Origin of the sequence: Streptomyces sp. SudanB5_2050, assembly GCF_964272335.1 — a bacterium.
GTDB lineage: Bacteria > Actinomycetota > Actinomycetes > Streptomycetales > Streptomycetaceae > Streptomyces > Streptomyces rochei.
Genome location: NZ_OZ186760.1, coordinates 5,840,459 through 5,955,801, shown reverse-complemented (window position 1 = coordinate 5,955,801; position 115,343 = coordinate 5,840,459). Strand labels below are relative to the sequence as shown.

The 115,343-nt window shown below is 72.2% G+C and carries 92 protein-coding genes, 2 pseudogenes and 1 riboswitch (2 of these 95 running past the window's edge); of the genes and pseudogenes, 29 read left to right on the top strand and 65 right to left on the bottom strand.

Going from position 1 to position 115,343, the window contains the following annotated elements; all coding sequences use genetic code 11:
* The 4 genes from ACFZP7_RS26525 to ACFZP7_RS26510 all read right to left on the bottom strand — a co-directional run.
* On the bottom strand, positions 1-2,265 hold the 5' portion of the coding sequence (locus ACFZP7_RS26525; RefSeq protein WP_385636154.1) for a glycosyltransferase. 2,301 nt of this gene lie to the left of the window's left edge; the window shows 2,265 of its 4,566 coding nt (coding positions 1-2,265); its start codon is at positions 2,263-2,265; its stop codon lies off the left edge, out of view.
* Positions 2,262-3,671 carry a CDP-alcohol phosphatidyltransferase family protein gene (locus ACFZP7_RS26520; RefSeq protein ID WP_239099600.1) on the bottom strand — a complete coding sequence of 470 codons (1,410 nt, stop codon included), beginning with the start codon at positions 3,669-3,671 and terminating at the stop codon, positions 2,262-2,264. The genes ACFZP7_RS26525 and ACFZP7_RS26520 overlap by 4 nt, the downstream gene beginning before the upstream one ends.
* Before the next feature lie 324 nt (positions 3,672-3,995).
* Positions 3,996-5,576, bottom strand: a complete 1,581-nt coding sequence (locus tag ACFZP7_RS26515) for a hypothetical protein (RefSeq protein ID WP_385636151.1) — start codon at positions 5,574-5,576, stop codon at positions 3,996-3,998.
* A 43-nt stretch (positions 5,577-5,619) separates the two neighbouring features.
* Entirely contained in the window at positions 5,620-6,738 is a 1,119-nt protein-coding gene (locus ACFZP7_RS26510) for a hypothetical protein (protein WP_385636148.1), read from the bottom strand.
* A 270-nt stretch (positions 6,739-7,008) separates the two neighbouring features.
* On the opposite strand from ACFZP7_RS26510, the pseudogene ACFZP7_RS26505 reads away from it, so the two are divergent.
* Positions 7,009-8,108, top strand: a pseudogene (locus tag ACFZP7_RS26505) (LCP family protein).
* Between the two features lie 42 nt (positions 8,109-8,150).
* On the opposite strand, the gene ACFZP7_RS26500 reads toward ACFZP7_RS26505, so the two are convergent.
* Positions 8,151-9,173, bottom strand: a complete 1,023-nt coding sequence (locus ACFZP7_RS26500) for a hypothetical protein (RefSeq protein WP_385636146.1) — start codon at positions 9,171-9,173, stop codon at positions 8,151-8,153.
* Between the two features lie 67 nt (positions 9,174-9,240).
* On the opposite strand from ACFZP7_RS26500, the gene ACFZP7_RS26495 reads away from it, so the two are divergent.
* Positions 9,241-9,618 (top strand): NTP pyrophosphohydrolase, encoded by a 378-nt coding sequence (locus ACFZP7_RS26495; RefSeq protein WP_127441385.1) that lies wholly within the window; start codon positions 9,241-9,243, stop codon positions 9,616-9,618.
* Positions 9,619-10,012: 394 nt separating this feature from the next.
* On the opposite strand, the gene ACFZP7_RS26490 is transcribed toward ACFZP7_RS26495, so the two are convergent.
* The 9 genes and pseudogenes from ACFZP7_RS26490 to ngcE form a co-directional block, all read right to left on the bottom strand.
* Positions 10,013-11,539 carry an amino acid permease gene (locus tag ACFZP7_RS26490; RefSeq protein WP_127439614.1) on the bottom strand — a complete coding sequence of 509 codons (1,527 nt, stop codon included), beginning with the start codon at positions 11,537-11,539 and terminating at the stop codon, positions 10,013-10,015.
* A 151-nt stretch (positions 11,540-11,690) separates the two neighbouring features.
* A complete protein-coding gene (gene dxs / locus ACFZP7_RS26485) occupies positions 11,691-13,619 on the bottom strand; it encodes a 1-deoxy-D-xylulose-5-phosphate synthase (RefSeq protein WP_031015613.1) in 1,929 nt (642 codons plus the stop codon).
* Positions 13,620-13,876: 257 nt separating this feature from the next.
* A pseudogene (locus ACFZP7_RS26480) lies at positions 13,877-15,168 on the bottom strand (sugar ABC transporter permease).
* Positions 15,165-15,956 (bottom strand): ATP-binding cassette domain-containing protein, encoded by a 792-nt coding sequence (locus tag ACFZP7_RS26475; RefSeq protein ID WP_029393413.1) that lies wholly within the window; start codon positions 15,954-15,956, stop codon positions 15,165-15,167. The pseudogene ACFZP7_RS26480 and the gene ACFZP7_RS26475 overlap by 4 nt, the downstream one beginning before the upstream one ends.
* A gap of 162 nt (positions 15,957-16,118) precedes the next feature.
* On the bottom strand, positions 16,119-17,222 hold the full coding sequence (locus ACFZP7_RS26470; RefSeq protein WP_030974616.1) for a sugar ABC transporter substrate-binding protein: 1,104 nt from the start codon (positions 17,220-17,222) through the stop codon (positions 16,119-16,121).
* 133 nt (positions 17,223-17,355) lie between these two features.
* Positions 17,356-18,567 (bottom strand): ROK family transcriptional regulator, encoded by a 1,212-nt coding sequence (locus ACFZP7_RS26465; RefSeq protein WP_109204287.1) that lies wholly within the window; start codon positions 18,565-18,567, stop codon positions 17,356-17,358.
* A 232-nt stretch (positions 18,568-18,799) separates the two neighbouring features.
* Positions 18,800-19,708, bottom strand: coding sequence for a carbohydrate ABC transporter permease (locus tag ACFZP7_RS26460; RefSeq protein WP_385636143.1), 909 nt, complete (start codon positions 19,706-19,708; stop codon positions 18,800-18,802).
* Positions 19,705-20,766: a carbohydrate ABC transporter permease gene (locus tag ACFZP7_RS26455; protein WP_031015606.1), complete on the bottom strand. Its 1,062-nt coding sequence runs from the start codon at positions 20,764-20,766 to the stop codon at positions 19,705-19,707. The genes ACFZP7_RS26460 and ACFZP7_RS26455 overlap by 4 nt, the downstream gene beginning before the upstream one ends.
* Before the next feature lie 7 nt (positions 20,767-20,773).
* On the bottom strand, positions 20,774-22,186 hold the full coding sequence (gene ngcE / locus ACFZP7_RS26450; RefSeq protein ID WP_031015603.1) for an N-acetylglucosamine/diacetylchitobiose ABC transporter substrate-binding protein: 1,413 nt from the start codon (positions 22,184-22,186) through the stop codon (positions 20,774-20,776).
* 616 nt (positions 22,187-22,802) lie between these two features.
* Here ngcE and ACFZP7_RS26445 point away from each other — a divergent pair.
* Both ACFZP7_RS26445 and ACFZP7_RS26440 read left to right on the top strand, forming a co-directional pair.
* Positions 22,803-26,606, top strand: coding sequence for a GH92 family glycosyl hydrolase (locus tag ACFZP7_RS26445; RefSeq protein ID WP_385636140.1), 3,804 nt, complete (start codon positions 22,803-22,805; stop codon positions 26,604-26,606).
* A gap of 182 nt (positions 26,607-26,788) precedes the next feature.
* Complete coding sequence (locus ACFZP7_RS26440; protein ID WP_031015600.1) at positions 26,789-27,319, top strand: hypothetical protein; 531 nt, start codon at positions 26,789-26,791, stop codon at positions 27,317-27,319.
* 94 nt (positions 27,320-27,413) lie between these two features.
* Here ACFZP7_RS26440 and acnA read toward each other — a convergent pair whose 3' ends face one another.
* Complete coding sequence (gene acnA, locus ACFZP7_RS26435) at positions 27,414-30,128, bottom strand: aconitate hydratase AcnA (RefSeq protein WP_019325929.1); 2,715 nt, start codon at positions 30,126-30,128, stop codon at positions 27,414-27,416.
* Positions 30,129-30,438: 310 nt separating this feature from the next.
* On the opposite strand from acnA, the gene ACFZP7_RS26430 reads away from it, so the two are divergent.
* Together ACFZP7_RS26430 and ACFZP7_RS26425 are read left to right on the top strand one after the other, a co-directional pair.
* Positions 30,439-30,636 carry a DUF4236 domain-containing protein gene (locus ACFZP7_RS26430; RefSeq protein ID WP_019325928.1) on the top strand — a complete coding sequence of 66 codons (198 nt, stop codon included), beginning with the start codon at positions 30,439-30,441 and terminating at the stop codon, positions 30,634-30,636.
* 76 nt (positions 30,637-30,712) lie between these two features.
* A complete protein-coding gene (locus tag ACFZP7_RS26425; RefSeq protein WP_019325927.1) occupies positions 30,713-32,242 on the top strand; it encodes a UDP-N-acetylglucosamine 1-carboxyvinyltransferase in 1,530 nt (509 codons plus the stop codon).
* A gap of 225 nt (positions 32,243-32,467) precedes the next feature.
* Here ACFZP7_RS26425 and ACFZP7_RS26420 read toward each other — a convergent pair whose 3' ends face one another.
* The 4 genes from ACFZP7_RS26420 to ACFZP7_RS26405 form a co-directional block, all read right to left on the bottom strand.
* Positions 32,468-32,986 carry a transglycosylase SLT domain-containing protein gene (locus tag ACFZP7_RS26420; RefSeq protein ID WP_019325926.1) on the bottom strand — a complete coding sequence of 173 codons (519 nt, stop codon included), beginning with the start codon at positions 32,984-32,986 and terminating at the stop codon, positions 32,468-32,470.
* A gap of 495 nt (positions 32,987-33,481) precedes the next feature.
* Positions 33,482-34,213 carry a DJ-1/PfpI family protein gene (locus ACFZP7_RS26415; RefSeq protein WP_385636136.1) on the bottom strand — a complete coding sequence of 244 codons (732 nt, stop codon included), beginning with the start codon at positions 34,211-34,213 and terminating at the stop codon, positions 33,482-33,484.
* Positions 34,210-34,854, bottom strand: coding sequence for a DJ-1/PfpI family protein (locus ACFZP7_RS26410; protein ID WP_385636134.1), 645 nt, complete (start codon positions 34,852-34,854; stop codon positions 34,210-34,212). The genes ACFZP7_RS26415 and ACFZP7_RS26410 overlap by 4 nt, the downstream gene beginning before the upstream one ends.
* 2 nt (positions 34,855-34,856) lie before the next feature.
* Positions 34,857-35,510 carry an HD domain-containing protein gene (locus tag ACFZP7_RS26405; protein WP_031015593.1) on the bottom strand — a complete coding sequence of 218 codons (654 nt, stop codon included), beginning with the start codon at positions 35,508-35,510 and terminating at the stop codon, positions 34,857-34,859.
* 53 nt (positions 35,511-35,563) lie between these two features.
* Here ACFZP7_RS26405 and ACFZP7_RS26400 point away from each other — a divergent pair, with 53 nt between their 5' ends.
* Both ACFZP7_RS26400 and ACFZP7_RS26395 read left to right on the top strand, forming a co-directional pair.
* A complete protein-coding gene (locus tag ACFZP7_RS26400) occupies positions 35,564-36,592 on the top strand; it encodes a GlxA family transcriptional regulator (RefSeq protein WP_385636132.1) in 1,029 nt (342 codons plus the stop codon).
* 453 nt (positions 36,593-37,045) lie between these two features.
* Positions 37,046-37,939 (top strand): hypothetical protein, encoded by an 894-nt coding sequence (locus tag ACFZP7_RS26395; RefSeq protein WP_127433819.1) that lies wholly within the window; start codon positions 37,046-37,048, stop codon positions 37,937-37,939.
* A 91-nt stretch (positions 37,940-38,030) separates the two neighbouring features.
* On the opposite strand, the gene ACFZP7_RS26390 is transcribed toward ACFZP7_RS26395, so the two are convergent.
* Positions 38,031-38,474, bottom strand: a complete 444-nt coding sequence (locus ACFZP7_RS26390) for a DUF6299 family protein (protein WP_385636129.1) — start codon at positions 38,472-38,474, stop codon at positions 38,031-38,033.
* A gap of 308 nt (positions 38,475-38,782) precedes the next feature.
* Here ACFZP7_RS26390 and ACFZP7_RS26385 point away from each other — a divergent pair, with 308 nt between their 5' ends.
* The gene (locus ACFZP7_RS26385; RefSeq protein ID WP_030974582.1) at positions 38,783-39,007 is read left to right on the top strand and encodes a DUF5999 family protein; all 225 of its coding nucleotides are present in this window, start codon (positions 38,783-38,785) and stop codon (positions 39,005-39,007) included.
* Between the two features lie 24 nt (positions 39,008-39,031).
* Here ACFZP7_RS26385 and ACFZP7_RS26380 read toward each other — a convergent pair whose 3' ends face one another.
* The 3 genes from ACFZP7_RS26380 to ACFZP7_RS26370 are packed head-to-tail and all read right to left on the bottom strand — an operon-like array spanning position 39,032 to position 41,493.
* Positions 39,032-39,859, bottom strand: coding sequence for an alpha/beta fold hydrolase (locus ACFZP7_RS26380; protein WP_385636125.1), 828 nt, complete (start codon positions 39,857-39,859; stop codon positions 39,032-39,034).
* A gap of 27 nt (positions 39,860-39,886) precedes the next feature.
* The gene (locus ACFZP7_RS26375; protein WP_031015581.1) at positions 39,887-40,285 is read right to left on the bottom strand and encodes a RidA family protein; all 399 of its coding nucleotides are present in this window, start codon (positions 40,283-40,285) and stop codon (positions 39,887-39,889) included.
* Positions 40,282-41,493 carry an acyl-CoA dehydrogenase family protein gene (locus ACFZP7_RS26370; protein WP_385636122.1) on the bottom strand — a complete coding sequence of 404 codons (1,212 nt, stop codon included), beginning with the start codon at positions 41,491-41,493 and terminating at the stop codon, positions 40,282-40,284. Before ACFZP7_RS26370 ends, ACFZP7_RS26375 begins: the two co-directional genes overlap by 4 nt.
* A 109-nt stretch (positions 41,494-41,602) precedes the next feature.
* Here ACFZP7_RS26370 and ACFZP7_RS26365 point away from each other — a divergent pair, with 109 nt between their 5' ends.
* From ACFZP7_RS26365 to ACFZP7_RS26355, 3 genes are all read left to right on the top strand, one after another.
* Positions 41,603-43,369, top strand: a complete 1,767-nt coding sequence (locus ACFZP7_RS26365) for an AMP-binding protein (protein WP_385638524.1) — start codon at positions 41,603-41,605, stop codon at positions 43,367-43,369.
* A gap of 15 nt (positions 43,370-43,384) precedes the next feature.
* Entirely contained in the window at positions 43,385-44,236 is an 852-nt protein-coding gene (locus ACFZP7_RS26360) for a PaaX family transcriptional regulator C-terminal domain-containing protein (protein ID WP_385636120.1), read from the top strand.
* A gap of 83 nt (positions 44,237-44,319) precedes the next feature.
* The gene (locus tag ACFZP7_RS26355) at positions 44,320-45,213 is read left to right on the top strand and encodes a sulfotransferase family protein (protein WP_385636117.1); all 894 of its coding nucleotides are present in this window, start codon (positions 44,320-44,322) and stop codon (positions 45,211-45,213) included.
* Here the strand turns inward: ACFZP7_RS26355 and ACFZP7_RS26350 are convergent.
* Positions 45,201-47,582 (bottom strand): bifunctional salicylyl-CoA 5-hydroxylase/oxidoreductase, encoded by a 2,382-nt coding sequence (locus ACFZP7_RS26350; RefSeq protein WP_385636115.1) that lies wholly within the window; start codon positions 47,580-47,582, stop codon positions 45,201-45,203. The two genes, ACFZP7_RS26355 and ACFZP7_RS26350, sit on opposite strands and share 13 nt — an antisense overlap.
* A 3-nt stretch (positions 47,583-47,585) precedes the next feature.
* Positions 47,586-48,413: an enoyl-CoA hydratase family protein gene (locus ACFZP7_RS26345; RefSeq protein ID WP_030974569.1), complete on the bottom strand. Its 828-nt coding sequence runs from the start codon at positions 48,411-48,413 to the stop codon at positions 47,586-47,588.
* A 182-nt stretch (positions 48,414-48,595) separates the two neighbouring features.
* Between ACFZP7_RS26345 and ACFZP7_RS26340 the strand changes: the two genes are divergently transcribed.
* Positions 48,596-49,036 carry an ATP-binding protein gene (locus ACFZP7_RS26340; RefSeq protein WP_019325909.1) on the top strand — a complete coding sequence of 147 codons (441 nt, stop codon included), beginning with the start codon at positions 48,596-48,598 and terminating at the stop codon, positions 49,034-49,036.
* Here ACFZP7_RS26340 and ACFZP7_RS26335 read toward each other — a convergent pair.
* From ACFZP7_RS26335 to ACFZP7_RS26305, 7 genes are all read right to left on the bottom strand, one after another.
* Entirely contained in the window at positions 48,993-50,441 is a 1,449-nt protein-coding gene (locus ACFZP7_RS26335) for an amino acid permease (RefSeq protein WP_019325908.1), read from the bottom strand. The two genes, ACFZP7_RS26340 and ACFZP7_RS26335, sit on opposite strands and share 44 nt — an antisense overlap.
* Before the next feature lie 106 nt (positions 50,442-50,547).
* Positions 50,548-51,555, bottom strand: coding sequence for an ornithine carbamoyltransferase (argF, locus tag ACFZP7_RS26330; RefSeq protein ID WP_385636112.1), 1,008 nt, complete (start codon positions 51,553-51,555; stop codon positions 50,548-50,550).
* Between the two features lie 60 nt (positions 51,556-51,615).
* The gene (locus ACFZP7_RS26325; protein ID WP_127441374.1) at positions 51,616-52,839 is read right to left on the bottom strand and encodes an arginine deiminase; all 1,224 of its coding nucleotides are present in this window, start codon (positions 52,837-52,839) and stop codon (positions 51,616-51,618) included.
* 75 nt (positions 52,840-52,914) lie between these two features.
* Positions 52,915-54,918, bottom strand: a complete 2,004-nt coding sequence (locus tag ACFZP7_RS26320) for an aKG-HExxH-type peptide beta-hydroxylase (protein ID WP_385636110.1) — start codon at positions 54,916-54,918, stop codon at positions 52,915-52,917.
* Positions 54,919-55,057: 139 nt separating this feature from the next.
* On the bottom strand, positions 55,058-55,297 hold the full coding sequence (locus tag ACFZP7_RS26315; RefSeq protein ID WP_019325903.1) for a hypothetical protein: 240 nt from the start codon (positions 55,295-55,297) through the stop codon (positions 55,058-55,060).
* Between the two features lie 103 nt (positions 55,298-55,400).
* A complete protein-coding gene (locus ACFZP7_RS26310; RefSeq protein ID WP_109204327.1) occupies positions 55,401-56,528 on the bottom strand; it encodes an effector-associated domain 2-containing protein in 1,128 nt (375 codons plus the stop codon).
* Positions 56,525-57,688, bottom strand: a complete 1,164-nt coding sequence (locus tag ACFZP7_RS26305) for a hypothetical protein (protein ID WP_192340476.1) — start codon at positions 57,686-57,688, stop codon at positions 56,525-56,527. The genes ACFZP7_RS26310 and ACFZP7_RS26305 overlap by 4 nt, the downstream gene beginning before the upstream one ends.
* 179 nt (positions 57,689-57,867) lie before the next feature.
* On the opposite strand from ACFZP7_RS26305, the gene ACFZP7_RS26300 reads away from it, so the two are divergent.
* Positions 57,868-59,184: a cation:proton antiporter gene (locus ACFZP7_RS26300; protein WP_385636107.1), complete on the top strand. Its 1,317-nt coding sequence runs from the start codon at positions 57,868-57,870 to the stop codon at positions 59,182-59,184.
* A gap of 66 nt (positions 59,185-59,250) precedes the next feature.
* Here ACFZP7_RS26300 and fxsT read toward each other — a convergent pair whose 3' ends face one another.
* From fxsT to ACFZP7_RS26270, 6 genes are all read right to left on the bottom strand, one after another.
* Positions 59,251-63,897, bottom strand: a complete 4,647-nt coding sequence (gene fxsT, locus ACFZP7_RS26295; RefSeq protein WP_385636105.1) for an FxSxx-COOH system tetratricopeptide repeat protein — start codon at positions 63,895-63,897, stop codon at positions 59,251-59,253.
* Positions 63,898-65,040: a MoxR family ATPase gene (locus tag ACFZP7_RS26290; protein WP_385636104.1), complete on the bottom strand. Its 1,143-nt coding sequence runs from the start codon at positions 65,038-65,040 to the stop codon at positions 63,898-63,900.
* Complete coding sequence (locus ACFZP7_RS26285; protein WP_385636101.1) at positions 65,037-66,587, bottom strand: effector-associated domain 2-containing protein; 1,551 nt, start codon at positions 66,585-66,587, stop codon at positions 65,037-65,039. Before ACFZP7_RS26285 ends, ACFZP7_RS26290 begins: the two co-directional genes overlap by 4 nt.
* Positions 66,588-66,911: 324 nt before the next feature.
* Complete coding sequence (locus ACFZP7_RS26280; protein WP_385636098.1) at positions 66,912-69,473, bottom strand: polynucleotide kinase-phosphatase; 2,562 nt, start codon at positions 69,471-69,473, stop codon at positions 66,912-66,914.
* Positions 69,470-70,984 (bottom strand): 3' terminal RNA ribose 2'-O-methyltransferase Hen1, encoded by a 1,515-nt coding sequence (locus tag ACFZP7_RS26275; RefSeq protein WP_385636095.1) that lies wholly within the window; start codon positions 70,982-70,984, stop codon positions 69,470-69,472. Before ACFZP7_RS26275 ends, ACFZP7_RS26280 begins: the two co-directional genes overlap by 4 nt.
* Before the next feature lie 149 nt (positions 70,985-71,133).
* Entirely contained in the window at positions 71,134-72,057 is a 924-nt protein-coding gene (locus ACFZP7_RS26270) for an LLM class F420-dependent oxidoreductase (protein WP_019325895.1), read from the bottom strand.
* 249 nt (positions 72,058-72,306) lie between these two features.
* On the opposite strand from ACFZP7_RS26270, the gene ACFZP7_RS26265 reads away from it, so the two are divergent.
* Entirely contained in the window at positions 72,307-72,483 is a 177-nt protein-coding gene (locus tag ACFZP7_RS26265) for a hypothetical protein (protein ID WP_168723745.1), read from the top strand.
* Between the two features lie 32 nt (positions 72,484-72,515).
* Here ACFZP7_RS26265 and ACFZP7_RS26260 read toward each other — a convergent pair whose 3' ends face one another.
* From ACFZP7_RS26260 to ACFZP7_RS26240, 5 genes are all read right to left on the bottom strand, one after another.
* The gene (locus ACFZP7_RS26260; RefSeq protein ID WP_030969106.1) at positions 72,516-72,986 is read right to left on the bottom strand and encodes a DUF6099 family protein; all 471 of its coding nucleotides are present in this window, start codon (positions 72,984-72,986) and stop codon (positions 72,516-72,518) included.
* A 212-nt stretch (positions 72,987-73,198) separates the two neighbouring features.
* Complete coding sequence (locus tag ACFZP7_RS26255; RefSeq protein WP_385636092.1) at positions 73,199-73,543, bottom strand: nucleotide pyrophosphohydrolase; 345 nt, start codon at positions 73,541-73,543, stop codon at positions 73,199-73,201.
* On the bottom strand, positions 73,540-74,694 hold the full coding sequence (locus tag ACFZP7_RS26250) for an AAA family ATPase (protein WP_019325891.1): 1,155 nt from the start codon (positions 74,692-74,694) through the stop codon (positions 73,540-73,542). The genes ACFZP7_RS26255 and ACFZP7_RS26250 overlap by 4 nt, the downstream gene beginning before the upstream one ends.
* Positions 74,695-74,789: 95 nt before the next feature.
* Positions 74,790-75,182 (bottom strand): cell division protein SepF, encoded by a 393-nt coding sequence (locus ACFZP7_RS26245; protein WP_019325890.1) that lies wholly within the window; start codon positions 75,180-75,182, stop codon positions 74,790-74,792.
* A 231-nt stretch (positions 75,183-75,413) separates the two neighbouring features.
* The gene (locus ACFZP7_RS26240; protein ID WP_031015536.1) at positions 75,414-75,863 is read right to left on the bottom strand and encodes a hypothetical protein; all 450 of its coding nucleotides are present in this window, start codon (positions 75,861-75,863) and stop codon (positions 75,414-75,416) included.
* A 272-nt stretch (positions 75,864-76,135) separates the two neighbouring features.
* Here ACFZP7_RS26240 and ACFZP7_RS26235 point away from each other — a divergent pair, with 272 nt between their 5' ends.
* The 6 genes from ACFZP7_RS26235 to ACFZP7_RS26210 all read left to right on the top strand — a co-directional run bounded on the left by ACFZP7_RS26235 (position 76,136) and on the right by ACFZP7_RS26210 (position 81,037).
* Positions 76,136-77,515, top strand: coding sequence for a chloride channel protein (locus ACFZP7_RS26235; RefSeq protein ID WP_385636088.1), 1,380 nt, complete (start codon positions 76,136-76,138; stop codon positions 77,513-77,515).
* 98 nt (positions 77,516-77,613) lie between these two features.
* Complete coding sequence (locus ACFZP7_RS26230) at positions 77,614-78,126, top strand: potassium channel family protein (protein WP_185908409.1); 513 nt, start codon at positions 77,614-77,616, stop codon at positions 78,124-78,126.
* Between the two features lie 60 nt (positions 78,127-78,186).
* Positions 78,187-78,373, top strand: a riboswitch (cobalamin riboswitch).
* A gap of 29 nt (positions 78,374-78,402) precedes the next feature.
* On the top strand, positions 78,403-79,107 hold the full coding sequence (locus tag ACFZP7_RS26225; protein WP_385636085.1) for an energy-coupling factor ABC transporter permease: 705 nt from the start codon (positions 78,403-78,405) through the stop codon (positions 79,105-79,107).
* The gene (locus ACFZP7_RS26220) at positions 79,104-79,439 is read left to right on the top strand and encodes an energy-coupling factor ABC transporter substrate-binding protein (RefSeq protein WP_109204337.1); all 336 of its coding nucleotides are present in this window, start codon (positions 79,104-79,106) and stop codon (positions 79,437-79,439) included. Before ACFZP7_RS26225 ends, ACFZP7_RS26220 begins: the two co-directional genes overlap by 4 nt.
* Positions 79,440-80,189, top strand: coding sequence for a cobalt ECF transporter T component CbiQ (gene cbiQ / locus ACFZP7_RS26215; protein ID WP_385636080.1), 750 nt, complete (start codon positions 79,440-79,442; stop codon positions 80,187-80,189). It abuts the gene before it with no gap.
* Complete coding sequence (locus ACFZP7_RS26210) at positions 80,186-81,037, top strand: ATP-binding cassette domain-containing protein (RefSeq protein WP_355274469.1); 852 nt, start codon at positions 80,186-80,188, stop codon at positions 81,035-81,037. Before cbiQ ends, ACFZP7_RS26210 begins: the two co-directional genes overlap by 4 nt.
* Before the next feature lie 17 nt (positions 81,038-81,054).
* Here ACFZP7_RS26210 and ACFZP7_RS26205 read toward each other — a convergent pair whose 3' ends face one another.
* From ACFZP7_RS26205 to ACFZP7_RS26195, 3 genes are all read right to left on the bottom strand, one after another.
* Positions 81,055-82,668: an MFS transporter gene (locus ACFZP7_RS26205; protein WP_109204340.1), complete on the bottom strand. Its 1,614-nt coding sequence runs from the start codon at positions 82,666-82,668 to the stop codon at positions 81,055-81,057.
* Between the two features lie 548 nt (positions 82,669-83,216).
* Complete coding sequence (locus ACFZP7_RS26200; RefSeq protein ID WP_193515535.1) at positions 83,217-83,930, bottom strand: TetR/AcrR family transcriptional regulator; 714 nt, start codon at positions 83,928-83,930, stop codon at positions 83,217-83,219.
* Positions 83,931-84,265: 335 nt separating this feature from the next.
* Positions 84,266-85,624: an APC family permease gene (locus tag ACFZP7_RS26195; protein WP_385636075.1), complete on the bottom strand. Its 1,359-nt coding sequence runs from the start codon at positions 85,622-85,624 to the stop codon at positions 84,266-84,268.
* A gap of 163 nt (positions 85,625-85,787) precedes the next feature.
* Between ACFZP7_RS26195 and ACFZP7_RS26190 the strand changes: the two genes are divergently transcribed.
* Positions 85,788-86,756 carry a threo-3-hydroxy-L-aspartate ammonia-lyase gene (locus ACFZP7_RS26190; protein ID WP_385636072.1) on the top strand — a complete coding sequence of 323 codons (969 nt, stop codon included), beginning with the start codon at positions 85,788-85,790 and terminating at the stop codon, positions 86,754-86,756.
* A gap of 26 nt (positions 86,757-86,782) precedes the next feature.
* Here ACFZP7_RS26190 and ACFZP7_RS26185 read toward each other — a convergent pair whose 3' ends face one another.
* From ACFZP7_RS26185 to ACFZP7_RS26165, 5 genes are all read right to left on the bottom strand, one after another.
* Positions 86,783-87,505, bottom strand: coding sequence for a GNAT family N-acetyltransferase (locus ACFZP7_RS26185; protein WP_385638522.1), 723 nt, complete (start codon positions 87,503-87,505; stop codon positions 86,783-86,785).
* 13 nt (positions 87,506-87,518) lie between these two features.
* Positions 87,519-88,595: a MerR family transcriptional regulator gene (locus ACFZP7_RS26180; RefSeq protein ID WP_127434742.1), complete on the bottom strand. Its 1,077-nt coding sequence runs from the start codon at positions 88,593-88,595 to the stop codon at positions 87,519-87,521.
* The gene (locus tag ACFZP7_RS26175; RefSeq protein ID WP_019325875.1) at positions 88,589-89,335 is read right to left on the bottom strand and encodes a HEAT repeat domain-containing protein; all 747 of its coding nucleotides are present in this window, start codon (positions 89,333-89,335) and stop codon (positions 88,589-88,591) included. Before ACFZP7_RS26175 ends, ACFZP7_RS26180 begins: the two co-directional genes overlap by 7 nt.
* Before the next feature lie 259 nt (positions 89,336-89,594).
* A complete protein-coding gene (locus ACFZP7_RS26170) occupies positions 89,595-90,812 on the bottom strand; it encodes a hypothetical protein (RefSeq protein ID WP_385636069.1) in 1,218 nt (405 codons plus the stop codon).
* Positions 90,813-91,045: 233 nt separating this feature from the next.
* Positions 91,046-92,020, bottom strand: a complete 975-nt coding sequence (locus tag ACFZP7_RS26165; protein ID WP_385636066.1) for a helix-turn-helix transcriptional regulator — start codon at positions 92,018-92,020, stop codon at positions 91,046-91,048.
* Positions 92,021-92,157: 137 nt separating this feature from the next.
* Here ACFZP7_RS26165 and ACFZP7_RS26160 point away from each other — a divergent pair, with 137 nt between their 5' ends.
* Positions 92,158-92,568: a RidA family protein gene (locus ACFZP7_RS26160; RefSeq protein ID WP_046248407.1), complete on the top strand. Its 411-nt coding sequence runs from the start codon at positions 92,158-92,160 to the stop codon at positions 92,566-92,568.
* Positions 92,569-92,638: 70 nt separating this feature from the next.
* Here the strand turns inward: ACFZP7_RS26160 and ACFZP7_RS26155 are convergent, their stop codons facing one another.
* Positions 92,639-94,069: a non-reducing end alpha-L-arabinofuranosidase family hydrolase gene (locus tag ACFZP7_RS26155; RefSeq protein ID WP_030969144.1), complete on the bottom strand. Its 1,431-nt coding sequence runs from the start codon at positions 94,067-94,069 to the stop codon at positions 92,639-92,641.
* Between the two features lie 658 nt (positions 94,070-94,727).
* Between ACFZP7_RS26155 and ACFZP7_RS26150 the strand changes: the two genes are divergently transcribed.
* On the top strand, positions 94,728-96,161 hold the full coding sequence (locus ACFZP7_RS26150) for an endo-1,4-beta-xylanase (RefSeq protein ID WP_385636063.1): 1,434 nt from the start codon (positions 94,728-94,730) through the stop codon (positions 96,159-96,161).
* 160 nt (positions 96,162-96,321) lie between these two features.
* Here the strand turns inward: ACFZP7_RS26150 and ACFZP7_RS26145 are convergent, their stop codons facing one another.
* Together ACFZP7_RS26145 and ACFZP7_RS26140 are read right to left on the bottom strand one after the other, a co-directional pair.
* Positions 96,322-96,612, bottom strand: coding sequence for a toxin (locus ACFZP7_RS26145; RefSeq protein WP_385636060.1), 291 nt, complete (start codon positions 96,610-96,612; stop codon positions 96,322-96,324).
* On the bottom strand, positions 96,609-96,803 hold the full coding sequence (locus ACFZP7_RS26140) for a hypothetical protein (protein WP_385636057.1): 195 nt from the start codon (positions 96,801-96,803) through the stop codon (positions 96,609-96,611). Before ACFZP7_RS26140 ends, ACFZP7_RS26145 begins: the two co-directional genes overlap by 4 nt.
* A 193-nt stretch (positions 96,804-96,996) precedes the next feature.
* Here ACFZP7_RS26140 and ACFZP7_RS26135 point away from each other — a divergent pair, with 193 nt between their 5' ends.
* A complete protein-coding gene (locus ACFZP7_RS26135) occupies positions 96,997-97,242 on the top strand; it encodes a hypothetical protein (protein ID WP_385636054.1) in 246 nt (81 codons plus the stop codon).
* A gap of 76 nt (positions 97,243-97,318) precedes the next feature.
* Here the strand turns inward: ACFZP7_RS26135 and ACFZP7_RS26130 are convergent, their stop codons facing one another.
* On the bottom strand, positions 97,319-98,155 hold the full coding sequence (locus ACFZP7_RS26130) for a GIY-YIG nuclease family protein (protein ID WP_030969150.1): 837 nt from the start codon (positions 98,153-98,155) through the stop codon (positions 97,319-97,321).
* A gap of 115 nt (positions 98,156-98,270) precedes the next feature.
* Between ACFZP7_RS26130 and ACFZP7_RS26125 the strand changes: the two genes are divergently transcribed.
* Together ACFZP7_RS26125 and ACFZP7_RS26120 are read left to right on the top strand one after the other, a co-directional pair.
* Complete coding sequence (locus ACFZP7_RS26125; protein ID WP_385636050.1) at positions 98,271-99,662, top strand: DNA cytosine methyltransferase; 1,392 nt, start codon at positions 98,271-98,273, stop codon at positions 99,660-99,662.
* Complete coding sequence (locus ACFZP7_RS26120; protein ID WP_385636047.1) at positions 99,659-100,477, top strand: very short patch repair endonuclease; 819 nt, start codon at positions 99,659-99,661, stop codon at positions 100,475-100,477. Before ACFZP7_RS26125 ends, ACFZP7_RS26120 begins: the two co-directional genes overlap by 4 nt.
* Here the strand turns inward: ACFZP7_RS26120 and ACFZP7_RS26115 are convergent.
* The 8 genes from ACFZP7_RS26115 to ACFZP7_RS26080 form a co-directional block, all read right to left on the bottom strand.
* Positions 100,458-100,589 carry a hypothetical protein gene (locus ACFZP7_RS26115; RefSeq protein WP_385636044.1) on the bottom strand — a complete coding sequence of 44 codons (132 nt, stop codon included), beginning with the start codon at positions 100,587-100,589 and terminating at the stop codon, positions 100,458-100,460. The genes ACFZP7_RS26120 and ACFZP7_RS26115 overlap by 20 nt on opposite strands.
* Before the next feature lie 105 nt (positions 100,590-100,694).
* Positions 100,695-101,075: a hypothetical protein gene (locus ACFZP7_RS26110; RefSeq protein ID WP_385636042.1), complete on the bottom strand. Its 381-nt coding sequence runs from the start codon at positions 101,073-101,075 to the stop codon at positions 100,695-100,697.
* Positions 101,076-101,411: 336 nt separating this feature from the next.
* Complete coding sequence (locus tag ACFZP7_RS26105) at positions 101,412-102,776, bottom strand: sigma factor-like helix-turn-helix DNA-binding protein (protein ID WP_385636039.1); 1,365 nt, start codon at positions 102,774-102,776, stop codon at positions 101,412-101,414.
* A 9-nt stretch (positions 102,777-102,785) separates the two neighbouring features.
* Positions 102,786-103,385: a hypothetical protein gene (locus ACFZP7_RS26100; protein ID WP_030969159.1), complete on the bottom strand. Its 600-nt coding sequence runs from the start codon at positions 103,383-103,385 to the stop codon at positions 102,786-102,788.
* Positions 103,382-105,037 carry a DEAD/DEAH box helicase family protein gene (locus ACFZP7_RS26095; RefSeq protein WP_385636036.1) on the bottom strand — a complete coding sequence of 552 codons (1,656 nt, stop codon included), beginning with the start codon at positions 105,035-105,037 and terminating at the stop codon, positions 103,382-103,384. The genes ACFZP7_RS26100 and ACFZP7_RS26095 overlap by 4 nt, the downstream gene beginning before the upstream one ends.
* Positions 105,038-105,042: 5 nt before the next feature.
* Positions 105,043-107,391, bottom strand: a complete 2,349-nt coding sequence (locus ACFZP7_RS26090; protein ID WP_385636033.1) for an ATP-binding protein — start codon at positions 107,389-107,391, stop codon at positions 105,043-105,045.
* 1,413 nt (positions 107,392-108,804) lie between these two features.
* Positions 108,805-110,157 carry a class I SAM-dependent RNA methyltransferase gene (locus tag ACFZP7_RS26085; protein ID WP_385636031.1) on the bottom strand — a complete coding sequence of 451 codons (1,353 nt, stop codon included), beginning with the start codon at positions 110,155-110,157 and terminating at the stop codon, positions 108,805-108,807.
* 77 nt (positions 110,158-110,234) lie between these two features.
* Positions 110,235-112,298: an APC family permease gene (locus ACFZP7_RS26080; RefSeq protein WP_019325866.1), complete on the bottom strand. Its 2,064-nt coding sequence runs from the start codon at positions 112,296-112,298 to the stop codon at positions 110,235-110,237.
* 657 nt (positions 112,299-112,955) lie between these two features.
* Here ACFZP7_RS26080 and ACFZP7_RS26075 point away from each other — a divergent pair.
* Both ACFZP7_RS26075 and ACFZP7_RS26070 read left to right on the top strand, forming a co-directional pair.
* Entirely contained in the window at positions 112,956-113,627 is a 672-nt protein-coding gene (locus ACFZP7_RS26075) for a TrkA family potassium uptake protein (protein WP_030969163.1), read from the top strand.
* Positions 113,627-114,304 carry a TrkA family potassium uptake protein gene (locus tag ACFZP7_RS26070; RefSeq protein ID WP_019325863.1) on the top strand — a complete coding sequence of 226 codons (678 nt, stop codon included), beginning with the start codon at positions 113,627-113,629 and terminating at the stop codon, positions 114,302-114,304. Before ACFZP7_RS26075 ends, ACFZP7_RS26070 begins: the two co-directional genes overlap by 1 nt.
* Positions 114,305-114,460: 156 nt before the next feature.
* On the opposite strand, the gene ACFZP7_RS26065 is transcribed toward ACFZP7_RS26070, so the two are convergent.
* Together ACFZP7_RS26065 and ACFZP7_RS26060 are read right to left on the bottom strand one after the other, a co-directional pair.
* Entirely contained in the window at positions 114,461-115,249 is a 789-nt protein-coding gene (locus ACFZP7_RS26065; protein WP_031015494.1) for a DUF3159 domain-containing protein, read from the bottom strand.
* A gap of 3 nt (positions 115,250-115,252) precedes the next feature.
* A protein-coding gene (locus ACFZP7_RS26060; RefSeq protein ID WP_071528847.1) for an OB-fold nucleic acid binding domain-containing protein crosses the window boundary here: on the bottom strand, positions 115,253-115,343 show its 3' end. The gene runs 308 nt beyond the window's last position; 91 of the gene's 399 nt are visible here — the last part of the coding sequence; its start codon lies beyond the right edge, outside the window; the stop codon is at positions 115,253-115,255.

Here is a 115,343-nt window from a genome sequence, read left to right as displayed (position 1 = left end):
GACCAGCTTGGTCTTCAGCAGCTTGGCGCCCAGGCCGGTGGAGAACACCAGGTAGGGGGCGTCCTGCAAGTGGGAGACGTCGGCGGGCTTCTTGCCGAAGTACCGCTTCCACGGTGCGTCGTCGCCCCGGGGCGGACCGGGGAAGTTGTCCGGGTCGCCGACGGCGATGTCCGCCTTCGTCTTGCGGGCGGCGCGCAGCAGGTGGCTGACGCTGTCCTCGCCGAGGATGTCGCGGGCGCGGGCGAACATGACGTAGGGGGCGGTGACGTGGCGCAGGCCGTGGTCGAAGGCGGCGCGCATCCCCATGGCGACCTGCGGGACGACTCTGGTGTTCGGGTAGTGCGCGGCGAAGTTCGCCAGGTGCCCCGGTGTGGCGTCGGTCGAGCCGTCGTCGACGAGGACGACCTGGGTGCGTTCGAAGTCGCGTTGCGCGGCCAGCGAGCTGAGGAACTCGTACAGGTTGTACTCGTCGTTGTGGCAGTGCACGACGACAGCGGCGCCGTATCGTTCCTGCGGGGTGACGGACTCCGGCAGTCTCCGCGTCGCCCACCACAGCCAGGGGGTGCCGCGCGGATCGGCCTTGACCCGCTGCTCGCTGGTCTCCTGGCGCAGTGCGAGGTTGCCGCTGACGGTCTCGTAGATCTCGTAGGTCGTCCCGTCGGCCCGGTAGCGCTCCTGCTCCAGGTCCAGTCCCCGTACGCACACCGTGGTGGTGGCCCGCTGGCCGGCGTGCCGGAGCTGCACGAAGAGGTTCCACGTCGCCGGCCGGCCGGCCCGGCCGACCGTCTCGTCCAGGTCGACGGACGTGTGGTAGCGGATGTAGTCCTCGTCGACCTCGACACCGGTGACCTTGAAGGTGTGGTCGGTCTTGGGGCTGCGCCTGCGCAGCACGGCGGTGAGCTCGATCTTGTCCTTGGGCCCCACCCGGCCGAACTGGTTGCGGATGAAGCCCGTGACGTGCAGCTTGCCGTCGCGGATCACCACGCGGGTGGCCTGGTTGAACAGCCGGGCGTCGCCCAGCGTGGTGCCGGTGAGGTCGAGTTCGGTGACGTCGAGGAAGCGCTCGGCGTGCGGGCGTCCCAGCAGCGCACCGGACCAGTAGACCTTGCCGTCCCGTTCCACCAGGTCGGAGCTGAGCACGCTGCGCCGCTGGGTGTAGTCGGCGGCGGAGAGCGCGAGGTCGACCTGGCCGTTGATCAGGGCGAAGGCGCGCACGCGCTCCATCGGCCCGCACAGGTCGTAGGCGTCCGACGGCAGTGAGCGCAGGTAGGGCGCGGTGACCCGCACGAAGCCGTCGCGGTAGGCCTCGTCGCCGGCGCGCAGTTCGGGTGTGTAGAGCCGCAGGTCGTGGGAGAGGAACTTGGCGCCCTTGTGGGCGATCAGGTCCTGCCCGCCGTGCCGGGCGAGGAACTCGTCGGCCCACTGGTGCACGAGCACCCGGTCGCGGATGCTGCGCAGCTCGGCGCGGCGGTTGGTGATCGACGGCGTGTCGGACTCCCGCTCCCACATCCACCGGTAGACGGGGGCGGTGAGCAGGGTGATGTTCCGCGCGCAGAAGCCGGCGACCGTGGAGAAGTAGGTGTCCTCGAAGAAGACGCCCTCGGGGAACCGGATGCCGTGGTGGTGCAGGAAGTCGACGCGGAAGAGCTTGGCCGCCGCGATCGGGTCGTCGAAGAGTTCGGGTGCCGCGGCGAGGCCCCCGGAGACCGTGCGGTCGGTGGCGTAGAGCTGCGGCTGCCAGACGGTGGTCTCGTCCTTGGCGAGGTTGATCCGCAGCGCCCTGCCCGCGGTGATCTCCGCGCCGGTGGCCAGGGCGGAGGCGAGCAGCACCTCGCACGCCTTGTGGGGCAGTTCGTCGTCGGCGTCGAGGAAGAGCAGGTACTGACCCGTCGCCGACTCGATGCCGTTGTTGCGGGGCGCGCCCACACCGCCGCTGTTGTACGGGCGGGGGACGACGCGGACTCGGGAGTCCTGGCGGGCGTACTGGTGCGCGACCTCCAGGGTGCCGTCGGTGGAGGCGTCGTCGACGACGAGGACCTCGACGCCGCGGTGGGTCTGGTTCAGCGCGGAGCGCAGCGCCCGGTCGAGGGTGGCGCTCGCGTTGTAGGCGGCGACGACGACGGTGACGGTGTACTGGGAGGGGTCGGCGTAGGACAGCGTGTCGACGTGCGCCGCGGTGACGTAGGGCGCGGTGTAGCCGTACGCCGGGTCGGCGGCGTACCCGGACGCCTCGCCGTACGCGCCGGGACCGGTGGGCACGGTCATCGCCGATGTCCCTCCTGGTGCGGCCAGGGCGCGTCGACGCGCTGGACCGGGATCGGCTGGGTCACAGCCGGCGCGGGGTGGCCGAGGGTGGCGGTGCCGTGCGTCGGGAACCCGTGGGGGTCGTAGCCGCCCGTGGTCCCCCACGCCGTCTGCGCGTCGTAGGTCTCCCGCGGGTCGAGCCGGTCGTACCGCGGCTGCGGGTAGGGCTGGAAGCCCGGGTCGTCCTCGGGTTCCGGCGTCCGGTAGCGCTCGTCGGCGAGCAGCGCCTCCTGCGCGGCGCCGCGCTGGCGGTGGCGGCCCCGGTGCAGGTGCGGGGCGATGGTTCCGGCGGTGGACGGGGCGGGGTCCAGCTCCTCCATGATCCTCGTGAAGTCACGGGTGGACAGCCAGAACTTGTACATGATGACGAGCTCGAAGAGCATCAGCAGGGCGGCGGAGACCGCGGTGGTCCACAGGATCTGCCCGATCAGCGGGCCGACGATGAAGACGAACATCTGGAACTCGATGCCGCTGATGAGGTGCGGGCGCACACGGGTGCGCAGCATCGCCCGGCGCAGCCGGATGTACCAGGGGAACTGATCGCGGAACTGCTCGTGGAGGTCGATGACGTTCTCGGCGCCGGCCTCCGCGCGCAGGGTCTCGGCCGGAGTGGCGGGGTTGTCCCGCAGCAGGTCCTCCATGAAGACCACACGCGGGGCCTCCGCTTCGGGGGCGGCGGGCTGCTCGTCGGCCCGGGTCGTCCGCGGCTGCGCGGGCGTGCGTCCCTGGGGCTGCGCGGGTACGTGGCCCAGCGGCCGGTCGGTCGGGGGCACACCGGCGTGCCCGGCGGTCCGGGGCTCGAGACCCTCGGCCCCGGCGCTCTCGGCCCCTTCCCGGGCGGACTCGGCGCGTTCCCTGGTGACCTTCTCGATCTTCGTGCGCATCGACATGCGCATCTTGTAGATCTGCAGGGCGTCGACGTACCGCAGCATGTCCAGGAAGACCACGGCCAGGGCGGCCAGCAGGTAGAGCTCGCCTCCGGTGCGCAGGAACTGACCGCCCATGAGGGCGAGGGCGCAGAACAGCACCCGGATGCGGTCGAAGACGTAGTCGAGCCAGCCGCCGAAGACCGTGCCGTTGCCTTTCAGACGGGCCAGCTTCCCGTCGATGCAGTCGAGGATGAAGCTCAGGTGGTAGAGCAGCGCGCCGATGAGCAGTGACCGGCTGTCGCCCTGGAGGAAGAAGCCGGCCGAAGCCAGTCCGATGAACAGCGCGGCCCAGGTGACCCGGTTCGGCGTGATGAACCGGAAGCGGGCGAGGACGATCAGCATGCGGGTGGCCACCGGGTCGACCAGGAAGACGGTCCACCAGGCATCGCGCTTCTTGCAGGTCAGTTTTTGGACAGCCCGCAGCGACAGCTTGGCCATAACCCCTCAGACACGCGCGAAACAGGACACTAAGCCCTGCGGCCAGCTCACTACGCCTCAGGGAACTCGCTCTCGAACGTGCGCTTTCACAGTTCGATCACATGAGCGACCCGAACTTTAACAATCCTTCATCTCGCTGTCGACGCGTGTTTGCTCTGGGTGACCGCGACTTGGATCACAAGTTTTCCGTACAACCATTTGCGAATTTCGCATTTCACAACGGCTGTTGTGGGTGGCCGCGAGTGTGAACGGCCGTCGGCCGGCGCCGGTGGCGCAAGGATTTCGTGGCCGAAACTCAACCTTCCGCTTCCTCCCGGGCGGCTCTCAGCGCCGAGCGGACAGCCAGTCACCGAACGAGAAGCCGCCCGCCTGCTCGTCGCGGCCGGCCAGCAGCAGGCTCCGACCGGGGGGCCGCGCCGCCACGGTGAGTCCCCCGGCCCGGCTCGCGGCCGCGGCGGGCATCTCGTACGACCGCGCGCCGAGGTCCTGCCACCACACGCCCGCGTCCGGCCTCCCTTCGGGGTAGGCGCCCACCAGACAGCTGCCGTCCGGCCCGGCCGCGATGAGCACCGAGTACGGCCAGCCGTCGCGCCGCACGCCCCGCACCGCGCCCAGCGGCCCGGCCCCCCGGGCCTCGTCGAGCGGGCAGGGCGCCGGCATGCCCGGCTGCCACCAACAGGCCTCGTTGGTGTGCAGGTCGCGGAAGAGAACGGCGCCCGGCTCCGGCGCGGGCGTCAACGTACCGGGCCGGGGAGCGAACGGCAGCGCCGGATCCTCGGCCCAGGCACCGCCCGGGCCACCCGGGAACCAGCGGACCGCACCCGGCGCGTCCCGCTTGCGGGCGTAGACCTCGACCCCGCCGTGCGGGGCCGTCACGGCGACGAGGTCGTCGGCGACCCGCGTTCCGCCCAAGTGCTCCCAGGCGGCCCAGCTTCCGTCGGCGGCCTGCCCGCGCAGGCTGATGCTGTGTCCGAAATTGCGGACGAACACGTACAGACCGCCCGCGGCGTCGAATGCGGCCGCGGGGAATCCGACGGCTCGACCCCGCCGCCAGTCGCCACGGTTCGGCCCGCCGAGGGAGTGCCACGGGGTGAGCGGACCGTCGGTGCGGTACTGGGCCGTGTGCACGACCTCGACGTCCACCCCGCCGTCGCCGCGGGCGGTCCTGCGCAGCCCGAACACGTGCGGGAAGCCCTGCGGGTCCCGCGCGACGAACAACCCCGGCAGCAACCCGGTCCCTTCCACCGGCTCGGGTCCGCTCCACCGGCCCGACGCGTCCTGGTACCGCCGCACCAGTCCGGCCGCCGTGGGCAGGAAGGCGGTCAACCGGCCGTCGAAGCCCGCGGACAGCCAGGTGGCGGGCGCCGGGTACCGGCGGCAGGACGCCGCGCCGAGTCCGGGGTCGGACCCGGCGCGATGGCAGTCGACGGACAGCGGCCGCCCGCTCTCCGCCTGCCAGGCCCGTGCCGCGTCGAGGGCCTGCGCGGCGGTCTCGGCATGGACGGGCGGAACGTCGTACTCCGGCATGCCGCTCGCCCGGTCGAAGGAGATGTGAACGGGGTCCGGATCCAGGGTGTGCAGCCGGTCGGGACCGAGGTCGCGCAGCTCGTCGAGGAGAGCCGCGCCCGTGTCCGCGGAGTCCCGCCCGTTCAGCACTCTGGGGGCGCCGAGCACACCGCAGCCCCGGTCGGCGGCGGCGGCCAGGGCGCGGTCGAGGGCCCCCCGGCCCTCCTGCGTGCCCGCCCGCAGCGCCACGACGGCGATCTCGGCCCCGGCCGGCTCCAGATCCACCAGCGCCACCGCGTCGGCGGGCTCGGGAACGACGACGGCGACGACGTGCGGGCGACCGCCGGCGGCGACCGACGGGGACTCGGTGCCCGGTCGGCGCTCGGACCTACGGCTCATCTCTACACGCTCCTTCGCCGCCGGCCGGCGGTCTCCTGCGGGGTCATACGCGCACCCAGTCGGCGAGCGTCAGCCCGGGCCCGTCGGCCTGCCGGGCCGAGGACAGGGCGCCGTCCGCGCCCACGGCCAGGACGACGACCCGCCCGTACGCGTCCCGGGCCAGCACCGGGTCGCCGAGGCAGACCATGCCGGTGTCGGTCCACCACACGCCGTACCGCTCGCCCTCCGCGGGACACACCCCCAGCACGACACGCCCTTCGGCGTCCCGGTGGGCGAGCACCGTGCAGGGGTGTCCGTCGAGGGTGACCGCCAGGGCCGCGTGGCGTCCGTCGCCCGGGTTCCCGCCCACCGGCACGGGCCACTCGCCGGAGCGGACGGCGACGATCTGGCCGCTGTGCGGGTCGGTGAAGAAGTAGGTGATCCGGCCCGGCGAGGTCTCGACGCCGGTCATGGAGCCGGGAAGCGCGACCACCCCCAGGTCGTGGCCGCGCTCCGGCACCGCGCCGGACTTCGCCCGCTGCCAGGTGAGAGTGGCGTGCCGGGCGGGCGCGACGAGCTCCAGGTGCCCGCCGGACGCCGCCACCGCGCACGGGGTGTCGAGCACACCGCCGGCCTTCAGGTCGAGCCAGGGCTCCCAGCGCCCCTTGGCGTCCTCGCGGCGCAGCGCGACCCGGCCCTCGGCGGTGGGCGCGAAGACGTGCAGTGCCCCCGCCGTGTCCACCGCGGCCGCGGGGACGCCGAGTTCAGCCGCCGTCTCGCGCCGGGTGAGCGGATTGCCGACCGAACGCCACTCGCTCATCGGGCGCCCCGCCTGGTACTGGATCGCGTAGACCAGGTCCACGGCGAGCGGCCGGTTCCCGCCCCCGCGCACCCGGCGACCCAGGACGTGCACGTACCGGTTGGCTCCCTGGACGAGCGTGCAGTGGGCGATGTCCTCGGCCGGCAGTACGTCCGGCCCCAGCCATCCCGGGCCCCCCGGTCCGCTCTCCGTCCAGCGCAGCAGCGCTCCGTCCACGTGCGCGTAGGCGAGGAGCCTGCCGTCGTGTCCGGTCAGCAGCCACGGCCCCGACCGCACGCCGCCGGCCCGCACGCCCGCACCGGGTTCCCCGTCGGCGGCCGGCCGGCGCCGTCGCTCGTTGTCACGCGCCGTGCTGGCCCGCATGTCCGTCGTTGTCCTTCCCCGTGGCACGGACCCGGCGCTCCGGGGCCCGCTCGCGGCGGAACATCCGCCGCGCGACGACCTGTGAGATCGAGGCGCATACTATTTGTTCGATTCATGTTTACAAATGACTCACATCCCATGCATGATCGGTCGATCATCCGCTTATAGTGCGGGATCGATCGGGCAGCACACGGACCGGCCCTCCCCCCACCCGAGTCCTCCGCCACACCACCGCCCCCGAGGGGCACGACCACCGAGGACTCGACCAGGATGAGCCACGTCTCGACGCCCCGGCGCACCGACTCCGACACGCCGTCCGGGCGCGGCGGCAGAGGACGCAAGCGGGGCCGGGCGAAGGGCCGCCGTACGGGACGGAAGGTCCTGATCGCTCTGGCCGTGGTCGTGGTGGCCGCGGGCGGCACGGCCTACTGGCTCTACTCCGGCCTCGACGGCAACATCAACGGCGTCGACATCGACAAGGCGATCGGCGAGGACCGTCCCGAGAAGCTGCCACCTCCGGGCAGAACGTCCTGATTCTCGGCTCGGACTCCCGCGCGGGCGACAACGCCGAGCTGAACACCGGGAAGGTCGCCGGTGCCCGTTCGGACACCGCGCTGGTGATGCACATACCCGAGGGCCGCTCCGAGGCGGTCGCGGTGAGCATTCCGCGCGACACCCTGGTGACCCGCCCCGACTGCACCAAGGCGGACGGCTCCTCGATGGCCTCGGCGGAGCGGGTGATGTTCAACTCCATCTACTCGCAGGCCGGTCCGGCCTGTGTGGTCAAGACGGTGGAGAAGATGTCCGGCGTCCGCATGGACCACTACGTGGAGATCGACTTCGCCGGTTTCAAGGATCTGGTCGACGCGATCGGCGGGGTCACCGTCACCGTCGACCAGGACATCCACGACCCCTCGAGCGGGCTCGACCTGGCCGCCGGCACGCACAAGCTGAACGGGACGGAGTCCCTCCAGTTCGTCCGGACCCGGCACGGGGTCGGCGACGGCAGCGATCTGGGGCGCATCGGCCTCCAGCAGGAGTTCATGATGGCCCTGCTGAGCGAGATCAAGAAGCAGGACCTGCTGGGCAGCCCCACCAAGACCTACAAGATCGCCGACACGCTGACCGCGGCCCTCACCACCGACTCCGAACTCGCCTCGCTCACCGCGCTGGCGGACTTCGGACGCAGTCTGAACGGCGTCGACCCCTCCACCATGGAGACGATCATGCTCCCGGTGGCCTACGACAAGACCGACCCCAACCGGGTGGTCCCCGCCGAGCCGCAGGCGTCGACGCTGTGGAAGGCGATCCGCGGCGACCAGGAGATTCCCGAGTCGGCGAAGAAGTCCCCCGCGACCGGCGGCTCCTGACGTACCCCGGGGGAGCCTCCCGGCTCGCGCCCCGGGGTTCCCTCACACCGTCCGCCAGGCCTCCAGCGCCAGTCCCGCTTCGTCCTTGCGCCGCGTGAGCAGCAGCTGCCCGGTCGACGGCGACAGGCTCGCCGCGACCACCCGGCCGTCGGCGTCCAGGGCCAGGGACACGCGCGCGTCGGCCGGCAGCGCCGGGCCCGACTCCGTCCACTGGGCGCCCATCGCCTCCTGCTCGGAGGGGTAGGCGGCGAAGGCGACCCGCCCACTGGTCGCCGAGCGCTGGGCGACCAGGGTGCAGTCGTGGCCGTCGATGACGCAGCGGACGGCTGCGACGGGTCCGGGCCCGGCCGCGGGCGCCAGCGGCACCGGCTTCTCCCCGCAGCGCCAGGCGCACAGCTCGCCGGTGTCGTCGTCGGTGAACAGGACGGTGGTGCGCTCGCCGGAGGTGGCCAGCGCCCGCAGGGTGCCCGGGCGTACCGCGGCCGGCACCGTCTCGTGCAGCGCGAACTCGGTGCCGGGCCGCTCCTGACGCCAGTACAGGAGGGCGCCGGGCGCGGCGGCGTACACCTCCACGCGTCCGTCCTTGCCCGCCACCGCGGCCGGCGCGTCCCGCAGCTCGGCGCCCTTGAGGTCGCGCCACGGGCCCCAGCCGCCCTTCTGGGCCTGGGCGCGCATGCCGAGCCCGCCGCCGGTGTTGCGCACGAAGACGTGCGCGCGCCCCTGGTGGTCGACCGCGACGGCCGGCGCGCCCGTGGGGTCGCCGGCGCCGTCGGGACGGCCGACGGGCTCCCAGTCCATTGCGGCCAGCAGGGGCCGGAAGTGCGTGGAGTGCACGAGGTCGGAGCCGCCGGACTCCGTGGGCCGCCAGGAGACCAGGTGCACGTACGCGTCGGCACCCTGGCCGGTGGCCAGGACGGGGTGCAGGCGCGCGTCCCCGCCCATCCGGCGGGGAGGGCCCCAGGGGCCGCCCGGTGTGATCTCGGCGCGGCACGAGACCGCGTCCTGGGACACCTGGTAGACGCTGAGCCGGCCGTCACGGCCGCGTATGAGCCACTCGCCATTCACCGCATCACCTTAATCTGCCGGGCAGGTGTTCGTCGCAGTCGGGTCGACGGCGTGCGACCCTGCCCCCATGAAGGACAGCACCCTGCTCGTGATCGTCGACGCCGCGAACGTGGTCGGGTCGGTTCCCGACGGCTGGTGGCGGGACCGGCGGGGAGCGGCGGAGCGTCTGCGGGACCGGCTGGCGGCCCAGGGCGTGCCGGGGCACGAGGGGCGGCCCGTGGAGATCGTCCTCGTCGTCGAGGGGGCGGCCCGAGGCGTGGAGTCGGTGCCCGGGGTGCGGGTGGAGTCGGCGCCCGGCAGCGGGGACGACCACATGGTCGGCCTGGTCGCCGGGGTCGCCGGTGACCGCCCGGTCCTGGTGGTGACGGCCGACCGCGAGCTGCGCCGCCGGGTGACCGAGCTGGGCGCGGAGGTGGCGGGGCCCCGGACGGTACGACCCGTGTGAGACCCCGCCTCCTCCTCGCCCCCGCCCTCGCGGCTCCGGCGCACCCCTGGGCCCCGGCCTTACACCGTCCCGGCCCCTTCTCGACCTCGGGCTTCCACGGTCTCGGCCCGTCGCTCGACCTCGACCCTCCACCGCCCCGGTCCTCCCCCGCCTCGGCTCGCCCCCGGCCCGGTCCGTGCCGCGCGTCCCGCCCGCACCCCGCTCCTGAGCCGCACCCGCACTGTTGCCCGTACCCGCACCGGCCGCACGTCCGCCGCCGTCCGGACACGACCCCGGCCCCCGATGAGGCGCGGGACCGCCCCCGTACACGCGCCCGGCCCTGCGCGTCCGCCGGGCGGCGGTCGCACAGGGCCGGGGTGAGGAGCGAGAGCCCGAGGGCCGAGGGCCGGGCAGACTACGGCGTACCGCCACCGGACGGCTTCGATGTGCCCTCCGCCGGTGCCTCCTCGCCGCGCCCCAGGCGGCTGTGCGTGCGGCTGTAGAGGAAGTACACGACGACACCGATCGCCATCCAGACACCGAACCGCACCCAGGTCTCGGCCGGCAGGTTCAGCATCAGCCACAGCGAGGCGGCGACCGAGACGATCGGCAGCAGCGGGACCAGCGGGGTGCGGAAGGCACGCGGCAGGTCGGGCCGGGTGCGGCGCAGGATGATCACGCTGATCGCGACGATGACGAAGGCGAACAGCGTGCCGATGTTCACCAGCTCGGCCAGCTCGCTCAGGCTGGTGAAGCCGGCGACGATCGCGATGATCACGCCGAGCAGGATGGTCGGGCGGTACGGCGTGCGGAACTTCGGGTGGACGCGGGAGAAGAAGCGGGGCAGCAGTCCGTCGCGGCTCATCGCGAAGAACACGCGGGTCTGGCCGAGCAGCAGGATCATGCAGACCGTGGTCAGGCCGACCGCGGCGCCGAAGCTGATCACACCGGCGAAGAAGGGGTGCCCGGTGGACTTGAAGGCGTCGGCGAGCGGGGCGTCGACCGACAGTTCGCTGTAGTGCTGCATGCCGGTGACGACGATGGAGACGGCGACGTAGAGCGCGGTGCAGATGAACAGGGAGCCGAGGATGCCGCGGGGCATGTCCCGCTGCGGGTTCCTGGTCTCCTCGGCGGCCGTGGCGACGATGTCGAAGCCGATGAAGGCGAAGAAGACCACCGAGGCGGCGGTGAAGATGCCCATCACGCCGAAGTTGGACGGCGCCCATCCGAACATCAACTGGATCAGCGGTGAGTCGAGGCCCCCGCCCGCCTCCACCGGCTGCGACTTCGGGACGAACGGGTCGTAGTTGGACCCCTTGATGAAGAAGGCACCCGCGATGATCACGATCAGGACGACGGTCACCTTGATGGCGACCACGAGCGAGGTGATGCGGGCCGACAGCTTCATGCCGAGGACGAGGATGCCGGTGAGCACCAGCACCAGCGCGGCGGCGAGGATGTCGAAGCCGAAGCCGTCGGCCCCGTCCCGGCCGCCGAGCGCTTCCGGGAACTGCCAGCCGGCGTTGTCCATGAACGAACGGATGTAACCCGACCAGCCGACGGCCACCACCGCCGTCCCGAGCGCGAACTCCAGGACCAGGTCCCAGCCGATGATCCAGGCGGGCAGTTCGCCGAGCGAGGCGTAGGAGAAGGTGTACGCCGAACCGGCCACCGGCACGGTGGACGCGAACTCGGCGTAGCAGAGCGCGGCGAGCGCGCAGACCACCCCGGCGACGACGAAGGCCAGGGCCACGGAGGGCCCGGCGTTGTTCTTGGCGACCGTGCCGGTCAGTACGAAGATGCCGGTGCCGATGATGACACCGACGCCGAAGACGGTCAGGTCCAGCGCGGACAGGGATTTCTTGAGCGCGTGCTCGGGCTCCTCCGTGTCCCGGATGGACTGCTCGATCTTCTTGGTCCTGAAGAGACTGCTGCTGCTCACGGGTACCTCCGACGCTTGTCGTCCCCGACATGATCGAGAGGGGGGCGTACTGCGTATGCCCCGGCGTGAGCCAATTCACGCGGATGGGCAGGTTTCACCACTGCAACGAGTGGATGACCCTGCCCATCCGGCCGTACCTCGGTCGCGCGCGTCAGTCGCGGGCGGCCTCCACGGAGTCCACCTCGGCGCCCGCGCGCTCGTACCGGCCGTCGAGCTTGGCGACCAGACCGGTGACCTGACGGGCGATGTCCGGCGCGGTCAGCCCGATCTCGGCCAGTACCTCGGCGCGCGAGGCGTGGTCCAGGAAGCGCGGCGGGATGCCGAAGTCGCGCAGCGGTACGTCGACGCCCGCGTCGCGCAGGGCCTGGGCGACGGCGGAGCCGACACCGCCGACCCGCGAGTTGTCCTCGACGGTGACGACGACGCGGTGGCGCTCGGCGAGCGGGGCCATGGCCTCGTCGACGGGCTTGACCCAGCGCGGGTCGACCACGGTGGTGGAGATGCCCTGCTTGTTCAGCAGGTCCGCCACCTCCAGGCACATCGGCGCCAGCGCGCCGACGGAGACCAGCAGGACGTCCGGGTCGTCGGTGCCGGGGGCGCGCAGCACGTCCATGCCGCCGACGCGGCCGACGGCCGGTACGGCGGGGCCGACGGCGCCCTTGGAGAAGCGGACCACGGTCGGCGCGTCGTCGACCTCGACGGCCTCGCGCAGCTGGGCGCGGACCTGGTCGGCGTCGCGCGGGGCGGCCAGCCGCAGGCCGGGGACGACCTGGAGGATCGACATGTCCCACATGCCGTTGTGGGAGGCGCCGTCGGTGCCGGTGATGCCGGCGCGGTCCAGGACGAAGGTGACGCCGCACTTGTGCAGGGCCACGTCCATCAGGACCTGGTCGAAGGCGCGGTTGAGGAAGGTGGCGTACACGGCGAAGACCGGGTGGACGCCGCCGTGGGCGAGGCCGGCCGCGGAGACGGCGCCGTGCTGCTCGGCGATGCCGACATCGTAGACGCGGTCCGGGAAGGCCTTGGCGAACTTGTCGAGGCCGACCGGCTGGAGCATCGCGGCGGTGATGGCGACGATGTCCTCGCGCTCCCGGCCGAGCTTCAGCATCTCGTCACCGAAGACGCTGGTCCAGTCGGCGCCGGAGGTGGAGATGGGCAGGCCGGTGTCGGGGTGGATCTTGCCGACGGCGTGGAAGCGGTCCGCCTCGTCCTGGAGGGCGGGCTGGTAGCCGCGGCCCTTCTCGGTGAGGCAGTGCACGATGACCGGGCCGCCGAAGCGCTTGGCGCGGGTGAGGGCGGACTCCAGGGCCTCGATGTCGTGGCCGTCGATCGGGCCGACGTACTTCAGGCCCAGGTCCTCGAACATGCCCTGCGGGGCGATGAAGTCCTTCAGGCCCTTCTTGGCGCCGTGCAGGGTGTCGTAGAGCGGGCGGCCGACGACCGGGGTGCGCTCCAGGACCTCCTTGGTGCGGGCCAGGAAGCGCTCGTAGCCGTCGGTGGTGCGCAGGGTCGCCAGGTGGTTGGCGAGGCCGCCGATGGTGGGGGCGTAGGAGCGCTCGTTGTCGTTGACGACGATGACGAGGGGGCGGTCCTTGGCGGCGGCGATGTTGTTCAGCGCCTCCCAGGCCATGCCGCCGGTGAGGGCGCCGTCACCGATGACGGCGACCACGTGGTCGTCGCGGTCGAGGACCTGGTTGGCCTTGGCGATGCCGTCGGCCCAGCCGAGCACCGTGGAGGCGTGGCTGTTCTCGATGACGTCGTGCTCGGACTCGGCCTGCGAGGGGTAGCCGGACAGGCCGCCCTTCATCTTCAGCTTCGAGAAGTCCTGGCGTCCGGTGAGCAGCTTGTGCACGTAGGACTGGTGGCCGGTGTCCCAGAGCACCTTGTCCTTCGGCGAGTCGAAGACGCGGTGCAGGGCGAGGGTGAGCTCCACCACGCCGAGGTTGGGGCCGAGGTGGCCGCCGGTCTTGGAGACGGCGTCGACGAGGAAGGTGCGGATCTCCTCTGCCAGCCGGCCCAGCTCTTCCAGGCTGAGCCGGTCCAGATCGCGCGGTCCCGTGATGCGGGTCAGCAGCGGCACCCGTGCCTCCTTGCAGTAGAGCTGTTGCCGGGCTTGACGAGTCTAATGTTCCGCCGTGGCGGAACGTGTCCGGGCGGTGGGTCGTACGTCACGCGTTCGGCCTTACCCATCCGGAACAGGTTCTACGACTTCCCGTCCGGCGGCGTCGTGCACCCGCCGTCCCGGCGGGCGGCGCGCGTGGGGGCCGGGCGGACGCCGAACCGCCCGCCCGAGGGCTCAGCTCGGGCGGGCGGTGGTACGACGGGCGCGGTGCGCGGCTAGGCGCGGCCGGCCGTCTTCTGCGTCTTGCGGGTGACCGCGTCGATGACGACGGTCGCCAGCAGGACGCCACCGGTGATCATGTACTGCACCGGCGAGGCGATGCCCTCCAGGGCGAGGCCGTACTGGATGGAGACGATGACCATCACACCGAGCAGCGCGTCCCACGTGCGGCCGCGGCCACCGAAGAGGGACGTGCCGCCGATCACGGCCGCGGCGATGACGTTCATCAGGAACTCACCGGTGCCCGCGCCCTGGTTGGCGGAGGCGATCTTCGAGGCGACGAAGAGGCCGCCGATCGCGGCGAAGGTGCCGGCGATCGCGAAGACCGAGATCCGCACCAGCTCCACGTGATGCCGGCCCGGCGCGACGCCTCGACGCTGCCGCCGAGGGCGAAGACCTTGCGGCCGTAGGACGTGCGGCGCAGCACGAAGTCCGTCAGCAGCAGGAAGGCCAGGAAGATCACCACGGCCAGCGGCAGGCCCTTGTACTGGTTGAAGACGATCGCCACGGCGAAGGCCAGCACGGCCAGCAGCACCGTGCGGACGATGATCTCGTTCAGCGGCCGGGAGGGCACCCCGGCGGCGGCGCGGCGGCGGTTGTCGAAGAAGGCGGAGAGGAAGTACCCCGCGGTCACGACGATCGCCAGGCCGTAGGCGGCGGCCACATCGCTGAAGTAGTAGCTGGTCAGCTTGACGACGATGCCGTCGCTGTTCAGGTTGATGGTGCCGTTGCTGCCGAGGATCTGCAGCATGAAGCCCTGCCAGAACAGCAGGCCGGCCAGCGTCACGGCGAAGGCGGGAACGCCGATGCGGGCGAAGACGAAGCCGTGGATGGCGCCGGCCACGGTGCCGGTGAGGATCGCCAGCACCAGGGCCAGCACCTCGTTCATCCCGTGCGTGATGTTCAGCACGGCGAAGGTGGCGCCCGCCACGCCGCTGACGGAGCCGACCGACAGGTCGATCTCGCCGAGCAGCAGGACGAAGACGATACCGACGGCGATCATGCCCGTGCCGACCATGGCGACGGACATGTCGGAGAAGTTGCCGGCGGTGAGGAAGTTGGAGTTCAGGCTGGTGAAGATGGCCCAGATGATCAGCAGGCCGACGACGACCGGTATGGACCCGAGGTCACCGGCCTTCATCTTCCGCTTGAACTCGGTGACGTAGCCCGCGAGGCCCTGCTCGCGCACCAGCAGCCGCGGGTCGACGGCGGCGACGGCGGCGGGAGCCGCCTCGGGGTTGCTCGCCGCGCTGTCCGCGGCGGCCGTGGAGGTCTTGTCGATGCTCACTTCTTGATCTCCCCATTGGTGCGCGCCGCACGACGGGTCACGGCGTTCTCCGTGGCGCCCGTGATGGCGGAGATGATCTCTTCCTGCGAGGTCGACTTGACCTCGAAGACGCCGTTGTTGCGCCCGAGGCGCAGGACGGCGACCTTGTCGGCGACCGCCTTGACATCGGCCATGTTGTGGCTGATGAGGATGACCGCGTGGCCGCGCTCGCGCAGCCGCTCCACGAGGTCGAGGACCTGGGCGGTCTGCTCGACGCCGAGGGCGGCGGTGGGCTCGTCGAGGATGACCAGCTTGGGCTCGCCGAGCATGGACCGGGCGATCGCCACGACCTGGCGCTGACCGCCGGAGAGCGAGGCGATCGGGATGCGGACGCTGGGGATGCGGATGGACAGCGTGTCCAGCAGCTCGCGGGAGCGGCGCTCCATCTCCACCTCGTCCAGGACACCGCGCCTGCGGATCTCCCGGCCCAGGTAGAGGTTGCCGACCACGTCGATGTTGTCGCACAGCGCGAGGTCCTGGTAGACGGTCGCGATGCCCAGGTTCTGGGCGTCGTGCGGCTTGTTGATCGTGACGGCCTTGCCGTCCCACTCGATGGCGCCTTCATCGATGGGGTGCACGCCGGCGATCGTCTTGACCAGCGTGGACTTTCCGGCGCCGTTGTCGCCCACCAGGGCGACCACTTCACCGGCGTGGACCTCAAGCTCGACGTCGGTGAGCGCCTGGACGGCACCGAATCGCTTGGAGACCCCGCGCAACGCCAGCACGGGCGTAGCGGACACGTGAACCATCTCCTTCGCCGCCTGACCCGGCGGGAGGTTGTGCAGAAGTATGAGGGGGGTGTTCCGTCCGGCGCCCCGCGTAGCTTGCGGGGCTGATGAGTGCGGGGCACCGGAGGAAGCTGCGTGCAGCCGGTCCCGTACGCGCTCACGCGGCACGGGAGGGAGGACTGCTTACTTGAGACCGATCTTGTCGCAGGCGGCCTTGTAGTTGCCGGCGCAGATCTCGTCGAGGGTGTAGAAGCCCTCCTTGATCACGGTCTCCTTGATGTTGTCCTTGGTCAGCGAGACGACCGGGACGAGCACCGAGGGGATGCCCTTGGTGGTGGCGCTGTCGGCCTTGTCCTTGGCGATGGAGTCGAGCGACTCGCCCTTGGCGAGGGCGACGGCCATCTCGCCGGCGACCGCGGCCTCCTGCGGGTAGGACTTGTAGACGCTCATGTACTGCTCGCCGGTGATGATGCGCTGCACGCCCGCGAGTTCGGCGTCCTGGCCGGTGACCGGGATGTTGGAGATGCCCGCGGCCTTCAGGGCGGTGATGATGCCGCCCGCCATGCCGTCGTTGGCGGAGTAGACGCCGACGATCTTGTCCTTGCCGATGGCGGAGATCGCGCCTTCCATGTTGGCGTTGGCGTTCTCCGGCTTCCACTCCTTGGTGTCGTACTCGCGGCCGACCTTCACCTTGCCGTCGAGGACGGAGTGGGCGCCCTCCTTGAACTGGGCGGCGTTCGGGTCGGTGGACGAGCCGTTCATCATGACGATCTGGCCGTCCTTGGCCTTGTCGCCCAGCGCCTCCAGCAGGGCCTCGCCCTGGGTCTTGCCGACCGTGACGTTGTCGAACGAGGTGTAGGCGTCGATCGGGCCCTCGGCCAGGCGGTCGTAGGCGACGACCGGGATGTCGGCCTGCTCGGCCTTGGTGATGGAGCCGGCGATGGCCTTGGAGTCCACCGCGTCCACGATCAGCACGTCGACCTTGTTGGTGATCATCGTGTCGACCTGCTGCGCCTGCAGCGTGGCGTCCTGCTTGGCGTTGGCGTAGACGACCTCGCCCTTGCCGTTCGTCAGCTCCTTGACCTTCTTCTCGATCAAGGGCTTGTCGAACTTCTCGTAGCGCGCGGTCTGGTTCTCCGGAAGGAGGAGACCGACCTTGATGGCGTCGCCCTTCTTGGCGGCCGAGTCGGACGAGTCGTTGTTGTCGCCGGACTCCTTGGCACTGCCACAGGCGGCGAGCGAGACTGCCATCGCGGTGGTGGCAACGGCAACGGCGGCACGACGCATACGCGTGTTCACTTCAGAAACCTCCCTGACGAGGCCGCGTCGTTGCGGCCGAGGTGGCTGGAAGTCAACTCGGCCGCACGTGCGACGTCAAGAAGTAAATCCTTAACGAGATGACAACGGTGCCATCCGTGCTCTAAGTGAAGGCAGGAGTGGCCACCGGCAGAGCACCGGTCGCACTTCCGTCCAAGAGGGTCGAATCACCCATCTCGCTGAGCGCGAGGGCGAGCGCCCCCAGGACCTCCGCACGACCCCCGAGTGCCCCGGGAAGTACGGACAGTTGGCGTGCCGCGCTGGGGATCGCGTAGCGTCCCACGGACTCCCGGATCGGGCCCAGCACCAGCTCGCCGGCCTCCGCGAGATCGCCGCCGAGGACAACCCGGCTCGGGTTCAGGAGGTTGCAGAGGTTGGCGACGCCGCTGCCGATGTGGCGGCCGACGTCGGCGATCACGCGCCGGCACCCCGGGTCGCCGTCCCGCGCGAGCCGCACCACACCCTCCATCGTGAGGTCGGTGCCGTGGCTCGGCTGGAGCAGCGGGAGCACATAGCGGGCGGAGGCGAAGGTCTCCAGGCAGCCCCGGTTGCCGCAGCGGCAGACGGGGCCCGACTCGTCGAGGGTGATGTGGCCGATCTCGCCGGCCGTGCCGCCGGGGCCGCGGTAGATCTTGCCGCTGATCACCAGGCCGGCGCCGACGCCGCTGGCGACCTTGATGTACGCCAGGTCCCGCACGCCCCGCCCGCTGCCCCAGACCAGCTCGCCGAGGGCGCCGAGGTTGGCGTCGTTGTCCACGTGCACCGGCACGCCGAGCCGCCCCCGCAGCTCCTCGGCGGGCTTGGTGCCGCCCCAGCCGGGCAGGATGGCGGTCGAGCCCAGCGTCCCGGACTCCACGTCGATCGGGCCGGGCACGCCCAGACCCACGCCCGCGATCTTGGAGCGGTCGACGCCGGTGGCCGCGATCAGCCGGCTGACCAGCTGTTCCGCCCGGTCGAAGCCCTGGGCGGCGGAGGCGTCGACGTCCAGCGGCTCGGACTCCTCGGCGAGCACCTGGTGCGCCAGGTTCCCGACCGCGACGCGCAAATGCGTGTGCCCGAAGTCGACGCCGATGACGATGCCCGCGTCCCCGCTCAGGGAGACGCTGCGGGCCCGGCGGCCGCCCGCCGAGGTGGGCGTGACCTCGACGGTCCCGCTGTCCTTCAGTTCCCGGACGATGTTCGAGACGGTCGCCGCGGACAGGCCCGTCGTCCTCGCGATCTCCGCCTGCGTGAGCGACCCGGCGAGCCGTACCGCTCGCACGACCCGTTCCAGGTTGGCTCGGTGCAGCGACGACTGCGACCCGGGAGTCTCCATTGACTCTCACCCTCATCCCTGGGTCCGCGTCACCCTGTGTGATGCGGACCTTGTACAAGTTATGAACCCCAAACTCCGCTGAATCGCCCAGTGGCGTCAAGCCCTTGAAAGAAATCGGTTTCAGGCCGTGTCCACGGCCGGCTACCAGCGGTACGCCACAGGGGTCCGGCCCCGGAGAGCTGTCTCTCCGGGGCCGGACCCCTGCGTACGACGGGTGGAGCGGCGGTGGGCGTCAGCGGAAGGTGCCCTGCGACACCGAACCGGCGATCCGCCGCTGGAAGACGCAGTACACGATCAGCACGGGCACCACCGTGATCACGATCGCCGCGAACAGCGCGCCGTAGTCGATGTCGTAGACCTGCGAGGACGCGTAGGCGGCCATGCCCTGGGTGAGGACCCATTTGTCCTGGTCGGTGTTGAGCGCCACCGGCAGCAGGAACTGGTTCCACAGGCCCAGGAAGTTGAAGATCGCCACCGCCGCCATTCCCGGACGGGCCATCGGCAGCATCACCTGGAAGAACGCCCGCCAGTCCCCGGCACCGTCGATCAGCGCGGCCTCGTACACGTCGTGCGGCAGCGACCGGAAGAACGAATAGAGGAAGAACATCGTGAACGGCAGCGCGAACGCGACATAGGTGAGGATCAGCCCGAGACGCGTGTTCAGCAGCCCGAAGTTCTGCAACTGGAAGAAGAGCGGAACGATCGCCAGGAAGACCGGGAAAGTCAGGCCGGCGAGCATCACGTAGTAGATCAGCCGACGGCCGGGGAACTCGAACCGGGCGAGAATGTAGGCGCACATCGCGCCGAGCAGCATCACCAGGATCAGTGCCGAGACCACGACGATCACGGAATTCAGGAAGTACTTCCCGATGCTCGCGTCGGTCCACGCGTTCGCGTAGTTCTCGAACCGCCAGTGATCCGGGAGCGAGAACGGCGACGAAAGGATCTCGCCGGTCGATTTGAACGACGACATCAGCACCCACAGCATGGGCACGATCACGATCACGGACCACAGGATCATCAGGGCGTGCGAGATCGCCGCGAATCTGCGGTCGCTGCTCGCGGCGACGCGCGTCAGCTTGCGGTCGCTCGCCGGTTTCCGGTCACTGGCCGGCTTCCGGTCGGCGGTGATGACGGTCACCGGGCGCCTCCCTCGGCTGCGGCACGCCGAGCCCTGGACCCAGGTGCTTTCCTCTTGCTCTCGCCCTCGCCGCCGCCCGTGAGGCGGTTGACGAGGAAGACCAGCGCCGCGAAGACCAGGGTGACGACGGCGAGGACGACGCCCATCGCGGTGGCGTAGCCGAACTGCTGCTTGGCGAAAGCGACGTTGAACAGACGTTGGCTGATCGTCAGGGTCGAGTTGTCCGGGCCGCCGTTCGGCACCATCGCCTGGACGTAGACGAACGCGTCGAGGGCGGCGATGCCCAGGTAGATGTACGCCGTCTGCACGCTGTCCCGGATCGCCGGCAGGGTGATCGAGATCGTGGTGCGGAACCGGCCGGCCCCGTCGATCCTCGCCGCCTCGTACAGCTCGGCGGGAACGCCCTTGATCGCGGCGATGAAGAGCACCGCGTAGAACCCGACGAGCCCCCAGACGATGACGAACATCACGGCCGGCATCGCGGTCGCCTTCTCGCCCAGCCACGCGAACGTCTCGAACCGGTCGAGACCGAGGCCGGTGAGGACGCCGTTGAGCAGGCCGGCGTTCGGGTCGTACATCTGCGCCCAGATCAGACCGACGATGATCGCCGGCACGACGTAGGGGAAGAACGAGACGATCCGGTAGAACGACGCTCCCCGGATTCCTCGGACGGGGCCCTTGCTGGGCCCGCCCAGGGTGATGGCCACGGCGACCCCGAGCGCGAGCGTCAGCGTCACCAGCGGCACGAAGGCCGCGAGGAGTGCGACGTTGCGCAACGCCTTCAGGAAGACGTCGTCCTCGAACATCTTCGTGAAGTTGTCGAAGCCGACGAAGTTGTAGTCCGGGCTGAAGCCACGCCAGTCGGTCATCGCCCAGAAGATCGCCTGGCCGAACGGGATCAGGACGAAGATCACGAAGATGGCCAGCGGGACACCGAGGAACGCGAGGAAGAACGTCACCCGGTCGAACGTGAGCTTGCGGCGCCGTGGCCGCCCGCTGCGAGCGGCCGGCTCGGGCCGGCGGCTCGCGGCGTCGGAGGTGGTGATCGTGTCTTTCATCGCCGTACTAGCTGATCTCGATCTTGTCGACGGAGCTGTCTTCCCGGACCTGGTCGGAGATCTTCTGCAGGGCCGCGGTGAGGCCCTTGCGGTCGAGGTCACCGGAGAGGAACGAGTTCCACGGCACCAACTGGTCGGTATTCATGCCGTAGGCCTCGACGAACCTCCTCATGTCGTAGATGTTGTCGCCCGCGGCCTCGAGCATCTTCGTCTGGGAGACGAGGGCGGCCGATCCGAAGCCGTCGGCGGGCACGGTGCCCTTGACCACCGTCGGGGCCAGCTTCGTCTTCGAGAAGTTGGCGGCCGCCTTCTCGGACAGCATCGCCCGCAGCACTTCCTTGCCGCCGGCCGGGTTCTTGCCCTGCTTGGGCACGATGAACGGCTCGCCCGCCGCGGCGTGGAGCGACTCGTAGGGCAGCTGCGGCTTGTCCGTGAGCGTCATCTCCGGGAACCCGGTCATCTGGAAGTCCGCCTTGGTGGCCTGCTTCATCTCGTTCTCGATCCAGCCACCGGACGGGTAGAGCAGCGCCTTCTGGTCGTTGCTCCAGATCGCCTGCGCCTTCTGGAACTGGGTGCCGGAGCCGCCGGGGACGAACATCTTCTGCTTGATCATGGTCTCCATGACCTTGAGGACGCCCTGGACGGCCGGATGCGACCAGGAGCCCTTCTCGAGATTGCCGAGCGCGAGCCGGACCTCGTCACCGCCCTCCTTGATCGCGGAGGCGAACAGCATCGTCTGGTAGTAGGTCGCGGCTTCCTTGCCGTGGACGAAGAGGTACTTGCCCTTCTTCTTCGCCTGCTGGCCGAGGTCGAGCGCCTCGTCCCAGGTCTTCGGCGCGGTCCAGCCGTTCTCCTCGAAGAGCGTCTTCGAGTACCAGACGCCGTACACCGTCATCACGTACCGGAGCGCGACGAACTTGCCGTTGTACGTCCCGGGCTCCTTGACGCCGGGGTAGACGACATCGGCGATCTTCTTGCCCTCGTAGGTGTTGGCCTCGAAGAGGTCGTCGAGTTCCTCCAGCTGGTCGAGGATGCCGAGGAAGCCGATCTGGTCCTCACCCGAGTTGTCGATGAGGTCCGGCGGGTTGCCGCCGACGAAGCGGGGCTGGAGCTGGGGGGCGATGTCGACGACCGGGTTGACCTTGACCTTGAGGCCCTTGACCTGGCTGCCGAGCACCTGGTTGGTGTAGTCGACGTAGTCGGTGCCGTAGCCGCCGTCGAAGATGGCCGCTTCGACCGTGGAGTTCGCGGCGGCACCGAACGGGTTGTTGGCGCTCTTCTCGCCCTTCGGGCCGCCGTCGCCTTCGCCGTCCTTGCTGGAGGGAGAGCTGCACGCGACCGCGAACGAGCCCATCGCCGCGGTGGCGATGGCCCCGCGCAGGAGCGTCCGCCTGTCAAGAGATCCGGCACGAATGGTCATTTCTGCATCCTCACTGATCGGTTGGAGCTGTACGGGTGTGCTGCGTGTGCGCCCGCCGTGGCCGGACCGGTCCTGCGCCGGCCACGGATGGGGCGTTGTCGCCGTCGTCTCGGAGCCGCGGTGCGGCGCCGATGATCAGCTGAGCGATGCCGGTACAACAGTCGCCGAGGCCAGAGCGGCGGCTGTCCGCCTGATCAGATCGCGATGGCCCACACCGGTGGTGGATCCCATGCTCAAGTCCTCGCCTTCTCCAGGACTCAGGCGGTGAACCGGATCCTCCCCGGCACCGCGTTCGGGTCAAGCTGGGTCATGCAGGAAGTGCGGCCGTACAAGGTCGGGTGCGGTGAAGATGCCCCGAAGTGCCGACAGGTATAGTCCACTCGACGCCGACGGAGCAAGATCGAATGCAAGGTTCCTCGTACGTCTTTTCCGAGTTGAGACCTCGCGGAAATATGAGCGGACTGTGTGCCCCCTGAAGGAAATATCCCGGGCACCGGACCCGTACGCCACAGTCAACACCCTTGACACATTGTCCCCTTCAGGCGCTACTAGTCCTTGCTCCTCGAATTTGACAACGTTGTCCAATCCCCAGTGAGCGCAGGGAGGGTGCTGGCGCATGCAGTACAGGGTTCGACACAGATGGGGTCCGGCGGTCGTGGTGACGACCGCCTTCGCTTTGGCGATGAGTGCACAGGGGACGGCGGTGGCGCTGCCCACCGCTCCGGCCGAGGCCGACCGGGAGTTCGCGTCCTCCTTCGAGGCGGACGACCCGGTTCCGGACTGGACCGACACCGTGGAGACGGGCCGGGACGGCAAGAAGCGGTCCTCGGGCGTGGACGGCGGGTACAGCACCGGCATACCGGGCAATGTCACCGACCGCGTCACCGAGGTGCGGGCGAGCGCCGAGAACACGGGCGGTGGCGAGGTGAAGGAGAACCTCGTCGACGGCGAGCCCACCACCAAGTGGCTTGCGTTCGAGAAGACCGGCTGGGTGGAGTTCGACCTGGACGAGCCGGCGGGGATCGCCAAGTACGCGCTGACGTCGGCCAACGACCACGACGAGCGCGACCCCGCCGACTGGACGCTCAAGGGCTCGGCGGACGGCGAGACCTGGCAGACGTTGGACAGTCGCTCGGGCGAATCCTTCGGGGAACGCCTGCAGACGAAGACCTACGAACTGGCCGAGCCCGCCGAGTACCGGCACTTCCGGCTGGAGTTCACCAAGAACAACGGCGGGGACATCCTCCAGCTGGCCGATGTGCAGCTGGCCACCGCCGACACCGAGACGCCCGTCCCCGAGGACATGCTCTCCGCCGTGGACCGCGGCCCGACCGGCTCGCCGACGGCGAAGGCGGGCGCCGGCTTCACCGGCACGCACGCCCTGAAGTACGCGGGCCGCCACACCGCGGACGGCCGGGCGTACTCGTACAACAAGGTCTTCGACGTCGACGTGAAGGTCGAGCGCCGCACCGAGCTGTCCTACAAGATCTTCCCGTCGATGGCGGACGGCGACCTCGACTACGACGCCACGAACGTCTCCGTCGACCTCGCCTTCACCGACGGCACCTATCTGAGCGACCTGAAAGCCACCGACCAGCACGGGTTCCCGCTGACGCCGCGCGGTCAGGGCGACGCCAAGATCCTCTACGTCAACCAGTGGAACAGCGTGCGGTCCGGGATCGGGTCGGTCGCGGCCGGCAAGACCGTAGACCGCGTCCTGGTGGCGTACGACTCCCCCAAGGGCCCGGCGAAGTTCCGCGGCTGGCTGGACGACATCGTGATCGAGCGGGCCGAGCCCGAGCGGCCCGAGGCCCACCTGTCCGACTACGCGCTCACCACCCGCGGCACCCACTCCACCGGCAGCTTCTCGCGCGGCAACAACATCCCCGCGACCGCCGTCCCGCACGGCTTCAACTTCTGGACGCCGGTGACCAACGCCGGCTCGCTGAGCTGGCTCTACGACTACGCGCGCGGCAACAACGCGGACAACCTGCCCACCCTCCAGGCGTTCGCCGCGAGTCACGAGCCCAGCCCCTGGATGGGCGACCGGCAGACCTTCCAGGTGATGCCGTCCGCCGCCTCCGGCACCCCGGACACCGGCCGGGAGCAGCGCGAGCTGGCCTTCCGGCACGAGAACGAGACCGCCCGGCCGTACTACTACGGGGTGCGCTTCGAGAACGGTCTGAAGGCGGAGATGGCGCCGACCGACCACGCGGCGATGATGCGCTTCACCTATCCCGGTGACGACGCGAGCGTCATCTTCGACAACGTCACCGACCAGGCCGGCCTGACCCTGGACAAGGAGAACGGCACCTTCCAGGGCTACTCGGACGTCAAGTCCGGTCTGTCCACGGGCGCCACCCGCCTCTTCGTCCACGGCGAGTTCGACGCCGAGGTCACCGGCGGCGACTCCAGCGGCGTCAAGGGCCACCTGCGCTTCGACGCGGGCAAGGACCGCACCGTGACGCTGCGCATCGCGACCTCGCTGATCAGCGTCGACCAGGCCAAGGACAACCTGCGCCAGGAGATCCCGGCGCGCGCCTCCTTCGACAAGGTCAAGCGCGACGCCCAGCGGCAGTGGGACCGCATCCTCGGCAAGGTCGAGGTCGAGGGAGCCACGCGGGACCAGCTGACCACGCTGTACTCCAGCCTCTACCGGCTCTACCTGTACCCGAACGCGGGCCACGAGAAGGTCGACGGAACGTTCAAGTACGCCTCGCCGTTCTCCAAGGCGGTCAAGGAGGACACCCCGACGGAGACCGGCGCCAAGGTCGTCGACGGCAAGGTCTACGTCAACAACGGCTTCTGGGACACGTACCGGACCACCTGGCCCGCGTACTCCTTCCTCACCCCGTCCAAGGCCGGTGAGCTGGTCGACGGCTTCGTGCAGCACTACAAGGACGGCGGCTGGACCTCCCGCTGGTCCTCCCCCGGCTACGCGGACCTGATGACCGGCACCTCCTCGGACGTGGCCTTCGCCGACGCCTACGTCAAGGGCGTCGACTTCGACGCGAAGGCGGCGTACGACGCGGCCGTCAAGAACGCCACCACCGTGCCCCCGTCCTCGGGCGTGGGCCGCAAGGGCATGGCGACCTCGCCGTTCCTCGGGTACACCAGCACCGAGACGCACGAGGGCCTGTCGTGGGCGCTGGAGGGCTACCTCAACGACTACGGCATCGCGAAGATGGGCGAGAAGCTCTACGAGGAGACCGGCGAGAAGCGGTACGCGGAGGAGTCGGCGTACTTCCTGAACCGCGCCCAGGACTACGTCAACATGTTCGACGCGAAGGCCGGCTTCTTCCAGGGCAAGGACCTGGCGGGCAAGTGGCGCGTGGACTCCGAGAAGTACGACCCGCGCGTGTGGGGCCACGACTACACGGAGACCAACGGCTGGGGCTACGCCTTCACCGCCCCGCAGGACAGCCGCGGCCTCGCCAACCTGTACGGCGGCAGGAAGGGCCTCGGCGACAAGCTCGACGAGTACCTGTCGACGCCCGAGACGGCCTCCCCGGAGTTCGTCGGCTCCTACGGCGGGGTCATCCACGAGATGACCGAGGCGCGGGACGTGCGGATGGGCATGTACGGGCACTCCAACCAGGTCGCCCACCACGCCCTGTACATGTACGACGCGGCCGGTCAGCCGTACAAGACGCAGAAGAACGTCCGCGAGGTGCTCTCCCGCCTCTACACCGGCAGCGACATCGGGCAGGGCTACCACGGTGACGAGGACAACGGCGAGCAGTCGGCCTGGTTCCTCTTCTCCTCGCTCGGCTTCTACCCGCTGGTGATGGGCAGCGGCGAGTACGCCGTCGGCTCCCCGCTGTTCAAGAAGGCCACCGTGCACCTGGAGAACGGCCGCAAGCTGGTCGTCAAGGCACCGAAGAACAGCGACCGGAACGTCTACGTGCAGGGTCTGAAGGTCAACGGCAAGCGCTGGAACTCCACCGCGCTCCCCCACGACCTGATCGCCCGGGGCGGTGTCCTGGAGTTCGACATGGGCCCGCGGCCGTCCAAGTGGGGCACCGGCGAGAACGCCGCTCCGGTGTCGATCACCGAGGACGACGAGGTGCCCACCCCGCGCGCCGACGTGACCGCGGGCGAAGGCGCCCTGTCCGACGACACGTCGGCGACCGAGGCGGCCGTGACCTCGGTGGACCTCGCGGTGACCGGCGAGGGCGCCGAGGCCGTCCAGTACACACTGACGTCGCCCGCCGACCGCACGAAGGCCCCGAAGAGCTGGAAGCTCCAGGGATCGGCCGACGGCACGACGTGGCGGACGCTGGACGAGCGCTCGGGCGAGTCCTTCGCCTGGGACCGCCAGACCCGGGCGTTCTCGGTGAAGTCGCCGGGGACGTACCAGAAGTACCGCCTGGTGCTCGACGGCGAGCACACGCTGGCGGAGGTGGAGCTGCTGGCCTAGGCGGCGCCCGAGAGGGGGTGGCGGGTTCGGGCCGGGGCCTTCGGGCCGGCGCCTTCGGGCGTGGCCCGAACCCGCCACCCCTTTGTGCCGCACCGTTCCCCGTCCGTGCCGGATGCACCAGAATGAGCGGGCGCCACCGGCGGCCGCCGGTCCGGCGCGTCGGGCCACCGGAGGGGGAACACGTGCGGCGGAACACCGGAAAACGGTTCGCGGGGACGGTCACGGGCGCGCTGCTGGCGGTGGGGGCGCTGTTCGCCACGGCCACGCCGGCCCAGGCGTACGACCCCGATCCCGGCGTCTCCACGTACTACCGCGACACCGACGGCTGCCCGTGCAGCGGTGGCACGCTCACCGACCCGTTCGACGGCACCCACTTCGCGCACGACGCGGGCGGGCTGGCCGTCAAGATGGAGCTGGACGACGCGGGCTGGTTCGTCGGCAAGGTCGAGTTCCACCCGAACGACGAGAAGCTCTGGGTCTACGACACGAAGAACGACGGCGACACCTTCTACGTGGCCGTCGGCTACGCGTCCGGCGGCTCGTACCACGACCTGGGCACCTTCTCGGCGCCCGGCACCTCGGACACCGTGGACCTGACGGTCAAGGACCTCGACATCCCGGACGGCGCCTCCGTGGACATCACGCTCTACGACGGCTCCGGCCGCGCCGACTACATCGCCGCGGCCCGCGGCACCGGCGCGGCGGTCGCCTGACCCGGGACCCGGACCCGGGACCCCGCCACATGGCACGGCGAGGGCCGCACCCCCGTCGCCGGGGGTGCGGCCCTCGCTCGTGGTGCGGTGCCGCCTACTTGCGGATCAGGCTGCGCAGCACGTACTGCAGGATGCCGCCGTTGCGGTAGTAGTCGGCCTCACCGGGGGTGTCGATGCGGACGACCGCGTCGAACTCGACACCGGTGTCGGTGGTGACCTTGACCGTGCGCGGCGTGGTGCCGTCGTTCAGCTCGGTGACGCCGGAGATGGAGAAGGACTCCTCGCCGGTCAGGCCGAGGGAGGACGCCGACTGGCCCTCCGGGAACTGGAGCGGCAGGACGCCCATGCCGATGAGGTTCGAGCGGTGGATGCGCTCGTAGGACTCGGCGATGACGGCCTTGACGCCGAGGAGCGCGGTGCCCTTGGCGGCCCAGTCGCGGGACGAGCCGGAGCCGTACTCCTTGCCGGCCAGGACGACGAGCGGGATGCCCTGCTCGATGTAGTTGCGGGAGGCGTCGTAGATGAACGACACCGGACCGCCGTCCTGGGTGAAGTCGCGGGTGTAGCCGCCCTCGGTGCCCGGCGCGATCTGGTTGCGCAGGCGGATGTTGGCGAAGGTGCCGCGGATCATGATCTCGTGGTTGCCGCGGCGCGAGCCGTAGCTGTTGAAGTCGCGGCGCTCGACGCCGTGCTCCGTCAGGTACTTGCCGGCCGGGGTGTCGGCCTTGATGGCACCGGCGGGCGAGATGTGGTCCGTCGTCACCGAGTCGCCCAGCTTGGCGAGCACCCGGGCGCCGGAGATGTCCTCGACCGGGGCCGGCTCCATGCCCATGCCCTCGAAGTACGGGGGCTTGCGGACGTAGGTGGACTCGGTGTCCCACTCGAAGGTGTCGCCGGTCGGGATCGGCAGCGCCTGCCACTGGGCGTCGCCGGCGAAGACGTCGCTGTAGGACTTGGAGAACATGTCCTCGCCGATGGCGTTGGCGACGACGTCGTTGACCTCGGCCTCGGAGGGCCAGATGTCCTTCAGGTAGACCGGGTTGCCGTCCTGGTCGGCGCCCAGGGCGTCCTTGGTGATGTCCACCTTCATGGAACCGGCGATCGCGTAGGCGACGACCAGCGGCGGGGACGCCAGGTAGTTCATCTTGACGTCGGGGTTGATCCGGCCCTCGAAGTTGCGGTTGCCGGAGAGCACCGAGGTGACGGCGAGGTCGTGCTCGTTGACGGCCTTGGAGACCTCGTCGGGCAGCGGGCCGGAGTTGCCGATGCAGGTGGTGCAGCCGTAGCCGACGAGGTTGAAGCCGACCTTGTCGAGGTAGGGGGTCAGGCCCGCCTTGTCGAAGTAGTCGGTGACGACCTTGGAGCCCGGGGCGAGGGTGGTCTTGACCCACGGCTTGCGGGTCAGGCCCTTCTCCACGGCCTTCTTGGCCACCAGGGCGGCGGCGACCATGACGTACGGGTTGGAGGTGTTGGTGCAGGAGGTGATGGCCGCGACCGTCACCGCACCGTGGTCCAGCTCGTAGGTGGTGCCGTCGGGGGCGGTGACCGGGACCGGGTTGGCCGGCACGCCGTCGGTGGCGGCGGGGGCGTCGGAGGCCGGGAAGGACTCCTTGCCCGCCTCGTCCACGCTGTCGACGTAGTTGCGCACGTCCTGCTTGAACTGCTCGGCGGCGTTGGCGAGGACGATGCGGTCCTGCGGGCGCTTCGGGCCGGCGATGGAGGGGACGACCGTGGAGAGGTCCAGCTCCAGCTTCTCGGAGAAGTCCGGCTCGGCCTTCGGGTCCAGCCAGAGGCCCTGCTCCTTGGCGTACGCCTCGACGAGCGCGACCTGCTGCTCGGAGCGGCCGGTCAGGCGCATGTAGTTCAGCGTCTCGCCGTCGATCGGGAAGATCGCGGCGGTGGAGCCGAACTCGGGCGACATGTTGCCGATGGTGGCGCGGTTGGCGAGGCTGGTGGCGGCCACGCCCTCGCCGTAGAACTCGACGAACTTGCCGACGACGCCGTGCTTGCGCAGCATCTCGGTGATCGTGAGGACGAGGTCGGTGGCGGTGGTGCCGGGGGTCAGCTCACCGGTCAGCTTGAAGCCGACGACGCGCGGGATCAGCATCGAGACCGGCTGGCCGAGCATCGCGGCCTCGGCCTCGATGCCGCCGACGCCCCAGCCGAGGACGCCGAGGCCGTTGACCATGGTGGTGTGCGAGTCGGTGCCGACCAGGGTGTCCGGGTAGGCCTTGCCGTCACGGGTCATGACGACGCGGGCCAGGTGCTCGATATTCACCTGGTGGACGATGCCGGTGCCGGGCGGGACGACCTTGAAGTCGTCGAAGGCGGTCTGGCCCCAACGCAGGAACTGGTAACGCTCGCGGTTGCGGCCGTACTCCAGGTCGACGTTCTGCTTGAACGCGTCGTTGGTGCCGAACTTGTCGGCGATGACGGAGTGGTCGATGACCATCTCGGCCGGGGAGAGCGGGTTGATCTTGTTCGGGTCGCCGCCCAGCTCCTTGACGGCCTCACGCATGGTGGCGAGGTCGACGACACAGGGCACGCCGGTGAAGTCCTGCATGATCACGCGGGCCGGCGTGAACTGGATCTCCTGCGACGGCTGGGCCTGCGAGTCCCAGCCCCCGAGGGCGCGGATGTGGTCGGCGGTGATGTTCGCGCCGTCCTCGGTGCGGAGCAGGTTCTCCAGCAGCACCTTCAGGCTGTAGGGAAGGCGCGCGGAGCCCTCGACCTTGTCCAGCCGGAAGATCTCGTACGACTCGTCGCCCACCTGCAGCGTGCTGCGGGCGTCGAAGCTGTTCGCCGACACGACAGTCTCCTTCATTTATGTGCGCGTACCACCGCATCCTGCCGCCACGCCGCCCTGGCCGATCCGCTAAGGTAGGGCTAAGTTAGGTAAGCCTTACCACCAGGCCCCGAAAGCGGCTGCGACTGCGGTGCGCCTCGGCAGATATCTCGATGTCGAGATAACTCTAGTACATGGGGGCGGACTGGTCATGCCCGGGCGCGGTGTGGCGTGCGCCCCACCCCGGGTGACCCGTGCGGCCATCACTACGCCGGACGGGGGTATCCGACTTGTGCCGGGCGCGCGTGCCCGGCACGACTCGGAAGGAGGCACGATGCCGCTCACGTTCCGCAAGAGCTTCCGGATCCTCCCCGGAGTGCGGCTGAACATCAACAAGCGTTCGTGGTCCATCACCACCGGTGGCAGGAACGGCCCGCGCCACACCCGCAGCAGCACCGGCCGTCGTACGACATCGATGGATCTGCCCGGACCTTTCGGATGGCGCCGCACGACGACCGGCAAGCGGCGCTGAGGCGGCCGGTGACATGCCGTCACCCGAACGGACCCCCCGGGAGGCGCCATCTCATATCTGAGATAGCCTCAACCTCATGTCAGACGACTACCTCGTACGCATCGGCAAGCTCATCCGTGACGCCCGGCAGCACCGCGGCTGGACCCAGTCACAGCTTGCGGAGGCGCTCAACACCAGTCAGAGCGCCGTCAACCGCATCGAGCGCGGCAACCAGAACATCAGCCTTGAGATGATCGCCCGTATCGGCGAAGCGCTGGACAGCGAGATCGTCTCCCTCGGCTACTCCGGCCCGATGCACCTGCGCGTGGTCGGCGGCCGGCGCCTCTCCGGTGCCATCGACGTCAAGACCAGCAAGAACGCCTGCGTGGCCCTGCTGTGCGCCTCGCTGCTCAACAAGGGGCGCACGGTGCTGCGCCGGGTCGCCCGCATCGAGGAGGTCTACCGCCTCCTGGAGGTGCTGAACTCCATCGGCGTGCGCACCCGCTGGATCAACGACGGCACCGACCTGGAGATCGTGCCGCCGGCCGAGCTGGACATGGAGGCCATCGACGCCGAGGCCGCCGTCCGCACCCGCTCCATCATCATGTTCCTCGGCCCGCTGCTGCACCGCATGGACCGCTTCCGGCTGCCCTACGCCGGCGGCTGCGACCTCGGCACCCGCACCATCGAGCCGCACATGATCGCGCTGCGCCGCTTCGGCCTGGACGTCGCCGCGACCGAGGGCCACTACCACGCGGTGGTCGACCGCACGGTCCGCCCGGACCGCCCGATCGTCCTGACCGAGCGCGGCGACACGGTCACCGAGAACGCCCTCCTGGCCGCCGCCCGCCACGACGGCGTCACCGTCATCCGCAACGCCTCCTCCAACTACATGGTCCAGGACCTCTGCTTCTTCCTGGAGGCCCTCGGCGTCCGCGTGGAAGGCATCGGCACCACCACCCTCACCGTCCACGGCATGCCGGTCATCGACGCCGACGTGGACTACTCCCCCTCCGAGGACCCGGTCGAGGCGATGAGCCTGCTCGCCGCCGCCGTGGTCACCGAGTCGGAGCTGACGGTCCGCCGGGTCCCCATCGAGTTCCTGGAGATCGAACTGGCGGTCCTGGAGGAGATGGGCCTCGACCACGACCGCACGCCGGAGTACTTCGCCGACAACGGCCGCACCCGCCTGGTGGACCTCACCGTCCGCCCCTCCAAGCTCGAAGCGCCGATCGACAAGATCCACCCCATGCCCTTCCCGGGCCTGAACATCGACAACGTCCCCTTCTTCGCGGCCATCGCGGCCTCGGCCCAGGGCCAGACCCTCATCCACGACTGGGTCTACGACAACCGCGCCATCTACCTCACCGACCTGAACCGCCTCGGCGGCCGCCTCCAGCTCCTCGACCCCCACCGGGTCCTGGTCGAGGGCCCCACCCGCTGGCGCGCCGCCGAGATGATGTGCCCGCCGGCCCTGCGCCCCGCCGTGGTCGTCCTCCTGGCGATGATGGCCGCCGAGGGCACCTCCGTGCTGCGCAACGTGTACGTCATCAACCGCGGTTACGAGGACCTGGCGGAGCGGCTGAACTCGATCGGCGCGCAGATCGAGATCTTCCGGGACATCTGAGAAGGGTCCGAAAAGACGCCGTCGCCCCCTTCCAGCCTGCATGAACGCGAGGCCCCAGAGGGCACGGTGGCGCCTCTGGGGCCTTTCCGGGACGGGCCGGGTGTGACGCGGGCGGGGCCGGAAGGGACGTGTCGTCCTTCCGGCCCCGCCGTGCTGCCTGGGCCCCGCCGGCCTCCGCACGGGACCGGTCGTCCCCGGGGCCCAGGCGGTCGGTGGGTCCGCCGGTCAGTAGGCGGAGTCGACGTTGTCCATGGAGCCGTACTTGTCGGCCGCGTAGTTGCAGGCGGCGACGATGTTGGCGACCGGGTCGGTGATGGAGTCCTTGGTGCCCTTGACGTGGTAGGCGTCGAAGGTGGGCTGGATCGTCTGGAGCAGGCCCTTCGAGGGGATGCCGTTCTGGGCGTTGACGTCCCAGTTGTTCTGCGCGTACGGGTTGCCGGACGACTCGCGCATGATGTTGCGGTGCAGGCCCTCGTAGGTGCCCGGGATGTTCTTGACGTCCATGACGTCCAGGGCGGTGCGGATCCAGCCGTCGAGGTCGTCGCCGTGCTTCTTCTCGCCGGCCTCGACGATGGCCTTGATCTTGTCGGTCTGGGCCTGGGTCTGCGCGGTGGAGGCCTTGGCCGGCTCGGCGGCGTGCGCAGGGCTCGGGACGAGGGTGAGGCTGACGGCGGCGGCACCCGCGGCGGCGAGGGAGGCGACGGCGGACTTGCGGAAGACGGGACGGCGTATGAGGGCGTGCACGGGTGTACCTCTCCATTCGGGAACGTGATGGGGAGGCCGACGGGGGGTCGGCGACGCGGTGTCCGCGTGGGACGCGGCTTCGCGTCATCAGGGCCGGTGTCTGGATCACGGACGGGCTCTTCCCGTCCGGTCCCGGCGCTCGGCTCCCCGGTACGCCGAACACCTTGCGGAACGCTCGGGCGCCGCGACAAGTGTGTGACCTACTACGCCGCTTCGCAGACCGGCCGCGTGACGGACCGGACGGCCGGAGACCACGCGGCGAGCGGCCGTCCGGCGTCTACTAACCCCGGCCCCGTGTGACGTGAGCCCTGTGCGCGCCCTCACAGAGCCGGTCACCCAGCGGACATCCCTCGCCACCCTGCGGAGACGGGTGTATCGCTCGACGGAGCCATGCCGTCACCCTTCGGGGTCGCCCGGAAGGTCCGCGGGACGCTTCACGCCCGTGGCGTGGCGCTGCGGACGGTGCGGCACGGAAGCGGATGCTCCGGGCGCTGCTCAGCGACCGCTCCGTGCGGCCCATACCGTGCCGCGGGCCTCGTACTCGAGCATCTCCTCCAGGCCGACCGCGGCGTCCGCGCCGAGTTCCCGGCGCACCAGCCACAGGGCGAGGTCCAGCCCGGAGGTCACCCCGCCGGCGGTGACCAGGTCGCCGTCGTCGACCACGCGGGCGTTCTTCAGCACGCCGCCCTGCTCCTCCAGGTCGGCCCGCGCCCGGTGATGGGTGGTGCAGGGGCGTCCCGTGGTCAGCCCGGCGGCGGAGAGCAGCATCACGCCCGTGCACAGCGCGCTGACGGTCAGGCCCGGGCGGGTCGCGGCGGCCAGGGCCCGGGGCAGGGAGCCCCGCCGGATCTCGGCCCACACGCCGGGGTCCTCGCGGCGCGCGTACCCGCCGCCGGGGACGACGAGGAGGTCCGCGTCCCGAGGAGCCCAGCCGTGGTCGACGCGCAGCCCGGTGCCGTACGCCGCCTGGACGGTGCGCGGACCGTCGAGGCTGACGTAGCGGACGTCCACGTCCCGGTCGGCGAAGTGGCCGGAGGCGGAGAACACCTCGTACGGGGCGGCGAAGTCGAGTTCCTCCACACCGTCGAACATGACGACGTGGACGCGTAACGGACGGGTGCGCGCGGGACGTGCGGAGGGTGCCGCGTCGGCCCGGGTGGCGGTGCCGGCGGTCAGGGTCGCGGCGCCGAGCGCGGTGGTGGCGTGCAGGAGGGTGCGGCGGTTCATCTCGGTCGGTGCTCCGTTTCTCGGTCGGTGACGGGCGGTGGGAGGGGCTCGTCGGCCAGGTACGGGGGTGCCGGGTCGTACTGGAGGGCGCGGCGCACGGCGCGGGCGTGTTCGCGCCCGTGCAGCCGGCCGACGAGCCACAGGGCGCTGTCGATGCCGGCGGAGACGCCCTGGCTGGTGAGCAGGTTGCCGTCGACGACATAGCGGGCGTCCCGTACGACGGTGACCTCGCCGCGTTCCTCGAGCGCCTCCTCGTACTGCCAGTGGGTGGCGACCCGGCGGCCCCGGGCCGGGCCGACGGCGTGCAGCAGGAAGGTTCCGGTGCAGACGCCGACGACCCAGGTGGCGCGCGCGGCGGTGTCGGTGAGCCAGCCGGTGACCCGTTCGTTGTGCGGCTCGACCTCCCGGGCTCCGGATCCGCCCGGTACGAGGACGACGTCCAGCGGCGGGTGGTCGCCGAGCGTGCGATCGGGCAGGACCCGCATGCCCTGGGAGCAGCGGACGGGTGCGGAGTGCTCGGCGACGAGCAGGACGTCGTCCTCGCCGCCCCGCAGTTCGGAGGAGGTGGTGAACACCTCCCACGGACCGGTGAAGTCGAGTTCCTGCGCGGTGTCGAAGAGCAGGATTCCGTACGTGGTCATGGTCAGTTGCCCCAGCGCGCGGCGTCGGCCATGGTCTCCATCCGGGTCCTGTGCGGCGGCGTCGACCTCTCGCGCAGCAGTTCCGACGCCACGGAGAAGGGCGGGGCCTTCTCCGGACGGCGCTGTGCCTGGGCGACGATCTCGTCGGTGAGGGTGGTGGCCATGGACAGCCGCGGATAGGCGGCGTGGATCGCGGCTGCGGTGGCGTCGTCGACGCAGTCGGTGTCCCAGCCGAAGTCCATGCCGGTCCCCTGGTGCACCAGGGCGCACAGGGTGCCACGGCGCTCGGCGATGCCCGGCGTCGTGTGCAGGGCGACGGCCTCCCACACCGCGTCGACGGCGGCGGTGGGCAGGCCCTGAGCGGTGAGGAACTCGGCGGCCGTGTCGGCGCCGTCCACCTCGAACCGCTGGTGGCGGTCGCCCGCCCGGGTCAGGCCGATGTCGTGCAGGACGCAGGCCAGGAACAGCAGCTCCGGATCGAAGTCGCGCCCCGGCTCCGCACCGTGGTGGTCGGCGCGGAGACGGGCGAACAGGGCGCTGCGGACGCTGTGGTTGGCGGTCGCGGTGGACTCCGTCTCGCGCACCAGGGCCAGGGCACGCCGGGCGAGGGCAGTGTCGGGGAGCGGCGGGACGCCGGTGGTCATCTCGTCGTTCATGGCTTCGATGATCGGCCGCGCCAACGTCCGCTGACAGTGGCAGACTTGCCTGCATGCGAGAGGAAACTGCCACTCCCGCCGCACCGCACCGAGTGGCGGTACTGGTCCTGGACGACGTGCTGCCCTTGGACCTGGGCATTCCGGCCCAGGTCTTCATCGCCGTGCCCGGTGACCCCTACGAACTGATCCTGTGCGGACGGTCCGCGGGGTCGGTGCGGACCGCGGCGGGGTTCGCCGTGACGGTGGCGGCCGGTCTGGAAGCGGTGCGCGGCGCGGACACCGTGGTGGTCCCGGGGTACGCGCCGCACCTGCGGGAGCTGTCGGCGGACGTGCTCGCCGCGCTGGCCGGGGCCCACGCCCGGGGCCGGCGGCTGGTGTCGATCTGCACGGGTGCGTTCGCGCTGGCGGCAGCCGGGGTCCTGGACGGTCGCAAGGCCACCACCCACTGGAAGTACGCGCACGAACTGGCGGCTCGGTATCCGAGGGTGTCGGTGGACCCGCGCGTGCTCTACGTGGACGAGGGGCAGGTGCTGACCTCGGCGGGCGTCGCGGCCGGCATCGACCTGTGCCTGCACCTGGTGCGACGCGACCTGGGCGCACGGACGGCGAACCAGGTGGCGCGCTCCCTGGTCTCCGCTCCCCACCGCGACGGCGGGCAGGCGCAGTACATCGAACGGCCGCTGGCTCCCGAGGCGCCCGGGGTCACCCTCGCGTCCACGAGGGCGTGGGCGCTGGCCCGGCTGCACGAGCCACTGACGGTCCCGCAACTCGCCGCGCACGCGCACCTGGCGCCGCGGACCTTCGCCCGGCGGTTCGTCACCGAGACCGGCACGACGCCGCTGCGGTGGCTGCTCACCGCCCGGCTCGACCGCGCCCGGGAGCTGCTGGAGAGCACCGAGCTCGCCGTCGACCACATAGCCGATCGATGCGGTCTGGGCAGCCCGTCGAACCTGCGCCTGCACTTCCGGCGCGCACTCGGGACGACACCCACCGCCTATCGCGCGGCGTTCGCCCCGACGGCACGGCCGGACTTCGACCGGGCGCCCGCCCCGACGACGGCGGCCGGCCCGTCGGCCACCTGACCGTCCCGGGCGGGAGCGACGCCGGGAACCGGGTCCCCCGTGCCGTGGCGCGCCCGGCCCGCCGCAATCCTCGCTCCGGCCCGCATTCCGGCTTTTCGTACAGCGATACTTTCGATTCGATGTGAATTCTGGATTGGGTAAGTATCGCAGAATTCGTTCACTCGACTGCCGCGCATCCGACGGACAAGGCAGACGTTACTTCGGATATGACCAAGGAAAACGGGGAAATGGTGACGCTGGGCCCATACGTATATCGGCCCGGCAGAAACCACTGGTCGTCACCGAGCGATGGAACTCTGACCAGAGGTGGATTCCCCGTACCGCTGCGGGTGACCGAGCCCGTACTGCGGCGTTTCCTGGACGTCATGGCCGAGTTGGAGGCCGGATTCGCCGAGCGCTGGGGACGGTCCCAGGGGTCCTTGACGTACAGCCGGGCGGAGTGACCCGGAACCCATGCACGAGGAACGATTCGAGCACCACTTGTCCTACGGCGAGGGCCGGTTCCGCTCCGTGGGAACCGGACGGCACCGCGCGCCCGAGCAGAACTTCCAGCAGAACTTCCCGCAGAACTTCCAGGAGACGCTGGTCCCGCCGGAACCCGGCTGGGACCCCGCCGAAGAACTCGCGTTCCTGCTCCAAGACGCCATGGAACAGCAGGTTCCGCCGCTCCCGCACACGGCCGACTCGTCGGCCCTCTCCCCCGCGCCGGGCACGCCGCTGAGCAACCTCCAGGAGATCACCGCGGAGCTGCCGCCGCTTCGGGAGGCTCCCACGAGTCATCGCAGGATCCGCCGGAGGGTGAGCCGGCTGCGGGCCGCGAGCCTGTTCGTGGCGGCGCTCGCCGCGGTCATCGCCGCCTCCGTGAGCCTGTTCGGCGGCATGGTGGCCTACGAACCGCTGCGTCTGGCGGCCGTGACCCGCACCCGGGGCAGCGTGGTGTCCTGGTGGCCGCTGCTGGTCTACGGGCCCTGGCTGGTGGCGTCGCTGGCGGTGCTGCGGTCCGCGCTGCACCAGCGGCGCGCGGTCCACTCCTGGGCGGTGGTGCTGCTCTTCTCGGCCATCGCGATGCTGCTGTGCGTCGCCCAGGCGCCCAGAACGCCCAGTGACGCGGCGGCCGCGGCCCTGCCGGGGCTCGCCTCGCTGGTCTGCTTCCAGCAGATCGTCCGGCAGATCACGCTCACCCGTCCGCCCCGGCGTGCGGTGGTGCCGCGCCACCGGCACGGCGACGCGTCCGCGAGCGCCGACCCGGCCGGTGCGCCGGCCCCGGACCCGGTGTCCTTTCCGCGGCAGCGGAAGACCGCACCGCGCCCGCCGCGGCCCGGCATGGAGACCAGGAAGCGCCCCTGACGACGGCACCTTCGAACGCCATCGGCCCCGCACCACGTCGGTGCGGGGCCGATGGCGTGCGAGGGGCGGGTCCGGGGCGGGGTCCGGAGCCTCAGCCCTGGGCCAGGGTCACGTCCTGGCCGTGGCGCGCGTGGAAGGTGGGGAGCGGCACGATGCCCATGGGGCGCAGCTCCATCAGGGTGGCCTCGACGTGGGCGGCGCCGGGGTTGAGGGTGACCGAGTCGGGCGTGCCCGTGTTGACCCAGCGGTGCTCCTGGCCGTCGCAGACGGCGCGGGTGCCGCCGACGCCGTACCGGACGGACGGGTCGGTCTGACTGACGGTGGAGCTGACGTAGACGGGGCCGGTGCCGCCCGTGCAGCGGTAGGTGCCGGAGACCGTGACGGAGCCGTCCGCGGCGATGCGGCCGACCGGGTCGACGGTCACCGACTCCGTGACGTGGCGGGTGTCTTGGGGGGCCGCGGTGGCGGCGGGGGTGGCCAGCAGGACGAGGGCGGCGCCGGCGGCCGCGGCGAGGGCCGCGGGTCGTACGGGCATGGGGGACCTCCCGGTCGGTCGGATTGGGGCGTTCCACTGGTACCCGGCGCAGGGGCCGAGGGCGGTGACCGTCACCCCTTCGGTGGCGAGTCCCGCTCGGTGGTCAGTCCCGCTCGGTGGCGAGTCCCGCTCGGTGGCGCCTCCGGGTCGGTGGCGCCACCGGGTCCGGGCGTCGCGGAAGCGTCGCCGTGGTGTCCGGGTGTTGTCACGCTCGCGGGCCAGGGCTGGCGATGACTCGGCACGAGGCGCACGGTCTGTAGGTGCGACGGTCCCGACGACGGGACGGTCCCCCGACGTGGAGGTGCGCCATGTGTACCCACCGGTCCTCCTGCCCCGCGGCCGGCTCCCCCGCCGAGCGGCCCGCGTCCGCGCACGTCGTCGCGGCCCGCCCCGAGCAGGGGTGGAGCCTGCTGTGCGACGGCACGATCGTCTTCGACGACACCGGCGAACTGCTTCCCGACGGGCGGGTGGTCGCGCCGTGCCGGGCGTGGGCGGGGACCGGGGCCGAAGCCGGGTACCTGGCAGCCGCCTGATCGGGCTCGTCGGGTCGCAGGGGGTCAGCGCGTGTCGGCGATGAACTCCCGCAGCAGGGAGGCGAGCAGCTCCGGCTGGTCCTCGGGGATCAGTGTCCTGGTGTCCTCGATCTCCACCAGCCGCCCCTGGGGGAGCAGTTCGGCCAGGCGCCGGCCGTGGACGCGGGGCATCATCAGGTCCTCCAGGGCCCAGACGACGAGCGCGGGCCGGTCGAAGCGCCGCAACCCCTGGGCGGCCTCCAGCAGTTCACCGCGGCGCACGTGCCTGTGGTAGTGCCGGAAGTCGCGGCGTACGGCGGGGTCGGTGCGCAGCGGGCGCAGCCAGCCGTCGACGACCGCGTCCGGCACCGGCCGCTTGGTGAGCGCGCCGATGCCGACGGGGAGCCGGCGCAGCGGCTTCAGCCCGAGCACGCGGACCAGCAGGGACACGCCCCCGGGCACCCGGCAGGCGGCGCCGATCATCTTCCCGGGCAGCCCCGGCGGGTAGTTGTCGAACGCCTCGCACGCGATCAGGGCCAGCCGCGCGAGCCGCTCCGGGTGCCGGGCGGCCACCGTCTGGGCGCGTCCGCAGTCGTTCTCGACCAGGGTGACGCCGGTGAGGTCGAGGCGCTCGAGGAACTCCGCGATCAGCTCGTTGACCAGGTCCGGTGTGGGCGGCCGGGACAGGGGGCGGCGGTGGGCGCCGTAGGGCAGGGTCGGGGCGATCACCCGGTGGTCGGTGCGCAGGTCGGCGATCACCTTGCGCCAGACGGTGGCGTCGTGGACGAGCCCGTGGAGGAGGACGACGACGGGGCCATCGCCGCCGGTGTCCTCGTACTCGATGGTTCCCGCGGTCAGTCGGATGTCCGGCATGGCCGCACTCTAGGCGGCGCGGGTCGGCTACGGCAGTACGGCGAACCCGTCCAGTTCCACCAACGCCCGCTCGTCCCACAGGCGTACGACCTCCACGACCGCCATCGCCGGGTAGTCGCGGCCGGCCAGCTCGCGCCAGGTGCGGCCGAGCCGGGCGGCGTGGGCGCGGTAGGCGGCGACGTCCGTGGCGTAGACGGTGACGCGGGCGAGGTCGGCGGGGGTGCCGCCGGCGGCGCGCAGGGCGGTGAGGAGGTTGGTGAGGGCCGCTTCGAACTGGGCGGGGAGGGTGTCGCCGGTGATCCGCCCGTCGGTGTCGAGGGCGGTCTGGCCGGCCAGGAACACGACGCGGGTGCCGGTGGCGACGACGGCGTGGGAGAAGCCGGTGGGCGGGGAGAGTTCGGGCGGGTTCAGCCGTTCGGCGGTCATGTCCCGGCCTCCTCGGTCGTGGCGTCCAGGGTGCGGTACAGCTCCTTGGCGATGATGCCGCGCTGCACTTCGCTCGCTCCCTCGTAGACGCGCGGGGCGCGCACCTCCCGGTAGAGGTGTTCGAGGAGGTGGCCGCGGCGCAGGGCGCGGGCGCCGTGCAGTTGGACGGCGCGGTCGACGACGTACTGGGCGGTCTCGGTGGCGAGGAGCTTCGCCATCGCGGAGCGTCGGGGGACGTCCGGTGCGCCCTCGTCGTACGCCGTGGCCGCCGCGTACACCATCAGGCGGGCCGCCTCGGTGCGCAGGGCCATCTCGGCGGTCTGGTGGGCGACGGTCTGCAGGTCGCGCAGTCGGCCGCCGAAGGCCGTGCGGGCGGTGGTGTGCGCGAGGGTGGCGTCGAGGGCCGCCTGCGCCATGCCGACGGCGAAGGCGCCGACGCTGGGACGGAACAGGTTGAGGGTGCCCATGGCGACGCGGAAGCCCCGGTCGGCCTCGCCGAGGACGTCGTCGGCTGTGACGGGGACGGCGTCGAAGGCCAGGGCGCCGATGGGGTGCGGGGAGAGCATGTCGAGGGGGGTGCCGGTGAAGCCGGGGCGGTCGGCGGGCACCAGGAAGGCGGTGACGCCGCGGGCGCCGGCGCCGGGGGTCGTGCGGGCGAAGACGGTGTAGAAGTCGGCCTCGGGGGCGTTGGAGATCCAGCACTTCTCGCCGGTGAGCCGCCAGCGGGAGGGGCCGTCGCGGTCGGCGGTCAGGGCGGCCGGAGCGGTGGGGCCGGGGGCCTCGGTGTCCGCCCGCTCCGCGTCCGGTTCCGCGGCGAGGGACAGGGCCGCCGCGTCCGAGCCGGCGTCCGGCTCGCTGAGGGCGAAGGCGGCGACCGCGGTGCCGTCACTCACCCGGGGGAGCCAGCGGGCGCGCTGGGCCTCGGTGCCGTGAGCGTGCACGGGGTGGGCGCCCAGCCCCTGGAGGGCGAGGGCGGTTTCGGCCTCCGTGCAGGCGTGCGCCAGGGACTCGCGCATCAGGCAGAGGTCGAGGGCGCCCGAGGTGAACAGGCGGGGCAGCAGGCCGAGGGTGCCGAGTTCGGCGAGGAGGGCGCGGTTCACACGGCCCGGTTCGCCCTTGTCGGCGAGGGGCCGCAGCCGTTCGGCGGCCAGGGCGCGCAGCTCGGCGCACCAGGCGAGTTGTGCCGGTTCGAGCGAGAATGCGGTCATCGACGGTCCCTTCCCCTGCGACGTCCCCCGCTGCGGCCCTGCCGGCGGCGCCCGTCGCCTCCCGTACCCCGCTCATCGGGCCACGCCCGAGGTTATCGCGCACCGTTGACTGTCGTCACCAACACGATACGCTCGATGCGCGAGCCCACCACGACAAAGGGGGCGAACCGCCATGGCGCAGACGCACCGCACGGAGCCGCACCGCTCCGGCCACGTCGACACCTTCGCGCGCGACCATCTGCCGCCCCCCGACCAGTGGCCCGAGCTGCGCTTCGACCTGCCGGAGCTGCGCTACCCGCCCCGGCTGAACTGCGCGGCCGAGCTGCTCACCGGCCCGCCCGACGACCGGCCGGTCTTCCGCACCGCGTCCGGGGACGACTGGACGTACGGACGGTTGCGGGCCCGGGTCGACCGCCTCGCCCACCTCCTCACCGGCGACCTCGGTGTCGTCCCGGGCAACCGGGTGCTGCTGCGCGGCCCCACCACCCCCTGGCTGGCGGCCTGCTGGCTGGCGGTGCTGAAGGCGGGCGCGGTGGCGGTCACCGTGCTGGCCCAGCAGCGCCCGCACGAGTTGCGCGCGATCTGCGAGATCGCCCGGGTGCGGCACGCGCTGTGCGACGTCCGGGCCGTCGACGACCTCGCCAAGGCGGAGGTGCCCGGGCTGCGGATCGCGGCGTACGGCGGGGAGGCGCCCGACGACCTGTCGGCCCGCGCGGAGGACGGCACCCGGGCCGGCGAGGAGGGCGGCACGCGGACCGGCGAGGAGGGCGGCACGCGGACCGGCGCCGCGCCCGGCACGCCGTTCCCGGCCGCGGACACCGCGGCCGACGACGTGGCGCTGATCGCGTTCACCTCGGGCACCACCGGCCGGCCCAAGGGCTGCATGCACTTCCACCGCGACGTGCTGGCCATCGCCGACACCTTCTCGACGCACGTGCTCGGGCCGCGCCCGGACGACCTCTTCGCCGGCAGCCCGCCGCTCGGCTTCACCTTCGGTCTCGGCGGACTGGTGATCTTCCCGATGCGGGCGGGGGCGAGCGCCCTGCTGCTCGAACAGGCGGGCCCCAGACAACTGCTGCCCGCCATCGCCGAGCACCGGGTGTCGGTGCTGTTCACCGCGCCGACGGCGTACCGCGCGATGCTCGACGAGCTGGACGCGTACGACCTGACGAGCCTGAGGCGCTGCGTCTCGGCGGGCGAGAACCTGCCCGCGGCCACCTGGCGGTCCTGGCACGAACGCACCGGCCTGCGGATCATCAACGGCATCGGCGCCACCGAACTGCTGCACATCTTCGTCTCCGCGGCCGACGACGCCATCAGACCCGGCACGACCGGCGTCCCGGTGCCGGGGTGGCAGGCGCGCGTGCAGGACGGGACCGGCGCGCCGGTGCCCGACGGGGAGCCGGGGCTGCTGGCGGTGCGGGGCCCGGTGGGCTGCCGTTACCTCGCCGACGAGCGCCAGCGCGAGTACGTGCGGGACGGCTGGAACATCACCGGGGACACCTATGTGCGCGAGCCCGACGGGTACTTCCGGTACGTCGCCCGCGCCGACGACATGATCATCTCCGCGGGGTACAACATCGCCGGGCCCGAGGTGGAGGACGCCCTGCTGCGCCACCCGGACGTGGTGGAGGCGGCGGTGGTGGGGCGGCCCGACGCGCGCCGCGGGCAGGTGGTGGTGGCCCACGCGGTCCTGCGGAAGGGCGCCGAACGGGACGCCGACGCGCTGCGGGCCTTCCTCAGGGCGGAGCTGGCGCCGTACAAGTGCCCGCGCGAGATCCACTTCACGGACGCGCTGCCGCGCACGGCGACGGGGAAGCTCCAGCGGTACCGGCTGCTGCCGCGAACCGACCGTCCCCGCGGCGACCGGGCGTGACGCCGACGACATAAGATGATCAACGTGTCCGACCAGCACGCGCAGCACGCCCCCAGGTCCCTGATCGTCACGCTCTACGGCGCGTACGGCCGCTTCGCGCCGGGGCCGGTGCCCGTCGCCGAGCTGATCCGGCTGCTGGCCGCGGTCGGGGTGGACGCTCCCTCCGTGCGCTCGTCGGTGTCCCGGCTGAAGCGGCGCGGACTGCTGCTGCCCGCCCGCACGGCCGAGGGCGCGGCCGGCTACGCGCTCTCGCCGGAGGCACGGGAGTTGATGGAGGACGGCGACCGGCGCATCTACGCCACGGCGCCCTGCGAGGACGAGGGCTGGGTGCTCGCGGTGTTCTCGGTGCCGGAGTCGCAGCGGCAGAAGCGGCACGTGCTGCGCTCCCGCCTCGCGGGGCTGGGCTTCGGCACGGCGGCCCCCGGCGTGTGGATCGCCCCCGCCCGCCTGTACGAAGAGACCCGGCACGCGCTGGGCCGCCTGGGTCTGGACGCCTATGTGGACTTCTTCCGCGGCGAGCACCTGGGCTTCACCCCGACCGCCGACGCGGTCGCCCGCTGGTGGGACCTGGCGGCGATCGCCAAGGAGCACGAGGCGTTCCTCGACCGGCAGGCGCCCGTGCTGCGCGCGTGGGAGGACCGGGACGACACCCCGCCCGAGGACGCCTACCGGGACTACCTCCTCGCCCTGGACTCCTGGCGCCACCTGCCGTACACCGATCCGGGGCTGCCCGCCCGCCTGCTGCCCGAGGACTGGCCCGGCACCCGCTCGGCGGCCGTCTTCCGCGCCCTGCACGAGCGGCTGCGCGACACGGGGGCGCTCTACGCCGCCCTCGACGGCCGGCGCGCCCCCGACACCGGCGAGTGATCCCCGCCACACTTTCCGGCCGTCAAGGAACCCTCAGCCTCCTCAGATCCTCTTCTCAGATTCGTCACCTACCGTGCGGACGCATGAGCCTCGCACGCCACTTGAATCGGGCCCTCACCGCCACCACCGGTCTCCAGGTGCGGAGGGCTCCCCGGACGACGAAGGGGAGGAAGGAGCCCTGCGCTCCCCGGTCCGCCGAACGGCCCGCGGCCCCCTACCGATGTCCGCCGCCCGCGGAGCTGTCGACCGAGCGGCTGCTGCGGCAGCCGGTCTTCATCATCTCCTCCATCCGCTCCGGCTCGACGCTGCTGCGGATGATGCTGGGCGCCCACCCCCGGCTGCACGCCCCGCACGAGCTGCACCTGGGCCGGATGCGGGTCGACTGCACCAACTGGTTCTCCCAGCGGGCGATGAGCACGCTCGGCCTGGAGCGCGGTGACCTGGAGCATCTGCTCTGGGACCGCGTCATGCACCGGGAGCTGACCAGGTCCGGCAAGGACTTCGTCGTGGAGAAGACCCCGGCCAACGTGTACATGTTCCAGCGGCTCAGGGACTGCTGGCCCGACGCGCGCTTCGTCTTCCTGCTGCGCCACCCCGAGTCGATCGCCCGCTCCTGGCACGAGAGCGACCCCGTCAAACGGCCGTACGACAAGGCCGTCGGCGACGTGCTGCCCTACGTGCGGGCCGTCGAGAAGGCCCGCACGGACCACGCCGACGGCTGCACCGTGCGCTACGAGGACATCACCGCCGACCCCGAGCGGGAGATGCGCCGCCTGTGCGGGTACCTCGGCGTCGACTACGACCCGGCCATGCTCGACTACGGCCGCAGGAGCGACGGCGAGCTGGTCCGGGGCCTCGGTGACTGGCGGGACAACATCCGCACCGGCACCGTCCAGCCGGGCCGCGCGCTGCCCGGCGAGGACGAGATCGCCGAGCCGCTGCGTCCGGTCAGCGCGGCCTGGGGCTACACGTCCTGACGCCCGGCGTGGAGCGTGAGCCTGGGCCGGGGACCGTCGGTGCGGCCGGTCACCGGGCGGCGGCTGCCCGCCCGGTAGGGGGCCGGCCAGACGACACCGGGCCCCTCGTAACCCTGCTCGGCCGCCGCGTGGAGCGTCCAGTGCGGGTCGTAGAGGTGGGGACGGGCGAGGGCGCACAGGTCGGCGCGGCCGGCCAGGATCAGCGAGTTGACGTCGTCCCAGGAGGAGATCGCGCCGACGGCGATCACCGGGACACCGGCCTCGTGCCGGATGCGGTCGGCGAACGGAGCCTGGTAGGAGCGCCCGAACTCCGGCCGCTCGTCGGCCACCACCTGCCCGGTGGACACGTCGACGGCGTCGGCGCCGTGCGCGGCGAAGGCGCGGGCGATCGCCACCGCCTCCTCGGGGCTCGTGCCGCCCTCGGCCCAGTCGGTCGCGGACACGCGCACGGTCATGGGCCGGTCCTCGGGCCACACGGCGCGTACGGCGTCGAAGACCTCCAGCGGGAAGCGGAGCCGCTTCTCCGGTGAGCCGCCGTAGGCGTCGGTGCGGCGGTTGGTGAGCGGGGAGAGGAAGCCGGAGAGCAGATAGCCGTGGGCGCAGTGCAGTTCGAGCAGGTCGAACCCGACCCGCGCGGCACGGTGGGCGGCGGCCGTGAACTGCTCGCGTACGTCGGTGAGTTGCGCCCGGGTCAGCTCGCGCGGGACCTGGCCGCCCGGTCTGTACGGCAGCGGTGAGGGGGCCACCAGGGGCCAGTTGCCCTCGGGGAGCGGTTCGTCCATGCCCTCCCACATCAGCCGGGTCGAGCCCTTGCGGCCGCTGTGCCCGAGCTGCACGCCGATCGCGGTGCCGGGCGCCTGCGCGTGCACGAAGTCCGTGATCCGCCGCCACGCCTCGGCCTGGCGTCCGGTGTACAGGCCCGCGCAGCCGGGGGTGATGCGGCCCTGCTCGCTGACGCACACCATCTCGGTCATCACCAGTCCGGCGCCGCCCAGGGCCCTCGCCCCCAGGTGGACCAGGTGGAAGTCGCCGGGGACGCCGTCGGTGGCCGAGTACATGTCCATCGGGGAGACCACGACCCGGTTGCGCAGGGTCAGGCCGCGCAGCCGGAACGGGGTGAACATCGGGGGCGTCCCGGGCGGGCAGCCGAACTCGCGCTCGACGGACTCGGTGAAACGGGGGTCGCGCAGCCGCAGGTTGTCGTGGGTGACGCGGCGGCTGCGGGTGAGCAGGTTGAAGGCGAACCGGCGGGGCGGCTGGTCCAGGTACCGGGACAGGTCCTCGAACCATTCCAGGCTGGCCTTGGCCGCCCGCTGGGTGGAGGCGACGACGGGGCGCCGCTCCTCCTCGTAGGCGGTGAGCGCCTCGTCGACGGTGGGCTGTTCCTCCAGGCAGGCGGCGAGCGCGAGGGCGTCCTCCACGGCGAGCTTGGTGCCGGAGCCGATGGAGAAGTGGGCGGTGTGGGCGGCGTCGCCGAGCAGGACGACGTTGCCGTGGGACCAGCGTGCGTTGACGACCGTGCGGAAGGTGGTCCACGCCGACTTGTTGGACTTCAGCGGCCGGCCGCCGAGGGCGTCGGTGAAGATCTTGGCGCAGCGGGCGGTGGACTCGGCCTCGTCCAGCTCGTCGAAGCCGGCTGCCTTCCAGACCTCCTCGCGCATCTCGACGATGACGGTCGAGGCGTCGGGCGCGTACGGGTAGCCGTGGAGCTGCATCACGCCGTGTTCGGTCTCGGCGATGTCGAAGCGGAAGGCGTCGAAGGCGAAGTCGGCGGCCAGCCAGATGTAGCGGCAGCGGTGGGCGGTGAGACGGGGGCGGAACGCGTCGCGGTAGGTCGCGCGGGTGGTGCTGTGCACGCCGTCGGCGGCCACGACGAGGTCGTACTCCCGCGCCAGGCGGTCGGGGTGCGGGGCCTCGGCGCGGAAGCGCAGGTCGACGCCGAGGGCGCGGCAGCGGTCGTGCAGGATCTCCAGGAGGCGGCGGCGGCCGAGGGCGGCGAAGCCGTGTCCCGTGGAGGTCCGGCGGGTGCCTCGGTGGGTGATGTGGATGTCGTCCCAGCGGACGAAGTCGGCCTGGAGGGCCGCGTACACCGCCGGGTCGGCGTGTTCGATGCCGCCGAGGGTCTCGTCGGAGAGGACGACGCCGAAGCCGAAGGTGTCGTCGGGGGCGTTGCGTTCCCAGACGGTGACTTCGCGGTCGGGGGCGAGGCGTTTGAGGAGGACGGCGGTGTAGAGGCCGCCGGGGCCTCCGCCGATGATCGCGGTGCGCAGGGGGTGGCGTGCCGTCGCGGGCGAGTGCGGCGTCGTCGGGGTCGCTCGCGCGGTTCCCCGCGCCCCTGAGGCCGACAGGCCCCCCTGAGTCGAGGACATGCCCTACCTCCCACGCCACTTCGGGGGGCGCTTCTCCGTGAAGGCCGCGTGGAACTCCGCGTAGTCCTCGCCGTTCATCAGGAGGGCCTGGGTCGACGCGTCCAGCTCCACCGCTGCCGCGAGCGGCATGTCCAGCTCTGCCGTGAGGAGGGCCTTGGTCTGGGCGTGGGCGAGGGCCGGGCCGTCGGCGAGGCGGCGGGCGAGCATCCGGGCGGCCTCGTCGGCGCGGCCCTCGTCGGTCAGCTCGCTGATCAGGCCGATCCGCTCGGCCTCCGGCGCCCGCACGGCGTCGCCGAGCATCAGCAGCCGGGTGGCGTGGCCCAGGCCCACCACCCTCGGCAGCAGGTAGGCCGCGCCCATGTCGCCGCCGGAGAGGCCGACGCGGGTGAAGAGGAAGGCGAAGCGGGCGGACGGGTCGGCGACGCGGAAGTCGGCGGCGAGGGCGAGGACCGCCCCCGCCCCGGCGGCGACGCCGTGCAGCGCGGCGATCACCGGGAACGGGCACTCCCGTACCGCGCGTACCACCTGGCCCGTCATGCGGTTGAAGTCGAGGAGCTGGGCGGTGTCCATGGAGAGCGTGGCGCCGATGATCTCGTCGACGTCGCCGCCCGAGCAGAAGCCGCGCCCCTCCCCCGCCAGCACCAGCGCCCGCACGGACCGCTCCCGGGACAGCTCGGCGAGCAGGTCGCGCAGGTCGGCGTAGGCCTCGAAGGTGAGCGCGTTGAGCTTGTCGGGGCGGGCGAGGGTGACGGTGGCGACGCCGTCGGTGAGGTCGACGCGCAGGTGCCGCCAGTCGGAGGTGGGGGCGGCGGAGCCGGTGAAGGGACTCATGACACTCGAAGTTATCACCGTTCTGTGACTGTCGTCACGGGTGCGCGATAGATGCGTCGGGCCCGTGTGCGCCGGGCCGAAGGTCCCGCGCGGTGCCCGTCGAACGGCTCTGCCGGGGGCGCCGTACCATGCATAAGGTTGAAAGCAGGACAGGACCGCCTGCTCCACGAAACGGACCCGCCGTGCACGATCACCCTTCCGCCCCCGCCTCCTGGCGCATCGCGCTGCCGCACTCCGCCGCGGCCGTGCCGGTGGCCCGCGCCCTGGTGCGCACGGCGCTGGCCGAGCTGGAGCACACGGCCGACGGCGACACGGCGGAGCTGCTCACGGCCGAGCTGGTGGCGAACGCCGTCGAGCACACCGCGGGCGGATCGCCGATCGAGCTGGTCGTGGAGCTGCTGCCGACCAGCTGCCAGGTGGAGGTCCACGACCCGGACCCGTCGCCGCCCGGCGACCTCACCCGGCCGGGCATGGAGCCGCCCGATCCCTGGCAGGAGCACGGGCGCGGCCTGCTGCTGATCCGCGCCCTCAGCTCGTCCTGCGGTCACCGGCCCACCGGGGCGGGCAAGGCGGTCTGGTTCAGGCTTCCCGCGATACCCGCTCAGCGGGGTCCCGCGGAGTGAGGTCCGCCTCCGTCCGGGCCAGGCGGGAGTGCCGGCGCCCGTAGGCGGCGTACACCAGCAGGCCCACCGCGAGGAAGACCGCGAACTGGAGCCAGGTCGCCGCGCCCGTCTCGTAGATCAGGTACAGGCAGAAGGCGACGCCGAGCAGCGGGGTCAGCGGGTACAGGGGCACGCGGAAGGTGCGGGCGAGACCCGGCTCGCGGCGGCGCAGCGCGATCACCGCGACGTTGACGGCGGCCATGGTGGCCAGCGTGCCGATGGTGCAGAGGTTGACCACCGCGTCGAGCGGGGCGAAGGCCGCGGGCAGGGCGAAGACCACGCCGACGATGAGCGTGCCGGCGACCGGGGTCGCGGTGCGCGGCGAGACCTTCTCGAAGACGCGCGGGATCAGGCCGTCCCGGGACATGGACATCAGGATGCGGGTCTGGCCGTACATCACGGCGAGCACCACCGAGGCGATGGCGACGACCGCGCCGAAGGCGACCACGCCGCCGCCGATGGTGGAGCCGGTGACCTGGTTGACGACGTAGGACAGCGCGGCGGGGCGGTCGCCGACCGTGTCGCCGCCCACGGCGCCGATCGCGGCGACGGCGACCGCGCAGTACAGCAGGGTGACCAGGCCGATGCAGACCAGGATGGCGACGGGGATGTCCCGGCGCGGGTTCTTGGCCTCCTCGCCGGCCGTGGTGATCGCGTCGAAGCCGATGTACGAGAAGAAGGCGGCCGTGGTGCCGGCGCCGATGCCGCCGAGGCCGGCCGGGGAGAACGGGCTGAGGTTGCCGTCCTCGAAGGCGTAGAAGCCGATGGCGCAGAAGGCGATCAGGACGGCCAGCTTGAGGACGGCCATCGCGGCCGTGGCGCGGGCGCTCTCCCGTACGCCGCGCACCAGGAGCACGCAGGCCAGGGCGATCACGATCACCGCGGGGAGGTTGACCGCGCCGCCGTCGCCGGGGCCGGCGGAGAGCGCGTGCGGGAGCTGGACGCCCAGGACGCTGTCGAGCAGTTCGTTGACGTACTGGCTCCAGCCGACGGCGACCGCGGAGACGGAGACCCCGTACTCCAGGAGCAGGCACCAGCCGACCAGGAAGGCGGTGCGCTCCCCGAGTCCGGCGTAGGCGAAGGAGTACGAGGAGCCGGAGACCGGGATCGCGCCGCCCAGCTCGGCGAAGGCGAAGGCGGTGAAGACGCAGGTGATCGCGGCGAGCACGAAGGAGACGACGACGGCGGGGCCGGCCTCGGCGACCGAGTCGGAGAGCCCGACGAAGATACCGGTGCCGACGATGGCGCCGACACCGAAGCAGACGAGCTGGAACAGGCCCATCGTGCGCTTGAGCCCGTGGCCTTCACGGTCGGCGCCGGATTCGGCCACCAGGAGGTGGGGGGACTTGATGCGGGAAGCGGGCATTGCGGGTGGTGCTCGTTTCTGGTGGTGCGGGGGGCGCGACGGTAGTCGCGGCCGGCGGCACCGGAAGGGGTGGCTCCGGGGCCGCCGGTCAGAATAACGGTCCTGGTCAGGCCAGCGTGGCGACGAGGACGGCCTTGATGGTGTGCAGCCGGTTCTCCGCCTCGTCGAAGACGACCGAGTGCGCGGACTCGAAGACCTCGTCCGTGACCTCCAGGGAGTCGAGCCCGTGGGCCTCGAAGATCTCCTGGCCGACCTTGGTGCCCAGGTCGTGGAAGGCGGGCAGGCAGTGCAGGAACTTCACGTCCGGGTTGCCGGTGGCGCGCAGGACGTCCATGGTCACCGCGTACGGGGCCAGCGCCTCGATCCGCTCCGCCCAGACCTCCTTGGGCTCGCCCATGGAGACCCAGACGTCGGTGACGACGAAGTCGGCGCCGCGCACGCCCTCGTCCACGGCCTCGGTGAGGGTGATGCGCGCCCCGCTCGACTCGGCCAGCTCCCTCGCCCGGTCGACGACCTCCTGGGCGGGCCAGTAGGCCTTGGGGGCGACGATGCGCACGTCCATGCCGAGCAGCGCGCCGGTGACCAGGTAGGAGTTGCCCATGTTGAAGCGGGCGTCGCCGAGGTAGGCGAAGGTGATCCCGTCCAGCGGCTTGTCGCTGTGCTCGGTCATGGTGAGCACGTCGGCGAGCATCTGGGTGGGGTGCCAGTCGTCGGTCAGGCCGTTGTAGACGGGGACGCCGGCGAAGGCGGCCAGCTCCTCGACCTTCTGCTGGCTGTCGCCCCGGTACTCGATCCCGTCGAACATGCGACCGAGGACGCGTGCGGTGTCCTTCACGGACTCCTTGTGCCCGATCTGCGAGCCGGACGGGTCGAGATACGTCGTGGAGGCACCCTGGTCGGCGGCGGCGACCTCGAACGCGCACCGGGTGCGCGTCGAGGTCTTCTCGAAGATCAGCGCGATGTTCTTGCCCTGGAGGTGCCGCGTCTCGGTCCCGGCCCGCTTGGCCGCCTTCAGCTCCGCGGCCAGCTCGACGAGACCGCGGAACTCCTGGGCGGTGAAGTCGAGCTCCTTGAGGAAGTGGCGGCCGGTGAGGGCGAGCGGGACTGTCGCCATGAGGTGCTCCAGAGGTACGGGGACGGGACTCAATGGAACAGTATACGAGAGATTGAATTCTTATACGGGCTGCCGTTCCACCGGGCAGCTCATGCAGCGCGGTCCGCCCCTGCCCCGGCCCAGTTCGCTGCCCGGGATCTCGATCACCTCGATGCCCTGCTTGCGCAGATGGGTGTTGGTGGTGGAGTTCCGCTCGTAGGCGACGACGACGCCCGGCTCGACGGCGAGCACATTGCAGCCGTCGTCCCACTGCTCGCGCTCGGCGGCGTGGACGTCCTGGGTCGCGGTCAGCACGCGGATCTCGCTGAGTCCGAGGCCCGCGGCGATCGCGCGGTGCATGTGCTCCGGCGGGTGGTCGGTGACCTTCAGCTCCTTGTCCGCGGCACCCGGTTCGATGGTGTAGGAGCGGAGCATCCCGAGACCGGCGTACTGGGTGAAGGTGTCGCCGTCGACCATCGTCATCACGGTGTCCAGGTGCATGAAGGCCCGGCGCTTGGGCATGTCCAGCGCCACGATGGTGCGGGCGGAGCCCGCCGCGAACAGCTTGTGCGCGAGCATCTCGACGGCCTGGGGCGTGGTCCGCTCGCTCATGCCGATGAGGACGGCGCCGTTGCCGATGACGAGGACGTCGCCGCCCTCGATGGTGGAGGGGTAGTCGGCCTGGCCCTCGGACCAGAGGTGGAAGGTCTCGTCACGGAAGAGGGGGTGGTGCCGGTAGATCGCCTCGAAGTGCACCGTCTCGCGCTGCCGGGCGGGCCAGCGCATGGCGTTGATGGAGACGCCGTCGTAGATCCAGGCCGAGGTGTCCCGGGTGAAGAGGTGGTTGGGCAGCGGTCCGAGCAGGAAGTCGTCCAGCTCCATGGCGTGGAAGCGCACGGAGGTGGGCTCCGGGTGCGCCTCCAGGTACTCCCGCTTGGTCATGCCGCCGACCAGGGCCTCGGCGAGTTCCCGGGCGGGCAGCGTCTCGAAGGCGGCCCGGAGGTGGTCCGTGGCCAGCACTCCGTACTCCTTCTCGTCGAAGACCCGGTCCAGGACGAGCCGGCGGGCGGCCGGGACGTCCAGGGTCTCGGCGAGCAGGTCGCCGAAGAGGTGCACCGCCACCCCGCGGTCGCGGAGCACGTCGGCGAACCCGTCGTGCTCGGCGCGCGCCCGGCGCACCCACAGCACGTCGTCGAAGAGGAGGGCGTCCTTGTTGCTGGGGGTGAGCCTTTTGAGCTCGAGATCCGGCCGGTGCAGGATGACGCGGGTGAGCCGCCCGGCTTCGGAGTCGACTTGGAATCCCATGACTCCATCCTGACCATTCGGGCGCCTGTTCACCCCCGCTTCGCGCGGGCCCGTGTCCTTCTGTTCACTCCGCCGTCAGCCGGCGGGCCGTGAAGAGCGCGGCTTCGGACGGTGCGGCTTCGGGCCGGGCGGCTCCTGGCGGTGCGGCTGCGGACCGGGCGGCTCCGTGCGGTGCAGCTCCGGGCGGGTCAGGGCGCGCCGGGTGGCGCGGCCCGGGTCCAGGGCCGCGCGGGCGACGATCCAGCCGGAGAGCGCGTGCGGGTCGGCCGGGTCCTGGGCCAGGTCCTTGGCGTAGCCGTCCAGGGCGGTGGCCGGGTCGCCGGCGGCCAGGTGCTCGTCGGCGGTCCGGGGGGCGGCGGGGCGGACGGCGAAGGCGTGGGTGCGGGTGTCCGGCCAGAAGCCGCGGTCCGGACGGAAGCGGAGGGTGCCGTCCGGGGCGGCGGGTGCGGCGAGGTTGCGCAGCCGCCACTGGGTGCGGTGCAGGGCGGCGGCCGTACGGGCCCGTCTGAGCGCGTCCGGCGCGACGGGCACGCGCAGCCAGCCGTCCAGCGTCCGGGCGAGGCCGACGACGAGGCGGCGCCCCGGCGCGGTGAGCCGGGCGCTGGTCCGCAGGGTGCGCACGACCAGCCGGCTCTGGAGCCGGCGCAGCGCGAAGTGGTAGGCGGCGACCTCGGCGTGTTCCGGCTCGGCCAGCCGGTCGCGCCAGAAACCGGCGACGCCCGTGAAGGCGTACGCGCCGTGCAACAGGCCGGTGAGGTGGCGGGGGTCGGCGCGCCAGGGGGCGTAGTAGCGCTCCTCGCGGTCGTCGTCGAGGAGAGGGAAGAGGTGGAGCAGGGCGGCGAGCTTGCTGTGCTGGAACTCGTGGACGAGGGTCTCGGCGAGGGCGAGCGCCGAGCCGGGGCGGGAGATGAGCATGGCGCCGAAGGAGTCGCCGCTGGACGCGGAGACGGCGACGGTCGGTGCGGCGGGCGGGACGGCGGCGGTGCGTCCGTAGGGCACGACGGCGCGTATCAGAGCCGGGTCGAGCCGCCCCGGGCCCTGGTCGGCGCCGGTCGCGGCGAGCACCGCGACGGCACCGTCGAACACCCGCTGCCACTCGGCCGCCTCCTCGGCGTCGAGCCGGGCGGGCGGGACCGGGTCGTCGAGGTCGCGGTAGGGGTCGAGGTCGTCGAGGGGGATGGCGACGGGACCGGCCGGGCCGTGGTGGGTGAGGGTGCGCAGCGGGAGCCAGCCGGCCGACCCGGCGGCGGTCGGCGGGACCGGCACGCGGTGTCGGCCGTCGGGCCCCTCCTCCCCGGACCCGGCGGCAGACGCGGCGGCGGACGCGGCGGCGCTCGCCCCGGGCGCCCGGCCCGCGTCGGCGGCCCCCGCGGGCCGGCCGCCGCGGACGTCCCCGGAACCGCCGGCAACCGGCTCCCCCGGCGCGGACGCCACCGGCTCCCCCGGCGCGGTCTCCACCGTCGGCGCGACCCCGGGACCGGCCGGCCGCGGCTCCACCGGCACGGACGCCGGTCGGCACGTCACGGTCGGCCGGGCGCCGCCGTCCCGCGGTGGGCCGGACAGGGTCACCTCGCCGGCTCTCGCGACCGCCAGGCCGACGGACGGGCCCGGCGGTGCGTCCGGGAGGCGGAGCCGGCCCAGGCCCGGCAGATGCAGGCCGCCGTCGACGAGCGGGACGGTGAGCGCCGTCTCCGTACCGGCGAGCAGGGCGGCGGTGAGGGCCAGGACGTTCAGCCGTCCGGCCTCGGCCCACAGCGGCGGCCCGGTCGCGGTGCCGTGCACCCGGCGCAGCATGTGGGCGATCCAGGCCCCGGTGGTGGGCGCGAGCAGCAGTCCGTCGACCGCCTCCGGGTCGCGTCCGGCGGCGTCCTTGACCACCTCCCAGGCGTCCGCGACCGGCGTCAGCGGCGTGGACAGCTCCGCCATCCGGTCCAGCAGCGTCCGCAGCAGGAGCAGCCGCCGCGCCCGTTCGCCGCGTTCCAGGAAGGCCACGGCCTGCGCGGACCCGCCTCCGGCGGCCAGTTCCGCGAAGAGCCGGTCCGGTACGCGGATCGGGGTGGTGCGCGGCTCGCTGGTCATGGGCGGGGACCTCCGGTCGGGCGGCATGCGGGGACCCCCGGCGGGCACTCGGTCTCGTCGGGTCGTGTCGTCGGCGTGCCTGGGCCGGTGCCGGGGTGCGGGCGGGACGTGCGGCTCTGTCGTGGACGGGTGCCGGCGGCTATTCGGCCCGGGCGCCCCCGCCGCCGCCCTCGCCGCCGCCTCTGATGCTGCCCCGGGCCCGCAGGACCTCCTCGAGCAGTCGGGCGGTGGGGCGCAGCGGTGCGAGGGCGTCCACGGCGGTCAGGGGCAGGGCCGCGACGTCCGCCAGGTCCGACTCCCAGACGTCGGCGCGCCCCTGGGCGGCCGACCGTGCGCGGGTCGCGGCTTCGGCATGGCGCAGAGCGGGCGGCTGGTCCAAGGTGCTCCCCCTTCTCGCACGGTGGCACTCGATGCCCCGTGTCTCTTTCCATCATGGCCATTTGAGGGCAGGTCGAAAACCGTACGATCACGCCACCCGATCATCATCCCCGGTGCGCTCGTCCCGCGGACTCCGCCAGAACCCTGATCGCTTCGGCCAGTTCGCGCCCGAGCGCCGGGTCGTCGTCGACGGCCACGACCGCGTCGTACAGCTCCCACAGCGCCTGCGGACGGCGCCGGACGAGCCAGTTGAGGATGCCGGTCGCGTCGGTGCGCGCCTTGGTGTGACGGGGAAGTGTCCCGGTGAAGCGCGGGTCCAGTGCGGCGACCACCGTCTGCCGCTCGGCCGGGTCGCTCATCAGCGGATAGGCGAGGAGCGCGTCCACGGCCCGCAGCAGCGGGGAGGCCGGCCGCTCCGGTCCGCCGCGCGCCGTGGGGAGGAGGACCTCGGTGCGTTCGGGGCTCTGCAGCCGGATCTCGGGATACTGCAGAGTACGGCCCGCCTCCCTGAGAGCGGCGATGCGCTCCCGCACGGCCGGAAACAGTTCCTCCGCATCGGGCGGAGCGGGCAGCACGGCCGATCGGCCGGCCAGCAGGGCGAGCAGGACGTCGGAGAACAGGCCGGTCGCCCGTACCGGATCGTTCGCCGCGACGCGGCCCCGGCCGGCGGCGCGCAGCACGGTCTGCCGGTGCGCGGTGCCCCGCCTGCCGACGGGCAGCGCGTCGGGCGGCAGCGGCTCCCGGAAGCCGAGCGCCTCCTCGAAGGTCTCGCAGGCGTCCACCAGCCACCACTGGTCCGCGAAGCCCGGCACCGCGTCCCCGGCGTAGCGTTCCAGCGCGGAGTCCAGGTCGATGCCCAGCTTGTCCTCGACGCCGGCGTCCGCGCAGAACAGCCTCAGGTGCCCGGACCGGTCGAGGACGCCGTGCCCGCCCCACCAGACCCAGAGCACGTCCCCCCGGGCGGCGGGCAGTTCGCGTACGAGCAGCCGGCGCAGCGTGGCGTGGTCGGCGGGAGCGTACGGGACCTCGGGGACGTACGGCGGCAACGGGGCCAGGTGCAGGCGGATGTTGGCCTCCGGTACGCCGGCGGCGCGCAGCAGGCGGTGGAAGCGGACGGCGTCCCGGGCGGGGCCGGGCAGGTCCCAGCCGGGCCCGGCCTCGTAGGTCTCGACGCCGACGACCAGGGCGTGGACGCGGGCGGGGTCGACGGCGGCGGGCCCCGGGCCCGTCACGGGAGCCGCTCCCCGATGTGCCGGTACACCTCGGAGTTGGTCCAGTAGGCGCTGTGCGCGGCGGGGAACGGCTGGCGGCTGTCGACGGCGATGTCGGTGACCCGGCCGGGGAAGAGGCCGGCGCCCAGGTAGGAGAGCAGGTCCCGGGGGTCGTAGAGGTTCAGCCAGTCGGGGACGTGGGCCGGCAGGGGCGCGGGGTGTTCGAGGGAGGGCAGGGACCCGGACTCGTACAGGAAGGGGGCCTGGGACCCGGCGGTGACCAGCAGCCGGACCTGGGGCAGCGGGGTGAGGACCAGGGTGTCCAGGGCGATGATGCCGCCGAGGCTGTGGGCGACGATCGCGACGGGTGGTTCGAGTCCGGCGATCAGGGCGCGCAGTCCGGCGCGGACCGCCTCGCCTCGGCTGAGGTAGCGCAGGACGTCCCCGGCGGCGGGGTGGGCGGCCTCGGTCAGGGCCCGGCGGCGGCGTACGACGGCGCGGGAGGCGGCGGAGGAGGCGACCCGCAGTGCCAGCGAGCGCACGCCGCGCTCCGCACCGCGGGCGGACGCCCCGAGGACGGCGGCGAGCCGGCCGACGACGGCGTCCCGGGTGACGCCGACGGGCACGAGGGGCGCGTCCGTGTCGAGGAGGCCGGCGACGACCTGGGCGGTGAGGCAGCGGGCGGCGACCTCGGCGAGGTCGTCCGGGGCGAGGGAGGCGGCCGCGGGGGCGAGCAGCGGGTGGGCCGCCAGGTCCGCGACGGCACGGGCGAGGCCGGGCCCCAGCTCCGCCGCCGGGCCGTCGCCCTCGGCGAGGAGGTCGGCCAGCCGGGCACGGACGCGCAGGTCGGGCGGCACGGAGCCGGGGGGAAGTTCCTCGGCCGGGGCCGACCCGGCGGCGGCGAGCGCCAGTTCGGCGTAGGGATCGGCGTAGAGGACCGCCCAGTCGGCGGTGTCGTCGTCCCCCGGGCCCGGGGCGAGCGGGCCCCGGCCGGTGCCGGTGGCGGGGGGCAGGCTCGCCCCGCCGGCGGCCAGCGCGGCACCGTGCGCGCCGCCCCAGTAGTACGGCACGACGCGCAGCCCGCCGCGCAGTGCGCTCACTCCGGCGGCGAAGCGCCCCGCGAGCGCAGAGAAGCCCGGTTCGCGCACTCCCGTGCCGTGGATGAAGACGACCGCCGTCATGTGCCCCCCGTGACCCTGGTGAAAAACCCGCGTACGACTTCCGATGGCGCGTCAGATCGTTTTTATTCTAGGCAAGTTGAGGCGTCGGCATGGGAACGCTTCGAACACGGGGCCGCCGAACGGCGGGCCGTCGGACACGTCTGCGGGCCGGTCGGCCACCGGACCAACGGGGGGACAGGATGAGCCCTGACTCGCTGATCACGCACTTCGTGGGGGCCTCGGCCCTCGTTCTGGTGGCGGCGCACGCGGCGGGCTGGCTGGCCCGGAGGCTGAAGCAGCCCTACATCGTGGGCCAGTTGTCGGCGGGCATCGCGCTCGGCCCCTCGCTGCTCGGCTCGCTGGCACCGGAGGCGTACGCCACGCTGTTCCCGGCCGCGATCGGGCCGGCGCTGACCGGCTTCGCGCAGCTCGCGCTGGTGGTCTTCCTGTTCGCGGTGGGCTACGAGCTGGATCTGAAGATCCTCGGCGACCGTGCCCGCACCTCGCTGACCGTGGCCCTGGCCTCGTTCGTGGTGCCGATGGCGGTGGGCTGCGGGGGCGCGCTGCTCTTCCGGGAGCAGCTGCACGAGCTGGGCATGCCGCGCGACCCGTCCCCGGCCATGGTGGTGTTCGCCGGGATCGCCCTGTCGATAACGGCGGTCCCCGTGCTGACCGCCATCGTGCGGGAGAACGGGCTGTCCCGGTCGGTGCCCGGGGTGGTCGCGGTGTCCGCGGCCGGCGTGCTGGACGCGGTCTGCTGGACGGTGCTGGCCGGCGCTCTGATGGACGGCGGGGGCGACGGCGCGGCTCTGGACTGGCCGTGGCGGGTGGTGCTGGCCGTCGGTTTCGTCACCGTGATGGTGCTCGCCGCCCGGCCGTTGCTCCGCCGTCTGCTGTGGCGGACGCGACTGGAGCCCTCCCTGCGGCTGGCGCTGCTCATCGGCTTCGCCCTCGGTTCGGCGTGGGTGACGCACTCCCTCGGACTGCACGTGATCTTCGGCGCGCTGCTCGCCGGGGTCGTGGTCCCCCGTGAGGAGGGCGGCACCCTCGACCCCGATCTGCTGCGGCCGTTGCACGACGTCAGCTCGCTGCTGCTGCCGTTCTTCTTCGTGGTCTCGGGCCAGTCGGTGGCGCTGAACAGCATGGACGGCACGGGCTGGGCCGTGCTGCTGGCGGTCACGGTGCTGGCGGTCGTCACCAAGATCGGCAGCGGGACGCTCGCCGCCCGGCTGGGCGGGCTGGACCGGCACGAGGCGCGGACCGTCGGTGTGCTGCTCAGCGCCCGCGGCCTCACCGAGCTGATCGCCCTCGACGCGGGCCTCCAGGCGGGGCTGCTGAGCCCTCAGCTGTACACGGTGCTGGTCTTCATGGCGCTCGCCACCACCCTGTTCACCCAGCCGCTGCTCCTCCTGACCCGCCGCCTCGCGGACCGCGACCCCGCCCGGTGTCCCGCCCCCGTCCCCTCCGCGTCGCCTCCCGCCCAGGACGGCCGGACGGCACCGGCGGACCTGGGCTGAGGCCCCGTACGCGGCCGGGCGGGACCGCGCCCCGAAGGAGGGGCGGTCCCGCCCGGCCGCCGGCGATTACAGCGGCATGGGCGCCATGTCGCACTCGATGCGGCGGCGACGGCGTGCCGCGACGAGCCAGGGGTGGTCGGCGCGGACCTTGTCGGTGAAGCCCTCGACGGCCCGGCGCTCCAGTTCGTCCGCCTCCGCCCCGCGGCCCAGGCCCCGCAGGTCGAGGGCGAGGTTGGCGGTGCAGGAGAGGGTGAGCGGGTGGTCCTCACCGGCCACCTCCGCGAGCAGCGGCAGGTTGGCCTCGTCGATCTCGCGGGCCCGGTCGAAGTCCATCCGGGCGGCTGCCGTGCTGGCCTGGCCGATGGCCGTGGTCAGGGTGGTGATGTGCCGCTCCCCCAGCGTCTCGGTCAGCCGGCGGGCCGCGTCGTCCTCTTCCTCCTGCGCCGTGTCCAGCGCGCCCACCGCCCGCAGCGTGGCGGCCAGGTTGGCGCGGGTGAGCAGGGTGTAGAGGTGGTCGGCGCCGAGCCGCTGCTCGTAGCGCCGCACGGTGTCCTCGGCGAGCTGCCGCGAGCTGTCCAGATCGCCGGCCAGCCGCCGGTCGACGGAGAGGTTGGCCGCCGTCGCCAGCGAGTCCGAGTGGTCGTTCCCGTAGCGGTTGACGAAGCGCCGCAGCGTCTCCTCGGTGAGCTTGGCCGCCTCGGCGAGGGCGCCGTCGCGGCGCCGGCAGACGGCCAGGTTGCGGGCGATGCGCAGGGTGAGCGGGTGCTCGTCGCCGAAGGCGGTGCGCGCCCGGCGGTACACGTCCTCCTGGAACTCGCGGGCGCCCGGGTAGTCACCGCTCTCGCGCATGTCGATGGCCAGGCCGTTGAGGGTGTTCAGCGTGAAGAAGCTGGAGGGGCCGAACAGCAGGTCGCGCAGCCGCGCGTTCTCCTGGTCGAGCCGCAGCGCCTCGCGGAACTCCCCCACCAGGCGGAGGTCGACGCCCCACGAGTGCGTCGCCCGCAAGGTGGCGGGGTCGTCGGAGCCGAACAGGGAGCGGGCCAGTTCGGTGGCCTCCCGGCTCACGCTGCGGGCCTCCTCCATCCGGCCCTGGTAGCGCCGGGCGTCGGCCATCTCGCACAGGGAGTCGATCAGTTCCTCGGGCTCGACCTCCAGTCTGCGCGAAGTCTCCAGCGCCTTCTCGATCAGCGGGATGGACTCGGGCACCTGCCCGGTCTGCCGCAGCAGGAAGGAGAAGCTCTTGGTCATGCGGACGACGTGGATGTCCTCCTCGCCGGAGGCGGCGAGCCACCGGTTCCACGCCTCCCGCGCGAAGTCGGCGGCGCCCTCGTGGTCCCCCCAGTAGTAGAGGAACCAGACGGTGTCGGCGACCAGGTCGCGCACCCAGGTGTCGGAGCTGGTCACGGCCTGCGAGGCGAGGACGTGGGGCAGCAGCGCCTGGTAGGCGGGCCATTCGATGGAGGAGCCGTACGGCCCCGGCTTGGCCGCCGAGAGCAGCTGGTGGGCGGCGCCGCGCATCCGCTCGCGTTCCTCCTCGCCCAGCTTGGCCAGGAGCACGGTCTGCAGCAGGCGGTGCATCTGGAGGGTGTCGGCGCGCGGGTCGACCTTGATGAGGGAGAACTGGCTGAGGTCGCGCACGGCGCGGTTCAGCCGGATCGACTGGCGCAGCAGCGGGTCGACCTCGGGCGTGATGCTGACGCCCCGGCTGCCGCGGAGGATGGAGCGCGGGATGGGCTCGGGGGCCATGCTGGCGCAGATGTCGAGGAGTTGGCGGGCTCCGGGGTTGTTCTGCTGGATGCGCTCCAGCGACAGGTCCCAGGCGGCGGCGACGGAGACCGGGTAGTCCGGTGCCGGGTCGAGTTCCAGGATCTCGGGGCTGCGCTGGGCCAGCAGGTCCAGGTACTCGTCGACGAGCATCCCGGTGACCGCGCGCCAGGCACCGGCCTGCTCGACGGCGAGCGGCAGGTCGCCGAGGGCCTCGGCGAGCCGGTCGGCGTCCTCGGTGCTCAGGTCGGGCGAGCGCTTCTGGAGCAGTTCGATGGACTCGGCGCGGTCGAAGACGTTGACCGGCAGCGGGGTGGCCACGCGTTCCCAGGCCCGGTTCCGGGAGGTGACGATGACCTTGCCCGGACCGTTGGTCGGGAAGTACTGGCGTACCGCCTCGACGTCCTCCGCGTTGTCGAAGACGAGCAGCCAGTCGTTGAACGGGGTGCCGTTGCGCAGTGCCTCCAGCACGGCGGGCACCGCGGTGTTGGCGGTCGGCGCGCCCACCCGGTCCTGGCCGGCGGGGGTGACGCCCAGCTGGGCGGCGAGGTTGCCGAGCGCGGCCAGGATCAGGCTCTCGCGTTCGGCGGGGATCCAGCAGATCACCTTGTAGTCGTGCTGGTGGGTGTAGATGTACTCCAGGGCGAGCTGGGACTTGCCGACGCCGCCCAGCCCGTGCAGCGCGTGCGGGAGGACCGCGGCCGTGTCCTGGGCACCCAGTTGCTCCTCCACGGCCCTCAGCAGTCCCTGCCGGCCGACGAACGAGGTGTTGCGCAGGGGCACGTTCACCAGCAGGGCGGGCGTCGCGGTCGTGGTGCTCTGCATGAGCTGCTCAGCCTCCGGGGCTTCGGATGGGGTGGCGTCGGTTACCAGGGGCGGCACGTGGTCTCCAGGTTCGTCGGGACGGTTCGACGCTGGATCACTGCCTTCTCGGCCGCCGGATGATCCCCCGCCGCCCGCAGGGTTCACCTCAGTGGGTGTACCCGGGGGCAAACCGGCGCCCACCCGTTCGGCCGCACCGGACGGCGGGCGTCCGGAGAGTTGGGGTTCGATGCGCCTGGCCCGCTCGGAGTAGGGCCCCGAGAGGGCGCGCATCACGGCCAGCTCGCTGCGCGCCCAGCCCCGTTCGGCGGGGTCGGGCAGGGCGGCTCCGGCCGGGTCGTGCAGCGCGGCACGCAGGGCGACGCCGCGGCTCCCGGCAGCCGACAGCTCGCCCACCATGCTGACGGTGCGGGCGAGTTGGCTGCGGGTGGTGGTGGCGAGGAGTGCCTCGCGCACCCCTTCGGCGAACTCGGGGCGGCCCTCGCCGCCGCTGTCCCAGTCGATCAGACCGCCCATGAGGATCTCGGCGAGGTGGTCCGGGCCGGTCTCCGGCATGGTGCGGCGCCGCAGCTGTTCCACGAGGTCGAAGTCGAACGGGACGGCGGCGAGTTGGGTGGCGAGCCGGCGTGCGGCGGGCGTGGCGAGGGTGAAGAAGCGGCGTACGGCGGCGCCGGCGGCGCGCGGCAGCCGGGGGGCGCGCAACCCCGGCGCGGGCGCGCCCTTGGCGAGGGTGCCGGCGACCACCACGGGCAGGGACCGGCGTACGCCCCGCTCGCCGGTGACGAGGTCGGCCCAGGTGCCGAGCGAGCCGGCCTTGAGGGAGAGGACGGGCACCGGCAGGGAACCGTCGTCCGCCTCGGGCAGCGGGCGCAGCGGGTCGAGGCCGCCGGGCGGCGCCCAGTGGCCGAGGCCGTCGTTGGCGGCGCCGAACCCGCCGGCCTCCAGGACCGCCTGGTACGGGTAGAGGGAGGTGCGGTGCCGCAGGTGGGGCGGGAGCAGGTGGACGAGGGCGGTGGGCCCGGCGTGGCCGAGGCGCCCGAGCAGGTCGTCGGCGGCCGGGGCGGCCCAGCCGTGGGCGAGTCCGTCGGTGACGACCAGGAAGACCCGGCCGCCCCCGCCGCCGAGGAGTTCGGAGGGGTCGGCGGGGGCACGGTCGCCGGGGCGGCGCAGGGTGGCGGTACCGGTGCGCGGCACGTGCACGCGGACGGCGCGGACACCGCGGAAGGCGCCGCAGTGTTCGGCGGCCTCGACGAGGCGGGCGCAGGTCTCCTGCCAGATCCGCATGGTCGGGGCGTCGTCGACGAGCAGGACGAGGTCGAAGGCGGTGGCCCGCGCCGGGCGCAGGAAGGGCAGCCAGAGGCCGTCGGAGACGCCCTGCTCAGCGGTGGCCTCCTCGTCGAGCTCCAGGGTGTGGCGGGAGGGGATGTGCCGGGCCAGCCGGTTCAGGGCGCGGGCGAGCAGCGCGGTGGCGCGGCCGGGAGCGGGCTGCGGCCGTTCCTCGGAGGGCAGCAGAGGACGCCCGAGGTGCAGCGTGAAGGTGCCCGCCGTGTCGGGTAACAACCGGCGGGGGGTGCCGTGTTCGGTGGGCCCGCCGTCCGGCGGGCCGGTGGACGCGGGGCGGTCGGCGGGGTCGGGGTGCGGTGCCGGCGCGGTGGGCTCCTCGGCGGCGGGGACGGCCGGGTCACCGGTGCCGGGGACGGCCGGCCGGCGGTCGGGGCGGGGGTCGGCCGCGCCGCCCTCGGCCGTGACCGGGTCCGGCAGGCGCACGTCCGGGGCGCCGGTCGTGGACGGGTCCCCGCCCGCCGGGGCGGGCCGCGGGGGCGGGGAGGCGGGGTCCGGCGCGGCTTCGGGATGCGGGCGGCCGGTGTCCGGGCCGCCGTGCCGGTGCCAGTACGCGGCGAGCCACACCGCTTCGGCGACCTCGCGCCAGTGGGCGTCGGAGGGCTCCGGCCCGTCGGGGTGCGGCTGGTCGCGGGCGGGTGCGCGCCGGGCCGGGGCAGCGGCGGGCTCCGCTCCGTGCCCACGCGCGCCTTCGACGGACTCGGGGGACGCCGACGGAGGCGACGTCCCCGAGACGGGACGGCCGTCGCCGGGTCCGGATGCGCGCTCCCTGGGAAAGCCGGTCATTCAGCGGCCCTTCGCGAGGTCGCGGAGCAGCATTTCCACGAGCTTACGCCCGGCACCGGCCGCCTGGAAACCACCCGCGGTAGTCATCTGGACAGCATTGAGCAACTGGTCCAGCGAGTGGGTGCCGCCGGAGCGGATACGGCCGACGAACTCGTCCACCAGGGCCTCGGTGCCCTCGGGCCGCATCCCGAGGTGGCCCTCGACCAGGGCGAGCAGTTGCTCGCGGTCGGGAGTGCGCAGTTCGAGGGGCAGGCAGCGGCGGCGGAAAGCGGCCGGGAACTCGCGCTCTCCGTTGCTGGTGATCACCACGACCGGGAACTCCCGGCACTCGACGCGCCCGTCCCGCACCAGCGCCTGGCCGGCGGGGTCGCTGGTGTGCACGCGCGCGGTGGCCGCGGCGTCGCGCACCAGTTCCGGGACCTCATAACTTCCGTTCTCCAGGACGTGCAGCAGGTCGTTCGGCAGGTCGATGTCGCTCTTGTCGAGTTCGTCGACAAGGAGGACCCGGGGACGATCGTAGGGCAGCAGGGCGGTGCCCAGGGGCCCGAGGGTGATGAAGTCCCCCAGGACCGGCGGGAGTTGACGATCCGATGGTACGACCGCCGGATCGACGCCGTCCGGTCCGGCGCTCGCGCCCTCCTCGACCGGCTCCCCCGCCGGGTCCGCCGCGGCCGGCCCGGTCCCGTCCGGCCCGCCGGGCGCCGCGCCGCGCAGTCCGGCCTGCCAGGCGGCGATGGCCTGGGCGCGGCCCATCGCGTCGTGGACGTACAGCCCGTCCCGCAGCGTGCTCCGGCTGACGATGTTCCACTCCAGGACCCGGCCGAGGCCCAGTTCCCGGGAGATCACGTAGGCCAGCGTGGACTTGCCGATCCCGGGCGGGCCGGTGATCAGCAGCGGTCGGCGCAGCAGCAGGGCGGCGTTGACCGTGTCGATCTCCTCGGGGCCGAGCTGCGGGGTGACCTCGCCGGGGCCCAGCCTGCGCACGGCCGCCTCCGGCTCGTCCGGCGGGGCGGGCTGGGCGGGCGCGCCGAGGAACCGCCGCCAGGGCGGCGCCTGGGGCAGCGGGGGCGCGACGACCGGCGGACGGCCGGTGCCGTGGAACACGCGCCAGCCGTTCGGGGACGTCTGCTCCTGCGTGCTCATGCCGGTGCCTCCTCGTCGGCGAGATCGCCGGGGTCGATGGTGTGCATGTCGACGATCCGGGTGGGATCGTCCCAGAAGAACCCGATGTGCCGCCCCAGGAGTCTGCCCGGACCCCGCTGATTCAGTTCCGCGTTCCGACGCAGCCGGTGGATGGCGACCGGGATCTGCCCGGGTGTCGGCACCGAGGCGAAGACGGCCGTCACCACCTCGCGCCGCTCCTCCGGGAAGGCCCCCCGGCGGTCCCACACCGCGAGCCCGATGCCCTCCGCTATCGCGGCCTTCAGCGCCTCCATGGCGGAGACCCCGGCCGGGGCGTCCAGCACCACGGCCGTGTGCCGGGTGTCCCCCGCGAGCGTGGCCTGCCACGCGTCGAGCCGCCGCGCGTCCGGACCCGCCCAGCCGTGCACGCTGACCCCGTGCTGCCGCAGCGCGTGCCAGCGCTCCTGCCACTGGTGCCGCACCAGCGCGTCGTCGGTGCGCATCCGCTCCAGACTCCGTAGGTGCACGCCGTACTTCAGACCGAGCGGCAACGGACGTCCGTCGCCGATCCGGTACGTCAGACTCGCCACGTCGTGGTTGAGGAGGTCGTACGGAAGGACGAACTCCACGTACGCCGACGGCCGGCCCTGTCCACCCGCCCCCGGCTCCTGCGGCCCGCCCCACAGCCGGGCGCCCTGCCGCAGCGCGTCGTCCACCGCCGGCCCGAGCCCGTCCAGGGTGGTCACGGCCGGCGCGCCGGGCTGGGGGTCCCAGTGTCCGGGCACGGTGTTGAGCCAGGGCCGCACCACGACGTCGTCGGTGCCGTCCCGGGCCGGCTCCACGGCGACGATCAGGCAGCGGGGGATGTCCGGGTCCCGTGTCACCCCGACGCGCGCCTCGCGCCGCCGTTTCAGCTCCTGGGCGAGGCCCGCCCGTTGCGCCCAGGCGTCGGCCCATTCGGTCAGCGCGGCGCGGTGGCGGTGGCCGGCGGCGAGCGGGGCGGCACGGTCGAGGAGGAGGACGGCGGGCGGCAGGCCGTCCGGCTGGACGTTCCACGCCAGGACGTGGAGGAAGAGCTGGTCGGGCTGGAGGCCGGTGGGCAGGTCCAGGCCGTTCAGCTCCTCGGCGAGGTCGTCGCGCAGCCGGTCCGCGGGCAGGGGACCGTCGGCGAGGACGGCGCGGGCGCCCCGCTCGTCGTCGGCGTCGAGCGGGCCGGGCGGGGCCGCGGGCGCGGCGGCCGGGCCGGGGGCGATCAGCCGGGACAGCTCGTCCCCCGCGGCGTCCCCCTCGAAGATGCGCACCGCCTCGACGAGATGGTGCTCCCCGCCCGCCGTGTTCAGGGCGGCGCGGATCAGCGCGACCACGTCCTCACGCTGCCGGATTCCGCGCAGGTCGACGGTGCGGCCGCCCAGCAGGTCCCCGAGCAGACCGGCGAACAGCAGGCGGCTCTGCGGGTCCTCGGTACAGCCGAGGGCGCACAGCGCGTTGGTGAGATCCAGCAGGAGGGCCGTACCGCGCGCATGGCGGGCGCCGCCTTCGGCTCCGCCGGGTCCCGCGCCTGTCTCCACCGACTGTCCCCCATGAGTCGGTTGTCATGCCTGACCGACCTGCGAAGTTAGCACGGGAACTGACGGTTCACCAGGGACGCGTGGGGTCTCGGGAGGCGACGTCCGGCCGAGCCTCCCCCGGAGGGGAAACTCGGCCGAAAACGTGCGCCAGGTCCTGTCGTCACACTCCCGTCGTCCGCCCGGAGGGCGGGCCTCGCGGCGTCAGGTGCGTGCTCTCGGCGCGCGGGGCCCTGATCCTCGTACTGGATGTACTCGGGTCAGGGCCCCGCGCGGCGAGAGTGCGTGCATGGCGTCGCGAGGCAGACGGGAGTGGGACGACAGGGCCTAGAGGCGCGGGTCCACCGGCTCGGACTCCAGTGCCAGCACGCCGAACACCGCCTCGTGCACCCGCCACAGCGGCTCGCCGTCCGCCAGCCGGGCCAGCGCCTCCAGACCGAGGGCGTACTCGCGGATCGCCAGGGACCGCTTGTGGCCGAGGAACCGCTGCCGCAGCCGGGCGAGGTTCTCGGGACGCGTGTACTCGGGGCCGTAGATGATCCGCAGGTACTCGCGGCCCCGGCACTTGATGCCGGGCTGGACCAGGCGGCCCTTGGGGTCCCGGACCAGGGCCCCGAGCGGCTTGACCACCATGCCCTCGCCGCCGCGTCCGGTCATCTCCAGCCACCAGTCGACGCCCGCCGCCACCGACTCGGGGTCGCCGGTGTCGACGTACAGGCGGCGGGTGGTCCGCAGGAGGCCGCTCCCGTCGTGCTCGACGAGCCGGTCGACGAGGGCCAGCTGCTCGTCGTGCGGCAGGTCGGCGAGGCTGCGGCCCTGGACGGCCAGGATCTGGAAGGGCGCCAGGCGCACGCCGTCCAGGCCGTCGGTGGGCCAGCAGTAGCGACGGTAGGCGTCGGTGAAGGCGGCGGCGTCGGCGGCCCGGCCGCGCTGGCGGTCGAGGAGGTCGCCGACCTCGACGCCGCGGGCCGCGGCGCCCTCGAGCGCGGCCAGCGCACCCGGGAACACCGCGCCGGAGGCGGCGCCCACGGCCGCGTACTGGGAGCGCAGCAGGCCGGCGGCCTTGAGCGACCACGGCATCAGCTCGGCGTCCAGCAGCAGCCAGTCGGTGGCCAGTTCCTCCCAGAGACCCGCCTCGCCGGCGGCGGTGCGCAGCCGGTCCAGGATCTCCTCGGTGAGCGACGCGTCGTCGAGGAACGGGCGGCCGGTACGGGTGCAGACCGACCCCGTGGGGCCCCCGTCGACGCCGAAGCGGACGCGGGCCGCCTCCGCGTCGCGGCAGACCAGGACCACGGCCCGCGAGCCCATGTGCTTCTCCTCGCACACGACGCGCGCGACACCGTCGGCCGCGTACTGCGCGAAGGCCTCCTTCGGGTGCTCCAGGTAGCCGTCCACCCCGGAGGTGGCGGTCGGTGCCATGGTCGGCGGGAGGTACGGCAGCAGCCGGGGGTCGGTCGCGAAGCGGCTCATGACCTCCAGGGCCGCCGCCGCGTTCTCCTCGCGCACGGTGATCCGTCCGGCGTACCGGGTCTCCACCACCCGGCGGCCGTGCACATCGGCCAGGTCGAGCGGGCGTCCGTCGTGCCCGCCGGGGGCCTCGGTGAGCAGCGGCTTGGCCGGCTCGTACCAGACCCGCTCCGCCGGTACGTCGACCAGCTCACGCTCCGGCCAGCGCAGCGCGGTGAGCTTGCCGCCGAACACGGCGCCGGTGTCCAGGCAGAGGGTGTTGTTGAGCCAGGTGGCCTCGGGGACCGGGGTGTGGCCGTAGACGACGGCCGCGCGGCCCCGGTAGTCCTCGGCCCACGGGTAGCGCACCGGCAGCCCGAACTCGTCGGTCTCGCCGGTGGTGTCGCCGTACAGGGCGTGGGAGCGGACCCGGCCGGAGGTGCGGCCGTGGTACCTCTCCGGCAGGCCGGCGTGGCAGACCACCAGCCTGCCGCCGTCGAGGACGTAGTGGCTGACCAGGCCGTCGATGAACTCCCGCACCTCGGCGCGGAACTCCTCGCTCTCGCCCTCCATCTGCGCGATCGTCTCGGCGAGTCCGTGGGTGTGCTGGACCTTGCGGCCCTTCAGGAAGCGGCCGTACTTGTTCTCGTGGTTGCCGGGGACGCACAGGGCGTTGCCCGACTTGACCATGGACATCACACGGCGCAGCACGCCCGGGCTGTCGGGGCCGCGGTCGACCAGGTCGCCGACGAAGACGGCGGTGCGGCCGTCGGGGTGGACGCCGTCGGTGTAGCCGAGCTTGCCGAGCAGGGTCTCCAGCTCGGACGCACAGCCGTGGATGTCACCGATGATGTCGAAGGGGCCGGTGAGGTGGGTGAGGTCGTTGAAGCGCTTCTCGGTGACGACGGTGGCGTGCTCGACCTCCTCGGTTCCGCGCAGCACGTGCACCTTGCGGAAGCCCTCGCGCTCCAGGTGCCGCAGGGAACGGCGCAGTTCGCGGGTGTGGCGCTGGATGACCCGGCGGGGCATGTCGGCGCGGTCGGTGCGGCCGGCGTTGCGCTCGGCGCACACCTGCTCGGGGACGTCGAGGACGACGGCGATGGGGAGCACGTCGTGCTTCCTGGCCAGGTCGATGAGCTGACGGCGGGCGTCCTGCTGCACGTTGGTCGCGTCGACGACGGTGCGGCGGCCGGCGGCGAGCCGCTTGCCGGCGATGTAGTGCAGGACGTCGAAGGCGTCCCGACTGGCGCTCTGGTCGTTCTCGTCGTCGGCGACCAGGCCCCGGCAGAAGTCGGAGGAGATGACCTCGGTGGGCTTGAAGTGGCGCCGGGCGAAGGTGGACTTGCCGGAGCCGGACGCGCCGATCAGCACGACGAGGGAGAGGTCGGTGACCGGCAGGGCGCGGCCCCGCCCGGGAGTGCCGGTGGTGTCGGTGGTGGTCATGCGGCCTTCGCCTCCTTCTCGGTCGCGGACGCGGTCGTGGTCGCGGTGGTGGTCGAGGTCGGGGTGGTGGGCGTGGCCAGGGTGAACACGGCCATCTGGGTGGGCGGGCCCACCTCGGGGTCGTCGGGGCCGACGGGGCGGAACCCGACGGCGTACCCGTGGCATTCGGCGACCGCGCCCGCCCAGGTGCGGAACTCCTCGCGGGTCCACTCGAAGCGGTGGTCGCGGTGGCGGACGTGTCCGGCCGGGAGGGTCTCCCAGCGCACGTTGTACTCCACGTTCGGCGTGGTGACGACGACGGTGCGGGGACGGGCCGAGCCGAAGACGGCGTACTCCAGGGCGGGCAGCCTCGGCAGGTCGAGGTGCTCGATCACCTCGCTGAGCACGGCGGCGTCGTAGCCCTTGAGGCGCTTGTCGGTGTAGGCGAGCGAGCCCTGGAGGAGCTGGACGCGGGCGGCCTGCCGCTCGCCCATGCGGTCCAGCTTGAGCCGCCGGGAGGCGATGGTGAGCGCGCGCACCGACACGTCCACGCCGACGATCTCGGTGAAGCGCGGCTCCTTGAGCAGTTCGCGCACGAGGTGGCCCTCGCCGCAGCCCAGGTCCAGGACGCGGGCGGCGGCGTTGTCCCGCAGCGCGGTGAGGATCGCCTCGCGTCGCCGCACGGCGAGCGGGGTCGGCCGCTCCTCCTGCTCCGCCTCGGCCTCGACGGCGTTGTCGATCTCCTCGACGTCGCTGTCGTCGGTCTCGGCGAGCCGGATCAGCTCCAGCCGGTCCATCGCCTCGCGGGTCAGCGACCAGCGGCGGGACAGGTAGCGGCTGGTGATGAGCTTCTGCTCCGGGTGGCCGGGAAGCCAGCCCTCGCCGGCCCGCAGCAGCTTGTCGACCTCGTCCGGGGCGACCCAGTAGTGCTTGGCGTCGTCGAGCACGGGGAGCAGGACGTACAGGTGGCGCAGGGCCTCGGCGAGGGTGCGGGCCGTGGACTCCAGTTCGAGGCGGACATAGCGGGAGTCGCCCCACTCGGGGAACTCGGTGTCCAGCGGTACGGGCTCCACGGTGACCGCCCAGCCGAGCGGCTCGAACAGGCGCCGTACGAGGTCGGGGCCGCCGCGGGCGGGCAGCGCCGGGATCTCCACGCGCAGCGGCAGCGGCTCGGCCGCGCGCTCGGGGCGGGCCTTGCACACGCCGCGCAGGGCGCTGGAGAAGACGTTGCTCAGGGCCACGGCCAGGAGCGAGGAGGCCGCGTAGGGGCGGTCGTTGACGTACTGCGCGAGGGCCGCGTCGGGGGCGCCACCGCGTCCCTTGCCCTTGCCGCGCCTGACCAGCGCCACCGCGTCGACCTCCAGCAGCAGCGCCGCCGTGCAGCGCTGTTCCTCCGCCTCCGGGTAGAGCACGTGGGCCGTGCCGAAGGAGGTGGAGAACGCCTGCGCCCGGTCGGGATGCTTGTGCAGCAGGAAACCGAGGTCGGTCGCGGGGCGGTCGGGGGTACCGGTGGTGGTGAGCGTCAGGAACATGCGGAGGGCCTCTCCGGCTGGGTGGATGTGACGGGTGCCGTACGCGCGGGAGCCCCCGGAGGGGTGTTCCCCGGGGGCTCCGGCAGGACGACGGTCACACCATCGCACAGGGCGGGTGACCGGCGCCTTCGGTTATCGGCGCGACGGCATCAGGTCAGCTGGGACTGGACCTGGGAGGAGATCAGCTCCAGGTGGTCCAGGTCGTCGAGGTCCAGGATCTGGAGGTAGATCCGCTGGGCGCCGACCGCGGCGTACCGGCCGATCTTGTCGACGACCTCGGCCGGGGAGCCCGCCAGGCCGTTGGCCTTCAGCTCGTCGACCTCGCGGCCGATGACGGCGGCGCGGCGGGCGACCTCGGCGTCGTCCTTGCCGACGCAGGCGATGAGGGCGTTGGAGTAGGTGAGGGCGTCGGCCGGGCGTCCGGCCTCCTGGGCGGCGGCCCGCACCCGGCCGAACTGGCGCTCGGTGTCCTCGATGGAGGCGAAGGGGATGTTGAACTCGTCGGCGTACCGGGCGGCGAGGCGCGGGGTGCGGGTGGCGCCGTGACCGCCGATGAGGACGGGGACCTTGGCCTGCGCGGGCTTGGGCAGCGCGGGCGACTCGGTGAGGTCGTAGAACCTGCCGTGGAAGTCGAAGGTCTTGCCGGTCTCGGTGGCCCACAGACCGGTGACGATCTCGAGCTGCTCTTCCAGGCGGGCGAACTTCTCCTTCGGGAAGGGGATGCCGTACGCCTTGTGCTCCTCCTCGAACCAGCCGGCGCCCAGGCCCAGCTCGACGCGACCGCCGGACATCTGGTCGACCTGGGCGACCTGGATGGCGAGGACGCCGGGCAGCCGGAAGGTGCCGGCGGTCATGAGGGTGCCGAGGCGGATGCGCCGGGTCTCGCGGGCGAGGCCGGCCAGGGTGATCCAGGCGTCGGTGGGGCCGGGGAGGCCGTCGACGGAGCCCATGCGCAGATAGTGGTCCGACCGGAAGAAGGCGTCGAAGCCGAGGTCCTCGGTGGCCTTGGCGACGGTGAGCAAGGTGTCGTAGGTGGCCCCCTGCTGGGGCTCGGTGAAGATACGCAGATCCATGTCTCCATCCTGCCTGCTCGGTGCGGGTGCGCCGCGACGGCTCGGCCCGCGTCCGGGGAGCAGGCCCGCCTCCGGCGGGTGAATTCGCGTCAACCGCGGTCCCGGCGGGCGGCGGGGCCAGTGACCGGGCCGGACCGTGATCGTTTGGCGGGGCGGAGCCGGATCGTCCGGCGTCCGCGCCGGGCCGTGCGCTCCGGCGCGTCCACCGTGTCGGCCTCCCCGCGGGGGGCTGGGGCCTAGGAGGCCGTCGTGTCCGAAGAGAGCGTGTCGCAGCAGGGCGGGGCCGGTGCCCGGCCGCAGGGGCTGCTCCAGCAGATGGAGGAACTCATGGCGGCGCTGAACGCGGATCTGTCGGCCCTGGACGCCGACCTCCAGTCGGCCGGCGGTGCGGGACGACCGGACGGCGAGGAGCGGCCGGACTCCTGAACGGAACGCGGGTGCGCGTGGCGGGCGTGGTGTCAGCCCGCCTCCCGCTCCGGTAACTCCGCGTCCCGGGCCGCCAGTTTGCGCAGCATCTCCAGAACCCGGTCGCGGGACTCGTCCGCCGCGTCGATGGCCTCCATGCACTGCCAGTACGTGGCCTCGTCGTCAGCGGCGCAGGCGACGCCGACGAGGGCGATGCCGGTCTCGCCGAGCAGCGTCCCCAGGCGCATCAGGGCCTGGCGCGCGTCGCCCAGCTCCGTCAGCTGGGCGGCGCGCAGCTCGCCCGGCGCCAGCTCCGGGGTGGTCAGCACCCCGCAGCCGCGGCCTGCCAGCTCGGTCAGCCCGATCGCCTCGCCGCGCAACTCGGGTGGTCCGGAGACCGCCAGCCGACTGCCGATCGCCTGGGCCAGGGCCTGCACCTGCCACACCTCGGTCAGGATGTCCGGCACCTCGCCGCCGGCCGCCAGGGCACGCCCACTCGTCACGATGAGCCGCACAGCGTCCATGCGCTGCCCCCGTCTGTGTCCGACGCGCACCCGGCGCGTCCGCCCGAACTCCGCTGTCCACTACCCAGAGTGAAGGCGTGTGGGACGAAAAGCTAGAGGAAGGCGGAAATCTTCGGACAACAAATTGGATTCCGTCCCGCGATCGACTGCGGAGAGTGATAACGGAGTTGACTGCTCCGTCCGCGCTGCTCCGTCCGCACCGCTGCGTCCGCTCAGTCCTCCGGCTCGCCCGGGACGGGGAACCTGAGTTCGTTCCGCTCGATCTTGGCCTCCAGCGCGGACAGCGGGTCGACGTCCAGCACCTCGCAGAACTGGAGCAGGTACGCCAGGACGTCGGCGACCTCGTCCCGCACGCGGTGGGCGGTGTCCGGGTCGGTCATGACGCGGGCCGACTGCTCGGGCGTCAGCCACTGGAAGATCTCGACGAGTTCGGCGGCCTCCACGCTGAGCGCGGCGGCCAGGTTCTTCGGGGTGTGGTACGGCTGCCACCGCCGCGCGGCGGCGAACTCGGCCAGTCTGCGCTGCAGGGCCGCGAGGTCCTGGGGATGATCGGTCACGGCTCCAGGTCTACCACCGTGACGCCGTCGGTCCCGGCCGCCCAGGAGGCGTCGGGGACGGCCGCGACGAGGCGGACGTGCCCGCGCCCGCACATCCGGGCGGCGATCCGCAGCAGCTCCGCCCGCTGCCACGGGTCCAGGCCGCGGTCGAAGCCGTCGGCGAGGACGGTGAGCGTCTGCAGGGCGGCGGGCACCTCGCCGGCCGGGTCCACCTCCAGCACACCGGGTCCGGTGAACAGCACCAGCGCGAGGGCGAGGTACCGCAGTTCGCCGTCGCCGAGGCGGGAGAGGCCGGTGCGCACGCCGTCGCCCCGGTCGAGCAGGGCGCGGACCGCACCGCCGACGGCCGGCTCGGCCAGGACGTCCGCGACGGGGCCCGCGCAGCCGACGCGCACCGCCGCGACGAACTGGGCGTGCCGCCGGCCGCACTCGGCGCGGGTGCGCCACAGCACGTCGGCGAGGTTGTCACAGCCGCCGAGCAGGCGGCCGGACCCGGTGGGCACGGGCTCCCGCATCCGGCCGGGCCGCGGATCGCAGGCGAAGACGGAGCGCAGGGCGACCACCATCTGCTCGGCCGCGGCCAGCACCCGGCGCTGGCCGTCCGTCTTGCCGGCCACCCTGAGCGGCAGCAAAGGGGTGCCGAGCCGGTCGTCCGGCAGCGGGGCGCGGGTCACGGGTGCCGTCCCGGCGGTGTGCCAGGCCGCCTGCACGGCACGGCGGCCCGGATCGCGCAGGGCCGTCTCCAGCAGCACGATCCCGTCGGCCGTCAGCCGCTCGCCCACGATGCGCAGCTCGGGCTCCGCCTGCACGGCGACGTCCAGACGGACCGGACCGGCCGCACCGTCGGCCGTGCAGCCGATGCGGAAGCCGCGTCGGCGCTGGGCGTCCGGCCGGGCCCGCTCGGGCACACAGGCGACCGGATCGGGGAACACGACGCCGAGTTCGGCGCCGCCGCCGAGTCGGGCCAGCGCGTCGTAGGCCCGGAGCGCGGTGGTCTTGCCGCAGCCGCTGGGGCCGGCGAGCACGGTGAGCGGCCCGAGCGGCAGCACGGCGCGCCGGTGCCCGGCGAAGGCGGACAGCCGCAGCTCGGTGATCCGGGGACGGTCCGGGTGCGGGGTGACGGACGCCGTCGCCGCAGGTGAGGCTGCCATGAGCGGACCGTAGAACTCCGCCGACCGCGGAACCGTTTTGCCCGGACGGCGTTCCTACGATCGGGGGACGCGCCCGTCAGGACCGGGCGGGCGCGTCACACTCCGGGGACCTCCGCCGCGCTCTCCATCAGGCCGTTCACCTCGGTCCCGGCCGGGGTCAGCAGGAACACGTTGCGGTCCACCCGGTGCATGCCGCTCGCCAGTCCGAAGACGACGCCGGTGCTGAAGTCCAGGACCCGTTTGGCGACTTCGCCCTCCGCGCTGGTCAGGTCCAGCAGGACCGGAATGCCCGCCATCAGGGTCTCGGCGACCTCGCGGGCGTCCGCGAAGACGTTGACCCGCAGGACGACGAACCGGCGGCGGGTCTCCGTCACCGCCTCCGGCAGCGCCCGGTGCCCGACCGAGGACGGCCAGGCGTCGCGCCCGCGCAACGGAACGACCTGGGCGAGCCCCTCCCACTGTTCATCGGTGACGTCGTGGCTGTTCACCGGCTCCCCCGAAATCCACTCGCCTTCATTGCGTGCACCAGCCAATTCTTACGCCAAGTCACCCGTTCGGCCCAACACCGACACGGTTCGCGACGCTCCGTGTCCGGTGGTTGCCACGCCTTGGGCCGGGCTCTGCGGCGCCGGTGAGGGAGCCACCCACGGCCCCCGGGCGCGCCGGTGACCTCCCCGGAGGCCGGAAAGCTCCGGAGGTCACCGGCGGCGGGCGGTGTCTCAGGCGGCGCGGTCCTGGCGGCTGGCGAGCGCCCAGATGACGAAGACGTCGATCGCCATCATGATCACGGACCAGACGGGCGAGTACGGCAGGAACAGGAACTGGGCGATCAGACTGAGCGAGGCGAGGAAGATACCCGCGAAGCGCGCCCAGGCCATGTCCCTGAGCAGGCCGATCCCGGTGACGAGGACCAGTGCGCCCAGGATCACGTGGACGACGCCCCAGCCCGTCAGGCTCATCTCGTAGACGTAGCTGCCGACGCGGGCGTACACGTCGTCCTCGGCGATGGCCGCGATGCCCTGGAGGACGGCGAGGGCGCCGTTCAGCACCAGCAGGACGCCGGCGAAGACGACGCCGCCGGTCACCCAACCGCTGGACCGGTCCGCCGTCCGCGGTGCGCCGGTGCCGTGCGTCGGCCTGCCGGGAGAAGGTGCGGCGTGCTGGCTCATGAGCGGAGTCCTTTCCTCGTGTCCCCCGTACGGGCCTGCGCCCCTCGGCACCGCGCGGCACCGACAGGTCATTCGAGCCTGCGGCCACCGGCACCGCCCGGCCATGCGGGTCCGCCGAACGGGTGAATCCGGAAGCGGCCGCGCCGCGCCGTCCGGTCGCCGGGACGGACGCCGTGCGCGTGCGGGGCCCGGACGGCTCGCGTTTACTGACCGCACATGCCAACGCTCGCCACCGACCGGGTGCCGCGGGTGCGGTGGACGGAGGAGGGCCCGTGACGACGCAGCCCGCGCCGGCCAACGCGGTGCCGGGCCGGGCCGAGCAGTCCCTGCGGCACACCCTGCTCAGCCCCGGCTATCTGCGGCTGTTGCTGCTGTGCGTGCTGCTGGGCGTGCCCATCGCGCTGGCCTGCTTCTTCTTCGTCGGGCTGCAGCACGAGCTGCAGCACTGGGTGTGGACGGCACTGCCCGAGGCGGTGGGGTACGACGATCCGCCCTGGTGGTGGCCGCTGCCCGCGCTGGTGCTGGCCGGCCTGATCCTGGCGCCGATCGTGACCCGGATGCCGGGCGGCGGCGGCCATCTGCCGGTGAACGGGCTGGGCGGCGCGCCCGTCGGCCCCCGCGCGCTGCCCGGCGCCGTCCTGGCCGCGCTGGCCACGCTGCCCCTGGGGGTGGTCCTGGGACCGGAGGCGCCGCTGATGGCCGTGGGCAGCGGGCTGGCCCTGCTGGCGGTGCGGCGGGCCGGCGCGGCCGCGGACCCCAGGGCCGGCGCGGTCCTCGCCACGGCCGGCTCCACCGCCGCGATCTCCACCATCCTCGGCGGTCCCGTCGTCGCGGCCGTCCTGCTCATCGAGGGCGCCGGTCTCGGCGGCGCCCAACTCGTCGCCCTGCTGCTGCCCTGTCTGCTGGCCAGCGCGACGGGCGCCCTGGTCTTCACCGGCTTCGGCCAGTGGACCGGGCTGAAGATCGGCGCCCTGGCCCTGCGGGACGTACCGCCGAGCGCCGCCCCGGACGCCGGGGACTTCCTGTGGGGCGTGCCCACGGCGGCCCTGATCGCGGTGCTGGTCACCCTCGCCCGCGGGCTGGGCCGGCGCACGGTCTCCTGGACGCGGGAGCGCACGACCGTCCGCACCGTGGTCTGCGCCGCGGCGGTCGGCGTCTGCATCGCCGCGTACGCCCTGATCACCGGCCGTTCCCCGGCCGAGGCGGCGCTGTCCGGGCAGGCGACGCTCGCCCAGCTCGCCGCGCATCCGCACGCCTGGTCGGTGGGCGCGCTGGTGGCGCTGGTGGCCTGCAAGGGGCTGGCCTGGGGCATCGCGCTGGGCAGCCTGCGCGGCGGCCCGATTTTCCCGGCGGTGCTGCTGGGCACGGCGACGGCGCTGGCCTGCTCCGGCCTGCCCGGCTTCGGCGTGACCCCGGCGCTCGCCCTCGGCATCTCCGCCGCCGCGGCCGCGGTGACGGGGCTGCCGCTGGCCAGCGCCGTGCTGTCGGTGCTGCTGGTGGGCGGCGACGCGCACGACCAGATGCCGTTGATCGTCACCGGGTCGGTGGTGGCGTTCATCGTCGCCCAGGTGGCGCGCCGGACCGAACCCCGGGCGGACGGGGAGCCGGGCGCGGGCACGGAGGGCGGGGCGCCGGCCGGGACGGCGCGGTGAGGGGGCGGCGGACCGAGCGGCCCGCGGCGCGGCCCCGGGGTGTGCGGGGCGGGTGGCCCGCGGTGCGGTCCCGGGTGGTGCGGGGCGGGTGGCCGGCGGTGCGGCCCTGGGTGGTGCGGGCCGGGGCCGCGGCGGGCGTGGTCGTGGCCTATTTCCTCCTCCCCCTCGATCACCTGGGCCCGCAACGCCCCGTGCTGAGCTGGCTGTTGTTCGCCCTGATCCTGACCGTGGTGGCGGTGCTGCTGCTCCGGCAGATCCGGCACGTGCTGGTCGACCGGCCGGACTCCCGGCCCGGGATGGTCCTGTCCCTGCTGATCGTCCTGTCCGTGCACGTCTTCTCGGCCACCTACTACGCCCTCGCCAAGCAGCCGGGCGAGTTCACCGGTCTGCACACCCGCGTCGACGCCCTGTACTTCACCGTCGTCACCCTGGCGACCGTCGGGTACGGCGACATCACCCCGCGGGGTCAGTCGGCGCGGATCATCACCGTCCTGCAGATCGCCTACAGCTTCGTGTTCCTGACCGCCGCCGCGACCGCGCTGACCCAGCGGATGCGCGACATGGTGGTCCGTCGCACGGACCGGGACCGGGGCCGGGACCGGGCCGGGTGACGGGCCGCTCGGCGCGTCGGCCGGCCCGGAGGCCCGCTTGTCACCGGCCGGGCGGGACCACTACCGTCGTCACGCCTTGGTGAACGGGAAATCCGGTGCGATGCCGGTGCGGCCCTCGCCACTGTGAATCGGGAAGTCCGGCTCCGGCCCTCGCGGGCAGCCACTGGATCGCTTGCGATCCGGGAAGGCGGGGCACGGGCGGTGGTACCCGTAAGCCAGGAGACCGGCCAAGGCGCGTCGTCCATCCACGAGGTGCTGGAGAGGGTCTGCCGAGTCATGCACATAGCCGAGGGCTTTCTGCCACCGGCGCACGCGATCGCCTGGGGTGCCGCGTCCGCGCCGTTCGTCGTCCACGGAGTACGGTCACTCACCCGTGAGGTCAGGGAGCACCCGGAGAGCACGCTGCTCCTCGGCGCCTCCGGGGCCTTCACGTTCGTCCTGTCGGCCCTGAAACTGCCGTCCGTCACCGGCAGTTGCTCGCATCCCACCGGCACCGGTCTGGGCGCGATCCTCTTCCGGCCGCCGGTCATGGCGGTGCTGGGCACCATCACCCTGCTCTTCCAGGCGCTGTTGCTCGCCCACGGCGGACTGACCACGCTCGGCGCCAACGTCTTCTCGATGGCGGTCGTCGGCCCCTGGGCCGGGTACGGCGCCTACCGGCTGCTGCGCCGCTACGACGTGCCGCTGATGGTCACCGTGTTCTGCGGGGCGTTCGTCGCCGACCTGTCCACGTACTGCGTCACCAGTGTGCAGCTGGCGCTGGCCTTCCCCGACCCGGGCAGCGGGTTCCTGGGGGCGCTCGGCAAGTTCGGGTCGGTCTTCGCCGTCACCCAGATCCCGCTCGCGGTGAGCGAGGGCCTGCTCACGGTGATCGTGATGCGGCTGCTGGTGCAGTCCAGCAAGGGCGAACTGACCCGGCTGGGCGTGCTGCCGGCGAAGTCCGGGACCGCCGGGGCCAAGGAGCGGGCGGTGGCCCGGTGAGCCGCAACGCGAAGATCAACGCCCTGCTGCTGCTCGCCGTGGCCGCGCTCGCGGTGCTGCCACTGGTGCTGGGGCTCGGCGACCACAAGGAGGAGCCGTTCGCCGGGGCCGACGCGGAGGCGGAGCGGACGATCACCGAGATCGAGCCGGACTACGAGCCGTGGTTCTCGCCGCTGTACGAACCGCCCTCCGGGGAGGTCGAGTCGGCGCTGTTCGCGCTCCAGGCCGCGATCGGCGCGGGCGTGCTGGCGTACTACTTCGGGCTGCGCCGGGGACGCCGGCAGGGCGAGGAGCGGGCGGCGGCCGCGCGGGACACCCCCGAAGGGGACTGAGTGCTGCCGATCGACGCGGCGGCGCACAGCAGTCGCTGGCGCCGCCGGCATCCCGTGGACAAGGCCGTGCTCGGGTTCGGGCTGACCGTGCTGGCGATCTCGCTGCCGCCCTGGCCGGGTGCGGCGCTGGTGCTGGTGACGGCGCTCGCCGTGCTGCTGGGACCGGCCGGTGTGCCCGGGCGCGGACTGTGGCGGGCGTACCGGGTGCCGTTGGGCTTCTGCGTGACGGGGGCGCTGCCGCTGCTCGTTCAGGTCGGGGGCCTGGGCGGTTTCCTGACGGCGGCGGAGGGCGGGCCGGTGCGCGCCGGTGAGCTGCTGCTGCGTACCTCCGCGGCCACCCTCGGGGTGCTGCTCTTCGCGTTCACCACGCCGATGTCCGACCTGCTGCCCCGGCTGGTACGGGCCGGGGTGCCCGCGCCGGTGGTGGACGTGGCGCTGGTGACGTACCGCATGAGTTTCCTGCTGCTCGACTCCGTGCGTCGGGTGCGGCAGGCCCAGGCGGCGCGGCTGGGGCACACCGGCCGGGCCGCGGCCTGGCGTTCGCTCGGCGGGCTGGGCGCCACGGCGTTCGTGCGGGCCTTCGACCGGGCGGCGCGGCTGCAGTCCGGGCTCGCCGGGCGCGGCTACGACGGCACCTTGCGGGTGCTGGTGCCCGAGGCGCGGGTCTCGGTGCGGTTCACCGCGGCGAGCGTCGCGCTGCTGGCGGCGCTGGCCGGCCTCACCCTCGTACTGGAAGGACCCCTGTCGTGAACGAGCCCGACCGGTCGACGGAATCGACGGCCCTGGTGGCCCTGCGGGGTGTGTCCTTCGCGTACGAGGAGGACCCTCCGGTGCTGACCGGCCTGGACTTCGCGGTGCACGAGGGGCGCGCGCTCGCCCTGCTGGGCCGCAACGGCAGCGGCAAGACGACGCTGATGCGGCTGCTCAGCGGCGGACTCCGGCCGCACGCCGGGCGGTTGACCCTCGGCGGGGAGCCGGTGCGGTACGACCGGGGTGGGCTGACCCGGTTGCGGACCACCGTGCAGCTGGTGGTGCAGGACCCGGACGACCAGCTCTTCGCGGCGTCGGTGGCGCAGGACGTGTCCTTCGGGCCGCTGAACCTCGGCCTGTCCGACGCGGAGGTCCGGTCCCGGGTCGGGGAGGCGCTCGCCGCGCTGGACATCGCCGCGCTGGCCGACCGGCCGACCCACCTGCTGTCGTACGGGCAGCGCAAGCGGGCCGCGATCGCCGGCGCCGTGGCGATGCGGCCCCGGGTGCTGATCCTGGACGAGCCGACGGCCGGGCTCGATCCGGACGGGCAGGAGCGGCTGCTGGCCACCCTGGACCGGCTCCGCGCGGCCGGCACCACGGTGCTGATGGCCACCCACGACGTCGACCTCGCCCTGCGCTGGGCGGACGAGGTCGCGCTGCTCACCCCGGGCGGGGTGCACACCGGCCCGGCGGCCGCGACGCTGGCCCGCACGGAACTGCTGCGGCAGGCCGGGCTGCGCCTGCCGTGGGGGGTGGCGGCGGCGTCGGTGCTGCGGGCGCGGGGGCTGTTGGCGGAGTCGGCGGCGGGCCCGCGTACGGCCGAGGAGCTGGCCGCGCTGACGGAGTGACGCGGACCCGCCCGGGGTCAGCGAGCGGAGTCGCTGTACTCCGCGTGCCGCGCCTCGGCCGGCTTCTCCTCGGGCCGCTGCCGCGCGCCACGGCGGCCGGGGAGGACGGCGAGGACGATCAGGGTGCCGGCGGCCATGATGATCCCGCCGACCAGACTGGTCGCCGACACTCCGTGGGCGAACGCCTGGTTCACGGCGTCGGCCAGGGCCTGGGCCTGCCGGGGTCCGGCCTCCGGACTGGTCGCGAGCCGCTCGGCGACGGCCAGCCCGCCGCCGACCGAGTCCTGGGCGGTGTCCAGGGCGGCGGCCGGGAGGCGGTCGCCCACCAGACCGGCGAGTTCGTCGCGGTAGGCGGTGCCTAGCAGGGAGCCCAGGACGGCGATGCCGAGGGAACCGCCGAGTTCCAGCGCGGTGTCGTTGGCGCCGCCGCCGACGCCCAGTTCGCTCTCCGGGAAGGAGCCCATGATGGTGTCGGTGGCCGGGGAGACGCTGAGGCCGATGGCGAGGCCGAGCAGCAGCATCGGGGCGAGGAAGTCGGCGTAGGTGGAGTCCTTCTCGACGAGGACCAGCAGGAAGACACCGACGGTGCCGATCAGCATGCCGGAGCCCACCATGGCCTTCACGCCCAGCTTCGGGGTGAGCTTCCCGGTCACCGCGGCGCCGACGAACACGGCCCCGGCCAGCGGCAGCAGCCGTACGCCGGTCTCCAGCGCGCCGTAGCCGAGGACGAACTGGAGGAACTGGGTGGCGTAGTAGATGGCGCCGTAGGTGCCGAAGAAGAAGAACAGCACGGCGAGCATGGAGCCGCTGAAGGGGCGCTGCAGGAACCGGCGGACGTCCAGCATCGGGTGCGGGTGGCGCAGCTCCCAGGCCACGAAGGCCACCAGGCCGACGCCCGCGACGACGGCCGCGGCGACCGGGCCGGCGCCCCAGCCGAAGTGCGGGCCCTCGATGGTGGCGTAGACGAGGCTGCCGACGGAGACGATGGACAGCAGGCCGCCGACGTAGTCGATCCGTCCCATGCCGGCCGCCCTGGACGGCGGGACGAGGACCAGCGCGCCGATGACGGCGGCGACGGCGATGGGGACGTTCACCAGGAAGGTGGAGCCCCAGGCGTGGTCCTCCAGCAGCCAGCCGGCGACCAGCGGACCGACCGCGATGGCCAGGCCGGAGGTGGCGGTCCAGGCCGTGATGGCGCGGGCCCGCTCCCCCTTCGGGAAGACCGCGACCAGCAGGGACAGCGTGGCCGGCATGACCACGGCGGCGCCGACGCCCATGATCGCCCGGGCCGCGATGACCAGCCCGGTCTCGTCCACCAGGCTGCCCATCACCGAGCCGCCCGCGAAGACCACCAGGCCGGTGATCAGCGCGCCGCGACGGCTGTACTTGTCGCCGATCGCGCCGAGGACCAGCATCAGGGCGGCGTAGGGGACGGTGTAGCCGTCGATGACCCACTGCAGGTCGCTGCTGCTCAGACCCAGGTCGGCCGTCATGTCCGGGGCCGCCACGATCAGGGACGTGTTGGCCATGACGACGATCAGCAGACTCAGGCAGAGCACCAGCAGGGCCCACCAGCGCCGTGGATAGGGACCGGTCATCTTCTCGACGGGTGTGGTGACTAGGAGGGACATAACAGGCTCCCGGATGGCGAGGGCAGCGCGGACGTGACCGGCTCGGCCGGTTATTTGCCCATCGGTGTGCAGAATGCTGCCAGGGTATTTTGTTGCCCAGGGATGAGCAAATAGGGCGGAGGGTGCGCCGGGTGCCGAGGGGTGCCCCGGGGGCCGGGGGGCCCAGGGGGGCCCCGGGGCGGAGAGCGCGGGTCGGGGAGCGCGGGAGCGTGCGTCGAGCGGGCGGAGCGCGGTCGTGGGTGGCGGGCTGTGGTGGGTGGCGGGCGCCGGTGAGCGGAACACGGTGGCGGGCGCGGTGGCGGACGGGGCAACCGGCGGGGACTGCGCCGGGGACGCGCTCCGGCAGGGCGCGGCAGCCGGACGGGAAAAGGCCGGGCACGGTGGCCTGGGCGGCACTCCGACGGAACGTGGCAGCCTGACCGGGCGCGGTGGTCGACCGGGCGCCGTGGCCGACCGGGCACTCCCCCACCGGCAGCGCGCGGTCCGGGACGCTTCACCCCTGCGCTGAGGCCGGGGCAGCACACCGGCCGGGCGTGGGGGCCGGGGGACTACTCCTGGACGGGGTGGGCGGGGTGGGGGTCGTCGTGCGGGGTGGGTGCCGGGGGTTCGGTGGCCTCCGCGGGCTCCCGGGGCACCGTGGACGCCACGTCCAGGACCACGGTCCGGGCCCGTGCCTCGGGTACACCGGCCGCGATGAGCGCGGCCGTGGCGGCTCGGGTGCCGTCGTCCTCCAGGGCCCCGGTGTTGACCTGCTCCAGCAGGGCGACGGTCATCGCCTCCAGCCCGGCGCTCAGCACCGCCGGCGGCAGGTGCGCGGGGAAGGCGCCGTCCCGCTGCCCGCGCTCCAGGACCGCGGCCACCTCGGCGCGGGCCGGCGCCAGGATCTCGGCCACCCGTCCCTCGCCCAGATCGTGCCGGGCCAGCGCGAGGAGCATGCGGTAGCGGTCGCCCACCGGCCACATGAGCAGGTTGAAGTGGGCCAGCGCCCGCTCGGCCGGTTCGGCGGGCCCGCCCCGCTCGGCCCAGGCGGTCATGGCGCCGCGCAGCGCCTCGGACGCCTCCTCGGCGAGCGCCTCCAGCAGCGCCGCGCGGCCCGGGAAGTGGCCGAAGAGGGTCCGCCGTACGACGCCGGCGGCCCGGGCCAGCTCCTCCAGCGTGGTGTCCGGGTTCCGTCCCAGCTCCCGGCGGGCCGTGGCGAGGATGCGCGCCCGGTTGGACCGGGCGTTGCGCCGCTGCGGCTCACGGGCGACGGGCTTGGTCACGGGAACCTCTGGGACCGGGGTGGCTGGGGTGCGGGAGCGTCCATTCTGGCACGTGTGCGGGCCACCGGCCGGGCAGGTGGCCCGCCCCGGCCCCTCGTCACCGTTGCCGTACCCGGGCTCCCGCACCAGCGGGTCCGCGACCGATCCGACGTCGACAGCCGTGGCGGGCGCCCTAGAGTGGCCGCTCCACCGCCGTGCTCGCGGATGAGGACCGGCGTCGCACCGCTCCCGTGCCCACCTGTGCTCCGTGGCACTGGAGGTGGTGAAGGTCAACGCCCTCCTCGCGCCGGGCCCCGTGCTCCAGGCCGGCTGAGCGGCGCGCTCGGTCGCGGCACCTACCCGTCGGCCTCGTCGCGGGCGTCCTCCCGCGCCCCTCCGGACCGCCGGACGGCGGCGAGCGCGGCGAGCACCGCCCCGACGGCCACCACCAGGAGACCGCGCAGCCACACCTCGGCCTCGATCTGCGTGGCGAGGGCGACGCACGACGCGGCGCCCAGCACGGGCAGCACGGTGGGGGCCCGGAAGTGACCGGCCTCGCCGGGGTCGCGGCGCAGGACCAGTACGGCCGTGTTGACCATGAGGAAGACCACGAGCAGCAGCAGGACCAGGGTGGACGCCAGGGTGGCGACGCTGCCGGTGAGCGCGAGCAGCATCGACAGGAGGGTGGTGAGCGCGATCGCCACCCACGGTGTACGACGGCCGGGCAGGACCCTGGTCAGCGCGGCGGGCAGCAGGCCGTCGCGGGCCATGCCGTAGGCGAGGCGGGAGGACATGATGCCGGTGAGCAGCGCGCCGTTCGCCACGGCGACGAGGGCGATGGCGCTGAACACCCGGGGCGGCACTCCGCCGGCCTCCTCGACGACCTCCAGGAGCGGCCCGCTCGACTCGGCCAGCCGGGCCGTCGGGACGGCGACGGACGCGGCGAGGCCCACCAGGACGTACACGGCGCCGGCCGTTGCCAGGGCACCGAAGAGGGCGCGGGGGTAGGAGCGGCGGGGGTCGCGGGTCTCCTCGGCGACGTTCACCGAGGTCTCGAAGCCGACGAAGGAGTAGTACGCCAGCACGGAGCCGCTCAGTACGGCCGCTGCGGCCCCCTTCTCCGGGGTGCCGAGCTGTCCCAGCCGGCCCACGTCGCCGTCCCCGCGCAGCAGCAGCCAGCCGCCGAGGGCGACGATGACGAGGAGGCCGCCGACCTCGACGACGGTGGCGACGACGTTGGCGCGGGTGGACTCCTTGATACCGCGCGCGTTGACCAGCGCGAGCACGGCGAGGAACACGACCGCGACGAGCCCGACGGGCAGGGTCACGAACGCCGACAGGTAGTCGCCGCCGAAGCCGCGGGCCAGGGCGGCCACGGAGACGATGCCCGCGGCCAGCATGCAGAAGCCGGCGACGAACCCCGCGAACGGCCCGAAGGCGCGGGTCGCGTAGTGGGAGGCGCCACCCGCACGCGGGTACTTCGTGGCCAGCTCGGCATAGGAGGCGGCGGTCAGCATCGCCAGGAGCAGCGCGACGCCCAGCGGCACCCACACCGCGCCCCCCGCGTCGGCGGCGACCTGTCCCACCAGGACGTAGACGCCGGCACCGAGGACGTCGCCGAGGATGAAGAAGTACAGCAGCGGAGTGGTCAGCGCGCGCTTGAGCGCCGGGCTGCCAGGAGTGTCCGCGGGTCGTCGTGTCGCGAGTCTTGCCATGGCGCCTCAGGTTTCCCGTACGAGGCGAAACACGCCCCGAACACCTGGGACGCCGGCGACCGAGCCGGCGAAGGAGGCCGGAGCGGGACACTACGTTGACCCACGCGACGCCACGCGGGGCAGAGCCGACCCGCTCGGAGCTCTCCAGGAGGGACCTCACACCATGACCGCCGCACCGCCCGTCACCTTCGTCGACGTCCGGGACGCCGCCACGCGTCTCGACGGCGTCGCCCACCGCACCCCGGTCCTCACCTCCCGCGCGCTCGACGCCCTGGTCGGCGCCGAGACGTTCGTGAAGTGCGAGAACTTCCAGCGCGTCGGCGCCTTCAAGTTCCGCGGCGCCTACAACGCGGCCTCCCGGCTGTCCGCCGGGCAGTTGGCGAAGGGCATCGCCGCGTACTCCTCCGGCAACCACGCCCAGGCGGTGGCGCTGGCCGCCCGGGAACTGGGCACCACCGCCGTCGTCCTCATGCCCGAGGACGCCCCGCGCGCCAAGCGCGAGGCCACCGCGGGGTACGGCGCCGAGATCGTCACCTACGACCGCTACACCCAGGACCGCACCGCCCTCGGCGAAGCCCTCGCCGAGGAGCGCGGCCTCGCCCTGATCCCGCCGTACGACCATCCGCACGTCATCTCCGGCCAGGGCACCGCCGCCCTGGAACTCCTGGAGGAGACCGGCCCGCTCGACGCCCTCGTCGTCCCCGTCGGCGGCGGTGGACTCATCGCCGGCAGCGCCACCGCCGCCAAGGCCCTGCACCCCGGAATCCGGGTGATCGGCGTGGAGCCCGAGGCGGGCGACGACACCAAGCGGTCCCTGGACAGCGGCGCACGCGTCACGATTCCCGTCCCCCGGACCATCGCCGACGGCCAGGCCCTGCCCACCCCGGGCGAGCTGACCTTCTCCCTCAACCGGCGCCTGGTCGACGCGATCACCCTCGTCAGCGACGACGAGATCGTCGCCGCCATGCGCTTCGCCTTCGAACGACTGAAGATCGTCCTCGAACCCAGCGGCGCCACCGCCCTGGCCGCGCTCCTGGCCGGACGTCCGGAACCCCGCCCACGCCGGATCGGCGTCATCGCCTCCGGGGGCAACGTCGACGCCGGACGGTTCGCGGAGCTGATCGGCCGCTGAGGGGGCGGCTCACCCGCCTCCGACCGTCACGGAACGCGAAAGCCCCGGAAGGTCACCGCCCCGCGGGTCTCGAACCCCAGTCCCTCGTAGAGCGCGATCGCGGCGGTGTTCGCCTCCGCCACGTGCAGGAAGGGCCGCTCACCGCGCGCCAGGACACGGGCCGCCAGCGCACCGACCAGGCGGGCGGCGTGCCCGCGTCCGCGGGCCTCCGGGGCGGTGCAGACGGCGCTGATCTCCGTCCAGCCCGGTGGCCGCAGTCGTTCACCGGCCATCGCCACCAGCGTGCCCTCGTGCCGGATGCCGAGGTACGTGCCCAGTTCCACGGTGCGCTTCCAGAACGGTCCCGGCCGGGTCCGCTCGACGAGATCGAGCATCTCCGGCACGCTGTCCGCGCCCAGTTCGACCACGTCCGCCCCGGTGACCGCCGGGGCGGGCCGGCCGGTGCCGGGCCAGATCATCTGCCGGCCCGCCAGCTCGAAGACCGGCTCCCAGTCCGGCGGCGGGGTCGCCGGGGAGCTGAACAGGTCGGCGAGTTCCCCGGGGCCGAGCAGCCGGGCGAGGTCGGCCCACACCGTGGCGTCCGTCGCCTCCGGAGCGGCGGCGTCCGGGCCGGCGGGCACCGCGGCGAAGGTCGCGACGTCCGGCAGGTAGCCGAGGGCCCGGCCGTACCGGCGGGCCAGAGGGGCGTGGTGCCCGAGAAGCGACTGCCCCACCGGGTCGTCGAGCGCCGCCAGGTCGCGGTCCACCATCGTCGGATACCCCTCACCGCGCGTCGCTCGGCCGGCCGTCACCCCCCGAGTCTACGGGCGGTGGATCATCCCGGTCCTCGGCGGACCGCTTGTCCAGCACCCCGACGAAGGCCGAGGCGACCAGGGCGACGGCACGGTCGTCGTCGCGGGCCAGCCCGCGCAGTACCTCCAGCGGGGCGTCCCCCGACAGCTCGACCAGTGCCTGCGCCAGGCGGATCCGCGTCGCCGGGCCGGCGGAGGGGGCCGCCAGTTCACCGACCAGGGCGGCCATGATCCGCTCCGCGCGGTCGGGGTCCCGGGACAACGCCCCCAGGACCTCGGCCGCGTCGACGTCGTTGACGCCCTCCACCACCATGCCGACCAGGGCCGGGACGGCGGCGCCCACACCACGTCCGCCCAGCGCCAGCGCCGCCTGCCCGCGCACCGTCGGGTCCGTGTCCCCGAGCACCTCCTCCAGGGCCTCCGAGGCCGCTGGGGTCTCGGGCAGCGCGGCGATCGCCAGCACCGCGCGCCGCCGTACGTCGGCGTCGTCCGAGTGGAGGCCGGCCGCCAGGGTCGCGAGTCCGTCCCCGTCCGACCGGGCGAGCGCCCAGCGCAGGGCACCCGCGACGACGGGGTCGGACTCGGACAGGACGGCCCCGGCCAGCAGCTCGGCCGGGAGGGCGGCGCCCTCCGGCCGGCCCAGCACGGTCTGCTGTCTGCGCGCGGCGCTCGCCGAGTCGAGGCCCTGCATGAGGGAGACGACGTGCAGGACGTCCTGCCAGTCGGCGGGAGCCGACGCGTCGATGGCGCGGAGCCTCGCCAGCAGCTCCCGTTCCCGTTCCAGTCGGTCCTCCGTCCACCGGATGAGGTCGCCGACCAGGGCGGACGGTGAGAAGGCGGGATCCTCCAGCGCGCGCCCGATCTGCTTGAGCGACAGCCCGAGGGAGCGCAGGCTCTCCACGTGGAAGATCCTGCGGACGTCCTCGGCGGAGTACGCGCGGTAGCCGCCGACGGTGCGTCCGGTCGGCCGCACCAGCCCCAGGGCGTCGTAATGCCGCAGCATGCGGGGGCTCACCCCCGAGCGCCGGGCCACTTCACCGATCAGCACTCGGCGGTCTCCGGGGTCTCGTCGGGCTCCACGGGCCTCGCCGTCTCCTCGTCGGACGCGGCGGCGTGCGCGGGGCCGAGGGCGACGATCCGCTTCGCCTCCTCCACGGCGGCGTCGAAACCCGCCTCCGGGTCCCGCCGGAGCAGTTCGGTGGCGCGGGCGTGCGCGGCGACCTCCGGGTCGGGGGACGCCGACGCCTTCGCCAGGACGGGCTCCGTCACGTCCCCGAGGTCGATGAGGGCCCGGCTGAGGCTGAGCCGCACCTCGCGGTCGCCGCGGCCGAGCTGTCCGGCCAGTTCGCCGGCCAGGTCCTCCTTCTCCTCCTCGGGTACGAGGACGACGGCGACCCGCCACGCGGTCCGCGCCACCTCGTCGTCGGCGTCCCGCAGCATGCCGCGGGTGATCCAGGCCCACGCGCTCCGGTCACCGATCTTGGAGAGCGTGTGCAGCGCCTGGCTGCGGGCCTGGGCGCGCTCGGCGCCGAGTTCGCGGCGGACCCGGGGCAAGGTGACCTCCGGCGGGAGCCGGGTCAGCGCCCAGGACAGCATGTCCCGCACGAAGAAGTCCGGCTCGACGGCGCACCGCCCGACGAGCGCCTCCAGGAAGGCCGGGTCGGGGTGCGTACCGGCCGCCAGGGCCGCCTGGAGCCGGACCGACCCGTCCTCGGCGCTCAGGGCTCGGGCCACACGGGTGTTGCGGTCGGTTCCGTCTGTGGTGTTGATCGGGACCACCTCCTGCACCCAGGGCACACCTTAACAACGTGTCAAGGTCAAGCCCGGCCGCGCAGCCGCTGGGCGCGGGGCGTCCTCATCGGAGGTGTTCTGGCCGCCATGACCGCCATGACCGCCGTACTGACCTCGCCCTCCCGCCGGCCTCCGCCCCCCCCGGCCGCCGGACACGCACCCGCAGCCACATGCCCCGCACCCGTACGCCCCGCGGTGGACCGACCCCGCCCCGCCCGCCTCGCGGTGGACCGCGACCGCCCCGCCCCGCCCCGTCTCAGACTCCTTCTGCCGCTCCCCCGGGTACCCGAAGCTCCGGCTCCGCCCGCAACCCGTCGACGTCCACACCGCTCTCGGTCAGGACCCGCGCGACCTCCGCCGCGGACGCCGCGTCCGTCCCCTTGCCGTCCAGCAGGGCAGCCAGCAGATGCGTCGTGCCGACCGTCGGCGAGCCCTGGGCGGAGGCGGTGAGCTGCGTGACGTGCAGGAGCCGTTGTTCGAAGTCGGCGGGGCCGGTGTCCTCCGGGGGCGTCTCCTGGGCGACCCCGGAGGAGGGCAGCAGCACGCGGGCAAGAGCACCCTGTCGTGCGCCGTGGCGGCGCAGGAGTTCCGCCCCCCGGTTCGCTCCCGCCAGTTCCCCGGGCAGCTCGCGGCCCGCCACGGCCAGCGACCGGTCCAGCGCCAGGATGCCCAGCAGCAGATCGACCGGCTCCGTCCGGGGCGCCCCGCGCCGCACCGCCCCCCGCCGTGCCTCCGCGCGCACCGCGCCCACGACCGCGGAGCCGAACCCGGCGCCGCCCCCGGACACCCAGGCCATGACCTTCCGGGTCAGCGGATTACCGCTCTTCCCGAACGTCCCCGCCTTGCGCATCAGCAGCACCGGACCGGGCTCCGGCGCTTCGTCCCTCCCCCGCAACGCGTCGAGCGCCGCCGCTGCAGCCGCGATGTCCAGCTTCTCCAGCACCAGGGCCTCGCGGGCACGCGTATCGGGCAGCTCGACCAGCGCCCGCGCCACATGGCGGACGCGCACGGACACGGTGCCCTCCTCCCGCGCGGCCTCCAGCGCCCCGCGCAGACAGGAGCGCAACGCACCGGTCATCGGCGGGAGTTCTACACCGTGCGGCGTCTCCTCCTTCCGGTTCTTCCAGCGCAGCCTCTCGGCCTCCTCGTGCCGGACCTCGCGCCAGACGGCGTCGATCTCCCGCTCGTCGTCCGGGCTTCCCTCCGTCCCGTCCCCCTTGTCTTCGCTGACCCACACCGACGTCCCCCGGCTCCCGATCGAGCCGCCGAGTGTCCCGGAGGCCCTCGTCCCGGGGGCGATCGCGGAACCCGCGGCCCAGTCACCCGACACGAGCGCGTACAACAGACCTTCGGTGCCGACGTCCGCGCGTTCCTGTCTGCCCACCGCGCGCACCGTCTCCAGCAGCAGCCTGACGGCGTCCCTCTCGAATTCCGTGGTCAGGCCCGCGTCGCGGTCGGACGTTCGCTGGTCCATCGGTTTCCCCTCCGTGGTGGTTCCTTGCCACCAAGGACGCCGTTCCGCGCTCTCCGGCTCCGCGCAGCCCGACCGTTCACGATTTTCGGCCGGAACACCGCATGCCTCCGTACGGGCGGACGAGCGGACGGGCGCATGGACGGACGGGGCGGACAGGGCGGACAGGGCGGACGGGGCGGACGGGGCGGACAGGGCGGACGAGGCGGACGGGACGGACGGGACGGACGCAACGTTCAGGCCGATGGCCGGTAGCGGGCCGCGACCGCCGCCGCCCGTTCGTGCAGGGAACTGCGCAGCCACTGCGGGGCCTCCGCCTCCGCGTACGGGGCGTGCTGCCACAGCGCCCATTCCGCGTGCCGTGCGTCCTGGAAGACGACGTGCAGCCGGAGCCGGCCGTCCTCGGTGGTCTCCTCGGAAGCGACCGCCAGGGCGGTGGCGACCAGGTGCTCCCGGTGCGCGGGGTCCACGCGGACCGCCACGGCGATGTTGTCCCCGCCGGTCCGGAACCGCACGTTACGTTCGCGCCAGGCCCGGTCCAGGTCGACCGTCTCCGAACGCCGCGCGGGCTCGTCCAGCTCCTCCGCGGCCAGGACCCGGCTCAACCGGTAGGTGCGGTCCTCGGTGCCCCGCCTGGCCAGCAGATAGCCCTGGTCCCTGACGGTGACCAGACCGATCGGGTCCACCGTGCGCCACTTCGGGAGCCGGCCCACGGCCTCGTAGTGGATGCGCAGCCGGTGCCCGGCGAACACCGCGCGCCGGATCTCGGCGGCGATGGAGTCGGAGATCTCCTCGGGGGCCACCCGCCGCGAGAGGAGATCGGTCTCCGGATCGATGAGCAGCCGCTGGGCCGCTCCGGCGGCGGTGTCCCGCAGCCCCTCGGGCAGCGCGTCGACCACTTTCAGCACGGCCGAGGCGAGCGCCAAACCCAGTCCGAACAGCTGCGCGCCGCGCCGTGATCCGGCCACCACGAGGGCGAGCGCCTCGTCGTGGTTCAGGCCGGTGAGCGCCGTCCGGAAATCCGGCAGCAGCGCGAACCCGCCGTGCCGCCCGCGCTCGGAGTAGACCGGGACCCCCGCCGCGGAGAGCGCCTCCATGTCGCGCAGCACCGTCCGGGTCGACACCTCCAGCTCACGGGCGAGTTGCTCCGCGGTCATCCGGCCCCGCTGACGCAGCAGGAGCACCAGGGAAACCAGCCGGTCGGCGCGCATAAAAAAAACCCTAGCGAAATACATGACCAGCGGTGTCACGTTTTCCTGGCAGGTTTCCTCGCACGACGTCAGAGCCCAACGATCGCCCCAGCCGTGGGCATGGGCGGCGTCACGCAGCGATGGGAGCAGATACGGCGATGGAACGTAACGCGGTCAACCCGGTGCCGTGGTCGGTCGAGATGGGCTTCAACCAGGGCGAGGTCGTCTCCGGGCCCTCACGCACGCTGTATATCTCGGGCCAGACGGCGATGAGCGAGGACGGCAGGCCGGAGCACGACGGTGACATGGCGGCACAGCTGGCGCTGGCGACCGACAACGTCGAGGCGGTGCTCGCCGAGGCGGACATGACCCTCTCGAACCTCGTGCGGCTCAACGTCTACACGACCGACGTCGATCTGCTCTTCCGGCACTACGGTCTGCTGGCGGGCCGCCTGGCAGCCGCCGGCGTCGCGCCGACCACCACCATGCTCGGGGTGACGCGGCTGGCGATCCCCGGTCAGCTGGTCGAACTGGAGGGCACCGCCGTCTCTCCCGCGAGCCCGCACTGACAGGTGAGAGGAACCCCGGCCGTCGCACGGCCGGGGTTCCTCATGCCACGGTCACCGTGGATCGGGAAGGTCAGCGTCGCAGGGTGAGGACGCCCGGCCGCCACGGCAGTCGGTTGTACTCGCCGCCCGCGTCAGGGGCCTTGCCCTGGTACAGGAACTGCAGGTTGCAGGGGTCGATGGTCATGGTCTGGTCGGGGTTGTCGCGGACCAGGTCACCGTGGCTGATGTCGTTGGTCCAGGTGGCGCCGCTGTTGGCCTTGCCCGCGAAGGGGTTGCTCTCGGTGGCGGCCTGCGGGGTCCACGTCCCGTTCAGGCTGGAGGCGGTGAAGGAGCGGAAGTAGCGCCCGTTCGCGCCCATCGCCTCGACGATCATGAGGTACTGGTTCTGGCCCTGGACCTTGTAGACCTGCACACCTTCGAACAGGTTGGCCTTCGTGTCGCTCATGATCGTCGTGTACGACGATCCGAAGTTGCCCGGGAAGTTCCCGATCGGCATGCTCGCCCGGTAGATCTTGCCGTTGTCACCGGCGAAGAACAGGTACATGTTCTGGCCGTCGGCGATCAGCGTCTGGTCGATCGGGCCGGTGTCGGAGCCGGAGATGCTCCCGGTGAACAGCGGCTGCGGGGAGGACCAGCCGTTGGGGTTGGTGGGGTCGCTCGACGTGCGGTAGATGAAGGGCCACGAACCCCACTGGTAGGCCAGCACCCAGATCTTCTTGGGCGCGAAGTAGAACAGCGTGGGCGCCACCGCGGCCTGGTTCATCGCGGTCTGGCCGGCCGACGCCATGTCCGACCAGTTGGTGAAGGGGCTGAACATCATCGAGCCGTACGACGACCCCGAGAAGTTGGACGCGTAGACCAGGTGCTTGCCGTTGTGCGTCACGGTGGTGAAGTCCTTCACCGCGTCCCACCCGTGCGCCGGCTGCGCCAGTACGCCCGTCGACGTCCACCGGTACGTCGACGGCAGGGCACACGGGCCGTCCGTCGGCGGGGTCCCGGACAGGCCGGTCCACTTCTGGTTGCTGCCACCGGTGCACGTCCACAGCTGCACCGCCGCGCCGTTGGCCGTGGCGTTGTCCTTCACGTCCAGGCACAGTCCGGACTCCACGCCGACGACCGTGCCGTCGGAGTTCACCCGCCACTGCTGGTTCGCGGCACCGCTGCAGCTCCAGATCTGCACCCGGGTACCGGCCGTGGTCGCGTGACCCGGAACGTCCAGGCACTTGTCGCCGAACACGGTCAGCTGGCCGGCGTCCGTCAGCGTCCACTGCTGGTTGGCCCCGCCCCAGCAGTCGTAGATCTGCAGGTACGTGCCGTTGGTCTGGTCGGCGCCCAGCACATCGAGACACCGGTTCGAACCGACACCGCGCAAGGCGCCGCTGGTGGCCGCCTGGGCCGGGGAGGTGGTGGCGACGAGCAGTGCCGCCAACGCGGCCAGGGCCGCCACCACGGCGGCGAGCGCCGCAGACGGATGACTGCGGCTCAGACTTCCTCTGTGCATGGGAACTTCCTCACCCTTGAGACGAAGAGAGCACCGACAACGGATTGACAGGAACATGACATACACACCACGGAACACATGGAGCACCACCCGCCCTGCCGCACGAGGGAGCGAGTCCCCTCATTCGAAATACCGAACGACATACGAAGTGTCGAGCAACCTGAATGATAGGGAGCCGAGGAACGGCGTCAATACTTCTCGCACACGTCGCCACGGGAACCGAAAGATTCGACGCGCCCGCTCCACGAAAGGTCACACTTCCCGCCACCGACACCTGACCCTCACCCCGCCACCCCCACCCTCCTTCCCCCACAGGCGGCGAAACCCCAGGTCCACGGCCCACCCCTCGCCACATCGAAAGTTTCGGACATCCAACGGAAACTTTTTCTGCCCAGGGCATTGACGATGCCTCATCAACGCCTCGATCATTCCTGTCTGGAAAACCGGCCACAGCTCGAGATCTCGAACCCCCCACCCACCAGATCCGCGCACCTGTGTCGAAGACCGTCCCGTCCCACGACCGCTGTGTCCGGTACTTCCGTGCCACCCGGGTCCCGGCCGGCCCGCCCCGTCCATCCGCCCGACCGCCGAAGGGGAGCGGACGACGCACACCCCACGCTCCGGTCCCTTCCGTGATGTCCACTTTGGAGGCACAGCAATGGGCTCCTACGCCCTTCCCAGATCCGCCGTTCGCCGCAAGATCCGCGGCCTGCTGTTGGCGCTGGTCATCGGCGCCACCGGTACGGCCACCGCCCTGGTCACGCCCCCGACCGCACACGCCGCCGAGAGCACGCTCGGCGCGGCGGCGGCGCAGAGCGGCCGCTACTTCGGCGTCGCCATCGCCTCGGGCAAGCTGGGCGACTCGGCCTACACGTCGATCGCCAACCGCGAGTTCAACTCGGTGACCGCCGAGAACGAGATGAAGATCGACGCCACCGAGCCGCAGCGGGGCCGGTTCGACTTCAGCGCCGCCGACCGCGTCTACAACTGGGCGGTGCAGAACGGCAAGGAGGTGCGCGGTCACACCCTGGCCTGGCACTCCCAGCAGCCCGGCTGGATGCAGAGCCTGAGCGGCGGCGCGCTGCGCCAGGCGATGATCGACCACATCAACGGCGTGATGGCCCACTACAAGGGCAAGATCGCGCAGTGGGACGTGGTGAACGAGGCGTTCGCCGACGGCAGTTCGGGAGCCCGACGGGACTCCAACCTGCAGCGCACCGGCAACGACTGGATCGAGGTCGCCTTCCGCACCGCGCGCGCCGCCGACCCGTCCGCCAAGCTCTGCTACAACGACTACAACGTCGAGAACTGGACTTGGGCCAAGACCCAGGCCATGTACAACATGGTGCGGGACTTCAAGCAGCGCGGCGTGCCGATCGACTGTGTCGGCTTCCAGGCGCACTTCAACAGCGGCAGCCCCTACAACAGCAACTTCCGCACCACCCTGCAGAACTTCGCCGCCCTCGGCGTCGACGTGGCCGTCACCGAACTCGACATCCAGGGTGCCTCGCCCACGACCTACGCCAACGTGGTCAACGACTGCCTGGCCGTCTCCCGCTGCCTCGGCGTCACCGTCTGGGGTGTGCGCGACATGGACTCCTGGCGATCGGGGGACACGCCGCTGCTGTTCAACAACGACGGCAGCAAGAAGCCCGCGTACACCTCCGTCCTCAACGCGCTCAACGGCGGCGGCTCCACGGAGCCCCCCGCGGACGGCGGACAGATCAAGGGCGTCGCTTCGGGCCGCTGCCTGGACGTGCCCAACGCCGCCACCACCGACGGCACCCAGATCCAACTGTGGGACTGCCACACCAACAGCAACCAGCAGTGGACGTACACCGACGCGGGTGAGCTGCGGGTCTACGGCGACAAGTGTCTGGACGCCGCCGGCACCGGCAACGGCGCCAAGGTCCAGATCTACAGCTGCTGGGGCGGCGACAACCAGAAGTGGCGCCTCAACTCCGACGGATCCATCGTCGGCGTCCAGTCCGGCCTCTGCCTCGACGCGGTCGGAGCCGGCACCGCCAACGGCACCCTGATCCAGCTCTACTCCTGCTCGAACGGCAGCAACCAGCGCTGGACCCGCGCCTGACAGGACCTGCCACACGAAGATCACCGAAACCCGTGAGGGCCGCCCCCACACCGGCAGCGGCCCTCACGGCCTGCACGCTCGCCCGACTGATCCGTGTCCTCCGTCTCCCAAGTCCCCGACGCGGGTGGAGGATCCGCTCCTCCACCCGCGTCGCCCAACGTCAGGAAACGGGGAACCATGTCGCGAGGCTCTTGGCCATGGCCGGTACGTCGGTGGTGTCCTGCGCGACTTCCTCGACAGACGGGCCGGCCACGGAGACGGACGGCGGGACCGCACCGGCGCAAACGCCGTTGCACCACAGAAAGACACGCATGGCGAGCCAGGCCGTGGGCTTGTTTCCGTCGATCAGCGCGTGATTGCGGGCCATGTCGCGGACGCCGTGCTCGGTCCCGTTGACCGCCCGGGCGATGGCCAGGATCTCGTCGATCTCGAGGCACCGCACGTCCGTCACTTCAGGTAATCCAGAACCTCCGCATCGCTGTCCATCAGCTCGGCCAGGACGTCATCGACCTTCAGCTCCGCCCGGTTCTGGGCGTCCCGGATGGCTTCAATGGCAAGCACCTGCTTGCTGCGGCCCTCCCGACGAGCCCGCTCGGTGAGCTTCGCGTCAAGGTCGTGGGGGAGCCGGGGCGTCATCGCCATTCGGGCAAGATACCAAGCCGGTATCGAAGCGGGTGGGGCACTGCGGGCAGAGAGAAGGCGTCGCCCATGCAAGCAACCCTCATGGACAGTATGTGAAGTCATCATCACCCCCAGCACTGACAACACTGTTTCTCCTTTGACCGCTTGCGGCCTGGGGGTGCCTGGGTTCGCTCGAACGCCGGGACAACTCCCCTTGCCCTCTTCAGGACTCCGACGGGAGAACCCGGGCCTCGCGACCACCGACCAACCGGCCTGGGCCATCGGCCTCTCCACCGACGTGCCGCCCGAGATCCTGGAGGACCTCACCTTCAACCTGTCCCTCGCGACCGATCACCGCGCCGCCGAGTCACGCTCGGAGACGTCCATGGTCGCGCCGACGCCTCCGGGGGCGTCGGCGTCGACTCCCCAGAGGGGGGCGCTCGGCGGCGGCCGAGGGTGACCGCGCGCCGACCCGATCGAGTCGTTGACGACCCGGCGCGGCGGCCTGGGTTGCGTGGGGTCCCTGGCCGGCGCCGCTACTCGGTTTCTTCGAGGTCCTCAGAGGTGAGTGGCGCGGTGGACTTCTCCGGTTCCTGGTCGACGGCTTCCCCGGCTCGGTAGTACCGCGACGCGCTCTTGTAGCGCTGGTTCTCCTCATACATGATCACGTAGTTGAGGAGCGCGGTGATCTGCCAGGAGGCCGGCAGCGCGGCGGACGCGACCCGCAGCGCCTCGTCCGCGGTCGGTTCCCCCTCTGGGACCCGCAGGATCGTGCCCCCGTGGCCGTCGGGCTCCTCGTAGCGGAAGTTGTACGGCAGCGCGGCCTTCAGGCTTCTCAGGTACGAGCGCAGGTCCACATCGCCCGCGGGGAGGCCGTGGAGCCGCGCCTCGAGGTTGATCGGGTACTGGACGTCGAAGTGGTCCTTCTTGAGGACCGTCCTGTCCCGCCTCCGGCCCGGGTCCTTGCTCCCGAACCCGCTGTTATTCCAGGGGATTCCACCCCTGCTCCGGTGGTGGTTGATGAGGAGCTGCTCGGGGGCCAGGGCCGAGAAGTCCTCGTCCACGTACAGGCAGCGGAACGAGATGTCCGCCAGGTGGATGTTGCGGCGGCCCGAGAGCTTGCGCAGGTGGTTGCGGAGCCGCCCGGGCAGCCCCTTGTGCCGCCGGTCCGCCTTGCCCACGTAGACGAGCGCGCCTTTGTGGTAGAGCTGGTACACGCCCGGGCGTTCCTCCAGCGCCGCGAGGTTCGGCTCGCTCAGTTCGGCGCTCCCGAGCCTCTCCAGCGCCTCGGCGAGCTGGTCCCCGAGTGCTTTCGTGATACTCAGGCGGAAGTGGTCGTGGAACTCCCTGCGGCCGTCCGTGCTCTGCGTCATCGTTCTCTTTCCTCGCGCCAGGGTGGCGAGGACACTCTATGAGGTTGCACACTTCTCGCTCACTCGTTCGAGTGAAATGCCCTGCGAACCGGCCATTCCGCGGTACGATTCGGCCATGGGTGACCAGCCAGAAGAGACCAAGATCCCGCGCGACCGGACAAGCGTGGAGCTGTTCGCGGGCGGGGGCGGCCTCGCGATGGGGGTCCACCGCGCGGGGTTCCGCCCCCTCCTGTTCAACGAGTTCAACAATCGCGCCTGCGAGACCCTGATCGCCAGTGCCGGCCGGGTGCTCGGCGATTCCGGGCTCGTCCTGACCCGGGACACCGCGCCGGTCCCCCCGGCCCCCGGCAAGCCCGCCCCCCTGTACCCGGGTGACGTGCGCGAGCTCGACCTCCGTAAGTTCGAGGGCGAGGTCGATGTCCTGGCCGGCGGGCCGCCCTGCCAGCCGTTCAGCGCCGGCGGTGTCGCGAAGGGCGACGAGGACAAGCGGAACATGTTCCCCGCCGTCTTCAACGCCGTCCGCGAGATGCGGCCCAAGGCCGTCATCTGTGAGAACGTCCGCGGACTCCTCCGGCCCTCATTTGCTGGTTACTTCGAGTACATCAAGAACGAGCTTCGCCTACCCTTCATGGAGCGCGACCCCCGGCGGACGTGGCAGGAGCACAACCGCTCGCTGATGGAGGCCCTGGGTGAGCCGGACCCGATGTCCCACGGCCTGGACGTCGACGGCGGCCTCCCGGTCGGGGACCGCGACCCCGATCGCTACCGGGTGATCGCCTTCCCCGTCAACGCCGCCGACTACGGCGTTCCGCAGGTGCGGAACCGCGTGGTCATCGTCGCCTTCCGGGCCGACCTCGGCGTCGACGTCGTCAGGGACTTCGCCCACGAGGTCAGGGCCCATCCCTTCTCGCAGGCCGCCCTCTACCGTTCCATGCGGGACGGGTCCTACTGGGACCGCCATGACGTCGAGCCTCACGTCAGGGAGCGCGTCATGGCGCGCCTGCCCCGGGACGTCGAGGACGACGGGCGTCGGCCATGGCTCACCTTCCGGGACGCGATCAGGGGTTACCGCGCCGACGGCGAGCGGCTTGACCCGCTGCCCGAGGTCGACCACGCGCGACTCGACGAGAAGCGCGACTTCGGCGAGGGTCTCTTCACCGGGCACATCGGCTGGCCCGGCGCCCGGATCTACAAGGGCCACACCCCCAATGAGCTGGATCGCCCCGCCAAGACAGTGAAGGCCGGGGTCCACGGTGTCCCGGGCGGTGAGTCCGTGATGGAGCTCGACAAGCGTGTCGAGGACCCGTCCGCCCCGGGCGGCTGGCGCTACCTCCACCGGTACATGACCGTCCGTGAGACGGCCCGCGTCATGACCTTCCCCGACAAGTGGGTCGGCTGCGGCCCACGCGGCGAGCAGATGCGGCAGCTCGGCAACGCCGTCCCGGTGGTCCTCGGCGAGTTCTTCGCCAGGGCGGTCTCGCACGCCTTGGACGCGGCCGGACAGTGACGCCCGCGACCCGGCCGGCCGAGCGCGCCGGACGATGGAAGGAGAGCCTCCCTCCCGAGGGCGCCTACAAGCGACGGGCCGGCGCGGCCGCGCCGGCCGTTGAGCAGGACCGCGCCGCTGGCGGACGCCACCGCCGCGCGGTGGACCTCGGCAACGGCCGCTACGCGCGCGCCTCCATCGCGTTGAAGCTCTACCGGCGCACGCGGCGCATCCGCGCCTACCTCCGCTGGTCGTGCGATGGCGTCACGCGGGAGCGCTACGTCTGCGAGGTCGACTACCTCACCCGCGGCGAGAACCTGGCCGAGGCGTGGCGCCAGGCACGGCTGATGGGTCTGGTCACCGATCCCCCGCCGCCCGAGGGCTCCACGGCGTCCTCCCAGGCCGTCCGGGCCGTCATGCGCGCCAACCGCGGGAAGGACACCGCACCGGAGCTGGCTCTGCGCAGGCTTCTGCACGCGAGCGGCCTGCGCTACCGGGTTGACGCCCGCCCTGTGCCCCAGGTCCGGCGCCGGGCTGACCTGGTGTTTCCCGGCGTCAGGGTGGCCGTCTTCGTCGACGGCTGCTTCTGGCACGGCTGCCCGGAGCACTACCGGCCCGCGACCCGCAACGCCGAGTTCTGGCAAGAGAAGATCGAGGGCAACAGGAACAGGGACCGCGAGACCAACGAGATTCTCCGGGCGGCCGGTTGGAGCGTGATCCGTGTGTGGGAGCACGAGGCCCCGGAGACGGCGGCCGAGCTGGTCTCACGGGAGGTTCGGGCTCGGCGATCGGGTTCCCGGTCCTCGCCCTCTCTCGTTAAAGGGGACGGCCGCTGAGCAGGTCGTCCACGGCGTCCGCCAGCCGCCGCAGTACGACCTTCCCGTCCTCCGTGCTCACCGCCATGACCTTCTCACCCAGGTTGAGGCCGGCCTGGACGAGAAGGCTCACGGGCAGCAAGGGTGCCATCCTCCTGGATGACCACTTCCTGCGGGTCCTGGATCACACGGACAGTGTCCCACTGCCCCATGGCGGGTCACCTCCCGGACGCACTCGTCAGAGATGGGCGAACTGGGGCTGGCCGATCCAGCCGTCGGTGAACACCGGGTGGACCTTGAGGAAGGCGATGGTCTCCCTGCGTTCGTCGCCTGTGCGCAGGCGCCGAACGCCCTTGGTGACGCCGGCGAGCCGCCGCGTCACGTCCTCCACGGTCTCCTCACGGATCCGGCCGTGTTCGTCGGCCGCCGCGACGTCCAGGCGCAACTCGTCGCCCAGTCGGTTCCTGGCGTCGGCGTTGTAGTGGACCGGGCTATCGCCGCTGATGATCCGCACAGCCGTGACCATGCTGGCGACGGCGCTCCGAACGCCCCCCGCGTTCGGCTGGTCGTTCAGTACCCGCATCCGCCGTCCGCCCGGCGACACATGCTCGCCCGCCATGGTCCGGAACCGTCGTCCCCACTGACCGCGCGTCCGGATATTCCTCGCCTCCGTGCCAGAACACGTGCTCCTTCCCCATTCCGTCCGGCACCTCACGCAGGACGGGGAGCACCGGCAGGGTGGCGGTGGGGCGGAGGTCTTCGGCGTCGCGCCAGGTCGTGCTGACGTCCACGTGGCTGAAGACGAAGACCGCTGTCGGGGAGACGTCGGCGGGGGCGGCCCGCTTGTGCAGGACGACACACGGGTCGCCAGTGCTCGCCAACGTGACGTGCGCGTCGGGGATAACCTCGTCGTAGCGCATGGTCCTTCTGTCCTTACCGTCGGATTTCGCTGCTGTCATGTCATCAGCCGGGCGTGAGGCGCGCACGGCGTTTCGTCAAGTCCACTTGGGGAGTCCACCAGAGCGGTCTGGCACTCCCCCTCCGCGCAGCCGTGACGCACTCGCGCGGTACCTGACGCGAGGTCGAGGATCACCGCCAGGACGCAGCCCTCCACGACGCCGAGCTCGATGGCGTGACGGCGGAGGGTGGAGACCTGCGCGAAGCTGGCCGCGCGGGTGACGGTGAGCGGCGCGTGCCCCCCGGCCGTGGCGAACGTGCGGCGCATGGGGGTCTGCCGCAGCCCCAGCCTCCAGGTCAACCACGAGTGCACACGGACACCGCTGCCCCGCAGGACGTCCCTGTCGACCGGGATCCGCAGACCAAGGACGTCACCCCGCACGGCCATCGAGTCCGGCCTGGGCGGTTCGGGTTCCTCGATCGGCTGGGCCCCGCGTGCGACGAGGTCGATCAGACCGTCAGGCGTCCTTCCGATCTGGTCGCTGAGGAGACACTGCCGGAGCCTCGACGCGCTCACCGGGTATACCTGCCTGACCTGCGTGAAGAGGGCTCTTTGGGTGATCGGCCCCTTCTCGGTGACCACCGCCACAACCGCCTCGATGGCGTTGCCGTACGGGGCGACACGCAGGTGCGACCACTCGACCAGTGCCCACGTCCCCTCTGGCCGGGCCTGAACGAAGCGGTCGTCACGCCGCAGCCCTTCTCGTGCCGCGGCGACGGACGTCACCCCCATGGGTTCGACCAGCTCCTCCGCCGGGCAGGGACGTCCGGCGTCAAGGAGGTGGAGGTAGGCGGAGTCACGTCTTCTCAGCTTGCGACGGACCCAGTGGCCGGCCTCGTCGCGGACGACTCGTGACCGAGGGTCGCCGAGGAGCTCGGCGACGTCCACCCCTTCGGGTACCCCGACGACGCGCGCCTCCTCGTCCAGGCCGTCCCCTCGTACGGGAGCCCTGTCGACCAACCGCGACAGCCTTCGGTCGAGCTCGTCGGGGTCTGTGGTCCACCAGCCTCGCAGCGGGCCCGCCCACGTCCGCGGTGCCCGCAAACCCGCCTCGGCCAGGAGCACCTCCAAGATCACGTGATCCTCCGCGCGCAGGGCGGCCGCGAGATCCTCCCTGCGAACGGCGGGAGCGGCGCCGACCTGCTGGGCGACGGCGCGCCACGTCGGCGTCACCGAGTCGGCCATGAACGCGAGCTTTCCCTGCCCTTCACTGATGATCTGCCGGGCCCTCTCCCGAGTCATCCCGAACCTCGCGCCAGCCTCCTCCAGGGAGTGCCCCGCCGCCCGGGCCTCGATGACCCCTCGGGCCCTGTCGTCGAACACCGTGTCCCATGCCTTGGTCAACCACTCCCGCAGCTCCATGACCGCCCCTTACATCTCCTGGAAGTAGATGACCCGCACGCCCAGGAACCTGGCCACGCGGTCATGCAGGGCCTTGTCCTCACGTTTCACGGGAGAGGAGAAGGGCTCGACGACGCAGATCGTCCAGGGCGCGGTCTCCCCGCTCGACCGGTCGAGGACTGCGGGCCACACCAGGTGCTTGAAGCTGCCGTTGGGGCCGATGACGAAGTGGAGTTCGTCGTCCTCCGCGCCCATCCTGCGGACCTTCGCTCGCGTGGGCTTCTGACGCTTGGAGCCGGGAACGAGTTCCCACTCACCGCCCAGGGACTTCTCGATGATCTCCTCAAGCGTCGCGGCCGGCTGACTGACGTACTTCGAGTACCTGTGGTCGCCTCGAAGCGCCCGCGGGTACTCCTTCATCGCGATGTCCTTGAGCCACGGCCGGATGTTCGCCGCGCTGCCCAGGTGTCCGACCAGGCGGCCTCCGATCTTCGGGTCGTCGGTCCATCTCTGGTAGAGGAGCGTGTGCTCGTCGTCGCTCTGGGCGAACCAGTCGGCCTTCGCCGCCTGCGAGTAGACGAGCCGCAGGACGGCTTCCTCGACCTCGGTCGGGATGTTGTACTTGCTCACTGGATTCCTTTCGGCATGGGGAACTGAAGACGGACCTCGTCCGCTGCGGTCTCGAGGTCCGCGGCGTCCTGGATCCACATGTCCATGAGGGAGCCGACGGTCTCGTCCTGGAACTCGATCCGCGAGGCGTGCGGGAGTTCCAGGTGTTCGGCCTCCGTGGCCTCCAGGGTCCGGCGGAGGTTGAGGGCCGCCGCGGCGCGGCGGATGTCCGTCACGAAGTCGAGGACCTTGAGCGCCTTCTTGTTGGGACTCAGGCGCAGCCCGCGGCCGAGCTGCTGGACGAAGATCCTTCGACTGTGGGTGACGCGCAAGAAGGCGATCAGGTTCACGTCGGGTACGTCGACGCCTTCGTTGAACACGTCCACGCATGTGATGACGGGTACGCGCCCGAGACGGAACTCGTTGAGGAGGATGTTGCGGTGCCGCTTGGGCAACCCGCTGTGCAAGTAGGAGGCGTTGACCCACTGCGGGTCGGAGACCGAGAGGAACTCCGCCATGTGCTCGGCGTGTTCGATCGTCTGGCAGAAGACGATCGCGCGGGGCTCCACGGTCTCCCGCCAAGCGGCCCGCAGATGCTCCACGATCTCCTCGTCCCTCTGCGGGAGGAAGAGGTGACGGTTCAGGTCCTTGATCGAGTATCCGTGGCGACTGATGTCCCTGACGGTGTCCCAGTCGACCCCGTCGGCATAGAGACGGTAGTCGACAGCGGCCAGAAATCCCTTGGCCATGCCCTCGGCGATGCCCATGGTGAAGCTGGGATAGCCGAAGCGCGCGGTGATATCGAACTTGTCGCCTCTCCACGGGGTGGCGGTCACCCCGAATTGGGCCGCAGCGGAACACAGATCGAGAAGTTCCGCAAACCTGCCAGTCTCCGCGACGTGGTGGGTCTCGTCGATCATGATGAGGTCGGGCCGGTACCCGTTTCGGGCGGCGGCGAGCGCGGACTCGACGGTCGCGACGACCACTCCCTCCAGGTTCCTGGGCTTATCCTCACCTGTGAGGAGGCGGGTGGGGACGGTCTTCGGGATGTGCCGCCACAGCGCCTTCTCGAGCTGTTCGACCAGGTCTCGCATGTGCGCCACGACGAGGACCTTCGCCTGGGGCCGCGACGCGAGGAGGTTCCCGATGACTTCCCCGCCCACGACGGTCTTGCCCAGACCTGTGGCCAGGACGAGGAGGGCCGAGCCTTCGGCCGCCAGGTCACGCTCGATGGCCCGGACCGCGTCGGCCTGGTACGGCCTCAGTTCGTACGGGCTAGGCACCCGCTCCGGCATGCGCTCGCCGATGGTCTGGAGCGTGGCACCGTGCCAGAGCGCGATGTCTACGCCGATACCGGCCAGGTCCCGGCGACGCGCCTCGGCCGTGGCGGTGATGTTGGTGTTGGTCGCCAGGACGGCCTTGTCCGCGCGGTAGTGGGTGCGGGCCCGCTCGAGGTCGTCGACGCCGACGTGGTCCGCCGTGCCATGCGCCTTCCACTTGCTCTGGAACACCCACTGCTCACGGTTCCGCACGGCCAAGAGATCGGCGCCGTGGTCGTTGGCACCGTCCACGACACGGACATCGTGGAACCCCAGGTGCCACAGCATCCTCTCGAGGGCCTTGGTGAGCCCCGCCGGGCCTCCGTCACGAAGCTCGGCGGGGGACAGGAACACCGCGCTCACTCGTCACCGGCCAGCGCGTCGGCGAGCAGGGTGACGCTGAGACGGGCACGCTGCAACTGGAGGACAGTGGCCTCGTCGGCGAAGGTTCCGATCGTGGCCACGTCGGCGAGGTAACCGGTGACCAGCGCCAGACTCAGGGAGCGGGCGGCCGGCGACTGCACGGTTGCGTACGGGCCCCGGAAGACGTGGCCGTCGAGGAACACCTCGGGCATGGCCTCCACGAGGCGGACCAGGGCCAGCGGGGGGAGGTAGGTGATGAATCCGGCGTCCTCACCGAGGGATCCGACCGCGCCGACGCGCCCGGACGCGATCATCGACGACTCGATGGCGTGCTGCTCCTCCTCGGTCAGGCGGTCGAACACCTCCCGGTAGGCCCCGGTGCTGTTGAGCTCCGCCATCGCGCGGCTGCGGATCTCGTTGAGCAGGTCGCGTGCCTCGGCGCCGACCGTGGTGCCGTCCAGCGCGCTGTCCTTCAGGGACTCGGCGCGGATGCCGGCGAGGAGCTGGGACGGGGCCCACGGGGAACGCGAGCGGACCTTCAGCAGCGGGGCGAGTTCCGCGAGGAGGAGGTCCGCGTAGTCCGCGCCGAACCTCTTGAAGACCTCGTGCTCGGTGTCGAGGAAGGCGACGAGCTCGTTGCCCGCGCGCTGGTCAAGGAGGACCGGGACGGCCGCGCCCGTGTCGTCATGAAGGCGCTCGCCGTTCTTCAGCAGCCGGGTCTCCACGTTCAGGTAACCGAGGTCCGGGTGACCGAACGGACGACTGAGGTAGGAGTGCCGCGTCGAGGTGGCCTCGTAGCGGGCCAGGCGCTCGCTGCGGGTCTCGGTCTTGGGCTTCACCACGGTGGGGGCGCCGCCACCCGCCTCCGGGCCGGGAGCCGGGGTGGCCACGGGCGTGGTGCCGGACGCGGGCGCGTCGGCGGGCACGCCGAGGGCGTCCAGGACGGCCTGCTCGTCGGCCTGGCTGGGGACACTGGCCTCGGTCTTGGCCTGCTTACCCTTGTTCTTGATCTCCTCGTGCTCGAGGACCGCCTGCCACCAGCGCTCGTCGGTCTGGAAGTCCGGGTTGCCCCTCTGGAATTCCTGGCCCCAGCGGCGGGTCTCCTCGTGGATGGGCCTGCGGCCATCGCCGGGCACCAGGCAGCGGAGACCGGCGTCGTTTCGGCGGTATCCCTTGTAGAGCTGGGCCAGGGGGCTGGTGTTCTCGGGGTAGCCGAGGGACTCGGCTCGCTTGGGCTGGAGCGGGGCGACGCCACGCAGCAGTTCCACGGCGGTGCGCCAGCTCCGGTCCGCGTACTCGAAGGCGTCCTTCTGGTAGGTGACGGGGACGTGGTCGAGGTGAATCTCGCCGATGACGCGGCCGCCCTGGTGGGCGAGTTCGACGGGGTACTCGGGGTCCTCGTTGCCTGGCACGCCGTCGGGGTTGTTCCAGGTGAACAGCTGCTTGTCCCAGCGCAGGATCTTCCGGCCGTTGCGGAGGAAGTCGATGCCGTAGTCGGTCTTGTGGAGGTAGCGCTGGATGCCGAGCCAGCCCCAGATGCGGCGCTTCCGCCACGACAGCCTGTCACTCCCGCAGTCGGAGCAGACGTCACCCTGGGTCAGCTGCCACTGACCGCAGTCGGAGCAGGCGATGCCGTCCTGCAGCTCCTCGTCGATCTCGATGTAGGCGGGGATCCGCTCCTTGCCGTTGTACAGCACGGAGCGGTCGTCTCCCCAGCGGCAGTGCCGGACCGGCTTGACCTTGGTGCCGCCCACATAGAGCTCGAAGCCGCGCGCGTCCAGGATCCACGAGTAGACGGAGCCGAGCACGTTGCGGAGCAGCGATCCGTTGCGGCGGAGCCATTCCACGCGCTTCCCGTGCAGCCGGTCGATGATGATCCTCGTCCCGTGCTGGGCGGGGTCACTCTTCGGCTCGGTGATGTCCGTGGCCTCGAAGTCGTCCTTGATCTGGTCGAGGTCGATCTCGACACCGATCCACTCGGTGTCACCGGGCCGCGTCGTCAGGACGCGGGTGCGCTTGCCCAGGCGAGCCGTGGCCACGTTGAAGCCCATGCCGAACAGGCCGAGCTTGTCGTGCATGTCGTTCCCGGACCAGCCTGCCCGTACCGCCCGCTCGAGTCGCTCATAGTCCATGCCTCGACCGGTGTCGGTGACGACGAGTTCCCCACTGGAAGAGGAGGGCAGAGAGACGCTGACCCTGTAGCCGTCGGGCCACTCGGCCCCGGACCGGTCGATCTCGCTGAAGTCGTCGAAGGAGTTGTCGACAAGCTCGGCCACGCACTGCCACTCGTCGAACTCGATCTCGCCCAGCATGCGGAGCACACGGGCGGAGGGGGTGATCTTCACTCGGGCTGAAGCCTCTCTCCGAGAGAACCGACACGCTCAGGGCCGCCGCGTCCGCCAACGCAGGGCGAAGCAGCCCGACTCGGACGAGTCGCGCGTAAACCCAGAGCGTATAGCCGCCCACTGACAACCCGTCCGCTGTCGCGGAAACCCCGCAGGACACCTCTGCGTGTGGCACGCTGACCGGTGCCGCGGCACACCTCCCGACATCTCAAGGATGAGGGGGGACTGCGGGGTCCCCAGCTCCAGCCTTGATGCGGTCATGCCTCGCACCGCAGTGTTCAAGACCGGGTGGAAGCGAGGGCTTCCGACGAGAGCGCAGCTACGCGCCCACTCCGATCTCCGCTACCCTGTTGGTGCCCTCTTGGCGTGAGATCCCACAGGGCGTTCTCTGGCAGAGAACCGCAGCAGGACCGCCGTCCGCGCGGCGCACACCCCGCGGACGGCACCACAGATGGTGTCCGCCGTCCCTGCTCCTCCGCGTTCTAGGAGGCTCCCGATGCCTCGGGACCACCGCCCCCCCGCATCCGCACGTCCCGATCGCTCCAGCGCGCCCGAGCCGACGCCTGAAGGAAAACCGCCGTTCCTGTCGCAGCGCACCGCGCTGATCCTCTTCATGGCTGTCAGCATCGGTGTGAGCGTGGGCCTGCTGCCCCTCTCCGCCGGGAACAACCCGGCGGTGGCTGTGATCGCCGGCCTCATGGCCGCCGCGGGCAGCGCGCGCGAGCCACCAACCCTTGGAGCAGCAGGAGCGACCTGCGGCGCAACGCAGACGGCATCACCAGGTGCTGGTCATCGTCCCTGAGCGCAGCCACAGCCGGATGAGGGCGCACCAGCCGCGCGGGCACGTGGACCGGACCGCTCGCCGCCGACCGCTGACTGCGCGTTGGGATGCGGGCCCTCCGCAAGGAAGAACTCCAGGCCGAGCCCACCGTACGGAACCTTCTCGATACGGCGACCTTCCGGCTCCATGCCGTGCCGCTTCGCGTGCTTGACGACGCGCCGCCACTCCGCGACCTCGTCGTCGCTCGGGTCCGTGAATCGAACGCGTCCTTCAGCCAAGAGCCGCTCGACCAACTCCTGCGCTTTCGCCCTCCGCGCCTGAGCGACAGGACGCTCGCTGTACGACGACGATGAATCGCTCGGCACGGCGGCATCGCCACCCTCTCGAACGGCGCAGGTGCACGGTCATAGGTGGCACGTACCGTACGCGCCGACAAGCGCACCCACCCGGCGATCCGACGCGCGCGTTACCCCTCGGGCAGGACCGTGGCCGCCCACGCACGTTCCTCAGCCCACGTTGCAGCCCAGGCCACAGCATCCCGAGATCACCTGACACACCATCAGAACGAGCGTCAAATGAGCGTCAAGATGTCGCCCGTAACGCCCATCTCGCACACCGAGTAAAGCCGCAGGTCAACGGCCCTTTTCGGCAGGCTCAAGGACCGCGACACACTCCACATGATGCGTCATCGGGAACAGGTCGAACACCCGCAGCGTCCGCACCCGGTACCCCCCGTCCCGGAAGTACCCCAGGTCCCGGGCCAGTGCTGCCGGGTCGCAGGCCACGTAGGCGATCCGGCGTGCCCCCAGCGACGACAGGTGCTGCACCGTCTTGCGTCCCGCGCCCGCGCGCGGCGGGTCCAGGACGATGAGGTCGACCTCGTCGATGCCCGTGCGCGGCAGGACGGACTCCACCTTGCCCTGCTCGATCCGCACCCGGTCGAAGCCGGCGAGGTTGTGCCGGGCGTCCTCGACCGCGCGCTCGCCGGACTCGACGCCGAGGACGGCGCCCTTGTCGCCCACCCGGTCGGCGAGGGCGCCGGCGAAGAGGCCGACGCCGCAGTAGAGGTCGAGGGCCATGTCGCCCTTGCGCGGCAGGAGGCCCTGCATGACCGCCTTGACGAGGGTGTCGGCGGCCTTGGGGTGGACCTGCCAGAAGCCGCCGTTGCCGACGCGGTAGGTGCGGTCGTCGGCGCGTTCGCGGACGAAGGGGCGGCCGTGGACGCGGTGGACGCCGCCGTCCTTCTCGCCGACCCGCATGACGGAGACCGGGCGGTCCAGTTCGACGATGGGCAGGCGGGCGCCCGGTCGCGGGGTCAGGATGACCTGGCGGTCCTGGGAGCCGGTCGCGGCGATCGCGTCGACGGACTCCATGCCCGTCCAGTCCCGCGCCTCGATGCCCAGCTCGCTGACACCCTCCGCGGCGATCATGCAGTGGTCGATCGGCTGGACCTCGTGCGAGCGGTGCTTGCGCAGGCCCGCCCGGCCCTCGGCGTCGACCGCGTACTGCACGCGCGTGCGCCAGGACGGGACCTGGCCGGCGGGCACCTTGTCGCCCTCGGCCGGCATCACCGTGCCGTCCCAGCCGGCCTCCTCGGGGGTGAGGCCCGCCAGGCGCTTCAGCTGCTCGGCGACGACCTCGCCCTTGAGGCGGCGCTGAGCGCCCGGCTTGGCGTGCTGCCAGTCGCAGCCGCCGCAGCGGCCGGGACCGGCGAAGGGGCAGGGCGCCTCGATGCGGTCCTTGGAGGCGTCCAGGATCTCCACCGCGTCGGCGCGCAGGAAGCGTGCGCCCTCCTCGCCCTCCGTCACGCGGGCCACGACCCGCTCGCCGGGCAGGGCGTGCCGTACGAACAGCACCTGTCCCTCGGACGTACGGGCGATGCAGTGGCCGCCGTGGGCGACGGGGCCGATCTCGACCTCGTACTCCTCCCCCACCAGCGAGACCCCCCGGGACTCCGCCTGCGATTTCATCGGTTCTGCGTGCATGGCGGGTGACTCCAGAGAACGGGACGACAAGGCACGGCCGCCGGAAGGCGGGCGCCGGAGGACAACAGCCGACCAGTCTACTTCGACGGCGAGGACTCCTTGGCCCGGTCGGACTGCGCCGGCCCCCGCCGGACCGCGCCCGGCGCGCTCCAGTCCTGCCGCTTGCGGGCGCGCCGCTTGGCGGCCTCGGAGGACTGGAGCTGGTACGGGACGGAGGTGACCATGACGCCCGGGGTGAAGAGCAGGCGGCCCTTGAGGCGCAGGGCGCTCTGGTTGTGGAGCAGGTGCTCGTACCAGTGGCCGACCACGTACTCGGGGATGATCACGGAGACCGCGTCGCGCGGGGATTCCTTGCGCAGGCTCTTGACGTACTCGATGACCGGTCGCGTGATCTCGCGGTAGGGCGAGTCCAGCACCTTCAGCGGTACGGCGATGCCGCGCCGCTCCCACTCCTCGCGCAGCGCTTTGGTCTCGGCCGGGTCGACGTTGACGCTGAGCGCCTCCAGGGTGTCGGAGCGCATGAGCTTGGCGTAGGCGAGAGCCCGGAGGGTGGGGCGGTGGATCTTGGAGATGAGGACGACCGAGTGGACGCGGGAGGGGCGGACCATGTCGTCGGTCTGCCCTTCTTCCGGGTCCTCGGGGGCCGCGATCTCCTCGGCGACGCGGTCGTAGTGCTTGCGGATGGCCGTCATCGTCGCGAAGAAGATGCACATGCCGAGCAGGGCGACCCAGGCACCGTGGGTGAACTTGGTCGCCAGGACGACCACCAGGACCAGGCCGGTGAAGAAGGCGCCGAAGGCGTTGATCGCGCGGGAGCGGATCATGCGGCGCCGGGCGGCCGGGTCCTTCTCGGTGGCCAGGTGACGGTTCCAGTGACGGACCATGCCGATCTGGCTGAGCGTGAAGGAGACGAAGACACCGACGATGTAGAGCTGGATGAGGCGCGTCGAGTCGGCTCCGTAGATGAAGACCAGGAGCATCGCGGCGCCGGCCAGGAGCACGATGCCGTTGGAGAAGGCCAGGCGGTCGCCGCGGGTGTGGAGCTGGCGGGGCAGGTAGCGGTCCTGGGCGAGGATCGAGCCGAGCAGCGGGAAACCGTTGTACGCGGTGTTCGCGGCGAGGAAGAGGACGAGCGCGGTGGCGGCGGCCAGGACGATGAACAGGAAGCTGCCCTCGCCGAAGACCGCCTCGGCGACCTGCGAGATCACCGGGTGCTGCACATAGTCCGCGCCGAGCGGGACGCCGTCGTGGAAGAGGTCCTTGGCCGGGTTCTCCGACATGCGGACGTCGGTCGCGGCGGCCAGCGCGATGATGCCGCAGAACATGGTGACGGCGAGCAGGCCCATCAGCGCGAGGGTGTTGCCCGCGTTCTTCGACTTGGGCTTGCGGAAGGCCGGGACGCCGTTGGAGATCGCCTCGACGCCGGTGAGGGCGGCGCAGCCGGAGGAGAAGGCGCGCAGCAGCAGGAAGACCAGGGCGAAACCGGCCAGGCCGCCGTGTTCCGGCTTGATCTCGTAGTCGGCGGTGGGGGCGCGCATGGTGTCGTCCAGGACCAGCCCGCGGAAGGCACCCCAGGCGATCATGATGAAGACGCCCGCGACGAAGACGTACGTCGGGATGGCGAAGAGCGTGCCCGACTCCTTGACGCCGCGCAGGTTCATCAGGGTCAGCAGCAGGATGACGGCGACGGCGCAGAGGACCTTGTGCTCGACCACGAAGGGGATCGCGGAGCCGAGGTTCTCGATGCCGGACGAGATGGAGACGGCGACGGTCAGGACGTAGTCGACCAGCAGGGCGCTCGCGACCGTGAGCCCGGCCTTCGGGCCGAGGTTGGTGTTCGCCACCTCGTAGTCGCCGCCGCCGCTCGGGTAGGCGTGCACGTTCTGCCGGTAGGAGGCGACCACGGTGAACATCAGCACGACGACCGCGACCGCGATCCAGGGGCTGAAGTGGTACGCCGACACGCCCGCGATGGACAGGACCAGCAGGACCTCGCCGGGCGCGTAGGCCACGGAGGACAGCGGGTCGGAGGCGAAGACGGGGAGGGCGATGCGCTTCGGCAGGAGCGTTTCGCCCAGCCGGTCACTGCGCAGTGCGCGCCCGATGAGAATCCGCTTGGGCACGTCGGTCAGTTTGGACACAACAGAGGATCGTAAGCGTTCGAACGGGCGCGCGCCCACCCGCCACCCCCGATCGGCTCGCCGTCTGCTCTACGGGTGAACTCGGGGCCCGCACGGCTGCGGATTCCGTAGGGCGCGCGGTCGGCGTGCCTGAATGACTGCCTATATGACGAACGGTCCCCGATCGGCGTCCGCTCCCCGGCCGTTGCACCGCCCCCTGGAGGTCCCATGCACCTGAGCGCAGAGCTGATCGGCGGCGCCGTCACCCTGGTCGGCCTCGGAATCCTCACTCTCGCGAGCATCCGCAGCATCGGCCGGCGCGGATCCTCGGCCGGCGGCTGACCCGGCGGGTGACCGGTGGCCGACCCGGCGGGTGACCGGTGGCCGACCCGGTGGGAGAGCCCCGGTCGCGCCCCGGGTGACCCCGGGGTTGAGACGGCCCCTGCGAGCGCGGGAGGCTTGCCGCTACGTTGGGGGCGGACGACGGGGAACCCGGCTCACGCCCGGAATCAGGTCTTCCCGGGGCCCCGAGCGGCGTCGGGGTCGGCGGTCACCGGCATGATGTTCCCCTGCGGCCCCGCACACCGGCCGCGACGTGTCGCCAGGCGAGCCGAAAGAGAGACATGAGCAGGACATCCACTAAGGCCGGCGGGCCCGCAGAGAGCGGGGTGTGAGGCGATGCACATCGTGATCATGGGCTGCGGTCGCGTGGGCTCCGCCCTCGCGCAGACCCTGGAGCAGCAGGGGCACACGGTCGCCGTGATCGACCAGGACCCCACCGCCTTCCGCCGCCTCGGTTCCACGTTCGGCGGCCGCCGGGTGACCGGCATCGGCTTCGACCAGGACACCCTGCGCGAGGCGGGCATCGAGGAGGCGGGCGCCTTCGCCGCCGTCTCCAGCGGTGACAACTCCAACATCATCGCCGCCCGGGTGGCCCGCGAGATGTTCGCCGTGGAGAACGTCGCCGCCCGTATCTACGACCCGCGCCGCGCCGAGGTCTACCAGCGTCTGGGCATCCCCACGGTCGCCACCGTCCGCTGGACGGCCGACCAGATGCTGCGCCGGCTGCTCCCCTCGGGCGCCGAACCGCTGTGGCGCGACCCCACCGGCGGGGTCCAGCTCGCCGAGGTACATACCTCGGCGTCCTGGGTCGGCCACAAGATCAGCCGGCTCCAGGAGGAGACCGGGGTGCGCGTGGCGTTCGTCACCCGGCTCGGGGAGGCGATCCTGCCGACCTCGCAGACCGTGTTGCAGGAGGGTGACCTGGTGCACGTGATGATGCGCACCGACGAGGTCGACAAGGTCGAGGCGGCGTTCGCCCAGGGTCCCGAAGAGGAGGGCGGTCACTGATGAGGGTCGCCATTGCCGGAGCCGGTGCGGTCGGCCGTTCGATCGCGGGTGAGCTGCTGGAGAACGGGCACGAGGTCCTGCTCATCGACAAGGCGCCGACCGCGATCTCGGTCGAGCGGGTGCCGATGGCGGAGTGGCTGCTCGCGGACGCGTGCGAGATCACGTCCCTGGACGAGGCGGCGCTCCAGCGCTGCAACGTCGTCATCGCCGCGACGGGCGACGACAAGGTCAACCTGGTCGTCTCCCTGCTGGCCAAGACGGAGTACGGCGTTCCGCGCGTCGTCGCCCGGGTGAACAACCCGAAGAACGAGTGGCTGTTCAACGAGTCCTGGGGCGTGGACGTCGCCGTCTCCACGCCGCGGCTGATGTCGGCCCTGGTCGAGGAGGCGGTGAGCGTCGGCGATCTCGTCCGGCTGCTGCGCTTCAGCCACGGCGACGCCAACCTGGTGGAGCTGACCCTGCCGGAGGAGTCGGCGCTGGCCGGCACGCAGGTCGGCGACGTGGAGTGGCCCGAGGACACCTCGCTGGTCACGATCATCCGCGGCACCCGGGTGCTGACGCCGTCCGGGGAGGACTCCCTGGAGGCCGGCGACGAGCTGCTGTTCGTGGCGGCTCAGGCCCGCGAGGAGCAGCTGGAGGACCTGCTGTCGGCGCGTAAGGGCAGCACGGCGCGCTGACCTGTCCACGGCCCGCGTACGACGGTGGGGTGCCCGGAGATCTCCGGGCACCCCACCGTCGTACGCGGGACCGACACCCTGTCCGGGGCCCGACGCCGTACGCGGGACCGACACCGTGTCCGGGGCCGACGCCGTACGCGTCGTCCCGCCGGTGCGTCAGCCCTTGCGGTGCCTGCCGCCGGGCGCGGGATCGAGGGCGTCTTCGCCCCGGGCCTCGCGCTCGGCCTTCGCTCGCTCCTCGCGCTCCTTCTCGGCCTGCTCCGCCGCCTCCATCTCCGCGAAGACGTCGATGGGGGCCGGAGCCTTGGCCAGGAAGACCCAGGTGAGCCAGACGGCGAGCAGGAAGGGCGGGATCTTCAGGGTGACCAGGACCCAGCCGAGCTGCTCGGTGTCGGCCCACCAGTACAGCGGGAAGAGGATCGCGGACTTGGCGAGCAGGATGAAGCCCCAGGCGTAGCTCGCCTTGGTGTACGCCTTCTTGCGGCCCGGGTTGCGGGTGCGCCAGGAGAGGTTCTCCTTGAAGACCGGGCCGAGGATCAGACCGATCAGGGGCACGCCGGCCAGCGAGGTGACGATGTACGCCAGGGCCAGGCCCAGGGTGTAGAGCATGCCCGGCAGGTAGAAGTTCTTGGCGTTGTCGGTCATCATCGCGAAGACCACGCCGAAGGCGACGCCGAAGACACCGCTGAACGCGTGCTTGACGGTGTCCTTCATCGCCAGCCGGACCACGACCAGCACCAGCGACACGGCCAGCGCCGCGATCGCCGACATGTGCAGGTCGTTGTTGAGCGTGAAGATGGTGACGAAGAGCAGGCCCGGCAGCACCGTCTCGACCATGCCCCGCACGCCGCCGAACGCCTCGAACAGCGCGGCCTCGGTGACCGCCCGTGCGTCGTCGGCTTCCGTGTCCTGGGTGTCTTCCGTCGGCTTGTCGAGCGACGTCACCGGCTACTCCCGTCCGAGGGGTCTCAGTTCGTATTTCGGGTTGAAGAGCACCCGGCGGCCCCGGCTCATGGAGATCCGGCCCGATGCGATGAGC

Coding starts and splice junctions, on each gene's coding strand:
- ACFZP7_RS26130 (WP_030969150.1), bottom strand. CDS start 98,155: ATGACGCAGAGCACGGACGGCCGCAGGGAGTTCCACGACCACTTCCGC.
- ACFZP7_RS26280 (WP_385636098.1), bottom strand. CDS start 69,473: ATGACCACCACCGACACCACCGGCACTCCCGGGCGGGGCCGCGCCCTG.
- ACFZP7_RS26455 (WP_031015606.1), bottom strand. CDS start 20,766: ATGAAAGACACGATCACCACCTCCGACGCCGCGAGCCGCCGGCCCGAG.
- ACFZP7_RS26395 (WP_127433819.1), top strand. CDS start 37,046: ATGCACGAGGAACGATTCGAGCACCACTTGTCCTACGGCGAGGGCCGG.
- ACFZP7_RS26140 (WP_385636057.1), bottom strand. CDS start 96,803: ATGGCGATGACGCCCCGGCTCCCCCACGACCTTGACGCGAAGCTCACC.
- ACFZP7_RS26495 (WP_127441385.1), top strand. CDS start 9,241: ATGAAGGACAGCACCCTGCTCGTGATCGTCGACGCCGCGAACGTGGTC.
- ACFZP7_RS26155 (WP_030969144.1), bottom strand. CDS start 94,069: ATGCACAGAGGAAGTCTGAGCCGCAGTCATCCGTCTGCGGCGCTCGCC.
- ACFZP7_RS26275 (WP_385636095.1), bottom strand. CDS start 70,984: ATGTTCCTGACGCTCACCACCACCGGTACCCCCGACCGCCCCGCGACC.
- ACFZP7_RS26430 (WP_019325928.1), top strand. CDS start 30,439: ATGCCGCTCACGTTCCGCAAGAGCTTCCGGATCCTCCCCGGAGTGCGG.
- ACFZP7_RS26150 (WP_385636063.1), top strand. CDS start 94,728: ATGGGCTCCTACGCCCTTCCCAGATCCGCCGTTCGCCGCAAGATCCGC.
- ACFZP7_RS26410 (WP_385636134.1), bottom strand. CDS start 34,854: ATGACCACGTACGGAATCCTGCTCTTCGACACCGCGCAGGAACTCGAC.
- ACFZP7_RS26375 (WP_031015581.1), bottom strand. CDS start 40,285: ATGACCGCCGAACGGCTGAACCCGCCCGAACTCTCCCCGCCCACCGGC.
- ACFZP7_RS26225 (WP_385636085.1), top strand. CDS start 78,403: ATGCACATAGCCGAGGGCTTTCTGCCACCGGCGCACGCGATCGCCTGG.
- ACFZP7_RS26190 (WP_385636072.1), top strand. CDS start 85,788: ATGACCGCCGCACCGCCCGTCACCTTCGTCGACGTCCGGGACGCCGCC.
- ACFZP7_RS26075 (WP_030969163.1), top strand. CDS start 112,956: ATGCACATCGTGATCATGGGCTGCGGTCGCGTGGGCTCCGCCCTCGCG.
- ACFZP7_RS26110 (WP_385636042.1), bottom strand. CDS start 101,075: ATGGCGGGCGAGCATGTGTCGCCGGGCGGACGGCGGATGCGGGTACTG.
- ACFZP7_RS26360 (WP_385636120.1), top strand. CDS start 43,385: ATGATCAACGTGTCCGACCAGCACGCGCAGCACGCCCCCAGGTCCCTG.
- ACFZP7_RS26125 (WP_385636050.1), top strand. CDS start 98,271: ATGGGTGACCAGCCAGAAGAGACCAAGATCCCGCGCGACCGGACAAGC.
- ACFZP7_RS26250 (WP_019325891.1), bottom strand. CDS start 74,694: ATGGCAGCCTCACCTGCGGCGACGGCGTCCGTCACCCCGCACCCGGAC.
- ACFZP7_RS26405 (WP_031015593.1), bottom strand. CDS start 35,510: ATGAACGACGAGATGACCACCGGCGTCCCGCCGCTCCCCGACACTGCC.
- ACFZP7_RS26105 (WP_385636039.1), bottom strand. CDS start 102,776: ATGGAGCTGCGGGAGTGGTTGACCAAGGCATGGGACACGGTGTTCGAC.
- ACFZP7_RS26085 (WP_385636031.1), bottom strand. CDS start 110,157: ATGCACGCAGAACCGATGAAATCGCAGGCGGAGTCCCGGGGGGTCTCG.
- ACFZP7_RS26290 (WP_385636104.1), bottom strand. CDS start 65,040: ATGAGCACGCAGGAGCAGACGTCCCCGAACGGCTGGCGCGTGTTCCAC.
- argF (WP_385636112.1), bottom strand. CDS start 51,555: ATGGCGACAGTCCCGCTCGCCCTCACCGGCCGCCACTTCCTCAAGGAG.
- ACFZP7_RS26510 (WP_385636148.1), bottom strand. CDS start 6,738: ATGCGGGCCAGCACGGCGCGTGACAACGAGCGACGGCGCCGGCCGGCC.
- ngcE (WP_031015603.1), bottom strand. CDS start 22,186: ATGACCATTCGTGCCGGATCTCTTGACAGGCGGACGCTCCTGCGCGGG.
- ACFZP7_RS26320 (WP_385636110.1), bottom strand. CDS start 54,918: ATGACCAGCGAGCCGCGCACCACCCCGATCCGCGTACCGGACCGGCTC.
- ACFZP7_RS26445 (WP_385636140.1), top strand. CDS start 22,803: ATGCAGTACAGGGTTCGACACAGATGGGGTCCGGCGGTCGTGGTGACG.
- ACFZP7_RS26355 (WP_385636117.1), top strand. CDS start 44,320: ATGAGCCTCGCACGCCACTTGAATCGGGCCCTCACCGCCACCACCGGT.
- ACFZP7_RS26195 (WP_385636075.1), bottom strand. CDS start 85,624: ATGGCAAGACTCGCGACACGACGACCCGCGGACACTCCTGGCAGCCCG.
- ACFZP7_RS26260 (WP_030969106.1), bottom strand. CDS start 72,986: ATGGACGCTGTGCGGCTCATCGTGACGAGTGGGCGTGCCCTGGCGGCC.
- ACFZP7_RS26425 (WP_019325927.1), top strand. CDS start 30,713: ATGTCAGACGACTACCTCGTACGCATCGGCAAGCTCATCCGTGACGCC.
- ACFZP7_RS26385 (WP_030974582.1), top strand. CDS start 38,783: ATGTGTACCCACCGGTCCTCCTGCCCCGCGGCCGGCTCCCCCGCCGAG.
- ACFZP7_RS26070 (WP_019325863.1), top strand. CDS start 113,627: ATGAGGGTCGCCATTGCCGGAGCCGGTGCGGTCGGCCGTTCGATCGCG.
- ACFZP7_RS26300 (WP_385636107.1), top strand. CDS start 57,868: ATGAGCCCTGACTCGCTGATCACGCACTTCGTGGGGGCCTCGGCCCTC.
- ACFZP7_RS26475 (WP_029393413.1), bottom strand. CDS start 15,956: ATGGTTCACGTGTCCGCTACGCCCGTGCTGGCGTTGCGCGGGGTCTCC.
- ACFZP7_RS26305 (WP_192340476.1), bottom strand. CDS start 57,688: ATGACGGCGGTCGTCTTCATCCACGGCACGGGAGTGCGCGAACCGGGC.
- ACFZP7_RS26390 (WP_385636129.1), bottom strand. CDS start 38,474: ATGCCCGTACGACCCGCGGCCCTCGCCGCGGCCGCCGGCGCCGCCCTC.
- ACFZP7_RS26325 (WP_127441374.1), bottom strand. CDS start 52,839: ATGGGATTCCAAGTCGACTCCGAAGCCGGGCGGCTCACCCGCGTCATC.
- ACFZP7_RS26185 (WP_385638522.1), bottom strand. CDS start 87,505: ATGGTGGACCGCGACCTGGCGGCGCTCGACGACCCGGTGGGGCAGTCG.
- ACFZP7_RS26380 (WP_385636125.1), bottom strand. CDS start 39,859: ATGCCGGACATCCGACTGACCGCGGGAACCATCGAGTACGAGGACACC.
- ACFZP7_RS26270 (WP_019325895.1), bottom strand. CDS start 72,057: ATGGATCTGCGTATCTTCACCGAGCCCCAGCAGGGGGCCACCTACGAC.
- ACFZP7_RS26515 (WP_385636151.1), bottom strand. CDS start 5,576: ATGAGCCGTAGGTCCGAGCGCCGACCGGGCACCGAGTCCCCGTCGGTC.
- ACFZP7_RS26370 (WP_385636122.1), bottom strand. CDS start 41,493: ATGACCGCATTCTCGCTCGAACCGGCACAACTCGCCTGGTGCGCCGAG.
- ACFZP7_RS26400 (WP_385636132.1), top strand. CDS start 35,564: ATGCGAGAGGAAACTGCCACTCCCGCCGCACCGCACCGAGTGGCGGTA.
- fxsT (WP_385636105.1), bottom strand. CDS start 63,897: ATGACCGGCTTTCCCAGGGAGCGCGCATCCGGACCCGGCGACGGCCGT.
- ACFZP7_RS26350 (WP_385636115.1), bottom strand. CDS start 47,582: ATGTCCTCGACTCAGGGGGGCCTGTCGGCCTCAGGGGCGCGGGGAACC.
- ACFZP7_RS26465 (WP_109204287.1), bottom strand. CDS start 18,567: ATGGAGACTCCCGGGTCGCAGTCGTCGCTGCACCGAGCCAACCTGGAA.
- ACFZP7_RS26470 (WP_030974616.1), bottom strand. CDS start 17,222: ATGCGTCGTGCCGCCGTTGCCGTTGCCACCACCGCGATGGCAGTCTCG.
- ACFZP7_RS26335 (WP_019325908.1), bottom strand. CDS start 50,441: ATGCCCGCTTCCCGCATCAAGTCCCCCCACCTCCTGGTGGCCGAATCC.
- ACFZP7_RS26520 (WP_239099600.1), bottom strand. CDS start 3,671: ATGGCCAAGCTGTCGCTGCGGGCTGTCCAAAAACTGACCTGCAAGAAG.
- ACFZP7_RS26345 (WP_030974569.1), bottom strand. CDS start 48,413: ATGAGTCCCTTCACCGGCTCCGCCGCCCCCACCTCCGACTGGCGGCAC.
- ACFZP7_RS26160 (WP_046248407.1), top strand. CDS start 92,158: ATGGAACGTAACGCGGTCAACCCGGTGCCGTGGTCGGTCGAGATGGGC.
- ACFZP7_RS26415 (WP_385636136.1), bottom strand. CDS start 34,213: ATGAACCGCCGCACCCTCCTGCACGCCACCACCGCGCTCGGCGCCGCG.
- ACFZP7_RS26240 (WP_031015536.1), bottom strand. CDS start 75,863: ATGAGCCAGCACGCCGCACCTTCTCCCGGCAGGCCGACGCACGGCACC.
- ACFZP7_RS26165 (WP_385636066.1), bottom strand. CDS start 92,020: ATGCGCGCCGACCGGCTGGTTTCCCTGGTGCTCCTGCTGCGTCAGCGG.
- ACFZP7_RS26205 (WP_109204340.1), bottom strand. CDS start 82,668: ATGTCCCTCCTAGTCACCACACCCGTCGAGAAGATGACCGGTCCCTAT.
- ACFZP7_RS26170 (WP_385636069.1), bottom strand. CDS start 90,812: ATGGACCAGCGAACGTCCGACCGCGACGCGGGCCTGACCACGGAATTC.